The organism is Salipiger bermudensis, assembly GCF_017309175.1.
GTDB classification, from domain to species: Bacteria; Pseudomonadota; Alphaproteobacteria; order Rhodobacterales; family Rhodobacteraceae; genus Salipiger; species Salipiger bermudensis.
The window spans coordinates 1-112,963 of sequence record NZ_JAEKJV010000004.1 but is presented as its reverse complement, the minus strand read 5'-3'; the positions used below and the strand labels follow the sequence as shown (position 1 = coordinate 112,963).

The 112,963-nt window shown below is 66.2% G+C and carries 104 protein-coding genes and 8 pseudogenes; 75 read left to right on the top strand and 37 right to left on the bottom strand.

Annotation, left to right across the window (positions count from 1 at the left end):
• Positions 1-203: 203 nt before the first annotated feature.
• The 5 genes from JF542_RS07085 to JF542_RS07065 all read right to left on the bottom strand — a co-directional run bounded on the left by JF542_RS07085 (position 204) and on the right by JF542_RS07065 (position 5,235).
• Positions 204-911, bottom strand: coding sequence for a hypothetical protein (locus JF542_RS07085; protein ID WP_207075302.1), 708 nt, complete (start codon positions 909-911; stop codon positions 204-206).
• 78 nt (positions 912-989) lie between these two features.
• Positions 990-2,009, bottom strand: coding sequence for an MsnO8 family LLM class oxidoreductase (locus JF542_RS07080; RefSeq protein ID WP_207075301.1), 1,020 nt, complete (start codon positions 2,007-2,009; stop codon positions 990-992).
• 62 nt (positions 2,010-2,071) lie between these two features.
• Positions 2,072-3,052, bottom strand: a complete 981-nt coding sequence (locus JF542_RS07075; RefSeq protein ID WP_207075300.1) for a nuclear transport factor 2 family protein — start codon at positions 3,050-3,052, stop codon at positions 2,072-2,074.
• A gap of 3 nt (positions 3,053-3,055) precedes the next feature.
• Entirely contained in the window at positions 3,056-4,045 is a 990-nt protein-coding gene (locus tag JF542_RS07070; protein ID WP_207075299.1) for a TIGR03571 family LLM class oxidoreductase, read from the bottom strand.
• 263 nt (positions 4,046-4,308) lie between these two features.
• Positions 4,309-5,235 carry a LysR family transcriptional regulator gene (locus JF542_RS07065; RefSeq protein ID WP_207075298.1) on the bottom strand — a complete coding sequence of 309 codons (927 nt, stop codon included), beginning with the start codon at positions 5,233-5,235 and terminating at the stop codon, positions 4,309-4,311.
• A 174-nt stretch (positions 5,236-5,409) separates the two neighbouring features.
• Here JF542_RS07065 and JF542_RS07060 point away from each other — a divergent pair, with 174 nt between their 5' ends.
• Together JF542_RS07060 and JF542_RS07055 are read left to right on the top strand one after the other, a co-directional pair.
• Positions 5,410-6,528, top strand: coding sequence for an alkene reductase (locus JF542_RS07060; protein WP_207075297.1), 1,119 nt, complete (start codon positions 5,410-5,412; stop codon positions 6,526-6,528).
• Position 6,529: 1 nt separating this feature from the next.
• A complete protein-coding gene (locus tag JF542_RS07055) occupies positions 6,530-7,012 on the top strand; it encodes a nuclear transport factor 2 family protein (protein ID WP_242533642.1) in 483 nt (160 codons plus the stop codon).
• A 286-nt stretch (positions 7,013-7,298) separates the two neighbouring features.
• On the opposite strand, the gene JF542_RS07050 is transcribed toward JF542_RS07055, so the two are convergent.
• The gene (locus JF542_RS07050) at positions 7,299-8,192 is read right to left on the bottom strand and encodes a LysR family transcriptional regulator (protein ID WP_207075295.1); all 894 of its coding nucleotides are present in this window, start codon (positions 8,190-8,192) and stop codon (positions 7,299-7,301) included.
• A 120-nt stretch (positions 8,193-8,312) separates the two neighbouring features.
• Here JF542_RS07050 and JF542_RS07045 point away from each other — a divergent pair, with 120 nt between their 5' ends.
• From JF542_RS07045 to JF542_RS07030, 4 genes are all read left to right on the top strand, one after another.
• Positions 8,313-9,203, top strand: coding sequence for an alpha/beta hydrolase (locus JF542_RS07045; RefSeq protein WP_007801714.1), 891 nt, complete (start codon positions 8,313-8,315; stop codon positions 9,201-9,203).
• Between the two features lie 193 nt (positions 9,204-9,396).
• A complete protein-coding gene (locus JF542_RS07040) occupies positions 9,397-10,599 on the top strand; it encodes an MFS transporter (protein ID WP_207075294.1) in 1,203 nt (400 codons plus the stop codon).
• 17 nt (positions 10,600-10,616) lie between these two features.
• Positions 10,617-10,985 (top strand): cupin domain-containing protein, encoded by a 369-nt coding sequence (locus JF542_RS07035; protein WP_207075293.1) that lies wholly within the window; start codon positions 10,617-10,619, stop codon positions 10,983-10,985.
• Entirely contained in the window at positions 10,982-11,746 is a 765-nt protein-coding gene (locus tag JF542_RS07030; protein WP_207075292.1) for an SDR family NAD(P)-dependent oxidoreductase, read from the top strand. Before JF542_RS07035 ends, JF542_RS07030 begins: the two co-directional genes overlap by 4 nt.
• Before the next feature lie 174 nt (positions 11,747-11,920).
• Here the strand turns inward: JF542_RS07030 and JF542_RS07025 are convergent, their stop codons facing one another.
• Positions 11,921-12,823: a LysR family transcriptional regulator gene (locus JF542_RS07025; RefSeq protein ID WP_207075291.1), complete on the bottom strand. Its 903-nt coding sequence runs from the start codon at positions 12,821-12,823 to the stop codon at positions 11,921-11,923.
• Between the two features lie 125 nt (positions 12,824-12,948).
• On the opposite strand from JF542_RS07025, the gene JF542_RS07020 reads away from it, so the two are divergent.
• From JF542_RS07020 to JF542_RS06985, 8 genes are all read left to right on the top strand, one after another.
• The gene (locus JF542_RS07020) at positions 12,949-14,124 is read left to right on the top strand and encodes a cytochrome P450 (protein WP_007801707.1); all 1,176 of its coding nucleotides are present in this window, start codon (positions 12,949-12,951) and stop codon (positions 14,122-14,124) included.
• A gap of 37 nt (positions 14,125-14,161) precedes the next feature.
• Positions 14,162-14,485 (top strand): 2Fe-2S iron-sulfur cluster-binding protein, encoded by a 324-nt coding sequence (locus JF542_RS07015; protein ID WP_207075290.1) that lies wholly within the window; start codon positions 14,162-14,164, stop codon positions 14,483-14,485.
• Entirely contained in the window at positions 14,482-15,660 is a 1,179-nt protein-coding gene (locus tag JF542_RS07010) for an FAD-dependent oxidoreductase (protein ID WP_207075289.1), read from the top strand. Before JF542_RS07015 ends, JF542_RS07010 begins: the two co-directional genes overlap by 4 nt.
• A 72-nt stretch (positions 15,661-15,732) precedes the next feature.
• On the top strand, positions 15,733-16,713 hold the full coding sequence (locus tag JF542_RS07005) for a TRAP transporter substrate-binding protein (protein WP_207075288.1): 981 nt from the start codon (positions 15,733-15,735) through the stop codon (positions 16,711-16,713).
• Positions 16,713-17,210, top strand: a complete 498-nt coding sequence (locus JF542_RS07000) for a TRAP transporter small permease (protein WP_207075287.1) — start codon at positions 16,713-16,715, stop codon at positions 17,208-17,210. Before JF542_RS07005 ends, JF542_RS07000 begins: the two co-directional genes overlap by 1 nt.
• The gene (locus tag JF542_RS06995; protein WP_007801696.1) at positions 17,207-18,505 is read left to right on the top strand and encodes a TRAP transporter large permease; all 1,299 of its coding nucleotides are present in this window, start codon (positions 17,207-17,209) and stop codon (positions 18,503-18,505) included. Before JF542_RS07000 ends, JF542_RS06995 begins: the two co-directional genes overlap by 4 nt.
• 535 nt (positions 18,506-19,040) lie before the next feature.
• Positions 19,041-19,463, top strand: coding sequence for a hypothetical protein (locus JF542_RS06990; protein ID WP_207075286.1), 423 nt, complete (start codon positions 19,041-19,043; stop codon positions 19,461-19,463).
• A 104-nt stretch (positions 19,464-19,567) separates the two neighbouring features.
• On the top strand, positions 19,568-20,917 hold the full coding sequence (locus JF542_RS06985) for a PepSY-associated TM helix domain-containing protein (RefSeq protein WP_207075285.1): 1,350 nt from the start codon (positions 19,568-19,570) through the stop codon (positions 20,915-20,917).
• Positions 20,918-21,013: 96 nt separating this feature from the next.
• Here the strand turns inward: JF542_RS06985 and JF542_RS06980 are convergent, their stop codons facing one another.
• Positions 21,014-21,370, bottom strand: a complete 357-nt coding sequence (locus tag JF542_RS06980) for a hypothetical protein (RefSeq protein WP_207075284.1) — start codon at positions 21,368-21,370, stop codon at positions 21,014-21,016.
• 469 nt (positions 21,371-21,839) lie between these two features.
• Here JF542_RS06980 and JF542_RS06975 point away from each other — a divergent pair, with 469 nt between their 5' ends.
• Positions 21,840-22,736 carry a GNAT family N-acetyltransferase gene (locus JF542_RS06975; RefSeq protein ID WP_207075283.1) on the top strand — a complete coding sequence of 299 codons (897 nt, stop codon included), beginning with the start codon at positions 21,840-21,842 and terminating at the stop codon, positions 22,734-22,736.
• Positions 22,737-22,773: 37 nt separating this feature from the next.
• On the opposite strand, the gene JF542_RS06970 is transcribed toward JF542_RS06975, so the two are convergent.
• Both JF542_RS06970 and JF542_RS06965 read right to left on the bottom strand, forming a co-directional pair.
• On the bottom strand, positions 22,774-24,063 hold the full coding sequence (locus JF542_RS06970) for an NAD(P)/FAD-dependent oxidoreductase (RefSeq protein WP_207075282.1): 1,290 nt from the start codon (positions 24,061-24,063) through the stop codon (positions 22,774-22,776).
• Between the two features lie 14 nt (positions 24,064-24,077).
• The gene (locus tag JF542_RS06965; RefSeq protein WP_207075281.1) at positions 24,078-24,743 is read right to left on the bottom strand and encodes a haloacid dehalogenase type II; all 666 of its coding nucleotides are present in this window, start codon (positions 24,741-24,743) and stop codon (positions 24,078-24,080) included.
• 206 nt (positions 24,744-24,949) lie between these two features.
• Here JF542_RS06965 and JF542_RS06960 point away from each other — a divergent pair, with 206 nt between their 5' ends.
• The 10 genes from JF542_RS06960 to JF542_RS06915 all read left to right on the top strand — a co-directional run bounded on the left by JF542_RS06960 (position 24,950) and on the right by JF542_RS06915 (position 35,956).
• The gene (locus tag JF542_RS06960) at positions 24,950-25,318 is read left to right on the top strand and encodes a cupin domain-containing protein (protein ID WP_207075280.1); all 369 of its coding nucleotides are present in this window, start codon (positions 24,950-24,952) and stop codon (positions 25,316-25,318) included.
• A complete protein-coding gene (gene argE, locus JF542_RS06955; RefSeq protein ID WP_207075279.1) occupies positions 25,318-26,415 on the top strand; it encodes an acetylornithine deacetylase in 1,098 nt (365 codons plus the stop codon). Before JF542_RS06960 ends, argE begins: the two co-directional genes overlap by 1 nt.
• A gap of 132 nt (positions 26,416-26,547) precedes the next feature.
• The gene (locus tag JF542_RS06950) at positions 26,548-27,375 is read left to right on the top strand and encodes a GNAT family N-acetyltransferase (protein ID WP_207075278.1); all 828 of its coding nucleotides are present in this window, start codon (positions 26,548-26,550) and stop codon (positions 27,373-27,375) included.
• A 15-nt stretch (positions 27,376-27,390) separates the two neighbouring features.
• Complete coding sequence (locus JF542_RS06945; protein WP_207075277.1) at positions 27,391-28,761, top strand: aspartate aminotransferase family protein; 1,371 nt, start codon at positions 27,391-27,393, stop codon at positions 28,759-28,761.
• Positions 28,761-29,663 carry a 2-hydroxyacid dehydrogenase gene (locus tag JF542_RS06940; RefSeq protein ID WP_207075276.1) on the top strand — a complete coding sequence of 301 codons (903 nt, stop codon included), beginning with the start codon at positions 28,761-28,763 and terminating at the stop codon, positions 29,661-29,663. The genes JF542_RS06945 and JF542_RS06940 overlap by 1 nt, the downstream gene beginning before the upstream one ends.
• 302 nt (positions 29,664-29,965) lie before the next feature.
• Positions 29,966-30,706, top strand: a complete 741-nt coding sequence (locus tag JF542_RS06935) for an HAD-IA family hydrolase (protein ID WP_207075275.1) — start codon at positions 29,966-29,968, stop codon at positions 30,704-30,706.
• 69 nt (positions 30,707-30,775) lie between these two features.
• Positions 30,776-32,386, top strand: a complete 1,611-nt coding sequence (locus JF542_RS06930) for an ABC transporter substrate-binding protein (RefSeq protein ID WP_207075274.1) — start codon at positions 30,776-30,778, stop codon at positions 32,384-32,386.
• A gap of 80 nt (positions 32,387-32,466) precedes the next feature.
• Positions 32,467-33,426, top strand: a complete 960-nt coding sequence (locus JF542_RS06925; RefSeq protein WP_007801670.1) for an ABC transporter permease — start codon at positions 32,467-32,469, stop codon at positions 33,424-33,426.
• Positions 33,423-34,292 carry an ABC transporter permease gene (locus JF542_RS06920; RefSeq protein WP_007801668.1) on the top strand — a complete coding sequence of 290 codons (870 nt, stop codon included), beginning with the start codon at positions 33,423-33,425 and terminating at the stop codon, positions 34,290-34,292. The genes JF542_RS06925 and JF542_RS06920 overlap by 4 nt, the downstream gene beginning before the upstream one ends.
• Positions 34,292-35,956 carry an ABC transporter ATP-binding protein gene (locus tag JF542_RS06915; protein ID WP_207075273.1) on the top strand — a complete coding sequence of 555 codons (1,665 nt, stop codon included), beginning with the start codon at positions 34,292-34,294 and terminating at the stop codon, positions 35,954-35,956. Before JF542_RS06920 ends, JF542_RS06915 begins: the two co-directional genes overlap by 1 nt.
• Before the next feature lie 45 nt (positions 35,957-36,001).
• On the opposite strand, the gene JF542_RS06910 is transcribed toward JF542_RS06915, so the two are convergent.
• Positions 36,002-36,496: an Lrp/AsnC family transcriptional regulator gene (locus tag JF542_RS06910; protein WP_207075272.1), complete on the bottom strand. Its 495-nt coding sequence runs from the start codon at positions 36,494-36,496 to the stop codon at positions 36,002-36,004.
• A 162-nt stretch (positions 36,497-36,658) separates the two neighbouring features.
• On the opposite strand from JF542_RS06910, the gene JF542_RS06905 reads away from it, so the two are divergent.
• Positions 36,659-37,984 (top strand): NAD(P)/FAD-dependent oxidoreductase, encoded by a 1,326-nt coding sequence (locus tag JF542_RS06905; RefSeq protein WP_207075271.1) that lies wholly within the window; start codon positions 36,659-36,661, stop codon positions 37,982-37,984.
• A gap of 2 nt (positions 37,985-37,986) precedes the next feature.
• On the opposite strand, the gene JF542_RS06900 is transcribed toward JF542_RS06905, so the two are convergent.
• On the bottom strand, positions 37,987-39,090 hold the full coding sequence (locus JF542_RS06900) for an NAD(P)/FAD-dependent oxidoreductase (RefSeq protein WP_207075270.1): 1,104 nt from the start codon (positions 39,088-39,090) through the stop codon (positions 37,987-37,989).
• Positions 39,091-39,190: 100 nt separating this feature from the next.
• Here JF542_RS06900 and JF542_RS06895 point away from each other — a divergent pair, with 100 nt between their 5' ends.
• From JF542_RS06895 to JF542_RS06840, 12 genes are all read left to right on the top strand, one after another.
• Positions 39,191-40,084 carry a LysR family transcriptional regulator gene (locus tag JF542_RS06895; protein ID WP_242533641.1) on the top strand — a complete coding sequence of 298 codons (894 nt, stop codon included), beginning with the start codon at positions 39,191-39,193 and terminating at the stop codon, positions 40,082-40,084.
• Positions 40,085-40,174: 90 nt separating this feature from the next.
• Positions 40,175-42,232, top strand: a complete 2,058-nt coding sequence (locus JF542_RS06890) for a hydantoinase/oxoprolinase family protein (protein ID WP_207075268.1) — start codon at positions 40,175-40,177, stop codon at positions 42,230-42,232.
• Positions 42,233-42,235: 3 nt separating this feature from the next.
• Positions 42,236-44,221, top strand: a complete 1,986-nt coding sequence (locus tag JF542_RS06885) for a hydantoinase B/oxoprolinase family protein (RefSeq protein ID WP_207075267.1) — start codon at positions 42,236-42,238, stop codon at positions 44,219-44,221.
• Entirely contained in the window at positions 44,218-44,544 is a 327-nt protein-coding gene (locus tag JF542_RS06880) for a (2Fe-2S)-binding protein (RefSeq protein WP_007801657.1), read from the top strand. The genes JF542_RS06885 and JF542_RS06880 overlap by 4 nt, the downstream gene beginning before the upstream one ends.
• On the top strand, positions 44,541-45,920 hold the full coding sequence (locus JF542_RS06875; RefSeq protein ID WP_242533640.1) for an FAD-dependent oxidoreductase: 1,380 nt from the start codon (positions 44,541-44,543) through the stop codon (positions 45,918-45,920). The genes JF542_RS06880 and JF542_RS06875 overlap by 4 nt, the downstream gene beginning before the upstream one ends.
• A 109-nt stretch (positions 45,921-46,029) precedes the next feature.
• Complete coding sequence (locus tag JF542_RS06870; RefSeq protein ID WP_207075265.1) at positions 46,030-47,481, top strand: aldehyde dehydrogenase family protein; 1,452 nt, start codon at positions 46,030-46,032, stop codon at positions 47,479-47,481.
• Between the two features lie 14 nt (positions 47,482-47,495).
• Positions 47,496-48,539 (top strand): tartrate dehydrogenase, encoded by a 1,044-nt coding sequence (locus tag JF542_RS06865; protein ID WP_207075264.1) that lies wholly within the window; start codon positions 47,496-47,498, stop codon positions 48,537-48,539.
• 3 nt (positions 48,540-48,542) lie between these two features.
• On the top strand, positions 48,543-50,015 hold the full coding sequence (locus tag JF542_RS06860) for an NAD-dependent succinate-semialdehyde dehydrogenase (RefSeq protein WP_207075263.1): 1,473 nt from the start codon (positions 48,543-48,545) through the stop codon (positions 50,013-50,015).
• Between the two features lie 163 nt (positions 50,016-50,178).
• Complete coding sequence (locus JF542_RS06855; RefSeq protein ID WP_207075262.1) at positions 50,179-51,186, top strand: ABC transporter substrate-binding protein; 1,008 nt, start codon at positions 50,179-50,181, stop codon at positions 51,184-51,186.
• A complete protein-coding gene (locus JF542_RS06850; protein ID WP_007801651.1) occupies positions 51,186-52,223 on the top strand; it encodes a FecCD family ABC transporter permease in 1,038 nt (345 codons plus the stop codon). Before JF542_RS06855 ends, JF542_RS06850 begins: the two co-directional genes overlap by 1 nt.
• Positions 52,220-52,984 carry an ABC transporter ATP-binding protein gene (locus tag JF542_RS06845; RefSeq protein ID WP_207075261.1) on the top strand — a complete coding sequence of 255 codons (765 nt, stop codon included), beginning with the start codon at positions 52,220-52,222 and terminating at the stop codon, positions 52,982-52,984. Before JF542_RS06850 ends, JF542_RS06845 begins: the two co-directional genes overlap by 4 nt.
• A 63-nt stretch (positions 52,985-53,047) precedes the next feature.
• Positions 53,048-53,950 (top strand): DMT family transporter, encoded by a 903-nt coding sequence (locus JF542_RS06840; protein WP_007801649.1) that lies wholly within the window; start codon positions 53,048-53,050, stop codon positions 53,948-53,950.
• Positions 53,951-54,111: 161 nt separating this feature from the next.
• Here JF542_RS06840 and JF542_RS24590 read toward each other — a convergent pair.
• Positions 54,112-54,180 (bottom strand): annotated as a pseudogene (locus tag JF542_RS24590) (hypothetical protein); the annotation flags it as partial.
• Positions 54,181-54,452: 272 nt separating this feature from the next.
• Here JF542_RS24590 and JF542_RS24585 point away from each other — a divergent pair.
• The 3 genes and pseudogenes from JF542_RS24585 to JF542_RS06820 form a co-directional block, all read left to right on the top strand.
• Positions 54,453-54,557 (top strand): annotated as a pseudogene (locus tag JF542_RS24585) (GTP-binding protein); the annotation flags it as partial.
• 32 nt (positions 54,558-54,589) lie between these two features.
• Positions 54,590-55,078, top strand: a complete 489-nt coding sequence (locus JF542_RS06825) for a phosphoribosyl-AMP cyclohydrolase (RefSeq protein WP_207075260.1) — start codon at positions 54,590-54,592, stop codon at positions 55,076-55,078.
• A complete protein-coding gene (locus JF542_RS06820; RefSeq protein WP_207075259.1) occupies positions 55,075-55,722 on the top strand; it encodes a DUF1826 domain-containing protein in 648 nt (215 codons plus the stop codon). The genes JF542_RS06825 and JF542_RS06820 overlap by 4 nt, the downstream gene beginning before the upstream one ends.
• Before the next feature lie 39 nt (positions 55,723-55,761).
• Here the strand turns inward: JF542_RS06820 and JF542_RS06815 are convergent, their stop codons facing one another.
• Complete coding sequence (locus JF542_RS06815) at positions 55,762-56,784, bottom strand: GlxA family transcriptional regulator (protein ID WP_207075258.1); 1,023 nt, start codon at positions 56,782-56,784, stop codon at positions 55,762-55,764.
• Between the two features lie 121 nt (positions 56,785-56,905).
• On the opposite strand from JF542_RS06815, the gene JF542_RS06810 reads away from it, so the two are divergent.
• The 18 genes from JF542_RS06810 to JF542_RS06725 all read left to right on the top strand — a co-directional run bounded on the left by JF542_RS06810 (position 56,906) and on the right by JF542_RS06725 (position 76,115).
• Positions 56,906-58,069: an S-(hydroxymethyl)glutathione dehydrogenase/class III alcohol dehydrogenase gene (locus JF542_RS06810; RefSeq protein WP_207075257.1), complete on the top strand. Its 1,164-nt coding sequence runs from the start codon at positions 56,906-56,908 to the stop codon at positions 58,067-58,069.
• Positions 58,070-58,193: 124 nt separating this feature from the next.
• Positions 58,194-58,427, top strand: a complete 234-nt coding sequence (locus JF542_RS06805; RefSeq protein WP_207075256.1) for a hypothetical protein — start codon at positions 58,194-58,196, stop codon at positions 58,425-58,427.
• Positions 58,428-58,531: 104 nt separating this feature from the next.
• Positions 58,532-59,533 carry a tryptophan--tRNA ligase gene (trpS, locus tag JF542_RS06800; RefSeq protein WP_207075255.1) on the top strand — a complete coding sequence of 334 codons (1,002 nt, stop codon included), beginning with the start codon at positions 58,532-58,534 and terminating at the stop codon, positions 59,531-59,533.
• Positions 59,534-59,825: 292 nt separating this feature from the next.
• On the top strand, positions 59,826-60,863 hold the full coding sequence (locus JF542_RS06795) for an NAD(P)-dependent alcohol dehydrogenase (protein ID WP_207075254.1): 1,038 nt from the start codon (positions 59,826-59,828) through the stop codon (positions 60,861-60,863).
• Between the two features lie 606 nt (positions 60,864-61,469).
• The gene (locus JF542_RS06790) at positions 61,470-62,354 is read left to right on the top strand and encodes an AraC family transcriptional regulator (RefSeq protein WP_207075253.1); all 885 of its coding nucleotides are present in this window, start codon (positions 61,470-61,472) and stop codon (positions 62,352-62,354) included.
• A 100-nt stretch (positions 62,355-62,454) separates the two neighbouring features.
• The gene (locus JF542_RS06785; RefSeq protein WP_207075252.1) at positions 62,455-63,369 is read left to right on the top strand and encodes an ABC transporter substrate-binding protein; all 915 of its coding nucleotides are present in this window, start codon (positions 62,455-62,457) and stop codon (positions 63,367-63,369) included.
• An 80-nt stretch (positions 63,370-63,449) separates the two neighbouring features.
• Positions 63,450-64,952 (top strand): sugar ABC transporter ATP-binding protein, encoded by a 1,503-nt coding sequence (locus JF542_RS06780; RefSeq protein ID WP_207075251.1) that lies wholly within the window; start codon positions 63,450-63,452, stop codon positions 64,950-64,952.
• Positions 64,953-65,004: 52 nt separating this feature from the next.
• A complete protein-coding gene (locus JF542_RS06775; protein ID WP_340689148.1) occupies positions 65,005-65,919 on the top strand; it encodes an ABC transporter permease in 915 nt (304 codons plus the stop codon).
• 55 nt (positions 65,920-65,974) lie between these two features.
• Positions 65,975-66,706 carry an SDR family oxidoreductase gene (locus tag JF542_RS06770; protein ID WP_207075250.1) on the top strand — a complete coding sequence of 244 codons (732 nt, stop codon included), beginning with the start codon at positions 65,975-65,977 and terminating at the stop codon, positions 66,704-66,706.
• An 80-nt stretch (positions 66,707-66,786) separates the two neighbouring features.
• Positions 66,787-68,409: an FGGY-family carbohydrate kinase gene (locus JF542_RS06765; RefSeq protein WP_423734649.1), complete on the top strand. Its 1,623-nt coding sequence runs from the start codon at positions 66,787-66,789 to the stop codon at positions 68,407-68,409.
• A 27-nt stretch (positions 68,410-68,436) separates the two neighbouring features.
• Positions 68,437-69,162: an SDR family oxidoreductase gene (locus JF542_RS06760; protein ID WP_207075248.1), complete on the top strand. Its 726-nt coding sequence runs from the start codon at positions 68,437-68,439 to the stop codon at positions 69,160-69,162.
• A gap of 679 nt (positions 69,163-69,841) precedes the next feature.
• On the top strand, positions 69,842-70,462 hold the full coding sequence (locus tag JF542_RS06755; protein ID WP_207075247.1) for a TetR/AcrR family transcriptional regulator: 621 nt from the start codon (positions 69,842-69,844) through the stop codon (positions 70,460-70,462).
• Positions 70,463-70,566: 104 nt separating this feature from the next.
• Positions 70,567-71,745, top strand: coding sequence for an ABC transporter substrate-binding protein (locus JF542_RS06750; RefSeq protein ID WP_207075246.1), 1,179 nt, complete (start codon positions 70,567-70,569; stop codon positions 71,743-71,745).
• Between the two features lie 61 nt (positions 71,746-71,806).
• Positions 71,807-72,676 carry a branched-chain amino acid ABC transporter permease gene (locus JF542_RS06745; protein WP_007801612.1) on the top strand — a complete coding sequence of 290 codons (870 nt, stop codon included), beginning with the start codon at positions 71,807-71,809 and terminating at the stop codon, positions 72,674-72,676.
• 4 nt (positions 72,677-72,680) lie between these two features.
• Positions 72,681-73,664 (top strand): branched-chain amino acid ABC transporter permease, encoded by a 984-nt coding sequence (locus JF542_RS06740; RefSeq protein ID WP_007801610.1) that lies wholly within the window; start codon positions 72,681-72,683, stop codon positions 73,662-73,664.
• Positions 73,661-74,425: an ABC transporter ATP-binding protein gene (locus tag JF542_RS06735; protein WP_207075245.1), complete on the top strand. Its 765-nt coding sequence runs from the start codon at positions 73,661-73,663 to the stop codon at positions 74,423-74,425. The genes JF542_RS06740 and JF542_RS06735 overlap by 4 nt, the downstream gene beginning before the upstream one ends.
• A complete protein-coding gene (locus JF542_RS06730) occupies positions 74,412-75,131 on the top strand; it encodes an ABC transporter ATP-binding protein (RefSeq protein ID WP_207075244.1) in 720 nt (239 codons plus the stop codon). The genes JF542_RS06735 and JF542_RS06730 overlap by 14 nt, the downstream gene beginning before the upstream one ends.
• A 15-nt stretch (positions 75,132-75,146) precedes the next feature.
• Positions 75,147-76,115, top strand: coding sequence for a dipeptidase (locus JF542_RS06725; RefSeq protein ID WP_207075243.1), 969 nt, complete (start codon positions 75,147-75,149; stop codon positions 76,113-76,115).
• Positions 76,116-76,145: 30 nt separating this feature from the next.
• Here the strand turns inward: JF542_RS06725 and JF542_RS06720 are convergent, their stop codons facing one another.
• Positions 76,146-76,871, bottom strand: a complete 726-nt coding sequence (locus JF542_RS06720) for a GntR family transcriptional regulator (RefSeq protein WP_207075242.1) — start codon at positions 76,869-76,871, stop codon at positions 76,146-76,148.
• A gap of 146 nt (positions 76,872-77,017) precedes the next feature.
• Here JF542_RS06720 and JF542_RS06715 point away from each other — a divergent pair, with 146 nt between their 5' ends.
• The 6 genes and pseudogenes from JF542_RS06715 to JF542_RS06690 form a co-directional block, all read left to right on the top strand.
• Entirely contained in the window at positions 77,018-79,075 is a 2,058-nt protein-coding gene (locus JF542_RS06715) for a hydantoinase/oxoprolinase family protein (RefSeq protein ID WP_207075241.1), read from the top strand.
• Positions 79,072-80,793, top strand: a complete 1,722-nt coding sequence (locus JF542_RS06710) for a hydantoinase B/oxoprolinase family protein (RefSeq protein ID WP_207075240.1) — start codon at positions 79,072-79,074, stop codon at positions 80,791-80,793. Before JF542_RS06715 ends, JF542_RS06710 begins: the two co-directional genes overlap by 4 nt.
• 68 nt (positions 80,794-80,861) lie before the next feature.
• Positions 80,862-81,857 carry a TRAP transporter substrate-binding protein gene (locus tag JF542_RS06705; RefSeq protein WP_207075239.1) on the top strand — a complete coding sequence of 332 codons (996 nt, stop codon included), beginning with the start codon at positions 80,862-80,864 and terminating at the stop codon, positions 81,855-81,857.
• Complete coding sequence (locus JF542_RS06700; RefSeq protein WP_207075238.1) at positions 81,854-82,429, top strand: TRAP transporter small permease subunit; 576 nt, start codon at positions 81,854-81,856, stop codon at positions 82,427-82,429. The genes JF542_RS06705 and JF542_RS06700 overlap by 4 nt, the downstream gene beginning before the upstream one ends.
• Before the next feature lie 21 nt (positions 82,430-82,450).
• Complete coding sequence (locus JF542_RS06695; protein WP_207075237.1) at positions 82,451-83,764, top strand: TRAP transporter large permease; 1,314 nt, start codon at positions 82,451-82,453, stop codon at positions 83,762-83,764.
• 152 nt (positions 83,765-83,916) lie between these two features.
• Positions 83,917-84,229: pseudogene (locus JF542_RS06690) on the top strand (IS66 family transposase); the annotation flags it as partial.
• 28 nt (positions 84,230-84,257) lie between these two features.
• On the opposite strand, the pseudogene JF542_RS24385 reads toward JF542_RS06690, so the two are convergent.
• The 8 genes and pseudogenes from JF542_RS24385 to JF542_RS06655 all read right to left on the bottom strand — a co-directional run.
• Positions 84,258-84,474, bottom strand: a pseudogene (locus JF542_RS24385) (IS110 family transposase); the annotation flags it as partial.
• A gap of 326 nt (positions 84,475-84,800) precedes the next feature.
• Complete coding sequence (locus JF542_RS06685) at positions 84,801-86,789, bottom strand: alpha/beta hydrolase (protein WP_207075236.1); 1,989 nt, start codon at positions 86,787-86,789, stop codon at positions 84,801-84,803.
• A gap of 18 nt (positions 86,790-86,807) precedes the next feature.
• A complete protein-coding gene (locus JF542_RS06680) occupies positions 86,808-88,736 on the bottom strand; it encodes an alpha/beta fold hydrolase (protein WP_207075235.1) in 1,929 nt (642 codons plus the stop codon).
• Between the two features lie 140 nt (positions 88,737-88,876).
• Positions 88,877-89,704, bottom strand: a complete 828-nt coding sequence (locus tag JF542_RS06675; protein ID WP_207075234.1) for an SH3 domain-containing protein — start codon at positions 89,702-89,704, stop codon at positions 88,877-88,879.
• A 44-nt stretch (positions 89,705-89,748) separates the two neighbouring features.
• Positions 89,749-90,084 carry a hypothetical protein gene (locus JF542_RS06670; protein ID WP_207075233.1) on the bottom strand — a complete coding sequence of 112 codons (336 nt, stop codon included), beginning with the start codon at positions 90,082-90,084 and terminating at the stop codon, positions 89,749-89,751.
• Between the two features lie 75 nt (positions 90,085-90,159).
• Complete coding sequence (locus JF542_RS06665; RefSeq protein WP_207075232.1) at positions 90,160-90,759, bottom strand: lysozyme inhibitor LprI family protein; 600 nt, start codon at positions 90,757-90,759, stop codon at positions 90,160-90,162.
• Positions 90,760-90,784: 25 nt separating this feature from the next.
• A complete protein-coding gene (locus JF542_RS06660) occupies positions 90,785-91,570 on the bottom strand; it encodes a CPBP family glutamic-type intramembrane protease (protein ID WP_242533639.1) in 786 nt (261 codons plus the stop codon).
• Positions 91,571-91,649: 79 nt separating this feature from the next.
• Entirely contained in the window at positions 91,650-92,645 is a 996-nt protein-coding gene (locus JF542_RS06655; protein ID WP_242533638.1) for a helix-turn-helix domain-containing protein, read from the bottom strand.
• A 246-nt stretch (positions 92,646-92,891) separates the two neighbouring features.
• On the opposite strand from JF542_RS06655, the gene JF542_RS06650 reads away from it, so the two are divergent.
• A complete protein-coding gene (locus JF542_RS06650; protein WP_207075230.1) occupies positions 92,892-93,218 on the top strand; it encodes a hypothetical protein in 327 nt (108 codons plus the stop codon).
• Positions 93,219-93,442: 224 nt separating this feature from the next.
• On the opposite strand, the gene JF542_RS06645 is transcribed toward JF542_RS06650, so the two are convergent.
• From JF542_RS06645 to phnD, 5 genes are all read right to left on the bottom strand, one after another.
• A complete protein-coding gene (locus tag JF542_RS06645; protein ID WP_207075229.1) occupies positions 93,443-94,339 on the bottom strand; it encodes an HAD-IIA family hydrolase in 897 nt (298 codons plus the stop codon).
• Positions 94,340-94,347: 8 nt separating this feature from the next.
• Positions 94,348-95,178: a phosphonate ABC transporter, permease protein PhnE gene (phnE, locus tag JF542_RS06640; RefSeq protein ID WP_207075228.1), complete on the bottom strand. Its 831-nt coding sequence runs from the start codon at positions 95,176-95,178 to the stop codon at positions 94,348-94,350.
• Positions 95,175-95,981 carry a phosphonate ABC transporter, permease protein PhnE gene (phnE, locus tag JF542_RS06635; RefSeq protein ID WP_207075227.1) on the bottom strand — a complete coding sequence of 269 codons (807 nt, stop codon included), beginning with the start codon at positions 95,979-95,981 and terminating at the stop codon, positions 95,175-95,177. Before phnE (JF542_RS06635) ends, phnE (JF542_RS06640) begins: the two co-directional genes overlap by 4 nt.
• Entirely contained in the window at positions 95,978-96,751 is a 774-nt protein-coding gene (gene phnC / locus JF542_RS06630; protein WP_007801567.1) for a phosphonate ABC transporter ATP-binding protein, read from the bottom strand. Before phnC ends, phnE (JF542_RS06635) begins: the two co-directional genes overlap by 4 nt.
• 106 nt (positions 96,752-96,857) lie before the next feature.
• Positions 96,858-97,838 (bottom strand): phosphate/phosphite/phosphonate ABC transporter substrate-binding protein, encoded by a 981-nt coding sequence (gene phnD / locus JF542_RS06625; RefSeq protein ID WP_207075226.1) that lies wholly within the window; start codon positions 97,836-97,838, stop codon positions 96,858-96,860.
• Positions 97,839-98,081: 243 nt separating this feature from the next.
• Between phnD and JF542_RS06620 the strand changes: the two genes are divergently transcribed.
• The 3 genes from JF542_RS06620 to JF542_RS06610 all read left to right on the top strand — a co-directional run bounded on the left by JF542_RS06620 (position 98,082) and on the right by JF542_RS06610 (position 102,442).
• Positions 98,082-98,816 (top strand): response regulator, encoded by a 735-nt coding sequence (locus JF542_RS06620; protein WP_207075225.1) that lies wholly within the window; start codon positions 98,082-98,084, stop codon positions 98,814-98,816.
• The gene (locus JF542_RS06615; protein WP_207075224.1) at positions 98,813-101,326 is read left to right on the top strand and encodes an ATP-binding protein; all 2,514 of its coding nucleotides are present in this window, start codon (positions 98,813-98,815) and stop codon (positions 101,324-101,326) included. Before JF542_RS06620 ends, JF542_RS06615 begins: the two co-directional genes overlap by 4 nt.
• A 159-nt stretch (positions 101,327-101,485) precedes the next feature.
• Positions 101,486-102,442 (top strand): NAD(P)-dependent oxidoreductase, encoded by a 957-nt coding sequence (locus tag JF542_RS06610; protein ID WP_207075223.1) that lies wholly within the window; start codon positions 101,486-101,488, stop codon positions 102,440-102,442.
• 19 nt (positions 102,443-102,461) lie between these two features.
• Here the strand turns inward: JF542_RS06610 and JF542_RS06605 are convergent, their stop codons facing one another.
• The 4 genes from JF542_RS06605 to JF542_RS06590 all read right to left on the bottom strand — a co-directional run bounded on the left by JF542_RS06605 (position 102,462) and on the right by JF542_RS06590 (position 105,679).
• Entirely contained in the window at positions 102,462-103,292 is an 831-nt protein-coding gene (locus JF542_RS06605) for an ABC transporter permease (RefSeq protein WP_207075222.1), read from the bottom strand.
• Between the two features lie 10 nt (positions 103,293-103,302).
• Positions 103,303-104,022: an ABC transporter permease gene (locus JF542_RS06600; protein ID WP_207075221.1), complete on the bottom strand. Its 720-nt coding sequence runs from the start codon at positions 104,020-104,022 to the stop codon at positions 103,303-103,305.
• Between the two features lie 70 nt (positions 104,023-104,092).
• Positions 104,093-104,869 carry a transporter substrate-binding domain-containing protein gene (locus JF542_RS06595; protein WP_207075220.1) on the bottom strand — a complete coding sequence of 259 codons (777 nt, stop codon included), beginning with the start codon at positions 104,867-104,869 and terminating at the stop codon, positions 104,093-104,095.
• A gap of 36 nt (positions 104,870-104,905) precedes the next feature.
• On the bottom strand, positions 104,906-105,679 hold the full coding sequence (locus tag JF542_RS06590; protein ID WP_207075219.1) for an ABC transporter ATP-binding protein: 774 nt from the start codon (positions 105,677-105,679) through the stop codon (positions 104,906-104,908).
• A 154-nt stretch (positions 105,680-105,833) separates the two neighbouring features.
• On the opposite strand from JF542_RS06590, the gene JF542_RS06585 reads away from it, so the two are divergent.
• Together JF542_RS06585 and JF542_RS06580 are read left to right on the top strand one after the other, a co-directional pair.
• Positions 105,834-106,496 (top strand): TetR family transcriptional regulator C-terminal domain-containing protein, encoded by a 663-nt coding sequence (locus JF542_RS06585; RefSeq protein WP_007801549.1) that lies wholly within the window; start codon positions 105,834-105,836, stop codon positions 106,494-106,496.
• Between the two features lies 1 nt (position 106,497).
• Complete coding sequence (locus tag JF542_RS06580; protein WP_207075218.1) at positions 106,498-107,697, top strand: pyridoxal phosphate-dependent aminotransferase; 1,200 nt, start codon at positions 106,498-106,500, stop codon at positions 107,695-107,697.
• Between the two features lie 242 nt (positions 107,698-107,939).
• On the opposite strand, the pseudogene JF542_RS06575 reads toward JF542_RS06580, so the two are convergent.
• Positions 107,940-108,129, bottom strand: a pseudogene (locus JF542_RS06575) (hypothetical protein); the annotation flags it as partial.
• Between the two features lie 21 nt (positions 108,130-108,150).
• Here JF542_RS06575 and JF542_RS06570 point away from each other — a divergent pair.
• From JF542_RS06570 to JF542_RS06555, 4 genes are all read left to right on the top strand, one after another.
• Entirely contained in the window at positions 108,151-108,366 is a 216-nt protein-coding gene (locus tag JF542_RS06570; protein WP_207075217.1) for a hypothetical protein, read from the top strand.
• 133 nt (positions 108,367-108,499) lie between these two features.
• Positions 108,500-108,877 carry a DUF2255 family protein gene (locus tag JF542_RS06565; protein WP_207075216.1) on the top strand — a complete coding sequence of 126 codons (378 nt, stop codon included), beginning with the start codon at positions 108,500-108,502 and terminating at the stop codon, positions 108,875-108,877.
• A 49-nt stretch (positions 108,878-108,926) separates the two neighbouring features.
• Positions 108,927-109,697, top strand: a complete 771-nt coding sequence (locus tag JF542_RS06560; RefSeq protein ID WP_207075215.1) for an SDR family NAD(P)-dependent oxidoreductase — start codon at positions 108,927-108,929, stop codon at positions 109,695-109,697.
• Between the two features lie 82 nt (positions 109,698-109,779).
• Entirely contained in the window at positions 109,780-109,950 is a 171-nt protein-coding gene (locus JF542_RS06555) for a hypothetical protein (RefSeq protein WP_207075462.1), read from the top strand.
• Here JF542_RS06555 and JF542_RS06550 read toward each other — a convergent pair.
• The 4 genes and pseudogenes from JF542_RS06550 to JF542_RS06535 form a co-directional block, all read right to left on the bottom strand.
• Positions 109,943-110,479: pseudogene (locus JF542_RS06550) on the bottom strand (IS30 family transposase); the annotation flags it as partial. The gene JF542_RS06555 and the pseudogene JF542_RS06550 overlap by 8 nt on opposite strands.
• Before the next feature lie 224 nt (positions 110,480-110,703).
• Positions 110,704-111,729 carry an IS110 family RNA-guided transposase gene (locus JF542_RS06545; protein ID WP_207075214.1) on the bottom strand — a complete coding sequence of 342 codons (1,026 nt, stop codon included), beginning with the start codon at positions 111,727-111,729 and terminating at the stop codon, positions 110,704-110,706.
• Between the two features lie 86 nt (positions 111,730-111,815).
• Positions 111,816-112,381 (bottom strand): annotated as a pseudogene (locus JF542_RS06540) (transposase); the annotation flags it as partial.
• Positions 112,382-112,555: 174 nt separating this feature from the next.
• Positions 112,556-112,963 (bottom strand): annotated as a pseudogene (locus JF542_RS06535) (ISNCY family transposase); the annotation flags it as partial.

Sequence of the window (112,963 nt, the reverse complement as noted above, 5' to 3'; positions counted from 1 at the left end):
ACGGGGCGCCTCCGCGATGGGGCGCCCCGCGTTTCTAATCTGCCCCTGGATTTGCCGACGCTTTGCTCCCTTACCATGCGCCGAGGAGCTGGAAATGGGGAAAGCACCTCGGGTAGAAAGGGCGAGGAGTGGGCCTGCCCAGTAGGCGCCTTCTGCCGGCCGTGTACAGACACTCGCCGGTCCAAACAGCATCACGCCAAAACCTACGAGGACCGTTCTGCCTGAATGATGCGGGACAGGGCAGGCAGCGGCGCCGAGGCATCATCCTCGAGATCCAGCAGCAGGTGGCAACCGCCTGCTGCCTCTGTGCCGGCGGCGCTCAGCAGGGCGTGGTAGCGCAGGCTGCCCTCGGGCACGTTGGCCTGCACCTGTAGCTGCGACGTCGACGCCCCGAGCGCCTCGCGCAGGCGTACATCGCTCTCGGGCAGCTCGGCAAGGGCTGCATGGGCCAGCGCCAGAACGCGGTTCGCAGCCCAGGATGGCGCAAAACGCGCCTGCGTATCGGGCAGGATCGGGGTCTTGTCGAGCGAGAGGAACCGCGCGCCGTCGGGCCCATGCGACAGCTCGGTCTCGTAGCGGATGATGGCGCCCTGAACGCCTGTCGGGCGCATCGCCTGGTAGGCGACGAGCATGTTCAGCCGTGACGTCCCCTGCGGGGCGGGTTCGAACGCCGCATGCAGGATGTGGTGCGAACTGCGCTCACCCGGCACCGTGGAGAACCATGCGGCAAGGCTGTCGCGGTCATCGGCGAACAGGTGGCGCCCCTGATGGCCGCTCAGCCTGACCTGCGGATCAAAGATTTCAAGATGCGGCGCGAGGGCGCCGCCCGGTGCCTCGAAAAAGGCGAACCAGCGGTAGGCAAGGTGCAGGGCGTCATGCTGCGCGCGCAGCTGGTCGGAGGAGGAGGTCATGCCGGATCTTTCCTGATGGAGACTGCCCCGGCCAGCGACTGGCCGGGGCATGTGTTGCGGACGGGCTGATCCCGTGGCTCAGGCGGGGATTGCCTGCGGGGTGACCTCGAGCGCCTGCGCGAGGCTGGTCAGGGCGGTCTGGCGCGCGGCTTCCCCCGGCATCATCAGGTTCACCATGACCTCGTCGGTGCCATAGGCTTGGCCCAGTTCCCGCAGCTGCGATGCGACGCTCTCCGCCGTGCCGTAGATCAGGCGGCCTTCGTTGCGCTGCCGCACCATCCGTTCCTGCATGCTCCAGTTGTGGTTGCGCGTGGTCTCGAGCGACGGAAGCCGGTCGAAGGGCTGCGCGCTCTCGGCATGCGACAGCCACAGGTGGAAGGTGTCGGCGAACTCCTTCGCTTCGGCGTCGGTTTCACCCACGGCGGCAAAGACCGCGACGACGACAGACGGTTTGTCGCCGAAGACGGTGGGCTGGAAGGCCGACCGGTAGGCGGCAGCCGCTTCAGCGCCCTGCGGGCCGGGATTGATGAAATGCGCAAAGGTGAAGCCAAGCCCGGCCTGCGCCGCGACCCCTGCCGTGGATCCGGAGGCGCCCAGCACGAAGGTCTGCGGAATGCGGGCCGTGCGCGGCAGGGCCTGCATCCCGGCATGCCGGCTCTGGGACGGGTGTTGCCCGCTCAGGAAGCCCAGCAGATCGCCGAGCTTCTGGCCGTAGGGCAGCTGGCTCGTCTTCTCTTCGTTGAGCGCGGCGGTGACGCGCTGGTCGGCGCCCGGAGCGCGCCCCAGCCCAAGGTCGATCCGGTCCGGGAACATGCCTTCCAGCAGCTGGAAGTTCCCGGCAATCTTGTAACTGCTGTGGTTCGGCAGCAGCACACCGCCCGAGCCAAGGCGGATCGTGTCGGTGGCGGCGGCGGTGCGGGCCATCATCAGCTCGGGCGCGCTGCTGACCATCGCGGGCATGCCGTGGTGCTCAGAAAACCAGTAGCGATGAAGGCCGGCTGCATCGGCGGTCTGGGCCAGGCGCAGCGAGGCGGCCAGCGCGTCCTGCGCCTCGAGGCCTTCGTCGACGGGAACGTAATCAAGGATGCTCAGTCGCATGGGATATCCTTTTGACAAGAGTGGATTGCCCGCGTTGCACGGGCGATGGCGGAACGGGCCGGTCAGGCGGTGCTGTGGCCGATGTCGAATTCGGGAATGCTGTCGGTGTCGAACCAGCCGGGGCGGTAATCCGTCCAGCAGAAGCGCCACTGGCCGTCGTCCTCCAGCCGCGCGCGCAGTTGGTAATGCGCGCCGTAAAGCGGCTTGCCCTCCGGGGTCATCGGTTGTTCGGGCACGATCCGGCCGACGATGGCATTGGCGTGCCGCCCATCGGGATCCGCCTCGACCCGGACAAGCTCGGCGAAGTGTTGCATCCACGGCCAGTGCCGCCGGAAACTGCGCAGCTGTCCGATCACCGCATCGCGCCCTTCGTACTGGCCCATCGGGGCAAACCCGCCCGCGACGTCGTCCGTGTAGCTGCCGATCAGCAGGGTGATGTCGCCCTGGTCGATTGCAAAGGAATAGCGGCTGTAAAGCTCGGAAATCGCATCGAAGAGATCGCTTGGCGGCGTGCCGATGGGCTGCAACGCCCACGGGGAATGCAGCTCGCTCACCAGAACGGGCGGCGGGTCGCCCACTTGCCAGCCAGCATCGCTGGGCGGCAAAAGCCAGTGCGAGGCCAGCCGGTCGCTGCCGCGCATCCAGCTGCTTGAGATCCGGACATGGCTCACCTTCCAGCCGCCTTCGGTGCGCGTCGCGCGCAGCACCACGGTCGCGCCGAAGAGCAGCGCCTGCTGGGCGTCGTTGCGGTTCTGCAAGAGCCCATAGGCATAGAAGCTGGCCACGCCGTCATCGCCTTGGGCCGCGGCGTAGCGGTTGCTGGTGCGGATGGTGCAGGCACCCTGCCGACCGTCCGCGGCAAGCGCGTTCTGGATGTCCTGCGCGCCGCCGAGCTGCCCGTGAAGGTTGCTGTCCAGCCGGGCTTCGGGGGCCAGCCACGAGGGCGCGCCCAGGCTGTCGCCGGACCATGCCGCCGCAAGCCTGTCGATCAACGCCAGAAGCGCCGCGCGGTCCTGTTCCGGACCGTGAAGTTCATGGGTCATGTGTCACCTTTTGCGGGAAGGACGGGCAAGCGCAGGCAGGATGTGCGCGCCCATTTCGTCGATGATGCGTTCGGCCGGGCGCCGTGACGGGCGCAGGTTGAATGCTACGTGTTTCACGCCCTGCGCGGCCTGCTGCTGCAACCGTGCCAGCAGCGCCTTGCGCCCGATGCGCAGCACGTTGTGTTCGCGCCGCGCCGGGGCATCGGGGTTGCGGTCGAGGTCGAGGAAGGTCGAATAGCCATAGGGCGGCGGGCGCCGCTTGCCGGAGGCGGCCTTCAGCTCGTTCAGGATCTTCGTGACCGATTTCGGGTCATCCACCGTCCAGATCCAGGCATCGGCATTCTTCGCAATCCACGGCACCGTCTGCCCGGCGCGCCCGATCGCAATCATCGGCAGCCGATCGCCTTGCGGTTTGGGCAGCAGGTCGAGATCCCCCGACAGCGTCCCGAAGCCTTGGGTCTTGCCGCGCGGGAAGGCCTCGGCGTGCAGTTTGCGGATCAGCCTGAACGCCTCGCGGAACCGGTCGGCGCGCTTGTTGAAGCGGACGCCGAAGGCCGGGTACTCCGCCGGACGGTCGCCCGAAGACAGGCCGAGGATGAAACGGCCCTGCGTCAGCATGTCGATCGTGGCGGCCTGTTTCGACACCGCGATCGGCTCGCGCAGAGGCAGCACGATGCCGGCGGTGCCTATGGTCATCGTACGCGTCTGCGCGGCGAGGAACCCAGCGTAGACCAGCGGATCCATGATCTGCGCCGCATCGCCGAACTTCGGATCGAAGAAGGGCACGTCGCGCAGCCAGATGCTGGCAAACCCCGCCTCTTCGGCGCGCCGCGCCGCGGCGGCATGGCCGTCCAGCGTCGGTACGGGGCTTTCGGCATAGGCTTCAAGCGGTGTGACGAGGCCGACCGTTATCCCGCGCGTGCCGAAAACGGCATCGAGGGGATCGGCGCCGCGGTCCTCTTGCAGCGGATCGAAGCGGGGGTGTCGGGGCACGAGATCGGTCCTTGCTGGTCTTGGCGTGGGCGGGTCGTTGCAGCGGTCCTGCCTGAGAGGACCTCAACGGTGTTGCGTTGATCCCGAACATATTCCCACCCTCAGAATCCATAACCCTGAGGTTTTTCCGATCAGTCGATCCTTTGGTTCCACAATGGTAGGGCCAACACCCCGTTTGACCCGTGCTCCGTCATGTCAGGGATCGCTCGCGCGGGCATCTTTCATGAGACAGCCGAGGAGTTATGAGCCTTTGCACCGCGTTCTCAGAGCCAGTAGCCGGCCTCTGCCCTGGCCGCGTCGGCAACCAGCGCGTCGATCAGGGCGCGCTGGCCGGGCTTGAGATAGCACGAGCGTGGCCAGACCGCGTGGATCGGCATTTCGGCCCCGGAAACATCGTCCAGCACCGTGATCAAGTCCCCTGACGCCAGCGCGTCACTCACCAGCCATGTCGGCAGCTGCGACAGGCCCGCGCCCGCAAGCGTGGCCTCCAGCATGGCATCGCCGTCGCTGAATTCGTGCCGCGCGCGGATGGCTTGCGTGCTGATGGACCCGTCGGGCTGGCGCAGGAGCCATGAGGGCGGCACACCGTCCCGCCGGCTGCCGATGATGCAGTCATGCTCGGTGAGTGCCGCCGCGGCGGCCGGGGTGCCATGCGCGGCGAGATAGGCGGGGCTGGCGCAGATCACCAGCCGCTGACGCCCCAGCCTGCGGGCCACCAGATCGGCATCGTCGCTCAGCGCGCCGATCCTCACGACAAGGTCCACCCCCTCGTCGATCAGGTTCACCCGCCGTTCGGTAAAGCTGACGGCGAGGTCGAGCGCCGGGTGATCCTCTGCCAACCGAGTCAGCACCGGCATGACGTGACGCCGCCCGAAGGCCGCCGGCAGATGGATGCTCAGGCGCCCCGACACCTGCCCGCTGCCTACGGTGACAGATTGCTCGAGCCCCTGAACATCGCTCAGGATCGCCACCCAGCCATCGAAATAGCGCTGTCCCTCGGGCGTCAGCGACAACCGGCGGGTGGTCCGGTGCAGCAGCTTCGTACCAAGCCGCGCCTCGAGACGACTGACGCTCTTGCCGACGGCAGAGCCGGTCAGCCCGAGGCGCGCGCCGGCCGCGGTGAAGGAGCCGTTGCGCATGGTCTCGACGAACTCGCGCACGCCGGAGAAGGGATCATCGTGCTCGGGCATTGCGGAACCTCGGGACGAAATGACTGGAACCGTGATCCTATTATATTCGGTGACAGGATCAATAGATTGGCGCTCAGTAAGGAAGGCCCCCACGCCTCTGAAAAGCCGCTGGCCATGAAGCCGGGGCACAGGTGTCTTCCTGCCAACTCCTTATATTCCGTCAAGGACCCACCCATGTCGCAACTCTTTTCGCCTTACGACCTCGCGGGCCTGCCCCTGCCGAACCGCACCGTCATGGCCCCGATGACCCGGTCCCGCGCCGCGACCGGTGCCCCCGACGCGCATACCGCGCTGTACTACGCGCAGCGCGCCAGCGCCGGGCTGCTGATCACTGAAGGCGCTCCGATCAGCCAGGAAGGCAACGGCTATCTCTATACCCCCGGCATCTACACCGACGAACACGAGGCGGCCTGGGCCAAGGTCACCAAGGCCGTGCATGATCGCGGTGGCCGCATCTTCGTGCAGCTCTGGCACGTTGGTCGGGTGTCGCACACGTCGCTGCAACCGGACGGAGCTGCGCCGGTCTCGGCCTCCGCACAGCGCGGCGAGGGCGCGTTCTCCTTCGCCACCGGGCCGGACGGAGAGCCGGGCCAGCAGCCCGCCTCGACGCCGCGCGCGCTTGAGACCGAGGAGGTCGCCCGCGTCACCGCCGATTTCGTGATGGCGGCCAAACGCGCCATTCGTGCCGGCTTTGACGGGGTCGAGATCCACGGCGCCAACAGCTACCTGTTCGAGCAGTTCCTGAACGCCAACTCCAACCTGCGCACCGACCGCTACGGCGGCAGCATCGAGAACCGCATGCGCTTCCTGCTGGAGACCATCGACGCCGTCGCAGCCGAGATCGGCATGAACCGCGTGGGCGTGCGCATTTCGCCGTTCGGGCGGCTGTCGGGGATGCAGGGATACGAAGGCGAGGCCGACACCTGGCTCGCCCTAGCCGAGGCGCTCGAAGCGCGGCAGCCCGCCTACGTTCACCTCAGCGACCAGCTGACCATCGGCGGCGAGGCGATGCCCGCGGGCTTCCCCTCGCAGTTCTGCAAGACCTTCACCGGCACGCTGATCGCCGCCGGCGGCTTCACCAAAGAGACCGGCGAGCAGGCGCTCAAGGACGGCGCGCTGGACCTCATCGCCTTCGGCAAGCCCTTCATCGCCAACCCCGACCTCGTCGAGCGGATGCAGAACGGCTGGCCGATCAACACGCCGTCGCGCGAGGCGTTCTACGGTGGCAACGGCGCTGCCGGGTACACCGATTTCCCCACCTGGGACGAAGAGAAAGACAAGATAGATGAATGATATGAGCCACGCGTCCGTGATGGACACCCGCCGCGAAGACCGCATCAGCGCGATGCTCGACCGCGAAGACATCCGCGCCCTGCGCCAACACTACAGCGCGCTCTTGGACGGCAATCAGGCCGACCGCATGGGCGAGGTTTTCACCGATGACGCCGAGGTGATCGTCACGGTCGGGTCGATGAAGGGCCTCGACGAGATCAAGACCAGCCTGCGCGGCGCCTACCAGATGTTCGATAGCCGCAAGGCCGGGCATTTCCCCTTCGTGCACGCCATTGCCAACCACGAGATCACCCTGACCGGCCGCGATACTGCGACCGGCAGTTGCTACCTGCTCGATTTCGTGACCGACCGTCCCGGTACGCAGCATCCCTTCCTGTTGCTGGGGCGTTACGTCGACAGCTACGTCCGCGTGAATGGCGCCTGGCGCATCAGCCGGTCCGCGCTCGACGTGCTCTGGCCGAATGACGACGCGGCAGAGGCGTAAGCACAGGGGGCGATCCCGGCGTGGGCGGCTTGTGCGAACGCCCTCGTCACCACAGCCATGCCCTTCTGGGTCGCAAGACCTGCCATGGTGGGGGCCGATCTTCTGTCGGCCCCTGCATTGCGCTGGCCAGACCCGCGCGAGAACGACGCTTCCTGCAACAGGCTGCGCCACGGTGGGTCTATAGACACTCGGAGCCTGCCCGGCCGCTGCACATCGCGGTCATGCGGCGCTGACCGACGACCACGTGTCCTCGATTGAGAGTGCGTGCGCCAGAGGTCGAAGCTTCTCAACTGCGATGGCGCAGCGCCTCCAGCACGGCGCGAAAGGCCGCAGAGGCTTGACGTCGGTTGGGGTAGTAGAGATGGAAGCCGTCCCAGACCGGGCAAAAGTCCTCGAGCACCTGCACCAGGCGTCCCTCTGCCAAGCCGGGACGGGCGATCTCTTCTGGCACATAGGTCAGGCCGAACCCGGCCTCGGCTGCGCGCAGGCAATCGAAGATGTTGTTGAAAGCAAGCTGCCCTTCGACCTTGACCCGCAGTTCGTGGTCCCTCTCCTTGAACTCCCATGCAAAGAACCCGCCGGTCGATTGCAGCTGGAAGTTCACGCAAGGCAATGCCGCCAGCTCGCGCGGATGACGAGGGCGCGGGCGCCTGTCGAACAGGTCCGGCGTGCCCACGACGATGTAGCGCAGGTCCGGACCGATCCGGGCCGAGATCATGTCCCGCGCCAGATGTTCGCCGCGCCGCACGCCTGCGTCATAGCCCTCGGAGACGATATCGTTCAGCCCGTTGTCCTGTGTGATCTCGACCCGGATGTCGGGGTGCGCCTTCAGGAACGGCGCGAGGCGCGGCCAGAGGATGTGGCTGACGCCATACTCCGACGACACGATGCGCACTGTCCCCGCAGGCGTATCACGCAGGTCGCCGAGGGCATCGAGCTCTGCGTCGATGCCGGCAAAATGTGGCGTGATCCCCTCCAGCAGACGCTGCCCGGCCTCCGTCGGGGCGACGGCCCGCGTCGTGCGGGTCAGCAGCCTGACACCCAGCCGCGCCTCGAGCTGCCGGATCGTGTGGCTGAGCGCGGATTGCGAGATCCCCATACCCGCCGCGGCACGGGTGAAATTGCGCTCGCGTGCCACCGCGATGAAAGCGCGCAGGTCGTCTATCTTCTCTCTCGCCATGGCTCACTCATGAATCATTTCGATGGTTTCAAGAAATCTATCCCGTCTACTCTCTGAGTAAAGCCTGCCTATTTTGTGCTTCAAGCCCGTGAGGCGAAGGTAACAAAGAAGGATAACCCCATGAAACGCGTTGTTTTTCACAACAAGATCGGCATGTCCGTGGTCGGCACGCTATTCGTCCCCGAAAACGCCAACGGTCCGCTGCCCGCCGTGGTCATCGGTCACCCCTTTGGCGCGGTAAAGGAGCAATCCTCCATCGTCTACGCAAGGAAACTGGCGGCGGAAGGGTATGTGGCACTGAGCTTTGACCAGTCGTTCTGGGGGGAAAGCGACGGCTACCCGCGCCAGACCGTGGTGCCGGACATCTATGTCGACAACATCAGCGCGGCGGTGGATTTCCTTGGTACGCAGGACATCGTGGACCGGGACCGCATCGGCGCGCTCGGCATCTGCGGCTCGGGCGGCTTCGTGCTGGCGGCGGCGCAGATCGACCCGCGCCTGAAGGCCATCGCGACGGTGTCGATGTACAACATGGGCGACGCCAACCGGCACGGCATCGGCGGCTCGGTCAGCGCCGAGGATCGTTGGGCGACGCTCGACGCCGCCATGACGCAGCGCCAGGCGGAATACGAAGGGGCCGCGCCGGAATACACCAGCGGCGCGCCGGACGAGATCGACGAGACCTCGGACCCGGTGTCGAAGGAGTTCTACGACTTCTACCGCACCCCGCGCGGCTATTCGCCCCGCACCACGACCAAGCCGACCCTGTCGTCGAACATCGGCTTCATGAACTTTTACCCGTTTACCCGGCTGGACGAGATCTCGCCACGCCCGGTGATGTTCGTCGCCGGCACGGAGGCCCACTCCATCGAGTTCAGCCATGACGCCTATGCCCGCGCAGCCGAGCCCAAGGAACTGGTCGAGGTGCCGGGCGCCGGTCACGTGGATCTCTACGACCGCGAAGAGCTGATCCCCTTCGACAAGCTGCTGAGCTTCTTTGGCAAGCTCTGAGCCATGATGAGCATCGCTCATGGATGTCAGAAGAGCGGCACCCATAGTCGGCAATGACAGCCAAGGCGTATTGCGTCAGCGGGCGGGCTTTTCCGTCCGCTGACCTGTCTTGACCGCGAACCGCTCGGGGCACGCCTGAGCAGGCAAAGGCTCCGCGCCCGAAGTCGCGCAAGATCCCATCGAAAGGATTTCCATGGCCACTGACACACGGTCCAACCCCCGGGCCAATCTCTGGGCGCTGATCGCGCTTGGCTTCGGGGCCTTCGTGATTTCCACCTCTGAATTTGCCAGCATGGGGCTGCTGCCGCTCTTCGCGGACGACCTTGGCCTCAGTCTGCCGAACGCCACCCATGGCATCACCGCCTACGCGCTTGGCGTGACGCTGGGCGCGCCACTGCTGACCATCGGGGCGGCGCGGCTCAACAAACGCGTGCTGCTGATCTGGCTCATGGTGCTGGCCTGCGCGGCCAATGTGCTGACGGCGTTCTCTGGTGGCTTGGGGTCACTGATCGTCGGACGGTTTGCCAGCGGGCTGCCGCAGGGGGCCTATTTCGGTGCGGCGACGGTGGCGGCGATGCAGATGGTCGGACGCGACCGGGGCGGCTGGGCCGTGGCTCTGGTGATGTCGGGCATCTCGGTGGCCACCATCGGTGGCGCGCCAATGGGCACCTTCATCGGGCAGCTCTTCGACTGGCGCGTGTCCTACGCGGTGATCGCCGTCCTTGGCCTTGCCTCGGCACTGGCGCTCTTGAAGCTGGTGCCGCATTCGCATGACCTCGACGGCGGACCGGTCGCGCAGGAGATGGCGGCGCTGAAGCGCGGACCCGTGTGGCTGCTGCTGGCCTTTGCCTCCGTCGCGGTGGCGAGCCTGTTTTCGGTCTATACCTTCATCGGGCCGCTGGTGACCCAAGTGGCGGGTCTGTCCGACATGATGATCGCCCCGGCGCAGATGCTGGTGGGGCTTGGCATCTTCGTCGGCACGCTGATCGGCGGGCGCGCGGCGGACCGCTACCGCTTTGGCGCAATGCTGGTGGCCTTTGCCGGTGCAATGGCAGTGCTGATCCTCATGGCACTGACAGCGCAGTCCCCCGCGATCCTGTTGCCGACCTTCTTCCTGCTGGGCGCCACGATCAACTCGGCGGTGCCTTCGGTCACGGTGCAGCTGATGCGCCTTGCCCCCGAAGCCCCGACCCTGATGGGCGCGATGAACATGGCGGCCTTCAACCTTGCCAATGCCATCGGTGCGGCGGCGGGCGGGCTGACGGTGGATGCGGGCCTTGGCATCGTGTCGTCGATCTGGGCGGGGCTGGCGCTGACCGGCGGCGCGCTTACCTTCTTTGTTGCCGTCTCGGGCAAGCTGCGCAACGGCGTGGGCGCGGGCCAACCGGCGGAATGAGACGCGCGGAGGATGATATGACCGACAGTCCCCTTGCCCTGACATGGGCCGACTGGGCCACGAAACCCGAGACCTGGAACGGCACGGTCGAGGGCCATCGCCTCGGCACCGGCATTTCGGTGATGTTCTACACGACGGACGAGGTTGGCGCCGGTCCGGGCTTTCACACCCACCCTTACGACGAGATATTCGTCATTCGCGAAGGCTGCGCTCAGTTCACCGTGGGCGATCAGGAGATCACCGCGCAGAAGGGCGACATGCTGCGCGCGCCGGCCGGGGTCTGGCACAAGTTCCACAACCTTGGGCCAGGGAGGCTGGAGACGACGGACCTCCACCTTGCGCCGGAAATCACCGTGACATGGCCTGACCAAGGAGACGAGACATGAGCCGCATCCTGATCACCGGAAGCACGCAGGGCGTGGGCTTCAACGCAGCAGGGCAGCTGCTTGACGAGGGCCACGAGGTCATCCTGCACGCCCGCAACACGGCCCGCGCCGAGAGCTTCGGTGCTTTGGCAGACCGGGCCGCGGGCGTGGTCACCGGGGACCTGTCCCTGATGCAGGAGGTCGCTGCGCTGGCCGATCAGGTGAATGCTCTTGGTCCAATCGATGCGATCATCCACAATGCCGGTATTCTCGGCGGGTCCGCGCGCAAGGAGACGGCAGAGGGCCGCCTACAGGTGCTCGCGGTCAACACGCTGGCGCCCTACCTGCTGTCGCAACGGGTGGCGGCGAGTCGTCTGATTTTCACCGGCAGCAGCATGCATTACGGTCATGATGGCGCGCTGAACGACATCGAGTGGACCATCCGTCGCTGGGCATCCTCTCAGGCCTATGGCGAAAGCAAGATGCTGGTTGGCGCGCTGTCGAACGCACTCGCCCGACGTTGGCCGGAGGTGCTGTGCAACACCGTCGATCCGGGCTGGGTGCCGACGCGGATGGGCGGGGCCTCGGCCTCCGATCCGCTTGATCTGGCGCATCGCACGCAGGTCTGGCTGGCGACCAGCGACGATGTCGAAGCGCAGGTCTCCGGCGGCTATTGGCATCATATGAAGACCCGGAGCCCGGATCCAAAAACCACGGCCCCCGGATTTCAGGATGCGCTGATGGCCAGGCTCGACGCCTTGATCGGAAATTGCTTCGGCTGAGGCAATGGTTCGGCACAGTCAAACGGCACCCGCAGAAAGAAGGCACGCTTATCGATCGTCCAATGGGCTGGAGGTGAAGGCCCGCGTCAGCGGTTTGCGCGGCTCGAGCCGTAGGTCGCGTGACGCCAAGGCTCAGGCTGGGCCTGTTGGCTGAGGCGCCGCCCCCAGGGTCCCCTATCGTCGCGCGACGCGCCAGATCAGGTCGCGCAGCCAGCGATGCATCGCGGAGGCGTTGGTGTGCGCGGCCCAGACCAGCGACACGTCGAACCGCCCCGGAAACGGGCAGTCGGCCACCTTGAGCCGATCTGCGTTCCATTCTCCGAGCCGACGCGGAACCGTGGCCACGAGGTCGGACTCGACGATCAGCGTCGCAAGCCCCGCCGGGCTCGGCGCAACCACGACCGGCGCGATCCGGTGCCCCGCCGCTTCGAGCTCGCGCAGATAGGCGGACTGCCAGCCGCCGCCGTAGTCGATCAGCACGTGGTTGAGGCAGAGATAGCTGTCGATGTCGAGCGCGGTGTCGGCCAGTGGGTGAGCGGCATCCATCAGGCAGGCATATTCCTCGGCATAGAGGCGGCGTGAGTGAAACCCGGATTCCGAGCGCGCGAACGGTCCGATAAGCACGTCGGCCTCGCGGTTGAGCAATCGCAGATGCCCGTCCCCAAGCGCGTTGATGACCTTCACGGTCATCCCCGGTGCCTCGCGGCGGATCGCGCTGACCAGCGCCGGGATCAGCAGCACGCGCTCGTAGTAGTTGCAGGCGATGGTGACGTTCTGCGTCGCGCTGCCCGGTTCGAAGGCGTCGGGCTGCAGCATCTCGTCAAGCATCCCGAGCATCTGGAGCGAGCGCGCGAGGATCTCCTCGCAGCGATCAGTCGAGACCTGCCGGCCGCCCTCGCGCACGAAGAGCGGATCGTGGAAACACGCCCGCAGCTTGGCGATGGTGTAGCTGACCGCGGACTGGTTGACGTTGAGCTTCTCCGCCGCGGCGGTGAACGAGCCAAGCTCGTGCACCACCCGCAAAAGGTTGAGCGCAGCAAAGTCGATGCTGGATGGATCGGCGTTGGGCTGCGCCATGTGAAGACCTCGCGTTGGCTGGGCGTCCATCGAATTTTTCGATGATAGGTAACCATTCCATCGCATTGCTTGGCAAGGCGGCTGTTCTCTAATGTGCCCACAGAGGAGAGCTTTGGGAGGAGTTCATGGCACTGGCACCGCTTGACGGGGCGATTACGCTCGACCAATTGAGTTCGGATCCCTATCCGATCTACCGCCGCCTGCGCGCCGAGAGCCCGGTGCTGCGGGTCGCCTCGACCGGCCGGACCCTGCTCACCAAGGCGGCGCTGACCAAGGCGGTCAAGGACAACCCCGAGCTGTTCAGCAGCGATGATCCGCAGACCCCGATGAAGCCGGCCTTCCGGGCGCACACGCTGATGCGCAAGGACGGCAAGGCGCATTTCGTCGAACGCAAGGCGATCTCGAAGGCGCTGACGCCGAAGCGGATCAAGGCCGACTGGGGGCCGCTCTACGAGCAGCTCGCCGAGGACTATATCGCCCGGCTGCCGCGCGGCGAGACGGTCGATCTCTTCACCGATCTCTGCGGCCCGCTTGCGGCCCGCATCCTCGCGCATATCCTCGGCATCCCCGAGGCCAGCGACGAGCAGATGATGCGCTGGTCGCAGTTGCTCATTGACGGGGCCGGCAATTTCGGCTGGAAACCCGAGCCCTTCGCCGCCTCGGATGCCGCGAATGACGAGATGGACGCGCTCTTTGCCGAGCTCGAGCCGATCCGTCGCGGCGAGCCCGACGGCTCGGCCTATTCGCTGATGCTGACCGCCGACGACCCGATCCCGATGAGCCAGATCCACGCCAATATCAAGATCGCCATCGGCGGCGGCATCAACGAGCCGCGCGATGCGCTGGCGACGATCCTCTACGGCCTGCTGACCAACCCCGACCAGCTGGCGGAGGTGCGCGCGCAGGAGGCCTGGGACAAGGCCTTCGAGGAAGGCATCCGCTGGGTCGCGCCGATTCAGGCCAGCTCGCGGCTGGTCACCGAGGACACCGAGCTGGGCGGGTTCGACATCCCCAAGGGCGACACGGTGATGACGATCCAGGCCTCGGCCAACCGGGACGAAGAGCTCTACGAGGACGGCGAGTCTTTCTTCGTGTTCCGCGACAAGAACCCGCATCAGGCCTTCGGCAACGGCCCGCACCATTGCGCAGGCGCACATGTGGCACGCCGCACGGTTGGCAAGATCATCCTGCCGATGCTGTTCGACCGCTTCCCGAACATGACCCTGCCGAACCCGGAGGACGTGGTCTGGAAGGGCTTCGGCTTCCGCGGGCCGATCAACCTGCCGGTGGTGCTCAATTGAGCCCGGCAAGGCCACGATATTCGAGGAGGAGACAACGATGATCAAGGTGACCTATGTCGCCCATGACGGGACCGAGACGGTGATCGAAGCCGAAGAGGGCACCAGCGTGATGCAGGCCGCGGTTTCGAACGATGTCGAGGGCATCGTCGGCGAGTGCGGCGGCTCGATGATGTGCGCGACTTGCCACTGCTATGTCGACGAGGCGTGGGAGGACAGGACCGGCCAGCGCTCCGACGACGAGGACGAGATGCTCGAGGGCGCCGCCTCCGAGGTCACCGAGCGCTCGCGCCTGTCCTGCCAGATCAAGCTCGACCCGTCGCTCGACGGGCTGGTGGTGCATCTGCCGGAGGAGCAGTTGTGAGCCCTTCGCGGGTCGTCATCGTCGGCGCGGGGCAGGGCGGGCTTCAGGCCGCGATCAGCCTGCGGCAGAACGGCTTTGACGGCGCGATCACCCTGATTGGCGCCGAGCCGGGGCTGCCCTACCAGCGCCCGCCACTCTCCAAGGCCTATCTGCTGGAGGGCAAGGCCGAGGCGCTGACCCTCCGCCCGGCGAGCTTCTTCGAGAGCAAGCAGGTTGAGTATCTGCCCGGCACCAAGGTGCTCGAGATCGACCGCGCCGCGGGCGAGGTCCGGCTTGACGGCGTTGGGGGCGACAGGCGGTTGGGCTATGATCACCTGATCCTCGCCACCGGCACCCGCAACTTGCGCCCGCCCATCGACGGGCTAGAGAACGCCTTTGACCTGCGCACGCTTGCCGATGCCGCCCGGCTGCGTGAGGCGCTTGCCGCCCCCCGGCGCATCGCGGTGATCGGCGGCGGCTTCATCGGGCTTGAGTTCGCCGCAGTGGCGCGCAAGCTTGGCCACGCCGTGAGCGTGATTGAGGCTGCACCGCGCCTGATGGCGAGGGCTGTATCCCCGGCCATGTCGCGACATTTCGAGGATTGGCACCGGGCGCAGCGCGTCGCGCTGCATCTCGGCCGCGCGGCGATCGGCGTCGATGCGGAGGGCGTGGCTCTCGACGATGGCGCGCGGGTCGAGGCCGATTTCGTTCTGCTGGCGGCTGGCGTGCGCCCCAACACCGAACTGGCCGAGGCAGCCGGGATCGAGACCGTGAACGGCGTCTCGGTGGATGCGCAGCTCCTCACCTCGGACCCGGCGATCTCGGCGCTTGGCGATTGTGCGAGCTTCCCCGATCCGCGCAGCGGTGCCATGGTACGGCTGGAAAGCGTTCAGGCCGCGACCGATCACGCCCGGCTGATCGCCGCCCGCATCGCCAAGGGCGCCTGCCCGGACTACGCGGCGGTGCCGTGGTTCTGGTCCGATCAGGGCGATCAGAAATTGCAGATCGCGGGCTTTGCCGGCCCCGGGGCGACGGAGGAGGTCGTCGCGGACGGTCTGGTCGCGCGGTTCGATGCGGGCGGGCTTGCGGCGGTGGAGACCGTCAACAATGCGCGCGCCCACATGAAGGCGCGGCGGCTTCTGGCGCCGGGGGGATCGGCTGATCTCGCCGCGTTGAAAGACGCCATTTTCGCCTGAACGGGAGATTGGCTTGTGCCGCCGCAACGGACGGCTCAGGCTCTTGAAGAGGGTTCAAACGGGAGGAGAACCATGAAGATCACGTCACTCGCAACGGCAGCGTCGCTCGCCGTCTCGCTGGCCGCCGCGACCGAGGCGCAGGAGCTCAAATACGCCAACTGGGCGCCACCGTTCCACACCATCACCGAGGCGCAGATCGACCCGCTCGCCAGCGCGCTCGCCGAGGGCACGACTGAAGGCGCGAGCCTGCGCGCTTTCCACGGTGGTGAGCTTGGCGCAGGTCCGGCGGACCAGTATGTCCGCATCGTGCAGGGCACGGCGGACATGGGCTGGGGCCTGCCGGGCTATACCTCGTCGCAGTTTCCCAAGACGCTGATCGTCGAGCTGCCGGGCGCGCTGCCGCTCGAGGAGCCGGGCTATGCCGCGCTCTGGCGCGCGTTCGACGCCGAGCTCAAGGGCGAGTTCCCGATGACCGAGGCGATCGCGCTCTGGGGGGCCGAGCCCAACATCCTGATGATGAAGGAGCGCGAGGTGCTCAGCCCCGGCGATCTCAGCGGTCTGAAGATCCGCGTGGCGGGCTCAATCGCCGCCGAGGCGATGGAGGCGCTTGGCGCGACGCCGGTGCAGCTGCCGATGACGCAGGTCTATAACGGCCTCCAGACAGGCCTGATCGACGGGCTGGTCAGCGGTGCCTCGGTGCTGTCGGACTTCAAGCTCAACGAGGTTGTGAGCTCCGTCACCACCGGGCCGAACCTGGGCCGTCTCACCTTTTACACGGTGATGAACAAGGGCGTCTATGACGGCCTCTCCGACGAGGCGCGGGCGGCGCTCGACGAAATCAAGGGCGAGCCGATCTCGAAGATGACCGAGGAGGCCTGGGTCGCGACCGCCGACAAGGCGCTCGAGGAGGCGCGCAGCTCGGACAGCATCACCGTCAACGATCTCGACGCCGCCGCGAGCAAGGCGTTTGACGATGCGCTGGCCGAGGTCACCGACGCCTATGTGGCCGAGGTTGGTGGCGAAGCGGCGCTGGCCGCGATCCAGGGCCAGTGATGCGCGCCCTGCACAAATTTGCGGAGGGGCTGATCCGCCTCTCCGCGATCATCGGCACGCTGGGCCTGCTCTTCGTGGTGGCTGTGATCGTGGTCGACGTGGTCGGGCGAAATTTCGGCACGCCGCTCTACGGCGCGCAGGATCTGGTGATGATGACGATGGTGATCGTGGTGTTTGGCGGCATGGCGCTTTGCGGCCGCGAAGACGGGCATATCGTCGTCGACATTCTCGAGCCGCGCTTTCCGCCGCGCCTGAACCGCGCCATCGATCTGGTCGCCGGTGTGCTGGGTGCGACGATCTTCGTTGCGATCGCCTACACCGTCTTCAAGAGCGCGCAGCTGAGCCAGATGCTGAACCTGTCGAGCAACCTGCTGCGGCTGCCGACCGCGTGGTTTCAATACGCGCTCTGTGTCCTGTCGCTGGTCGCCGCGCTGGCCCTGATCCTGCGCGCGCTGATCACCCCGCGCCGCCCCCATCCCGCGCAGGAGACATCATGAGCCCGGTTTTGATCGGCAGCGCCGGCTTCGTGCTGCTTCTTGTCCTGCTTCTGCTGCGCATCCCGGTTGCCTTTGCCATGTTCACCGTGGGCTTCGTGGGCATCTGGATCCTGAACGGGCTGCAGGCCGCCACCGGTCTGCTGGCCTCGGAAACCTTCGCGCTGGCCTCGAATTCCGAGCTCATCGTGGTGCCGCTGTTCATCCTGATGGGCAACGTGGCGAGCGTGACCGGCATGAGCCGGCGGCTCTACGAGGCCGCCTATGCCACCATCGGACAGGTGCGCGGCGGGCTGGCCGCGGCGACCGTGATCGGCTGCGGCGGCTTCGCCGCGCTCTCGGGCTCATCGGTGGCCTCTGCGCTGACCATGGGCCGCACCGCGCTGGCCGAGATGGACCGGTTCAATTACAGCCCGCGCCTTTCCACCGGCGTGGTGGCGGCGGGCGGCACGCTGGGCATCCTGATCCCGCCCTCCACCGGCTTCGTGATCTACGCCATCCTGACCGAGCAAAGCATCGGCCGGCTGTTCATGGCAGGCGTGCTGCCGGGCATCCTGCTTCTGACGCTGTTCCTGCTGACGGTGCTGCTGCTGTGCGCGCTGAAACCCTCTCTCGGGCCGAAGGGCCCTGCCACGACGCTGTCCGAGAAGGGCCGGGCGTTTCTCGGTGCGATCCCGATCCTCGTGGTAATCCTGCTGACCATCGGCGGCATTTATACCGGCGTGTTCTCACCCACCGAGGCCGCCGGCGTCGGTGCGGCTCTGGTGATCGTCATCGGCGCGGTGAGCCGCACGCTCGACCTGCGCAGCTTCTGGCAGGCGGCACGCAGCAGCGTCGTGACCACCGCCTCGGTGATGCTGATCCTGATGGCGGCGCACCTGATCAACCCGTTCATCGCGCTCAGCCACCTGCCCGCCGAGGTCAGCCGGATGCTCGTGGCCTTCGATCTGGGCACCTACGGTACGCTGATCCTGATCCTCGCGATCTACCTCGTGCTTGGCTGCTTCCTCGAGGGGCTGGCGATGCTGGTGCTGACGTTGCCGATCTTCATGCCGGTGATCCTGTCGCTCGGCATCGATCCGATCTGGTTCGGGGTGCTGGTGGTGCTGACGCTCGAGATGGGGCTGATCTCGCCGCCGGTGGGGATAAACGTCTTCATCGTGAAGTCGGTGGCGCGCGACGTGCCGCTGAGCGAGATTTTCTGGGGCGTGATCCCGTTCTGGTGCGCCATGCTGGTGACGCTCGGCCTTCTGGTGGCGCTGCCGCAGCTCTCGCTGTGGCTGCCCGGCATGATGTAGAGCCCGGACGAGCCACGCCGCGACACCGGCAGGATGTCGCGGCATGGCCGAACAGGAAGAGGGCAGCCGAGAAGAGCCTGCTTGCGGCGGTCGGGCGTGGACAAGACTTGGCGGTCGACGCGGACTTGCAAGGTTCCGGTACAAGACGCGAGCCATCACTTAGGTCGGCACGTTTCGAGACGACGCTCGGACGATGGACAAACCAGGAGGCGCACTATTGGTCGACTTCGCCGAGCGCCGAAAAAGCTTGGTGCTGAGACGATGGGTTCCTGCTCGACGGTCCCACGCCCCCTTTCGGACGGATGCAGGAAAGGCGTGTGCAAGATCCGGTCGGTGAGGCAATGCACACGCGCCTGACTTGCGTTGGATTGGCAGGAATGCGTAGGCCAAACCTTCACTGAAGATCGACGGTGACCGCCAGCGTTGCCATTGGCGCCGCCCGCGGCGTCATAATGCTCGTGCCAGGACACGATCGTGAGCGGCGCCCGCGGTGGCTTCTTGCAGAACACGGGCCCCCCACAGGGGGAGGCGCGGAATGCCGGACAGTCTCATGGAACGCGTTGGCATTTCTGCACTTCCGCTCGAGCTCTACCCGTGCCACAAGCCGGTCATGTGTGAACGGGCGTCTCTTGTAGTGGGTCTCTCGCTCGGCGTGCTATTGGCATTGTCGAGCATGATTTCCGCCATGCTCATGGCCCCCGACCGCGCCGCTGCCGGCTACGAGGCGTATGCGCTCACCTATGGCGCGGCCCCTGCCGATCTTTGCGGCGAGCACGCCGGGCATGATCACCATTGCCCGCTGTGTCATGGGCTTCCTGACGCCCCCGAGAGCGCCCGGGCAGAGCGCCAGGCCCGGCTCGAGCCGCATGAGGCTTGGCAGCGGCGGGACGACCTGCACCGGGCCGCGCAAGCGCGCAACCTCCGTCATTCCCCAAGGGCGCCACCGGTCTCCGTCTGACGGCGCTGCGCCGTCTTATCTCCAGACATCACGCCGGGGCGGTGCGCCCGCCCGGTCGCCCTTTGTCGTGCCCGGCGGATCGTCGGGCCAACCGGAGCTGTCTCATGACGGATACCACTTCTCGCGCGGGGTCTGCCGCGCTCTACCGCGCCGTTTGGCGCTGGCATTTCATCGCAGGCCTGCTGATCCTGCCTTTCGTCCTGATCCTCGCGGTCACCGGCGGGATCTATCTCTTCAAGGACGAGATCAACGACGCCGCCCATTCCCGGCTGCGCTTTGTCGAGCCGGCGGCCAGCCAGCTTGCGCCCTCGGCGATCGCCGGCGCCGCGCTTGACACGCATCCCGGCGAGATCAAGGCCTACACGCCCCCGGCGGCGGACAATCGCAGCGCCGAGGTCGATATCCTCGGCCCGGACGGGCTCAAGAACACGGTCTATGTCGATCCCTACACGGGTACCGTTCTGGGCACGCTCTGGGACGCTGGCGCCGCCGGAAGCCCGGCGATGTATGTCGTGCGCAAGCTGCACTCGCTGGAATATGTCGGCTGGTTCGGCAACCGGCTGATCGAGATGGCCGCCGGCTGGATGGTGCTGCTTGCCGCAACCGGCACCTATCTCTGGTGGCCGCGCAACAAGAAGCTCGGCACCGTGTCGATCAAGGCAAGCCGGGGCCGGCCGTGGTGGCGCGATCTGCACGCGGTCACGGGGATCTATACCGCCGGGTTCATCGTGTTTCTCGCGATGACGGGCCTGCCGTGGTCCTCGGTCTGGGGCGGCAAGTTCTACGATTATGCCAACGGGCTGGGCCTCGGTATGCCCGAGGGCTACTGGTCGGGCCTGCCGCTTTCGACAGTACCGCTTTCGGAGGCCACCGACCGGGCACCCTGGATCATCGAGCAGCAGCCGGTGCCGCGCTCTTCGGTGACGGAGGGCGTGCCGCAGACGCTCGATCAGGTGGTCGCGACGGTCGAGGAGCTGGGCATCGTGCCGGGCTATGCGGTGTCGATGCCGCGCGGAGCGGAGGGGGTCTTTACCGCCTCGGTCTATCCCGACGACATCACCTATGAGCGCGTCATCCACCTCGATCAGTATAGCGGCGAGGTGCTCTACGATGCGGGGCTTGCGGATCTCGGCACGCTGGGCCGCTGGGCCGAGTGGGGGATCTCGGTGCATATGGGGCAGGAGTTCGGACTGGTGAACCAGATCGTACTGCTGCTGGCCTGCCTCGCGATGGTCGGGCTTTGCGTTTCCGGTGCCGCGATGTGGTGGAAGCGTCGCCCGTCGGGTGCGCTCGGCGTGCCGCAAGTGCCCACGGACTGGCGCATCCCGCGCGCGCTGCTGCTGATGGCGGTCGCGGCGGGGGTGTTCTTCCCGCTGGTCGGCCTGTCGATGCTGGTTCTCGTGGCAGTCGAGATCGCGGTCCATCTCCGTCGTCGCCGCAGAGCGCTGGCCTGAAGCACCGCAGGCGCCCGGTCAGCCGGGCGCCTGTCTTCGCGAGCGCCGGTGAGGGTGGTTCCCCGTAGTGTCCGGGCCGACTGAGCCGTCAGGATCTCAGCCCTCTGAGCCGTCGGCACGCGCCATCTTGGCATCCGCACCGCGGGCCTGCGCCACGTAGATCGCCACCGCCATCAGGTCGGGCGCCGAGGTCAGCTTGTCTCCTTCCATGATCTTGGCAAGCAAGGGGCCCTGCGACCAGTCCTCGCGAGCCATGAACTGCCGGGCCACCAGCGCGGCTGCCTCTGGGCGGGCATGGACGAAGCGACGCAGGGCGGCCGAGATCTTCGTGCGAAGTGCGGAGGGTGAGACGCCGTGCTGGTGCGCGCCGAGCTCGCGGTGCTCGTCCGCCTGCGCCGATGCAAGAGGCGCCGCGACCAGTGCGGCCAGGGCGGTGATCCGGAATGTCTTCATTGTGCGTGCTTTCGCATCGACTCGGACGTGTCTAACAGAGGAACTGTGACGATGATATAACATATCAAATCGTGGTTCGCAGGAAGCCGAGTCTGGCGCCTCGCGGACGGGTGTCGTCAGCGTGTTGATGATCAGACTGTTCACCACGTGTCGCCAGCGCTGGACTGTGACCAGAGGGACTTAACAACGCCTGATTGCGTGATCACTGACCAGACTCGATGCGCGAAATCGCGGATTGCCGCTGGTGCGGGCGCTGAACTACAGCAGAACCTTCGGGCGAGAGCGGCGAAACGGCATATCTTTTCATGGATTTTGTCGGATAAAGAGGACGAGGTCCGTCATTGGGCCGCCGGCCCGAAACGGAAAGACGATGAAGACAAGCCTCACACAGGATTATCTTGGCCCATCGCTGCCTGCAGGCAGCGCCGAAGGGATGCCGCAAGAGGCACTGTCCCGTCATGACGCATTCATGACACGCAAGGCACCCAGCGTGGAAAGCGACTGGATGCAGGTCGACATCTACAAGGCGCATATCGAAGAGATCAGTCCGGCCATCCTCACGCGGATGCACGAGCTGACAATGAGCGTCTTCTGGCCGCACCGCCCCCCGGACATCGCGCTCTGCATCGGGCTGGGCAAGGGCTATGTCGCACTCGATCAGATCGGCAGGCCGCTGAGCTCGGCGATGGGATTTCCGAGCGGCGAGGATTTCGCCATGCTCGGGATGATGGTCACCACCCCGCGTCTGCAGGCACAGGGCACCGGCGGACGGCTTCTCCGGCGCGTGATCAACGACCTGCAAGGGCGCGATCTGCGCCTGTCGGCCACACGTGAGGGCTATCGCCTCTACGAAGCGGCCGGGTTCGTGCCGATGGGACTGGTGTATCAGCATCAGGGCGTGGCACGCGCGATCCGTCCGCCCGAGCCGGTAACGGGGCTGACCGTGCGGGCCATGCGGCCCGGCGACCTGCCCGCGATCCGGGCGCTTGATCAGCACGCCTACGGTGCGGCCAGGACGGCAATCCTCGACGCGCTGAACGGGGTCTCCGAGGTGATCGTCGCCGAGCGCGGCGGCGCAATCGAGGGGTTCGCCATGATGCGCGCCTTCGGCAAGGGCCGGGTCATCGGACCGCTGATCGCCGAGCAGGATGAGGTGGCGATGCAACTCGCGGCGCATTTCATCCTTGCCAACGAAGGCGCGTTCCTGCGGCTCGACACCATCGTCGAGAGCGAACGCTTCGAGGCCTTCCTCTCGGCTGCGGGTCTCGGGGTCTACGACACGGTCACCGACATGCGCTTCGGCCGCTTGCGCCGTGCCCAGAGCGGTCCCATGACCTACGGGCTGGCCATGCAATCGCTGGGGTGAGCAATCGGGGGAAGGGGGCGCTCTGAAGCGCCCCGACCTACGACAGCCTGTCCTTGAGGCCGAAATACATCCCCACCAGCGGCAGGAACCACGGCTTGCCCGAGTGCAGCGGCACCTTGGGCCAGTCGAGCCCCTGCAGCGGGTTGGTGTCGGTGCGGCCCATCGCCATGTCGGCCAGAACCTGCCCCATCAGCGTCGCCATCTGCGCGCCGTGGCCGGAATAGCCCATGCCGTAGAGCATGCCGTCGGCCTCACCCGCGCGCGGGAAGCGGTCCTTGGTCATGCCGACCATGCCACCCCAGCAATAGTCGATCCCGACACCGGCCATCTGCGGGAACATCTCGGTCAGCGCCGCGCGCAGCACCTTGCCCGACTTGGCGTCCGAGCTCTGGTCCGAGGTGGCCGAGAACCGCGCCCGCCCGCCGAAGATCATCCGCTTGTCCGGCGACAGGCGGAAATAGTTGCCGATGTTCATCGAGGTGACATAGGTGCGGTCGCCCGGCAGGGTCGCCGCGATCTCGGCCTCGCTGAGCGGCCGGGTGGCCACGATGAACGAGCCCACCGAGATGATGCGCTTGCGGAAATAGCCCAGGGGCGCGCGTTCGACGCTGTTGGAATAGGCATTGGTCGCGGCGATCACGCGCTCGGCGCGGATCGTGCCCTTGGGCGTCTCGATCAGCCAGCCGCCGCCCTCGCGCTTGCGCCCGATGACCGGGGCGTCTTCCCAGATCTTCGCGCCGCGGCGATGCGCGGCCTCGGCCAGCCCGTTCACGTAGCGGCCCATATGCATCATGCCGGACTTGCCGTAGAGCATCGCGCCGTGGAACTGATCCGAGCCGATTTCGTCTGTCAGCTCATGCGCCTCGAGGAAGCGGGTGTCGGGATCGACCTCGCGGTGGATCAACTCGAAATTGGCTCGCAGGCCGGCCACGTGACCGGGCTTGGAGGCGAGCTTGAGCTTGCCGGAGCGGCGAAAGTCGCAGGCGATACCCTCTTCGGCGATGACCTCCTCGATCATGTCGATCGAGCGGTCATAGGCCTGCCACAGCGCCTTGGCGCGCTCGGCGCCGAGCTGCGCCTTGGCCTCGCCATAGCCGTGGGCCATGCCGTTGTTGAGATGCCCGCCATTGCGGCCCGAGCCGCCGAAGCCCACATGCTGCGCTTCGAGCACCGCGACGCTCACCCCCTCGCGGGCGAGCTTGCGGGCGGCGTTGAGGCCGGTGAAGCCCGCGCCGATCACCACCACGTCGACCGTGCCCTCGACCGGGCCGTCCTGGGCCGAGGCGAAGGCTGGCGCCGTGTCGTGCCAGTAGGATTTGAACTGCATCGCGGTGGCTCCTCTCAAAGACCGACGACGCCGGGCAGGCCGGAGATGTCCTTGATCTCGGTATAGCCGTAGAACGGGTTGGCCGGCTCGTGGCCGCGGTTGACCCAGACCTTATTCTTGATGCCGATATCATGCGCGGTCATCAGGTCATAGCGGAACGACGACGAGACGTGCAGCACGTCCTCCGGGCCGCAGCCGAGCATGTCGAACATGTACTCGAAGGGGCGCATCTGCGGCTTGTAGGCCTGCGCGCTCTCGGCGGTGAACACATGCGCGATCGGCGCGCCGAGCTTCTCGATGTTGTGCGGGATCTGGCTGTTCATCGAGTTGGTGAGCGCCACCAGCGGAATGTGCGGCGCGATCTTGGCAAGGCCCGCGGGCACGTCGGGGTTGGGGCCCCAGGTCGGCACGCGGTCATAGATCTTGGCGGCGATCTCGGGATCGAAGGCGACGCCGTTGCGCTTGCAGGTGCGCTCGAGCGCGTTGTGCACCACCTCGGCATAGGGCTTCCACGCCCCCAGAACCTCGTCGAGACGGTAGGCCGAGAAGTCGCGGATGAAGACCTCGATCTTCTCGGCGCCGAGCTGCTCGCCGTAGAAATCGCGCGCGGCACCGGCCATGTCGAAATAGATCATCGTGCCGTGGCAGTCGAAGGTGATGAATTTGGGGCGGAAGGTCATGTCAGTCTCCGGGGGTCCTTGATGCGGTCATCTTGGCCCGACCCCGGCCACAGCGCCTGCCGCGTTTCCCGCTTTCAGCGCATGAAATTTCGTTTGTCGCAGAAGGCGCGGCACGGTCTGCCGCTTGGGCCCGGCATTCGGTGACTGCCGCGGCGGGGCAGGGGGCATCCTGTCCCGTGACCGACATTCCCAACCCGGAGACCCCGATGAGCCTGCTCGTTCCGCTCGACCCCAGCCCCGATTTTGCACCGAAGGAGGCGACCGCCGCCCCGGAGCGTCTGCTCGAGGGCGCGCCCTCCTTCAAGACATGGGAGCTGGACACCGCTCTGGCCGAGGCCGCCAAGTGGGGCAAGATCCGCACCGGGATCTGGGAAGCGACCGCCGGCAAGACCATCTCGATCAAGGGCGAGACCTTCGAGTTCTGCCATATCCTCTCGGGGCGCTGCGAGATCAGCGAGGACGGCGGCGAAACCCATGTCTTCGGCGCGGGCGACAGCTTCGTGATGAAGCCCGGCTTCACCGGCAGCTGGAACACGCTCGAGACGGTGAAGAAGATCTTCGTGATCGCCTCCTGATGCAGGCGGCGGAGATTCTGGAGCGGCTGGTCGGCTTCTCCACGGTGGTGGGCGGCCCGAACGGTGCGCTGATCGACTGGGTGGCGGACTATCTCGGCGCGCATGGCGCGAGGGTGACGCGGCTGATGGGGCCCGAGGGGGATCGCGAGAACCTCTTCGCGACGCTCGGCGATCCGTCGCGTCCCGGCTACATCCTGTCGGGCCATGTCGATGTGGTGCCCGCGGGCGAGCCCGACTGGCTTGGCGATCCGTTCGTTCTGCGCCAGAGCGGCGAGCGGCTGATCGGGCGCGGGGCCTGCGACATGAAGGGTTTCCTCGCCGCGGCGCTCGCGGCCGTGCCGGAACTGTCGCAGATGCCGCTCGGGGCGCCGATACATATCGCGCTGTCCTATGATGAAGAGGCGGGGTGCCGCGGCGTGCCGCACCTGCTCGAGGCGCTCCCCGACCTCTGCGCCGCGCCTCTGGGCTGCATCGTGGGCGAGCCGTCCGGGCTGGTCCCGGTGCTGGCGCACAAGGGCAAGGCGGCGTTGCGGCTGAGTGCTGCGGGCGTGGCGGGGCATTCCTCGCGCCCGGATCTCGGCAGCAACGCGATCCATGCGCTGATCCCGGCGCTGGCCGAGGCGGTGGCGCTGGCAGAGGCACTCAAGGACGGGCCGCGGGATCTGCGGTTCGAGCCGCCCTATTCTTCGCTGCAGGTGGGCACTGTCTCTGGCGGACAGGCGCTCAATATCATCCCCGAGCAGGCCGAAGTCCGGATCGAGGCGCGCGCCATCGCCGGGGTTGACCCGCAGGAGATCCTGTCGCCGCTGCTCGAAATCCCGGGCGTCGCGGCGGAGTGGCTGGCGAGCTACCCGGCGCTGGGGCTTGATGCCGACCATCCGCTGGCGGCGCTGAGCGCCGCAATCTCGGGGCACGCACCGCTTCAGGCGGTGTCCTATGGCACCGAGGCGGGGCTGTTCCAGAAGGCCGGAGTGGCTTCGGTGATCTGCGGCCCCGGCGACATCGGGCGCGCCCACAAGCCCGAGGAATACCTCACCGAGGCCGAGCTTTCGGGCGCCGTCGAGATGGTTCTGGCGCTTGGCCGCCGTCTGATCTGAGCGCGGCATATCCTGCGGCGGCCCGGCGCCGCCGCAGCGCGAACCTGCCGCACGGGCGAAGGATCAGGCGGAACCTGCCGCCCGCGCGGCCCTAAGCTCAGAACAAGAAACGACCCAAGTTCAGAGATGCACATGACCGCAGCTTCTCCCACCACGACGCCCGCGTCCGATCTGGCCCTGAGGGCCTTCACCCCCGAGCATATTCCGGGCGCGTTGCGCCTGTCGCAGGAGGCGGGCTGGCCTCACCGCGCCGAGGACTGGGCGCTGACGCTGTCGGTGTCGCAGGGTGTCGTGGCGCTGCGCGACGGTGAGATCGTCGGTACGGCGCTGTGTTCGATCTTTGGCGAGGTGGCGTCGGTCAACATGATCATCGTCGATGCGCGGATGCGCGGGCACGGGCTTGGCCGCAAGCTGATGCAGGCGGTTCTTGACCTAGCCGGCACCCGCGAGCTGCGCCTCACTGCCACCACGGACGGGCTGCCGCTCTACCAGAAGTTGGGCTTCGAAGTCACCGGAAAGATCCTGCAGCATCAGGGCATCGCCCTGTCCGACACCCCCGAGCTGCCGGTCGTCGAGGGCGATGCGCAGGGCATCGCCGCGATGGACCTCGCCGCCGGTGGCAGTGATCGCGCGGGGCTGCTGACGCACATCGCCGAGCGCGGCACGGTGCTGCGCGCCAAGGGCGGCTTTGCGCTGCTGCGCGATTTCGGGCGCGGTCAGGTGCTCGGGCCGATCGTAGCCCGCGATGCGGCCACCGCGCGGGCGCTGATGTCTGCCGGGGCCACGCGCGCGGCGGGCGGCTTCCTGCGCGTCGATCTCACCGATCCGGCCCTTGCCGAGCACGCCACACGCCTTGGCCTTGCCCATGTCGGTGGCGGCACGGCCATGGTCAAGGGCGCGGCCCCTGCCGCGACCACAGAATATGCAACCTACGCCCTGGCCTCGCAGGCCCTTGGCTGATCCACGGAGCACATCATGCTGACAAACTCCCTCGTCGAGCTGGACCGCCAGCACCTCGTTCATCCGGTCTCTTCCTTCCGCGGCCATGAGGCGCGCGGCGTGCGCGTGCTGCGCTCGGCCAAGGGCGCGACCGTCACCGATACCGAGGGGCGAGAGCTGCTCGACGGTTTCGCGGGCCTGTGGTGCGTCAACGCGGGCTATGGCCACGAAAGCGTGGTCGAGGCCGCCGCCGACCAGATGCGCAAGCTGCCCTACGCCACCGGCTATTTCGACCTCGGCGCCGAAGCCCCGATCCGACTTGCCGCCGAGCTTGCCGAGCGCAGCCCGGGCGATCTCAACCACATCTATTTCAGCCTCGGCGGGTCGGACGCGGTCGACAGCACGAGCCGCTTCATCCGCTACTACTGGCACGCCAAGGGCCAGCCGCAGCGCGACCAGTTCATCTCGGTCGAGCAGGGCTATCACGGCTCGACCAGCATGGGCGCGGGTCTCACCGCGCTGCCCGGCTTTCACGAAGGCTTTGGTATCCCCTATCAGTGGCAGCACAAGATCTCGTCGCATTATGCCTACCGCAACCCGGCGCAAACCGCGGAAGAGATCGTCGCCGCATCGGTGGCCGAGCTGCGCGCCAAGGTGGCCGAGATCGGCGAGGATAAGGTCGCGGCCTTCTATGTCGAGCCGATCCAGGGCTCGGGCGGCATCCTTGTGCCGCCGAAGGGTTGGATGAAGGCGATGCGCGATGTCTGCGCCGAGCTCGAGATCCTGTTTGTCGCAGACGAGGTGATCACCGCCTTCGGTCGCACCGGGCCGCTGTTTGCCTGCGAGGACGAGGGCATCGTCCCCGACCTGATGACCACCGCCAAGGGCCTGACCTCGGGCTACGTGCCGATGGGCGCGGTCTTCATGCGCGACCATGTCTACGAGACCATCGCCGATGGTGCCGGCGCCAAGGCGGTGGGCCATGGCTTCACTTACTCGGCGCATCCGGTCTCGGCCGCGGTGGCGCTCGAGGTGCTCTATCTCTACGAGGGCGGCCTGCTTGAGAATGGCCGCAAGGCCGGTGCGCGCCTGATGGCCGGGCTCGAGACGCTGCGCGATCACCCGCTGGTGGGCGACGTGCGCGGGCGCGGCATGCTGGCCGCGGTCGAGCTGGTCACCGACAAGGAAAAGAAGACCCCGCTGCCCGCCAGCGTGGAGCCCGCCACAAGGCTCTTCGACCGGGCTTGGGAGCAAGGCCTGATCGTCCGCAGCTTCCCGCAGGGTATCTTCGGCTACGCGCCGCCTCTGTGCTGCACCGAAGCCGAGATCGACGCCATTGTCGAGCGCACCCGCACGGTGCTCGACCAAACGCTCGAGGATCCCGAGATCCGCGCGGTGCTGCGCTGATGGCGCTGCTGCTGCTCGGACCCGCCGCGCGCGCCAGCGTCTGGTCGGAGGTCTGCGCCGAGGCAGGCGAGGTCTTCTACCACGAGACCGCCCCCGCAGAGGAGGTCACGCATCTCGCCTGCTGGGTGCCGCCCGAGGACCTCTCGGTTTACCCCAACCTGCGGGTGGTGATCTGCGTCGGCGCCGGTGTCGACCAGATGCCGCTGATGCCGGAGGGGGTGTCATTGGTGCGCACCCATGCGGCCAGCGTCGACGAGATGGTGCGTGACTGGGTCGTGATGGCGACGCTGATGTTGCACCGCGACATGCCGGGCTACCTCGCGCAGGCGCGCGACGGGCTGTGGCAGGCCGGGACGATCCCGCTGTCGCGCGGCGCGAAGGTCGGCATCATGGGCATGGGCCGCATCGGCTCGCTTGCCGCCGAGACGCTGGGCGGCATGGGCTTCGACGTGCTCGGCTGGTCGCGCTCGGGGCGCGGACCGGAGGGCGTGCGGATGTTCGACGCGGGCGGCATGGAGCGCTTCCTGTCCGAGGCCGAGACGCTGATCTGCCTGCTGCCGCTGACGCCTGCCACGCAGGGTCTGATGGACGACGCCTTCCTCGCCAAGCTGCCAAAGGGCGCACGGTTGGTGCAGGCGGGACGGGGCGCGCAGCTGTCGCTCGACGCGCTGCGCCGCGCGCTCGACAGCGGCCAGCTTTCTTCGGCGATGCTCGACGTCACCGCGCCCGAGCCCCTGCCCGCTGATCACTGGTCGTGGCGCCATCCGCGCGTCATCGTCACGCCGCATGTCGCCGGCCAGACCGACGCCCGCGAGGGCATCGAACACGCGCTGGCAGTGATCCGCGCCGATCGCTCCGGGCAGGCGCTTCCCGGCCTTGTGGATCAGGGGCGGGGCTACTGAGACGCGCTCGCAGGCCGCGCCCGGAAATGCCGCGGCCTGCGGGAATACAGAACAATATGCCGCACCCGCCGCCTCTTTCGGAGATTCCGGAGTGCCAATTTGGGACAAGCTCTCAGAGACCGGAGCGCGGGTCTGGACCAAGAAGCACCATGGATTTCACCGCAAACCCGGAGAAATCGACGCAAAACCGGGAGAAACTGCCCGTTTCGCAGCCACAGCAGAAGATGCTGCGAAGCCCGGGCCTCCCGAAAAGGACCAAGGCGCACTCCCCGCGCCGGCGCATCGCAGAAAGGACTGCCGAGATGGCAACGACCACCGCCGTGAAACCCCTGACCGCCTTTGGCTACGTCACCTTCGACGTGGTCGGCACGCTGATCGACTTCGAGGGCGCGATCAAGGAGGGGCTGGCCAAGATCGCCGAGCGCGAGGGTCTCGAGATCGACGGCGAGGCGGCGCTCTCGGTCTATCGCGATGCCCGCTACGAGCCCGGCGCGGGTCTGTTCCCCGATGATCTCGGGCGCTGCTATTCCCGCATCGCCGCGGCCTTCGGGCTACCCGACACCGAGGCATACCGCCAGCTGATGATCGACACCGTGGGTGAGGCCAAGCCGTTTCGCGACAGTGTCGAGGCGATGGCGCGGCTCAAGGCGCGCTACAAGCTCATCGCGATGACCAATGCCCGCCGCTGGGCCTTCGAGAAATACGCCGAGAAGCTGGGCCAGCCGTTCTGGGCCGGGTTCACCACCGACGACACCGGCTGCGAGAAGCCCGACCCGGCCTATTTCGAACAGGTTTTCGAGCATGTGGGCCGCGATGGTGGCAGCAAGGACGCCATCCTGCACACGGCGCAGAGCCAGTACCACGATATCGGCATCTCGCGCGCCCTTGGCATGACCAATGCCTGGATCCAGCGTCGGCACGCGCAGCAGGGCTATGGCGGAACCATCGAGCCCAAGGAGTTCACCGAGCCCGACTACCATTTCCACGCGCTGATCGAGCTGGCCCGCGCCGCTGACGCGGCCTTTGACGCGCAGACATCCTGAACCAATCCGGCTGAATGCGGCGACAAGACCGCGGCAGCCATCCACACATCACAACAGGGAAGCAAAGACATGACCAAGACCCCCACCAACTGGACCGGCCGCGATGACGCAATGGTCGAGCACATGATCCGCCGTGGCGCATCGCGCCGGGATCTGCTGAAAATGCTGATGTCCTCCGGCGTGGCTGCCGCTGCGGGCGGCTCGCTTCTGATGCGCGCCTCGGCCGCGGTTGCTGCGACCCCGGTCACCGGCGGCACGCTGCGCGCGGCCGGCTGGTCTTCCTCGACCGCCGACACGCTCGATCCGGCCAAGGCTTCGCTGTCGACCGATTACGCGCGCTGCTGTGCCTTCTACAACCGGCTTACCTTCCTCGACGAAGAAGGCCAGGTGAACATGGAGCTGGCCGAGAGCGTGTCGTCGGACGATGCGCAGACCTGGGAAGTGAAGCTGAAATCCGGCGTAACCTTCCACGACGGCAAGACCCTCGCAGCCGAGGACGTTGTGTTCTCGCTGCAGCGTCACCTCGACGAGGCGGTCGGCTCGAAGGTGAACTCGATCGCCAAGCAGATGACCGAGATCTCCAAGGTCGACGACCTGACCGTGAAGATCGTGCTCGACTCGCCCAACGCCGACCTGCCGACGATCCTCGCGCTGCACCACTTCATGATCATCGCCGAAGGCACCACGGATTTCTCCACCGCCAACGGCACCGGTGCCTTCATCTGCGAGAGCTTCGAGCCGGGCGTGCGCTCGGTCGGGGTGAAGAACCCGAATTACTTCAAGGCCGAGGGGCCGTATCTCGACACGTTCGAGTTCTTCGCGATCCCCGACAACAACGCCCGCGTCAATGCTCTGATGTCCGGCGATATCCAGTACGCAGCCTCGGTCAATCCGCGCTCGGCCCGTCTGCTCGACAGCAATGACAGCGTCTCGACGCTGATCAGCACCGCGGGCAACTACACCAACCTCAACATGCGCCTTGACCTGAACCCGGGTGATAAGGCCGGCTTCGTCGAGGGCATGAAGTACCTGATGAACCGCGAGGCGATCCAGAAATCCGCCTTCCGCGGCCTCGCGGAGATCGCCAACGACCAGCCGGTGTCGCCGTCGAACCGCTACTACAACCCGAACCTGCCGGCGCGCGAGTTCGATCCCGAGCGCGCCAAGTCGCTGTTCGAGAAGGCCGGTCTTCTGGGCGTCGAGATTCCGATCGTGGCCTCCGATGCGGCCACCGCATCGGTCGACATGGCGACCATCGTGCAGCAGGCCGGCAGCGAGATCGGCATGAACCTCAAGGTCGACCGCGTGCCCTCCGATGGCTACTGGTCGAACTACTGGCTCAAGGCGCCGGTCCACTTCGGCAACATCAACCCGCGCCCGACGCCGGATATCCTGTTCTCGCTGCTCTACTCTTCCGACGCGCCGTGGAACGAGAGCCAGTACAAGTCCGAGAAGTTCGACTCGATGCTGGTCGAGGCGCGCGGCGCGCTCAACGAAGAGCGCCGGAAGGAGATCTACTGGGACATGCAGGAGATGGTCTCCAACGAGGCGGGCACCGGCATCCCGGTCTGGATCTCCAACATGGACGCCCACACCAGCAAGCTCGGCGGTCTCAAGCCGAATCCGCTTGGCGGCATGATGGGCTATGCCTTCGCCGAATACGTTTGGCTGAACGACTGATCCTCGCGCACAATCGGGGCCCGCACTGCAGGTGCGGGCCCTTCGCCTGACCTTCCCACCGGCCGAAAGAGGTGCTTCGCTTGCCCCAATCGCTTCTGCCATGGTTCCTTGTGATACAGCGGCTCGGCATTGCCTTGCTCACGTTGATCATCGTCTCCTTTGCCGTCTTCTTCGCCACCGAGCTTTTGCCCGGGGACGTTGCCGAAATCCTGCTTGGTCAAGCTGCCACGCCCGAGGCCGTCGCAGGCCTGCGCGCCGCGATGGGGCTCGACGAGCCGGCGCTCAGCCGCTTCATCGGCTGGCTTGCGGGGCTGGCAAGCGGGGATCTCGGCACCTCCTACGTCAACAAGATGGAGATCGTGGAACTGCTCTCGGGCCGGCTGAGAAACTCGCTGCAGCTTGCCGGGGTGACGACGCTCGTCTCGGTGCCGATCGCGCTGAGCCTCGGCATCGGTGCCGCCATGTGGCGCGGCTCGCTGTTCGACCGCGTGGTCACGGTGCTGACGATCTCAGTGATCTCGGTGCCGGAATTCATGGTCGCGACATTGGCGGTGCTGATCTTCGCGGTCTGGCTCGACTGGCTGCCGGCGCTGAGCTACGGCGCAGACATGAGCTCGCTCGGAACGATGCTGAAGGCCTACGCGATGCCTGTGATCACGCTCTCCTTCGTGGTCTCTGCGCAGATGATCCGGATGACCCGCGCCGCGGTGATCGAGACGATCAACACGCCTTATGTCGAGATGGCGCTGCTCAAGGGTGCTTCGCGCAAGCGCATGGTGCTCGTGCACGCGCTGCCGAACGCGCTGGGGCCGATCGCCAACGCGGTGGCGTTGTCGCTGAGCTATCTGGTGGGCGGCGTGATCATCGTCGAGACGATCTTCAATTATCCCGGCGTCGCCAAACTGATGGTCGACGCGGTGAGCACCCGCGACCTGCCGCTGATCCAGTCCTGCGCGATGATCTTCTGCGTCAGCTACCTGATGCTGATCACGCTCGCCGACCTGATTGCAATCCTGTCCAACCCGAGGCTGCGTCGATGATGGCAGAGTACCAGACCACCACCGCCGCCAAGGATGCGCCCAAGCCGAAGGGGCCGGGCTGGAGTTTCAACTGGGTCGGCCGCATCGGCCTCGCGATCATGCTGTTCTGGGGGCTCGTGGCCTTCGTCGGCCCGTGGCTCGCGCCGCACCCGCCGGGCGAGATCGTCGACTGGGACTATTTCGGCCCGGTCAGCGGTGACTACTGGATGGGCACCGATTATCTCGGGCGCGACATCTTCTCGCGCATCCTGATGGGCGCGCGCTACACCGTTGGCATCGCGCTCGCCGCCGTCACGCTGGCCTGCACGCTGGGCGTCATCCTCGGCATGATCGCTGCGGTCGCCGGCGGCTGGTTCGACATGGTGCTGTCGCGGCTGCTCGATGCCTTCAACGGCATCCCCTCTCTGCTTTTCGGGCTGGTCGTCGTGGCCGCCGTGGGTTCGTCGATCCCGGTGCTGATCCTGACCCTGACGGCGATCTACATGCCCGGCGCCTACCGCTTTGCCCGCGCGCTGGCGGTCAACGTGAACACCATGGATTTCGTCACCGTGGCCCGGGCCCGCGGCGAGAGCACGCGCTACCTGATCCTGCAGGAGATCTTCCCCAATATCCTCGGTCCGGTGCTCGCCGATCTCGGCCTGCGTTTCGTGTTCATCGTCCTGGTGCTGTCGGGGCTGTCCTTCCTCGGGCTCGGGGTGCAGCCGCCCAATGCCGACTGGGGCGGCTTGGTGCGCGAGAACATCGAAGGGCTGAGCCTCGGTGCGCCGGCGGTGATCTTCCCGTCGGTCGCCATCGCCTCGCTGACCATCTCGGTGAACATGTTCATCGACAACCTGCCCACCAAGATCCGCGACAGGAGCGAATGATGACCGATCCCCTCGTCACCGTCGAGAAGCTGCGCATCGGCGCAACCACCGACTCCGGCCGCAAGGTCGAGATCATCAAGGGCGTGGATTTCGAGATCGCACCGGGAGAAATCGTCGCGCTGATCGGCGAGAGCGGCTCGGGCAAGACCACGATCGCGCTGTCGCTGATGGGCCATACCCGGACCGGCTGCAAGATCGAGGGCGGCACGATCCGCATTGGCGACTGCGATATGACCGCCATGTCGAACCGTGCCCGTGCCGCGCTGCGCGGCACCGAGGTCTCCTACGTGCCGCAATCGGCCGCGGCGGCGTTCAACCCCTCGAAGCGGATCATGGATCAGGTCATCGAGATCGCCGCGATCCACGAGCTGATGCCGCGCGCCGAGGCCGAGAAGAAGGCGGTGGAGCTGTTCCGCGCTCTGGCGCTGCCGGATGCCGACACGATCGGCCAGCGCTATCCGCACCAGGTTTCGGGCGGACAGCTTCAGCGCCTGTCGGCGGCTATGGCGCTGATCGGCGATCCCAAGCTGGTGATCTTCGACGAGCCCACCACGGCGCTCGACGTGACCACCCAGATCGAGGTGCTGCGGGCGTTCAAGTCTGTGATGCGCGCAGGTGGTATCGCGGGTGTCTATGTCAGCCACGACCTTGCCGTCGTGGCGCAGATCGCCGACCGCATCATCGTGCTCAAGGGCGGCGAGATACAGGAGGTCGGCGGTGCCGAGCAAATCCTGAATGCGCCCCGCGACGCCTATACCAAGCAGCTTCTCGCGGCCTTCGAGCCGGTGCCGCACCAGCCGGAGGAACAGCCGACCCAGGCCGCCAAGCCCAAGCCGGTGCTCGAGGTTTTCGATCTGTGTGCCGGCTACGGGGCCATACGCAACGGTGAGCCGGCGGCAAAGATCCTCAAGGACGTCAGCTTCAAGATCGAGCGCGGGCGCAATCTTGGCGTCATCGGCGAGTCCGGCTCGGGAAAATCGACTCTGGCCCGAGCCGTGGCCGGCATCCTGCCCGCCTATCGAGGTGGCGTCATCGTCGATGGTACGGAGATGAAGCCCGATCTCAAGGATCGCTCCAAGGCCGAGCTGCGGCGGATGCAGATGGTCTTCCAGCTGGCGGATACCGCGCTCAACCCGGCGCATTCCATCGGCGCCATCCTCGCCCGGCCGCTGACCTTCTACGAAGGCCTGCGCGGCAAGGCACGCGAGGCCCGGGTGACCGAGCTTCTCGACATGGTCCACCTGCCGGCCAGCCTCCGGCATCGCCTGCCGGGCGAACTGTCGGGTGGCCAGAAGCAGCGGGTGAACCTGGCCCGCGCGCTGGCGGCGAAACCGGAGCTCATTCTCTGCGACGAGATCACGTCGGCGCTCGACACGGTGGTGGCCGCGGCGATCCTCGAGCTGCTCAAGGAACTGCAAAGCGAACTGGGGCTGAGCTACATGTTCATCAGCCACGATCTCTCGACGGTCGAGGCGATCTGCGATGACGTGCTGGTGATGTACAAGGGCGAGGTGGTCGAGGCGCTGCCCGCCGCGACGATGTCGAGCGAGGCCACGCATCCCTATTCGCGGCTGCTGATCTCGTCGGTGCCGAAGCTCGACACCGGCTGGCTTGCCGGGCTCGAGCAGGATCCCGAGCTGGTGGCGCAATTCGCCAACCGCTGAGCCCGAGACCCGCCGGGGCTGCGAGCGGATCGCGCGGCCCCGGTCTCAGACCTTGTCGGCGAAGAGATGCGTGAGCGGCATCCGGGTCTTGGAGAACGGGGTCTTCATCACCACGAAGCTGAAATACTTATCGATCCCGACATCGCGGTCGATGAGCTCCTCGACAATCGTCTGGTAATCCGAGATCGACGCGGTAACGAATTTCGCCAGATAGTCGTAGCCGCCCGAAACGAGGTGGCATTCAACGCAGCATTCGACCTGCTCCAAAGCCTCCTGGAAGCGGGCAAGGTCGATCTGGCGGTGGTTGCGCAAGGTGAACTCGGTGAACACGGTCAGCGTCTCGCCGAGCTTGGCCATGTCGACCTGCGCCGCGTAGCCGGTGATGTAGCCGGCCTTCTGCAACTTTTTCACCCGCATCAGGCAGGGCGAGGGTGACAGGTTCACCAAGTCCGCGAGCTCGACATTGGTGATACGCCCGTTGCGCTGCAACTCGGCGAGAATCTTCAGGTCGATCCGGTCGAGCTTGTAGCTGGGGCTCATCGTGTCTTTCCTTCGGGGTCTGCGCGCCGGTTCGATCTTCTCAAGGGCAGGGCCGTCTGCGAGTCAACCGCATTCGACAGGAAATGCCGTGACGGCGGGGTGATCCGGCAGATGCAACTGGGCCGTCCGGCATAGAAAATGAGGGGATTACAGGAGACTGACATGACCGCCCCCTTGCTGCATATCGACACCCAGACCGAGCTGCCAGAGACCGCCGATTGCGTGGTGATCGGGGCTGGCATCGTCGGCACCTCGGCCGCCTACTGGCTGGCACGGGCGGGGATGAAGGTGGTCTTGCTCGAAAAGGGCCGCGTCGGGGCCGAACAGTCGAGCCGAAACTGGGGCTGGTGCCGCCAGCAGAACCGCGATGCCCGCGAACTGCCGCTCTCGACCCGCAGCCTGGCGCTTTGGGAAGAGATGACGCGCGACATCGGAGAAGACCTCGGGTTTCGCCGTTGCGGGCTGCTCTATCTCTCCAACGACCCAGCCGAGCTGGAGGGCTGGGCGCGCTGGGGGCGTTTTGCCCGCGGCGAGGGCGTCGACACCCGGATGCTGAGCGCCGCAGAGGCCACCGAGCGCGGCGCCGCCACCGGCCAGAGCTGGGCCGGCGGCGTTTGGTCGCCCAGCGACGGCGTGGCCGACCCTTCGCGCGCCGCGCCGCTGATTGCCAAGGGCATCCTCAAGCATGGCGGGCAGGTGATCCAGAGCTGCGCCGCGCGCGGCATCGAGACCGAGGCCGGTGCGGTTTCCGCGGTGGTGACCGAGAAGGGCCGCATCCAGACGAAACAGGTCGTGCTCTCGGGCGGCGCCTGGGCGGGAAGCTTCCTGCATCAGTCGGGCATCGTCTTTCCGCAGGCCTCGGTGCGCAGCTCGATCCTGTCGCTGGCGCCGGGCATCGAGGATCTGCCGCCGGCGCTTCACACCGCCGCCGTCTCGGTGACCCGGCGCGGCGATGGCGGGCACACGCTGGCGATCTCCGGGCGCAGCCATGTCGACCCGACCCCCGGCACGCTGCGCGGGGCCAAGCACTTCCTGCCGATGTTCGCCAAGCGCTGGCGCGCGCTGGCGCCGGGCGGGTTGCAGGCCTGGCAGGCCGGGTTCGAGACCCGCAAGATCTGGGCGCTCGACCGAGAGACCCCGATGGAGCAGGTGCGCATCCTTGATCCCAAGCCATCCGAGCGGCTGGTGGACGAAACCCTGACCCGCGCCCGACGCTTGCTGCCGGCGCTGGAGGGCGCGACGGTCCAGGCCAGGTGGGCGGGCTACATCGACAGCACCCCGGACGGCGTGCCGGTCATCGATTCCGACATCGGCATCCCGGGGCTGACACTGGCGGCCGGGCTCTCGGGCCACGGCTTCGGCATCGGGCCGGGGGTTGGTCATCTGGTGGCGGACATGCTCAACGGGCGCGCGCCGATCACCGAAACCGACCAGTACAAGCTGAACCGCTTCGACGGCTCGCAATGGGGCAAGGTGGCGAAATTCTAGGCTCACGCGGCGAACCTGGCGATCGACATGGCCTCGATCGGAGTCTCGCAGGCCCCGGTTGCCACCAGTTCGGCCATGGCGTCTCCGACGCCGGGGCCAAGCTGGAAGCCGTGGCCGCAGAAGCCGAAGGCGTGGAACAGGCCGGGCGTGTTGGCCGAGGCCCCCATCACCGGAAGCCCGTCATCGACATAGCCCTCGCAGCCCGACCAGTGCCGGATGATCGCCACGTCGCGCAGCGCCGGGCACATCCGCACCAGCTTCCCGAGCTGCCGCGACAGGCCCGAGGGATCGAAACGGCCGAAACCGCTCTCGTCGACCGGCAGCCGCGGCACGCCGCCGCCAAAGACGATGTTGCCGCGCTCGACCTGACGCAGGTAGGCACCGCTCTGCTGCGACCAGACACCGACCACCGGCAGGATGCGGTGCGGCAGGGGCTCGGTCACGCCCATCTGGGGGCCGTGCATCCCCAGTGGCACCGCCTCGCCGAAGCGGCCCGCAACCTCGGCGCCCCAGGCCCCGGCGCAATTCACCAGAACATCGGCCCCGAAGACGCCCTGTCTGGTGCTGAGCTCGAAGCCGCTCTCGGTGCGGGCGATGTCGGGCACGCCGGCCTCCGCCACGATCTCGGCGCCGGCACGGGCGGCTGCATCGGCAAAGGCCGGCCCAACCAGCCGCGGGTTGGCGCTGCCGTCCTGCGGAGAAAAGCTGGCAGCAATGGCCGTCGGGCCGAGGCCCGGAAAGCGGCGGGCGATTTCGGCGGGCGCCAGCTCTTCGAGCGCGAGGCCCAGCGGCCGTGCTGCGTCGGCGAAGCGGCGCATGTCCGCACGCGAGGCCTCGTCGAAGATCAGCCGCAGGTGCCCCGTGGCGCGGAACTCGACATCGCGGCCAAGCAGCGCCTCGGACCGGGTCCAGAGCGCCAGCGAGCGCTGTGCCAGCGGCATCTGCTCGAGCGCTCGCCCGCTGCGGCGGATGTTGCCGAACGAGGCCACCGTTGCGCCGGCCCCGATGAGGCCGCGCTCGATCAGCCGCACGCGGACGCCGCGCCGGGCCAGGAAAAAGGCCGTGGCCGTGCCCATCAGCCCGCCGCCAAGTACGATGACCTGCATGAAAGCTCCTTTGCATCTTGCCCCAAGAGAACCCGGCAAGGGGCCTTGGGTCAAAGACGGGAAACAGGCATGGTCATAAGTCCAACCTATGGAGAGCGACATGCGGGCACGGCAGCTTGAGGTGTTCACCGCGGTGATGCGGGCGGGAACAGTGACCGAGGCAGCGCGCCTGCTGAACATCTCGCAACCGGCGCTGAGCCAGGTGTTGCGCCACACCGAGGACGATCTGGGCTTTGCGCTGTTCACCCGCGAGAAGGGGCGGCTGAAACCGACGCCGGAGGCCCAGGAACTCTATCCGGAGGCCGAGCGCCTTTTCGGAGAGCTTGAGGGGCTGCGGCGCAAGACCGCCGACCTCAGGCTCGGGCGTGCCGGTCTGGTGCGCATCGGCTGCTCGACCCCGCCCGCCATGTCGCTGCTGCCGCGCGTGATGGCGGCGTTTCGCGCCCGGCATCCCGACATCGCGCTGCGTTGCAACGTCGCGCCGGTGCAGTCCCTTCACACCATGCTCCGCGAGGGCGATGCGGCGATGGCGTTGGCGCTGACCGACCAGATGCCGCAGGAGATCGAGGTCGAGGTGCTGGGCCGGACAGGGTTTTGCTGCCTGTTGCCCGCGGAGCATCCGCTGGCCGGGCAGGAGAGCATCGGTCTGGGACAGCTGAGCGATGCCTTCGTCATTTCCTACCGCAACGCGACCCGACCCTATGATGAGCTCGACAGGGCGGCGCGTCGCGAAGGCGGCCGCTTCGAGCCACGGCTCGAGATCGACACTTCGATCTCTGCGGTGGGGTTCGTGCAGGCGGGGCTCGGCATCGCGGTTGTCGACTCGCTGCTGCCTTGGGAGCAGTTCGACGGGATCGAGGTGCGCCCGCTCACCGCCTCGCCGGCCTTGCCGCTGTCGCTGCTGACCTTGCGGGGGCGGGCGCTCTCGCGGGCTGAAGAGCTGATGCGGGGCCAGGTTCGGGCGTTGTTGCCGACAGGACTCGCGCCGCCATAGGTCGGACTTATGGGTTTGCGCCGCATCCGACTTGGACCGCCGGGCCGCGCTCTGCTCGATTGGGGCAAACGGAACGAAAGGCGATGACCCATGGACGGCCAACTCCCCGGCAGGGACCCTCAGGGCGAAGACTGGAAGATCGGTGTCGATATCGGCGGCACCTTCATGGATTTCTGCGCGCTGGAGGCCAACTCGGGCCGCATCGCCTCGCTCAAGGTGCTGACCACGCCGGATGATCCGGGCGCCGAGCTGCGCACCGGTCTCGACCTGCTGGCCGAGCGCGAAGGGCTGGACGCGGCGGCGGTGAGCCGCTTCGTGCATGGCACCACCGTGGGCATCAACACCATCATCCAGCGCAAAGGCGCACGGCTTGCGATGTTCACCAACGCGGGCTTCGAGGACGTGATCGAGCTGGCCCGCCTGCGGATGCCCGACATGTACTCGCTGTTCTGCCAGCGCCCCGATCCGCTGGTGCCGCGCGACATGATCTTCGGCCTGCCGCTGCGGATGCGCGCCGACGGACGCCGCAGCGATGCGCCCGAGGGCGCCGTCGCCGAGGCCGTGGCGCAGGCCCGGGCCGCAGGGGCAGAGGGCGTCATTGTCTCGCTGCTGCACGCATGGCGGGACCCGGCGCAGGAGATCGCGGTGCGCGAGGAGATCGAGGCGCTTGCCCCGGAGCTCTTCGTTTTCACCTCCTCCGAGGTCTGGCCGGTGATCCGCGAATACGAGCGCAGCTCGACCGCGATCCTCAACGGCTACGTGCACCCCCGCGTCGCTGGCTATCTCGAGGCGCTCGAGGCGCGGCTGACAGCGCAGGGCGTGCCGGCGCGGGCGATGCTGACCAAGTCGAACGGAGGCGTGATGACGGCCGGCGAGGGGCGCCGCGACTGCGTCTCGATGCTGCTCTCGGGCACTGCTTCGGGGGTCATCGGCGCGGCATGGCTGGCGCGGCAGGCGGGCGAGAGCCGCCTCCTGACGCTCGACATCGGCGGCACCTCGGCGGATTTCGCGCTGATCATCGACGGCGAGGTGCAGTTCGGCTCGGACGAGCTGGTGGGAGAGTTCCCGCTGCACATCCCGTCGGTCTCGGTCAGCTCGATCGGCATCGGCGGCGGCTCGATCGCCTCGGTGGATGAGCACGGCGTGCTGCGCGTGGGCCCCGAAAGCGCAGGCTCGGTGCCCGGCCCGGCCTGCTACGGGCGCGGCGGCACCCGCGCCACCGTCACCGACGCGATGGCGGTCTGCGGCTGGCTGGGGCATTCGGAAATGGCCTATGGCCAGCTCGACATGAAGGTGGATCTGGCGCGCGAGGCGGTTGGCGCGCTGGCGCAGACGCTCGGGCGAGGCGTCGAGGAGACCGCTCAGGCGATCCTCGACATCGCGATCTCGGAGATGTTCGTCGAGGTCGAGAAGCTGTCGTCGCGGGCCGGGGTCGACCTGCGCGACTTCGCGCTGATGCCCTTCGGTGGCGGTGGCCCGATGCTGGGCGCCTTCCTCGCCCGCGAGCTCGGGATGCCGCGGGTCGTGGCGCCACGACGTCCCGGCGTGGTCTCGGCGCTCGGCGGACTGGTGGCCGATCTGAAGGGCGACTTCATCCGCACGGTCTTTGCCGATCTCGATGCCGCGCGCCTGCCGGTGCTGCGGGAGCATTTCAAGGCGCTGGCGGACGAGGGCCGCGACTGGCTCGCGGCGCAGGGCCATGACGGCGCCATCGAGCTGCGGCTCTCCGGCGACATGCGCTATGCGGGGCAGAGCTACGAGATCGAGGTGACCCTCGAGCCCGACTGGCTGTCCGATCTCGACCGGCTGACCGATGCGTTCCACGAGACCCATCGCCGGATCTACGATTTCGACGATCCCGAAGGCCGGATCGAGATGGTCAACCTGCGGCTCTCGGCGGTGGGGGCCGGGCCCAAGCCCGACCTCGCCGAGCTGGCCCGTGTCGAGGCCGGCGACAGCCGCGTTGTGCAGGTCCATATCGGCGGCTGGCGTCCGGTGCCGCTCTATCCGCGCGCAGCGCTGGCGGCGGGCACGGTCTTTGGCGGGCCGGCGATCGTCGCGCAGGAAGACACCACCTTTGCCATTCCCGTGGGCGCCAGCGCCCGGGTCGACGGCAATCTCAACATCCACCTGCAGTTCGAGGACTGATCCATGTTCGACAAGATGACCCTCCAGGTGCTCGCCAATCATGCCCGCGCGGCGGCCGAGAACATGGCCCACACCCTGCACCGCACCGCGCATTCCGCCTTCGTGAAGGAAACCCAGGACTTCACGGTCATGCTGATGGACCGCACCGGCGACACCTTCGCCGTGCCGATGGAGCTGGGGGCGACATGGTATCCCGGCCTGACTTATGGCCGGGCGATCGACATGGTCGAGGACTACCGCCCCGGCGATGTGGCCTTCACCAACGATCCCTATTCGGGCCACGTGGCCACCCACGCCCCCGATACCCACCTGTGGAAGCCGGTCTTCGCCGATGACGAGATCGTCGCCTGGACCGGCGGGCACATCCACAACACCGACATGGGCGGCGCCGTGCCCGCCTCGCTGTCGCGCTCGCTGACCGAGATCCATCAAGAGGGCCTGCGCTTTCCGCCGATGAAGCTGGTGCGCGAGGGCGTGTTCGACGAGCAGATCATGCAGATCATGTCGACCAATGTGCGCAAGCCCGCCCTCAATATCGGCGACATCAAGGCGCTGGTCGGCGCGCTCAACACCGGCGAGCGCAAGGTTCACGCGATGATCGAGCGCTTCGGCAAGCAGGGCTTCGTCAGCGGCGTGGCGGCGCTGAAAGCGCAGGCCGAGGCGCAGGCCCGTGCCATTCTCACCGAGATCCCCGATGGTGAGTACGTCTTTGCCGATTACGCCGACGAGGACAGCGACGAGGCCAACCCCTGTCGGCTGAAGCTCACGCTGACGATCCGGGGCGATGAGGCGATCCTCGACTTTACCGGCTCGGACCCGCAGCTGGCCTCCTCGCTCAACGTGCCCTCGGGCGGCGATCCGCGCCACACCATGCTGCTGGTGGGGGTGTATTACGTGCTCTACACGCTCAATCCCCGCATCCTGCTCAACACCGGCCTGACCCGGCCCTTCACCTGCATCACCCCGGAGGGCACCGTGCTGAACCCGGTCGCGCCGGCGGCGGTGGGCATGCGCTCGCTGACCTGCGCGCGGCTGCGCTCGGTGATCTTCGGCGCCTTCGTGCAGGCGATCCCCGACCGGATGCCCGCCGCTCCCGCCGGCAACAACTGCATCGTCAACGTGATGACCCGTGACGAGCGCTCGCAGCGCACGGTGATCGCGGCGGTGAACCCGGTGGTGGGCGGCGGCGGCGGCATGCCGCATCGCGACGGCACCAACGGCTCGGGCGCCGACGCCGCCTATCTCAAGAACACGCCGATCGAGATCACCGAGACCGAGGTGCCGGTGGAGTTCGTGAAATACGGGCTGGCGCAGGACACCGGCGGCGCCGGGCGCTGGCGCGGCGGTCTGGCCACCGAAATGGCGTTCCGGGTCTTCACCCCCGACAGCCGCATCACCGCGCGCAACCGCGACCGCTCGTTCTTCCGGCCCTGGGGCACCGATGGCGGCCGGGCGGCGGGGCTCGCGGACATGGTGGTCAATCCCGGCACCCCCGACGAGCGCCGCATGGGCTCGAAGGACACCGCCATCCTGCAGCCCGGCGATGTGCTCGAGGTGCGGTCCGCCGGCGGCGGAGGGCGCGGCAACCCGGCCGAGCGCGAGCCGTGGCGGGTCGCCCGCGACGTGGCGCGGGGCTACGTTTCGCCCGAGGCGGCAGAGCGCGACTACGGCGTGATCCTCAGGGACGGCGAGGTCGACGAGGCCGCGACAGAGGCGGCGCGCGCGGCCCTGCCGGCGCCGTCGGGGGCGTTCTTCCACTATGGCCCCGAGCGCGAGGGCTACGAGTCGCGCTGGACCGACGAGGCCTATGACAGGCTCACCGAGATCTTGGGCAGCCTGCCGATCCACTGGCGGTTCTTCACCAAGACCGAGATCTTCCGCCGCATCGAGGGCAGCGGCGCCGTGGCGGTCGATGCCGCGTTCGAAGCCACCTGCGCCCGCTTCCCCGAGCTGCCGCGCCCGCAAGGCTTCGCCGAGGCTGCGGAATGAGTGCAGCCGGGTTCAGCACGGGCCGGCTAGTCCGGCTGGCCGAGACCGCCCGCGCCCCGGTCGGGTTCACCTTCGACGGCGAGGCGCTGACCGGGCTCGAGGGCGACACGGTGCTGACCGCGATCCTGCTGTCGCGCGGCGCCCTGCGCGCCTCCGAGTTCGGCCCCGAGGCGCGGGCCGGGTTCTGCCTGATGGGAGCCTGCCAGGATTGCTGGGTCTGGCAGGAAGAGGGGCCGCGTCTGCGGGCCTGCTCGACACCGCTTGCCGAGGGCATGCGGCTGCTGAGCGCCGCGCCCGCGCAGTGGCCGGCGCGCTCCGCATGAGCCGGGTTCTGATCGTGGGCGCGGGCCCGGCGGGCATCCGTGCCGCCGAGACGCTGGCCGGGGCCGGGCTGCATCCGGTCGTGGTGGACGAGGCCGCGCGCGCCGGTGGACAGATCTACCGCCGCCCGCCGGAGGGCTTCACACGCCCGCCGGAGAAACTCTACGGGTCCGAGGCCGCCAAGGCCCGCGCCCTGCATGGCACCTTCGACGCGCTGGTCGCCGAGGGCCGCATCACCCATCTGCCCGGACGCTCGGTTCTGGCGCTGCGCGACGGGGTTGCGTATGTGCTGGGCGAGGCGCGGGAGGAGATCCGCCATGACCGCCTGATCCTCGCCACCGGCGCGACCGACCGGCTGGCCCCCGTGCCGGGTTGGCAGGCAGGCGGGGTCTATTCGCTCGGTGCGGCGCAGATCGCGCTCAAGTCTCAGGGCGTGGCGCTTGGCCGACGCATCGTGCTGGCCGGGACCGGCCCGTTGCTCACCCTTCTGGCCTCGCAGCTGCAGGCCGCCGGCGCGCAGGTCGCGGCGGTGCTCGACACCGCGCCGTTGCGCGCTCAGCTCACCGGCGGGGTCGGCATGGCGCTGGCGCGGCCGCTGGTGACTTTGCGCGGCCTTCGGCTGCGCGTGGGGCTTGGCCGCATCTACCACGCCGGTGTTACGCTCGAGCGCATCGAGACAGACGAGAGCGGCCCCACCGCGATGGTTTGGTGCGACGCGCGCGGGCGCCGCCACGAGACGCGCTGCGACATGGTCGGGCTCGGCTGGCACCTGCGCGCCGACGGGACGCTGGCCGACATCGCGGGCGCGCGCTTTGACTGGGATCGGGCGTTTCACCAGTGGCTGCCGCGTGCGGATGCACTTGGGCGCGCCGGGGAAGGGCTCTACCTCGCGGGGGACGGGTTGCGCATTCTCGGGGCCGACGGCGCCGAGCTTGTCGGGCAGGTCGCCGCCATCGCCTGCCTTCAGGACCTTGGCCTGCCGCATCCCGAGCCCGCGCCGCTGCTGCGCCGGCTGGCGCGGATGCGCCGCTTTGCCGAGGCCATGGCGCGTGCCTTTCCGTGGCCCGACGAGGCGGTCGGGGGGCTGCCCGATGACACGGTGATCTGCCGCTGCGAGGGTGTTCGTGCCGGCGACCTGCGCAACACGCTGCCGCTCTCGGGGCCCGAGGCCAACCGGGCCAAGTCGCTCGGGCGCGTTGGCATGGGGCGCTGCCAGGGACGCTATTGCCAGCTGGCCGGCGCCGAGATCATCGCCGCGGCGTCGGGGCGTCCGCCCTCCGAGGTGGGGCGGTTCAGGGCGCAGCCTCCCGCGCGCCCGGCCCCTATCGGCGCGTGGCTGAGCGGGGCGGCAAGCGAGTGCGAGGCCGAGGCAGAATAAGCTGCCAGCCCGACGCATCCCGCAGAGAATTCTGCGTCTGCGCGGCATTCGGCAGCTTTGTCCGGGCCGCTTCGCCGAAGGTGGTCCCAAGCAACGACAGGAGTAGCCCATGCCCGGCTTCGACGCCCCGCTTCCGACGGGACATTTCATCGCGGGTCGCACCGTGACCGCCCCGGCCGAGATCGACGTCATCTCGCCCTCCACCGGGCAGCGGATCGGCGCCATTCCCGGCGCTGACGCGGCGCTGGTCGACGAGGCGGTTCAGGCGGCGCGCGCGGCGCGGGAGGCGTCGAACTGGGGCGGCATCGCCCCCCGCGAGCGGGTCAGGGCGATGCATGCCTGGGCCGACCTGATCGAGGCCGAAGCCGAGCGCCTCGCCTATCTCGAGGCGATTTGCTCGTCGCGACCGCTGGCGCAGGCGAAAACCGGCGATGTGATGGTCACCGCCGAGCAGATCCGGTTCTTTGCCGAGTTCGCCGACAAGGAAGGCGGCGATCTCGTCCCGACCGTCGACAGCGCCTTCGGCTTCATCGCCGACGAGCCCTACGGGGTCATCGGTGCGATCACGCCGTGGAACTTCCCGATGTCGATGGCGGGCTGGAAGCTCGGACCGGCGCTCGCGGCGGGCAATGCCGTGGTGCTCAAGCCCTCCGAGATGACCCCTTACAGCACGCTCTACATGGCCGAACTGTCGGTGCGGGCGGGCATCCCCGCCGGCCTGATCAACATCGTGCTGGGCGACGGACCCACGACCGGCACCGCGATCACCGGTCACCCGCAGATCGACAAGGTCTCGTTCACCGGCTCGACCCGCGCAGGCGCCGCGATCATGGAGAACATCGCCCGGACCGGCATCAAGCCCATGACGCTCGAGCTTGGCGGCAAGAGCCCGATGGTGGTGTTCGCCGATGCCGATCTCGATCTTGCGGCCGAGTGTCTCGACCGGGGCATCATGCCCAATGCCGGGCAGTTCTGCGTCGCGGGTTCGCGCATCCTGGTCGAGGAGAGTATCGCCGGGTCGCTGGCCGAGCGTCTCGCGGCGCGCTTTGCCAAGTATCGTCCCGAGGACACGCTGGCCCCCGAGGCCGGTTTCTCGCCGATCATCTCGGCCGGTCAGCTGCAGCGTATCGACGGCATCGTGCAGGCGGCGGTGGGGCAGGGCGCCGAGCTGCTCTGCGGCGGCGCGCCCTTCGACCGCGAGGGCAGCTTCTACCAGCCGACGCTGATCGGCAACGTCACGCAGGAGAGCCCCGCCGTGACGCAGGAGATCTTCGGCCCGGTCGCCACGTTCCAGACCTTCAAGGACGAAGACGAGGCGATGGCGCTGGCCGCGCATCAGACCTACGGCCTTGCGGCGGGGCTCTTCACCCGCGATCTCAGCCGCGCGCTGCGCCTGACGCGGCGGCTTGAGGCCGGCACGGTCTGGGTCAACCGCTACGGGCGCACGCGCGACCACATCCTGCCGACCGGGGGCTGGAAGGCCTCGGGGCTCGGCAAGGATCTGGGTCGCGAGGCCTTTCTCGCCAACCGCCGGACCAAGTCCGTGCTGATCGACCTTTGAACAGGGACTGACCGATGACCACCTACACTCTTGCCCTGATCCCCGGCGACGGGATTGGCACCGACGTGACCGATGCCGCCATGGAAGTGCTGGCCGCCGCCGCCAAGGGCCGCTTCAGCTTCGAGACCACGCGCTTTCCATGGTCCTGCGAGTATTATCTCGAGCACGGCACGATGATGCCGGCCGACGGCATCGAGACCCTGCGCGGCTTCGACGCGATCTATCTCGGCGCGGTCGGCTGGCCCGCCACGGTCCCGGACTCGGTCTCCCTACACGGGCTGCTGCTGCCGATCCGCAAGGCGTTCAACCAATACGCCAATATCCGTCCGCACCGGCTGCTGTCCGGGGTCGAGGGCCCGCTCAAGGCCGAGGGCTTCGACATCCTGTGCATCCGCGAGAACACCGAAGGCGAGTATTCCGGCGCCGGCGGCCGCGTGCACGAGGGCAAGGACAATGAGGTGGCGGTCGAGACCTCGGTCTTCACGCGTGCGGGCGTCGAGCGCATCCTGCGCTTCGGCTTCGAGCAGGCGCGCGCCCGCCGCAAGCACCTGACTTCGGTGACGAAGTCGAATGCTCAGAAATACTCGATGGTGTTCTGGGACGAGGTCACCCGCGAACTGGCCGCCGAGTATCCGGACGTGACCGTCAGCCACATGCATATCGATGCCATGGCGGCCAAGATGGTCATGGCGCCGCAGGATCTCGATGTGGTGGTGGCGTCGAACCTCTTCGGCGACATCCTCACAGATCTCGGGGCCGCCATTCAGGGCGGTCTGGGCTTCGCCGCCTCGGCCAACATCAACCCCGACCGCACGGCGCCGTCGATGTTCGAGCCGGTGCACGGCTCGGCCCCAGACATCGCAGGCCAGAACATCGCCAACCCGATCGCCGCGATCTGGTCGGTGGCCCAGATGCTCGAGCATCTGGGCGAGGGCGAGGCCTCTTCCGCGTTCCTGTCCGCCATCGAGGCGGCGACCGCGAAGGGTATCGGCTGCCGCCCGGGCGCGAGCAGCACGCAAGAGATCACCGCGGCGGTCATCGCCGCCCTGGAGGCCTGAGACATGACCCTGCACAGCGCATTTGCCGCCGACATCCGCGAGAGCCTGTCCGATCCCGACCTGTTCCGCGAAGCCGCCCTGATCGATGGCGCGTGGGTCGCCCGGGCCGACATGGAAGTCTCCAACCCTGCGACCGGCGGTGCGTTGGGCCACATGCCCGACTGCACGGCCGACGAGACGACGCAGGCCATCGCCGCGGCAGAGGCCGCGATGGTCGACTGGAAGAAGAAGACCCATGCCGAGCGCGCTGACCTGCTGATGGCGTGGTATCAGCTCATGCTCGACCATGCCGACGACCTTGCGCTGATCCTCACAGCCGAGCAGGGCAAACCGCTGGCCGAAGCAAAGGGCGAGATCCTCTACGGCGCCTCGTTCGTGCGCTGGTTCGCCGAGGAAGCGCGCCGCATCAATGGTCACATCATCCCGAGCCCGGTGCCGGGCAAGAAGATCTTCGCCATGAAGGAGCCGGTGGGCGTCTGCGCCATCATCACGCCGTGGAACTTCCCCAACGCGATGATCACCCGCAAGGTGGCCCCGGGGCTGGCCGCGGGCTGCACCATGGTGATCAAGCCCTCGGACTTCACCCCCTACTCGGCGCTGGCTCTCTGCGTGCTGGCCGAACGGGCGGGCATTCCCAAGGGCGTGCTCAACGTGCTCACGGGCCGCCCGGAAGCGATCGGCGCGACGCTGACCGCGTCGCCGGTGGTGCGCAAGCTGAGCTTCACCGGCTCGACCCGGGTGGGGGCGCTGTTGGCCGAGCAATGCGCGCCGACCCTGAAGAAGATGAGCCTCGAACTGGGCGGAAACGCGCCCTTCATCGTGTTCGACGACGCCGATCTCGACGCCGCGGTCGAGGGCGCGATGGCGTCCAAGTTCCGCAATGGCGGCCAGACCTGCGTCTGCGCTAACCGCATTCTCGTCCAGTCGGGCATCCATGATGCCTTTGTCGCCGCTCTGGCGGCGCGGGTCGATGCGCTCAAGGTTGCGGCGGGCACCGAGGCCGGGGCCGAGATCGGCCCGATGATCAACGCCGCCGCGATCGAGAAGATTTCCGCCCATGTCGAGGATGCGCTCGCCAGAGGCGCAACCCGTGCCACCGCCTCGCGCGATCTGCCCGAGCAGTTCGCCGATCCGGTGGTGCTCACCGGAGCCACGCCCGAGATGCGGCTGGCCAGCGAAGAGACCTTCGGTCCGGTGGCGCCGATCTTTCGCTTCGAGACCGAGGAGGAGGCTCTTGCGATCGCCAACGGCACCCCGTTCGGACTGGCGGCGTATTTCTACACCACCGACATGGCCCGCGCCTTCCGCTTTGGTGAAGCGCTCGAAGCCGGGCTGGTGGGGCTCAACACCGGCGCCGTGAGCCACGCCGAGGCGCCTTTCGGAGGGGTAAAATCCTCGGGCCTCGGGCGCGAGGGGGCGCAGGAGGGCATCGAGGAGTATCTCGAGACAAAGGCCTTCCACTTCGCCGGGCTCTGATGGCGCCAGTAGCGTTAGCGCGCCGTCCGTGGATGATGGCGCGCATTGTCCCTGCCATCGGCGCCATGACGCCGGTGCAGACTGAGTGGCAATGCGCTTGCAGGCATTTCCAGAAGCCTGTAACGCATCTCCGACAAAAACACTCAGTAAAGTGGTCTCCGACATGCTGAACACTTCGACCCTTGCATCTGCAGCCGCCGCGCTGACCGTCTCGGTCGCCTCGGCGCAGGCGCAGACGAGCTACCCGCTGACGATTGAAAACTGCGGCCAGACGGTGACATTCGAGCAGGCGCCGCAGAACGCCGTGGCCCTTGGTCAGAACAGTGCCGAGATCATGCTGCTGCTCGGGCTCGAGGATCAGATGAAGGCGACCGCCTTCTGGCCGAATTCGGTGCTCCCCGACGTCGCCGAGGCCAACGACAAGGTCGAGGTTCTCACGGTGGAGTTCCCGACCCTGGAAGCCGTGCTGTCGAAGCAGCCGGACTTCGTGGCAGCGATGCTGACGACACTGCTCGGGCCCGACAGCAAGGTCGCCAAGCGGTCGGATTTCGAGGAGCTCGGGATCCCGACCTACCTGTCGCCCAGTGCCTGTTCGACGACGCTGAATGCGGGCGATGCCTATGGGTCGCGCGGCGAACTGTGGAGCATGGACCTGCTCTACAAGGAGATCGACGACCTGTCGCGGATCTTTGATGTCGCCGATCGCGGCGAGGCGCTGATCGAGGATTTCAAGGCACGCGAAGCGGCGCTGCGCGCGCGGTTCTCCGAGAACGAGGACCTGACCTTCCTGTTCTGGTTCTCCAGCCCGTCGCCCGCCGATGATGCCTATCTCGGCGGCGGCAACGGCCCGTCGGGCTATATCGCGGACGTCCTCGGGGGCCGCAATGCCATCCAGACCGAGGCCGACTGGCCCGCGGTCGGCTGGGAAGGCATCATGGCGGCCGATCCGACGGTCTTTGTCGCGACGCAGGTCGACCGCAACCGCTGGGATCTGGACACCGCCGAGAACAAGATCGACTTCCTGACCTCCGACCCGACGGTCAGCCAGATGGAGGCGGTGCAAACCGGCCGGATCGTCACCATGAGCGGCGCCGCGATGAACCCGAGCATCCGCACGCTCTACGGCGCCGAGCAGATCGCCGAGCAGCTCGAGACGCTTGATCTTCCGTGATGCCGGCAAGCCTGTCCAAGGGCGGGGCCGCGCGCCTCGCCCTTTTGCTGTTCCTGTCGCTGATCGTTTTGGTCTTTGCCGTCGCGAGCGCGACGGCAATCGGGGATTACAACATCGCGCTCACGACGGTGTTCCTGTCGGTCACCAACGAGCTGGGGCTGACCGGTGCCGATATCCCTCCGATCGAGCAGAGCGTGGTCTGGAACCTGCGCCTGAGCCGGGCCCTGATCGCGGCGCTGGCCGGGGCCGGGCTGGCGCTTTGCGGCGCGATCCTGCAGGCGCTGCTGCGCAACGCGCTGGCAGAGCCCTTCGTGCTCGGCGTCTCGGCCGGGGCTTCGACCGGGGCGGTCTGCGTCATCGTGCTGGGGATCGGCGCGGGGAGCCTGTCGCTGTCTCTGGGCGCCTTTGCCGGGGCCTTTGCCGCCTTCGGGCTGGTGGCGCTTCTGTCGAACGGCGCAACCAGCGGGCCGAACCACACGATCCTTGCGGGCGTCGCGGCCTCGCAGCTGTTCAACGCCCTGACCTCCTATATCGTGACGACCTCTGGCAATGCCCAGCAGGCGCGCGACGTGATGTTCTGGCTGCTGGGCAGCTTCGGGGGCGTGCGTTGGCCGGATTTCCAGCTCCTGCTCGTGGTGGTCCTCTTCGCCCTCGCAGTCTGCATCCTGATGGCGCGCTCCCTCGATGCCTTCACCTTCGGCGATGAGGATGCCGCCTCTCTGGGGGTGCCCGTCGCCCGCATTCGCCTCGTGCTTTTTGCGGTGACGGCGCTGCTGACCGCGACGATCGTCAGCATGGTCGGCGCGATAGGGTTCGTCGGCCTCGTGGTGCCCCATGCAGCGCGCTACGTGGTGGGGCCGATGCATCTGCGGCTGCTTCCGGCAAGCGCGCTGACGGGGGCGATCTTCATGGTCGTCGCCGATATCGTGTCGCGCATCATCGCCACGCAGCAGACGGTGCCCATCGGGGTCGTCACGGCGCTGGTCGGCGTGCCCTTCTTCGCCATCATCCTCTACCGCGCGAGGCCACAGGCATGAGCGTCGTTGCCGAGAACCTGCGTTGGGGCGTGCGGCGCAAGAGCATCGTGTCGGACGTGTCGCTGAGTGTTGCCCCGGGAGAGACCCTTGGCCTGATTGGCCCCAACGGATCGGGCAAGTCCTCGCTCCTGCGGCTTCTGGCGGGGCTGCGGCGCCCTGCCTCGGGACGGGTCGAGATCAACGGTCAGGACATTGCACGGGTGGCGCGCAAGGCCTTGTCGCGCCACGTGGCTTTCGTGCAGCAAAGCGCTGCGACCGACACCAACGTCTCGGTGGAGGATGTGGTGCGGCTTGGACGGACCCCGCACCGATCGGCCCTTGCGGGGTGGTCCGAAGGCGACGAAGCCGCGGTGACCGACGCGCTCCAGCGGGTCGGCATGACATCGCGCCGGACACAGGCCTGGCAGACCCTGTCCGGAGGGGAGCGCCAGCGTGTGCATATCGCGCGCGCCTTGGCTCAGGCCCCGCAGGTGATGTTCCTCGACGAGCCGACAAACCACCTCGACATTCATCACCAGATCGAGATCCTGCGCATGGTGCGCGACCTCGACCTGACCAGCGTCATCGCCCTGCATGACCTGAACCTCGCTGCCATGTATTGCGATCGGATCGTGGTGCTTCAGGACGGACAGATCCACGCCTGCGGCACACCTGAAGAGGTTCTCACGCCACAGCTTCTGAAGGATGTCTTCCGGGTCTCTGCCCATGTCGACGCATCCGCGGATGCGGGACGACCACACATCCGTTTCAGCGCGGGGTGATGCACCCGCACCAGAGGCGGGCGTGGACGCGTTCGCTGCTCTGCCCAGCTCAGGAGCCAAGCGATGACCCTGCCGCAGACGCCCACATCGCTTGATGTCTCGAATGAAAGGGTCGGGGTCGTCCTGCGTATCCTGTCGACCCTGGCCTTCGCGTTGATGGGGGTCTTCGTGAAGGCGCTGGGAGACACCGTGCCGCTCGGGCAGGTGGTGTTCTTCCGGTCCGCTGTCGCGATGCTGCCGCTTGTGGCCTACCTATGGTGGCGCGGGGACTGGCCGCGCGGCCTCAGGACCTCCCGCCCAATGGGGCATATCGGGCGCTGCCTGATGGGCGCCGCCGCCATGTTCACCTCGTTCGCGACGATCCGGCTCCTGCCGCTCGCTGAAGCGACGATGTTGTCCTATCTTGCGCCGGTCGTGCTCGCAGTTCTTGCCTGGGCACTTCTGGGAGAGCGGCTGACGGCGCGGCGCATTGCAGGCGTGTCACTGGGCCTTGCGGGTGCGACGGCCTTCTGCCTTCCCGCCTTCGCGGGTGTTTTGCCGGACGCCGGCGGTCTGGGCGTATTTCTTGGTCTTGTGACGGCCGCGCTGACGGCAGGAGCGCTTGTGCAGGTGCGCAGGCTCACGCTGCTTGGTGAAGGCTCCGGCGCGATCGCGTTCTGGTTCGCGCTCGTGTCGGCGCTTGGCGGCCTCGCGACGCTGCCGTGGGGCTGGATCTGGCCCGGTCCGACAGGCCTTGCTCTCCTGATCGCGATTGGCCTCTCAGGGGGCCTTGCGCAAATTCTCATGACGCTGTCGTTTTCCTACGCGGATGCCTCGGCGCTGGCGCCCTTCGAATACCTGTCGGTGCTCTGGGCCGTGGTTCTGGGATTTGCCGTCTTCGCCGAGATACCGGGGCTCGCTTTCTTCATTGCCGGACCACTCGTGCTGTTCGGTGCCTTCATATCCCGGCCGGTCCGATCGAAATAGGATGGGGGGCACCCTGCAGCCCGACTTCTTTTATAATCCATGTGGTTATCTGATTTAGAGTGACTGCCATGGGAGCGGTTTGCGCGCAGCTGAGCGTCGCCGATGCGCGCCTCGACCAGCTTCAGCACCAAGCCCGAGGCCGCACCCTTGTGCCACAGAACCTGCCGCGCGCGGCTGAAATACTGCGTCTCGCCGGTCTCGATCGCCGGGCGAAAGGCCTCGGTGTTCATCCAGCCGAGGATCAGCACCTCGCCGCTTTCGGCATCGGTCGTTCGGCAGGGCATGAGCCAGTTTGGGCCGAGTTTCGGCGCGAGCCCGGTGCCTTCCAAGACCCGTTCGATGCTCTGCCGTGCCTGAAACTGCACGGCTGTGCTCATCGTCGCGTCTGCCCTCTTGTTTATTGTTACGGTATAACATAACGGGTAGCGCCATGGCGGAGGAAACGTATAAAGATGAGCAGCGCTATGACGTTGGATGACACGCGCAATCCCGTCACCTTGCGGGGCCCTTAGGGGCCGGGAAGACAACACTTCTGAAGCGTCTCATCCGTGAGCCAGAGGCCGTAGAGGCGCTGGTGGCCAAGGCGCGGACTCCCGGCGCCGTTTGACGGGCGAGACAGGACAAGGAAAGGAGCACCGAATGAACATCACCCAAGACGAGATCGCACAGGCCCTCGTGAGCTGGGGCAATGGCAAGATCGCCATTTCCAAGGCCTTCGAGGACGGTGGCATCGACGCCGCACGCGCCGTCGCCTCGGCCAATATCGATGCCTATTACGGCTACAATCTCGGCCCGGTGCTGTTCAAGCCGACCATGGCCAGCGGCGCGCAGACCTTCCGCCCGACCAAGCCCGGAGCTCTGGCCTATTTCTGTGGTCATTCCGAGGAGTACCCGCTCGACAACGGCTTTGCGATCATGGGCTGGCGGGCCTGTCAGAACACCACGTCGGCGACGTTCGTTCAGGGCGATATCGCGATGTGGATGGGCTGGATCCGGCTCACCAACAAGGACGGCTCGATCACCACGGTCGACAAGAGCTTCGGTTACAAGAAGGACGCGGCCGGCACGCTGCGCATCGTCCTGCACCACTCGTCGCTTCCCTACCAGCCACCGGAGGCCAGCGCATGATCCTCGATACCTCCGCAGACCTGAACCACTGCACCGAACACGCCTCCGGGCCCTCCGGTCTGTCGGCCATCCACCAGCCCGGCACGGCCGCCACGGTCTGGGAGCGGACGCCGCTGAGCGGGTTTCAACGCTGGATCGACGCGTTGCCGCCCGAGCAACTGCCCCGCGCCCGCGTTATCCTGCGGTCCGAAGCGGTGTGCGATGCACTGCTCGAGATCGCCCGCCTGCACGGGATCCCGGACTGCCCGGAGCGCAACCTGCTGATCGAGGATATCTCGGCGCTGGCGCTGATTTTCGCCGATGTGATGAAGTGCGATCGCCTGCAGCTGCGTCTCGACGTGATCCAGACCAACGCCTGCCGCAAGTTCCATATCGACGCGGTGAGTGCGCGGCTGATTTGCACCTATCGTGGGACCGGTACGCAATACGGGATCTCTGCGGATGGCACCGATCCGGCGCAGATCCTGACTGTGCCGACCGGGTCTCCGATCATCCTGCGCGGGACGCGCTGGCCGGAAACGCCGCTGTCCGGGCTGCTGCATCGGTCGCCCCCGATCGCCGGGACCGGAGAAACACGCCTGTTGCTGGTGCTCGACCCGGTCGAAGATCCCGAAAAGGCAGACGGCACCGGCTATATGCACTGATCGCCGCGCCCCGGGGGATGGTCCCGGGGTGCGCGCATCTCACTCCACCTGCGTGCCCGAAGTCGCGAAGCGCGCCCGGTAGTCGCGCGGCGACAGCGAGAACCGGCGCCGGAAGGTTTTGCGCATCTGCTCGTCGCTGCGGAAGCCGGCGCGAAAAGCGACAACCTTCAGCGGAAGGTCGGTGTCGAGCAGCAGCGCCTTTGCCCGGTCGCAGCGCAGGCGCTCGAGCGTGGCCATTGGCGAGGCGCCGAATTCGGCGGTGAAGGCGCGGGTGAGGGTGCGGACGCTCATGCCCTGCGCAGAGGCGATCTCCTCAAGCGTCAGGGGCTGGTCGAGCCGGTCGTTCATCCAGTCGAGCACGTCGCGCATCCCCGCCGGGTCTGACATCTGGCCAGTCAGCAGGGTGCTGAACTGCGACTGCCCGCCGGGCCGCTTGAGGTACATCACCATGTCGCGCGCCACCGCGAGCGCGATGTCGCGGCCGCAATCCTGTTCGACGAACGCCAGCGTCAGGTCGATCGCCGCCGTGACCCCGGCCGATGTCCAGATCTGGCCCGCCCGCAGGAAGATCGCGTCGGCATCGACCTCGACCTGCGGAAAGCGCTGGCGAAGCCGGTCGGCATAGTTCCAGTGGGTCGCCGCGCGCTTGCCATCCAGCAGGCCGGCCTCGGCCAGAAAGAACGACCCCGTGCAAAGCGCCGCGCAGCGTGGCACCTTGGGGCCGCTCGTCCGGCACCAGCCGACCAGCGCCGCCTCGCGCTCGAGCGCCTCTTCGATCCGTGCGGCCCCGGCGATCATCACGGTGTCCGGCACGCCAAGATCGTGCAGGGCCACGGCGGCCTCGATCGACATCAGCGTGTCCGACGGAACCGGTCCGGCCTCGGGCGCGGCGATCTGCACGTCATAGCCGCCCGGACGCCCCGCCGCGGCAAGGTGCTGGGTGGCATAGCCAAGAACGCTCAGCGGCCCCGTGGCCTCCAGCGTCTTGAAGCCGGGGTAGAGGATCAGCGTCACCCGGCGCATGTGATCGGAAGTCTCGGACCGGTCTTGCTCTGTCGGCATCTTCAAATCCTGCGGTGGCCAGTATGGCGCGGTGATTGGCCAGATGGCGTGGGTCTGCGCCGTCGCGCGCGGAGCGTTACTGTGTAACACCCTCCCAGACAGCAACAAGAGGAATGAGCCGATGAAAATCCGCGCCGCCGTCGCCTGGGAAGCCAACCGCCCGCTCGAGATCGAGGAAATCGACCTTGATGGTCCAAAGGAAGGCGAAGTCCTGATCCGGATCGTCACGACCAGCCTGTGTCACACCGACATGTTCACCCTCTCGGGCGCCGATCCCGAAGGGCTGTTTCCGGCCGTTCTCGGCCACGAGGCTGTGGGCATCGTCGAGGAGCTGGGGGCCGGCGTCACCTCGCTCAAGCCTGGCGACCACGTGATCCCGCTCTACACGCCAGAGGACCCGAACTGCCCCTACATCAAGTCCGGCAAGACCAACCTTTGCCAGACCATCCGCAAGACCCAGGGTGCCGGTGTGATGCCTGACGGGACCTCGCGCTTCAGCTACAAGGGCAAGAAGATCCACCACTACATGGGCACCTCGACCTTCGCGGAATACACCGTGCTGCCCGAGATCGCGGTGGCCAAGATCTCCAAGGAGGCCCCGCTGGCCAAGGCATCGGTCATGGGCTGCGCGATCCCTACCGGCATGGGCGCGGTGCGCAACACCGCCAAGGTCGAGCCGGGCGCGACCGTCGCGGTCTTCGGCCTCGGTGCCGTGGGCATGGCGGTGATCCAGGGCGCCAAGATGCAGGGGGCCTCGCGCATCATCGGCATCGACACCAACCCCAACAAGTTCGCGTTGGCGCAGCAACTGGGCGCGCATGAATGCATCAGCCCGAGCGATTTTTCCCAGCCGACTCAAGATGTCATCGTCGAGATGACGGATGGCGGCGTCGATTATTCCTTCGAGTGCATCGGCAACGTGAAAGTCATGCGTTCGGCGCTGGAATGCTGCCACAAGGGCTGGGGCGAGTGTACCGTGATCGGGGTGGCCGGTGCGGGCGAAGAGATCGCCACGCGCCCCTTCCAGCTGGTCACGGGCCGGGTCTGGCGCGGGTCCGCCTTTGGCGGCGTGCTGGGGCGCAGCCAGCTGCCGGGCATGGTGGACGAGTGGCTTCGGGGCGACTTCGACGTCGATCCCTACATCACCCACAACATGACCCACGAGCAGATCAACACGGCTTTCGACCTGCTGCATGCGGGCAAGTCGATCCGCTCGGTGATCCACTTCCAGCCCAACGAGACGATGCTGACGAACTCGCTGCCCGGCGTGATCGTGCCTGCCTGATCATGCCCTGCCGGGCGTGCACCCCGGGATGTGAAAGAAAAGGGCCCGCCATTGGCGGGCCCTTGATGCCAAGGGGTAAGGGCGTCGCGGTTCAGTGCGTCAGACGCGGACGCGGACCCCGCCCATGAGGATGTTCCTCGAGGGGCCGATGAGCGTGCAGGTGCCTCTCATGATCCCCACGAAGCTGAGCGGCACGGTCCGAGAGCCCGAGAGGGATCTGGCGCGGGGCGGGCTGCACGGGCTCTGGTCAGGACTGTCGCGGTCCGATCATGCGATTGACGCGCGCCATCTTCGGCGCTACGGATCCTGCATGGAAAACACGATGATCATCGCAATGACCTGGTGGCTGGCCTCCTGACAAGGTGGCCGGATGACCAATCAATTTCCGAGGCCGCCGCACGGGCGGCCTTTTGTTTTCCAAGCTCCCCGATGCGCGGTCTCTCGTTTCATGAGGGGACGCAAATGAACAGACCAACCATTCTCACTGGCGACCGCACCACGGGGCCGCTTCACATCGGGCATTATGCCAGCTCGCTGGCAAATCGGCTGCGGTATCAGGACAGCCATGACCAATTCCTGCTGCTGGCGGATACCCAGGCCCTCACGGACAACGCCCACGATCCAGAGAAGGTGCGGCGAAGCGTAATTGAGGTCGCTCTGGATTACCTGGCGGTGGGCATTGATCCCGCGCGCACGACGATCTGTCTGCAATCGCATCTGCCGGCGCTGGCCGAGCTTTCGATGCTCTACCTGAACTTCGTCACTGTCGCGCGGCTTGAACGGAATCCGACGATCAAGGACGAAATCCGAGCGCGCGGGTTCGGGCGGGATATTCCCGCCGGCTTCCTGTGCTATCCTGCGGCACAGGCGGCGGACATCACGGCCTTCAAGGCGACGGTCGTGCCGGTCGGAGAGGATCAGGCCCCGCTGATCGAGCAAACCAACGAGATCGTGCGGCGGATCAATACGACCGCGGGCTGCGCCGTGCTGCCCGAGGCACGGGCGGTCATCCCCAAGGCGGGCCGCTTGCCCGGTATCGACGGCAAGGCCAAAATGTCGAAATCCGGTGGCAACGCGATTGCGCTGTCCGCGTCGCCCGACGAGATCCGCAACGCTGTCAAAGCGATGTTCACCGATCCCAACCACCTGCGTGTCGAAGACCCGGGCCGCGTCGAGGGCAATGTCGTCTTCACCTATCTCGACGCCTTCGACCCGAACCAGGACACGCTTGCCGAGCTCAAGGCGCAGTATCAGCGCGGCGGGCTTGGCGATGGCAAACTCAAGGCGCGACTGGAGGCGATCCTTCAGGACCTGATTGCGCCCATTCGCGCGCGCAGGGCAGAGCTCGCCCAAGACCGTGGATACGTCTTCGATGTGATCAGGGAAGGGACGCAAAGGGCACGCGAGCGCACCGAGGCGACCAAGCGTGACGTCGTGAGCGCCTTGGGCTTGTTCGAGTTGTAGATACGCCGCGGCGAGCCGTTTCGTCTGCGCCAGGGCCTTGGTCGACAGTCAATCCCACTGCCTTGGGTGACGAGCGAATCAGATGCAGAGTGCATGTAGGAATTCAGCGCAAGCTGCAGAGTACTTTGGCTTTCGGGCGGTTCCTGGCAGGAGGGCGATACTATTTTTCCGCCGCGGCGCCGAATCCATCCCGGCTCACAGGTTTTGATTTACTTCTCCGCTCAGCACGGACAGCACAGAGGCCGGGCCGGGGAGGCCTGCCGAAAACGGTCATCTGATGGAGGAGCACGAGATGAAGGCGCTGGTTCTGGAAGAGAAAGGCAAGCTTGCCCTGCGCGAGTTCGAAATTCCCGGTGAACTGAGGCCGCGTGACGTGCGGATCAAAACGCACACGGTCGGCATTTGCGGCTCAGACGTGCATTATTACACCCACGGGAAGATCGGCCATTTTGTCGTGAACGAGCCGATGGTTCTCGGTCATGAAGCGTCGGGGATTGTCATCGAGTGCGGCGCGGAGGTGACCGATCTCAAGCCCGGGGATCGGGTTTGCATGGAACCAGGCATTCCCGACCCCGAAAGCCGGGCCAGCAAGCTAGGCATCTACAACGTCGATCCGGCGGTGCGCTTCTGGGCGACACCGCCGGTTCATGGATGCCTCACGCCGGAAGTCATTCATCCCGCCGCCTTCACCTACAAGTTGCCGGACAATGTGAGCTTTGCCGAGGGCGCCATGGTCGAGCCCTTCGCCATCGGCATGCAGGCCGCGCTGCGCGCCCGCATCCAGCCAGGCGATGTCGCGGTGGTCACGGGTGCGGGACCCATCGGCATGATGGTGGCGCTTGCGGCGCTTGCCGGCGGGTGCGCCAAGGTGATCGTCGCGGATCTGGCCCAGCAGAAGCTTGACATCATCGCCGGGTACGACGGGATCGAGGTGGTCAATATCCGCGAGACGCCGGTCGCCGAAGCCGTGGCCGCGACCACCAGCGGATGGGGCGCAGACGTGGTCTTTGAATGCTCGGGGGCCGCGCCTGCGGTTCTGGGGATGCACCAACTGGCAAGGCCCGGCGGCACGATCGTGCTGGTCGGCATGCCGGTGGATCCGGTTCCCGTGGACATCGTGGGCTTGCAGGCCAAGGAGCTGCGGGTCGAGACCGTGTTTCGCTATGCCAATGTCTATGACCGCGCCATTGCCCTGATGGCGTCGGGCAAGGTGGATCTCAAGCCGCTGATCTCGGACAGCATTCCCTTTGCTGACAGCATCGCGGGGTTCGACCGCGCGGTCGAGGCGCGGGATACGGATGTGAAACTTCAGATCGTGATGCTCGAGTAGGCCACGTCTCCCGGCATCGATAGAGGCTCCCCCTGCACCCCCGGCATCAACGCGGTTCCGGGGGACGACGCCTTTGCCGCCGTCGCCGTGGGACATGCGACGCGCACCGTCTCGCGCTCGCCTACGGGCTGGTCCGGACAAGCCCAGGAGGACCGGACTTCTGCCAACGAGGCGGCGCCGGACGCGCGCCGCGCGAGCCACGGCGGTCGCCACGGGCGACCAAGGGGGCGCGGTATTTGCACAACCTGAAGTCGGGTGGGAGAGCCTTCGCGATACCGATCTGATCGTTTCATATGCGAAAAAGTATGATCACTGGATGCGCGGATACTCCGCCCTCAAATCGCTGGAATTTTGAGCGCTTTCGAGAGCTTAACCCAATAAGCCCCCTATACGTGGCCGTTTATGCTGCGCTGCGGCGCCGTAATTTCCGCGCCTCAGCGTCTTTCATAGCTTTATTTTTGCATTCGCGGCACGCATCGCGTCAAAAAAGTATCGGTCAAAAACCCGATCTGAGGTAGAGCGTCACCACGGCGCAGGGTACCGTCGAGAAAAGCGGCCCTTCCGGGTGGAGACGGCAGGGGGCACCGCGACGGAGGAGAGACTGTCATGCAACCCGACCTGGAACTGGTCCATATCCGCAAAGGCGAAAGCTTCGCTGCCTGGATGCACGGCTACCCGTTCCGCACTGTGCGCTGGCACTATCATCCCGAGTACGAGATCCATCTCGTCGTGGACACGCATGGCACCTTCTACATCGGCGACCACATCGGCGAGTTCGGCCCCGGCCAGCTCATCATGACCGGGCCGAACCTGCCGCAGAACTGGATTTCCGACATCGCGCCTGACGAGGTCGTGCCGGCGCGCTCCTTCGTGGTCCAGTTCCCCGAGACGTTCATCGAGGATGCCGCCGCTGCGATGCCCGAGATGGATGCGATCCGCCCGCTGCTCGAGCGCAGCCACCGCGGGCTGCTGTTCAGCCCGGCCACCGCCGAGGCGGTCAAGCCGCTGATGACCGAGCTCTTCGAAGCCCGTGGGCTGCGCCGTCTCGCGTTGTTCTGGGAGATCCTCGACCAGCTCGCCAACGCACCCGAGCCCGAGGTGCTGGCCAGCCTCAGCTACGAGCTGGACCTCGAAGCGCTAAAGGATGTCGGCGTGAACAAGGCCATTGCGCATCTGCGCGAGAACCTGACCGAGAGCATCGATGAAAAGGACCTCGCCGAGATGGTCAATCAAAGCCCAAGTGCTTTTTCTCGCGCGTTCAAGCGGCATACGGGCTCGACCCTCGTGCGCTACAAGAACCAGCTTCGGGTGGATCTGGCCTGCCAGATGCTCCTGACCCAACCGGAGGCCAAGGTGGCCGAGATCTGCTTTGATGTCGGCTTCTCCAACCTCTCGAACTTCAACCGACATTTCGTGCGGCTCAAGGGCATGTCGCCCTCGCAGTTCCGCGCGACCTTCGCCGCCAACGGAGTGTTCTCCGAAGCGGACTGATCCCCGGCGGACAATCAGGATTTCAGGAATTCGGACGGCGTGCTGCCGACCGGACACGGGCAGGCCTTGCCTGTCACATTAAAACGGGAGGAACCCTTTTATGAAACATCTGCTCGGAGCCGCATCCGCGGCCGCGCTTTCCCTCGCCCTGGCCGTGCCGACCTCTGCCCAGGAGGACGGGCTGAAGATCGGCATGACCTTCCAGGAGATGAACAACCCCTATTTCGTCTCGATGCAGGAGGCCCTGATGGCCGCCGCCGAGGATCTGGGCGCCGAGGTCGTGGTGACCGACGCGGGTCATGACGTGGCCAAGCAGATCTCGGACGTCGAGGACATGCTGATCCAAGGCATCGACATCCTGCTGCTCAACCCGACCGACAGCGCCGGCATCGAGAGCGCCGTGCACATGGCCAAGGCGCAGGACGTCATCGTCGTCGCCGTGGATGCCAACGCCAACGGCCCGGTCGACACCTTCGTCGGCTCGAAGAACCGCGACGCCGGCTACCAGTCCTGCAAATACCTTGCCGAGGCCATCGGTGGCGAGGGCGAGGTGGCGATCCTCGATGGGATCCCGGTGGTGCCGATCCTCGAGCGGGTCGAGGGCTGCAAGGCGGCGCTGGACGAGTTCGAGGGCGTGACCCTCGTCGACACCCAGAACGGCCGCCAGGACCGCTCGGTGGCGCTTGGCGTGGTCGAAAACATGATCCAATCGCACCAGGACCTGAAGGGCATCTTCTCGGTCAACGACGGCGGCGCGATGGGCGCGCTGGCCGCGATCCAGGGCTCTGGCCGAGACATCAAGCTGACCTCGGTCGACGGTGCCCCCGAAGCGGTGGCCGCCATCGCGCAAGGCGGTCCGTTCATCGAGACCACGGCCCAGTTCCCGCGCGACCAGGTGCGCGTCGGCCTCGCCATGGCGCTGGCGCAGAAGTGGGGCGCGCGCGTGGTGCCCTCCGAGGTGCCGATCGACGTGAGCGTGATCGACGCCGAGAACGCTGCCGACTTCAGCTGGTAAGCCGCTTCCCCGGCCATCCCCGCCCGGGGGTGGCCGGCCCAAGCCCCCGCGGCTTCCCCTCAGGACCAAGGACCGTTCCCATGTTGCAACTGACCGGCATCAAGAAACGCTTCGGCAGCATACAAGTGCTGCACGGGGTCGACCTCGATGTGCGCGCCGGCGAGGTCCACGCGCTGCTGGGCGAGAACGGGGCCGGCAAGTCGACCCTGATGAAGATACTCACCGGCATCCTGAAGCCCAGTGAGGGGACCATCACCATCGAGGGCGAGACCCGTCACTTCGCCAATTACGACGAGGCCATCGAGGCCGGCATCGGCATCGTCTTTCAGGAATTCAGCCTCATCCCATATCTGACGGCGGTCGAGAACATGTTCCTTGCTCGCGAGATCCGCGGCCCCTTCGGCCTGCTGGACCGCAAGGCCATGCGCAAACGCGCCAAGGAGATCCTCGCCCGGCTCGAGGTGAACGTTCCGCTCGACGTGCCCATTGCCAAGCTTTCGGTCGCCGAGCAGCAGTTCGTGGAGATCGCCAAGGCGCTGTCGCTCAACGCGCGGATCCTCGTGCTGGACGAGCCCACCGCCACGCTCACCCCGTCGGAGGTCGAGCATCTCTTCAAGGTCATGCGCGAGCTGCGCAAGCAGGGCGTGGCCATCATCTTCATCTCGCACCATCTCGAGGAGATCTTCGAGATCTGCGACCGCATCACCGTGCTGCGGGACGGGGAATATGTCGGCGATTGCCTGGTCTCCGAGACCGACAGTGACCGGCTGGTCGAGATGATGGTCGGGCGCCGGATCGAGAACAGCTTTCCCGAGAAGCCCGGCCCCCGTCCCGGTGCCAAGGTGATGCTCGAATGCGAGGAGGTACAGCTGCGCAAGGGCGGGCCGATCTCCGATTTCGTGCTGCGCGAGGGCGAGATCCTCGGCTTTGCCGGGTTGGTCGGGTCCGGGCGCACCGAGACAGCGCTGGCCATGCTGGGCGCCTACCCGGCGGCAAGGTGCAAGGTCATGGTCGACGGCGAGGAGACCCGCTTCAAGGAGCCCGCCGAGGCGCTCGCCCACGGCATCGGACTGCTGCCCGAGAGCCGCAAGGAACAGGGGCTGATCACCAGCTTTTCGATCCTGCAGAACATCTCGCTCAACAATTACGGCAAGTACCGCAAGGGCCACTGGTTCATCGACCTCCAGAAGGAGCGCGAGGCGACCCAGACCGCCATGGGGCAGGTCCGGGTCAAGGCGCAGGGGCCGATGGCGCGGGTCGACACGCTGTCGGGTGGCAACCAGCAGAAGGTGGTCATCGCCCGCTGGCTGAACCACCAGATGAAGGTGCTGATCTTCGACGAGCCCACCCGCGGCATCGACGTCGGTGCCAAGGCCGAGATCTACCAGCTGATGCGCGCGTTCACCGCGCAGGGCTACGCCATCATCATGATTTCCTCGGAGCTGCCCGAAGTCATCGGCATGTCCGACCGGGTCTGCGTGTTCCGGCAGGGCGGCATCGTCGCCACCCTCGAGGGCGACGCGATCAATGCCGAGGGAATCATGACACACGCCACGACCGGGAGGGTTCGTCATGTCGCATAACGCAACAAACACAGCAGAGGACGGCAAGCAGGGCGGGTTCAGCTTGCGGTGGGTGCTCCACTCGCCGCTGGCGCTGCCACTGATCGGTCTGATCGTGGTGTCGATCCTGATGGGCTTCGCGTCCGAGAACTTCTTCTCGGTGGGCAATATCATGAACGTGCTGCGGCAGGTGTCCATCGTGGCGATCCTCGCCGTGGGCATGACCTTCGTGATCCTCACCGGCGGCATCGACCTCTCGGTCGGCGCGGTCATGGCGCTGTCGGGCACCATCGCGGCGGGGCTCATGGTCAACATGGGGCTGCCCGGATGGGTCGGCCTGCTGGCGGGGTTGGGGGTCGGCGTCGGGCTCGGCATCTTCAACGGCGTGATGGTGGCCTGGGGCCGGATGCCAGCCATCATCGTGACGCTGGCGACAATGGGCATCGCCCGCGGCCTCGGGCTGCTCTACTCGGGCGGCTACCCGATCTCGGGCATCCCGTCGTGGATCTCGTGGTTCGGCATCGGTCGCATCGGCATCGTGCCGGTGCCCGTCATCGCCATGGTCATCGTCTACGCCCTCGCCTGGGTTCTGCTGCAGCGGACGCCTTTCGGGCGCCACGTCTATGCCATCGGCGGCAACGAGCTGGCGGCCAAACTGTCCGGCGTGAAGACCCAGATGGTCAAGCTCACGGTCTACGGCATCTCGGGCCTGACCTCGGCCTTCGCCGCGCTGATCCTCACCGGGCGCCTGATGTCCGGCCAGCCCAATGCCGGGGTCGGCTTCGAGCTCGACGCCATCGCGGCGGTCGTACTGGGCGGCACCGCCATCGCCGGTGGTCGCGGATTGATCCTCGGCACGCTGATCGGCGCGGTGCTTCTGGGCATCCTCAACAACGGTCTGAACCTCATGGGGATCAACCCGTACCTTCAGGATGTCATCAAGGGCCTGATCATCCTGCTGGCCATCTATATCGGCCGCGAATGGTGACGGGCCGCACGGCCCTCACCTTTGCCGCCTCCGCACATACGAAGGAGAGACACACATGTCTGAGAAGCTGAACGGCAAGGTCGCCGTCATCACCGGCGCGGCCTCGGGCATCGGCCTTGCCGCCACCGAGATGCTGCTGAAGAACGGCTGCACCGTGGTCATGACCGACCGCAACGAGGCCGCGCTGTCCGAGCTGACCGCCAAGTACGGCGACAAGGCCGTGGCGCAGGTGACAGACCTTCTGGACCCGCAGAGCTGCGATGCCATGGTCCCCGAGATCCTCGCCAAGACCGGGCAGATCGACATCCTCTACTGCAACGCGGGCAGCTATATCGGCGGCGACCTGTGGGAGAGCGATCCGGCCACCATCGACCGGATGCTGAACCTCAACGTCAACGCGGTGATGAAGAACATTCATGCCGTGCTGCCCCACATGATGGAGCGCAGGACCGGCGACATCGTGGTGACGAACTCCATCGCCGGGCACTACCCGGCCTACTGGGAGCCGGTCTATTCCGCCTCGAAATGGGCGATCAACAGCTTCATGCAGGGCATTCGCCGGCAGATGATCCCCTACGGCGTCAAGGTGGCGCAGGTCTCGCCCGGGCCCGTGGTCTCGGCGCTGCTGGCCGACTGGCCGGAGGAAAACCTGCGCAAGGCCAAGGAAGCCGGCGCGCTCATGGACCCGGAAGAGGTCGCCGACGCGCTGGAATACATGCTCACCCGCAAGCGGCAGGTGACGGTGCGCGACCTGATCGTGATGCCGTCGGCGTTCGAGCGGATGTGAGCAAGGCGCGGCGGCGCCTTTCCTCCCTTGGGGGCCGCCGCATCAGGTCTTTCCGGGACACCGGAGAGGAAGGAATGACCATGACGGATCTCTTTATCGGCGTCGACGTGGGCACGGGCTCAGCACGGGCGGGTGTCTTCGACCGCGAGGGCGCGCTTCTCGCCACCGCCAAGCGCGACATCGCCATGCACCGCGACGACGCGGGGCTCGTCGAGCAGAGCTCGGCGCAGGTCTGGGACGCGGTCTGTGCCTCGGTGCGCGAGGCGATCGCGGGCTTCGATGCGGCGCGGGTGACGGGCATCGGCTTCGATGCCACCTGCTCGCTCGTGGTGATGGGGCCGGAGGGCGGCCTGCCGGTCAGCGATGACGGATCGCCCGAGCGCGATATCATCGTCTGGATGGACCATCGCGCCACGGAGCAGGCGGCGCGGATCAACGAGGGCCGTCACGACGTTCTGAAATATGTCGGCGGGCGGATTTCGCCCGAGATGCAGACGCCGAAGCTGCTGTGGCTCAAGGAGACCAGGCCCGATATCTACGCGGCGGCAGAGCAGTTCTTTGACCTGACCGATTTCCTGACCTGGAAAGCGAGCGGAGCGCTGGATCGATCGTCCTGCACGCTGACCTGCAAATGGACCTACCTGGCCCACGAGGGGCGCTTCGATCCCGCCTATTTCCAAGCCATCGGGCTTGGCGATCTCGCCGAGCAGAGCTTTGCCCGGATCGGGGCATCGGTGGTGACCCCCGGCACGGCGCTCGGGCAGGGGCTGACTGCTGCGGCGGCGGCGCAGATGGGGCTGCGGCCCGGAACCGCCGTGGCGGCGGGCCTCATCGACGCCCATGCGGGCGGGATCGGCACGGTCGCCGCCGAGGGCGGCGCAGGCACGGCGAGTGACTGCCTCGGCTACGTCTTCGGCACCTCGTCCTGCACCATGACCACGACCGCCGAGCCGGCCTTCGTGCCCGGGGTCTGGGGGCCCTACTATTCTGCCATGGTGCCGGGCATGTGGCTCAACGAAGGCGGGCAAAGCGCCGCCGGGGCGGCGCTCGCGCATCTCGTGACGCTGCACCCCGCCCATGCCGAGGCCGAACGCATGGCGCGCGCCGAGGGCAAGGCGCTGATGCCGTTTCTCGCCGATCGCGCGCTGGCGCTTGGTGGCGACGCAGGCGGTGCGCTGCGGTTGGCTGACGATCTGCACGTGGTGCCCGAGTTCCTCGGCAACCGCGCCCCTTTTGCGGATCCCGAGGCGCGCGCGATTATCGTGGGACAGGGGATGGAGCAGGGCATCGACGCACTTGTGGCCCTCTATGTCGCAGGGCTGTGCGGGCTGTGCTACGGGCTGCGACAGATCATCGAGACGCAGGACGCGAACGGTGCGCCGACGCGGACGATCTCGGTCTCGGGCGGTGCCGGAGCACATCCGCTCACGCGGCAGATGCTGGCCGATGCCACCGGCCGTGTCGTGGAGATCATCGAATGCAAGGAACCGGTGCTGCTGGGATCGGCAATGCTGGGCGCCGTGGCCGCCGGAGCCTTCGACGACCTGCCAGCAGCCATGACCGCCATGTCGCGCGTCGCGACCCGCTCGACCCCCTCGGGAGGGCGTACCGCAATGCTGCATGGCGCGCGCTACGACACATTCCTCGCCTTCCAGACGCTCGCGCGGAAGAACCGCGCGCGGATGGCGGCCCTCACCGAATAGAGACGCAAACACAAGGACAGAACCGCGATGGATTTCACTGGCAAGACCGTCATCATCACCGGCGCCGGCAAAGGGATCGGGCGCGCTTGCGCGCGTCTCATGGCCGCGCGCGGCGCTGATGTCGTGGCGATCACCCGCACCCAGGCCGATCTGGACAGTCTCGCGTCCGAGATCGGCTGCGCCACCGTGCAGGCCGATCTGGGCAGTGCCGCCGCGACGCGCGCCGCGATGGCCAAGGCCGGACCCGCGGACATGCTGATCAACAGCGCAGGCATCAACGTGCTCGAGTCGAGTTTCGACATGACCGAGGCGGGCTTCGACGCGGTCATGGGCATCAACCTGCGCGCCGCCTTGATCACCTGTCAGGAGTTCGCGCGGGCGCGGGTCGAAGCGGGTGGCGGAGGGGCCATCGTCAACATCACCTCGATCGCAGGGCATCGCGGGTTTGCCGAACATCTTTGCTATGCCGCCTCCAAGGCGGGGCTGGAAGGCGCGAGCCGGGTCATGGCCAAGGAGTTCGGTCCGCATGGCATCCGGGTCAATTGTGTCGCGCCCACGATCACCCTCACCGAGCTTGCCGCCGAAGCCTGGTCCGATCCGGTCAAGGCGCAGCCGATGATGGTGCGCCACCCGATGGAGCGGTTCGCAGAGGCAGACGAGGTGGCCGAGACCATCGCCATGATGCTCTCGGACGATGCGAAAATGATGACTGGGGCGGTGGTGCCGGTTGATGGCGGCTTCCTCGCGGTCTGATCCCCGGGGCGACAGCGTGAAGGTCTTTGCAGACACCGCCAACGTGGACGAGATCCGCGAACTCAACGCGATTTGGGCTCCTTGACCGGGCCGCTGAGTTCAGCGCCGCCTTGCGCCCGGGCCTTTATAAGCTCTCTGCCATCTCGTATCGAAAGGTTAGGTCGGACGGCCTCGACCTCTGGCCTTTCGATATGATGCAGGAACGACCGCCTGATGGGTCGCGCTTGCGCTGCCTTTTCGGCACGGACATGACCAGGTTGGCAGACCCGCTGTAAGAGATCTTCGGCGAGAAAATCAGCCGCGACCCGATCTCGCGGCTGCACGGATCGGGATTGTTTGGGGCGGGCCCCTGGAGGCCCCGTCACAGGGCGTCTTTTGCTTGTGTGACCACCGCGCGCTTCCTCGCGGCCTTCGGCCTCGAGACCCTGCGCCACTTTCCGAACCACGAGCAGACGGAAGATACCCGTATCGCCCAAGGCGACAGCAGGACACAGGCGGGACCATCAGGCCGGCGCGGTGTCTTTGACACAGGTCTCGGGGCCGAGCTTCAAGGATCCCCGGGTCCGGTGCCGTTTTCTTGAGCACGCCAGGGGGCTGACGGTCCTCCCTTGCATGAGAGAGTTCGCTACACTTGACAGAATCATAAAAACAAACCGACCTGTTTGTATATGGAGGCAACATGACCGTGACCACACGCAGAACCCAGGATCAGCGCAGCGCCAAGACCCGGAGGCTGTTGCTTGATGCGACAATCCAGTCGCTGATGGAGGTTGGCTATGCCAACACCAGCACCGCGGGGATCGCGAAGCGGGCAGGGGTCTCGCGCGGGGCGCAGACCCATCATTATCCCGGCAAAATGGACCTCATCGTCGCGGCCACCGAAGAAATGTTCGCGAATTTCGCCACCGGTCTCGAAACCCTCGCCGGCGAGCTGCGGGCCGGGCGACTGAGCTACGACGCCTTTTTCGATGCAATCTGGGATGGCGTCTTGAACGGCGATTGGTTCTATTCCTCGCTCGAGATCATCGTCGCCGCCCGCGGCGATGACGAGCTGCGGCGCCAGCTTGCGCCGCTGATCCTCGACCTGCACGAGCGCTTCGAGACCACCTGGTCGCGCACCTTCGTGGCGGTCGATCCCACCGTGGTGTCGTCGCGGGTCGCGCTGAACCTTGCGATGAACGTCTTCCGCGGCATGGCGGTTCAGGCCGTGCTGCGCCGGGACGAAGCCTATTTCCTCGAGATGCTCGCGGCACTGAAGGCGGTGATCGCGGTGCATGTCCGGCCGGCGGAGAACGGTTAACTCAAAAACAAACAAGCTGGTCGGTTTTAAATATACGGGCATATCCTTCCCCCAATGCGGCGTCAGATCGCACCACACCAACTGAGATCCAACAGGAGACCACGATGAAGAAGTATATCTCCCTACTGGCTGCGGCCGGCCTTGCGGCAAGCCCGCTCCTTGCGCAGGACGCGGAGTGGGAAACCGAGGGCCTGACCGACGATGCCATCACCATCGGCGTGATGGGGCCGTTCTCGGGCAACGCCTCGTCCTACAGCAAGGCGCTGATCGGCATGATGGCCTATTACGACAAGGTCAATGAAGAGGGCGGCGTGCACGGGCGCAAGCTCGTTGCGGTGCAGGAAGACACCGCCTGCGACAGCGCCAAAGGGCTCGCCGCCGCCAAGAAGCTGATCTCGCAGGACGAGGTGTTCATGCTGCAGGGCAACTCCTGCTCGGGCGTGGCCCTGGCGCTGCGGCCTACTATCGAGGAGGCAGGCCTGCCGTGGATCGTCGCCCACGCGGTGAGCGACTCGATCTCCGATCCTCTGGCCGGGAATATCTTCCACGGCGTTCCCACCGGCCGCGCCAACGGGCGCGCAATGGCCGCCTTCGTGCTGTCGAAGCCCGACACCAGCAACGTGGCGATCATCGAGCACTCGAACGACTGGGCGCATTCCTACTCGAACCCGGCCCGCGACTATCTGGAAGAGAATGGCGTCGCCCCCGCGCTCGAGCTGACCATGGAGCGCGGCCAGACCGACGCCACCGCGCAGGTGCTGAAGCTGCGGCAGGAGAAGCCCGATTTCATCATCGCGGCGCTCTACGAGGCCGAGACCGCCATCTTCCTGCGGGATCTGAAGAAATACGGCATGGGTGACGTCCCGGTCATGGGCACCGCAGGCACCGACCTCGAGAACACCCTGAAGCGCACCGGCGATTTCGACACGGTGAAGAACTACTACGTGATCCACTCCTACGTCGACAATCTCGACGGGCCGCTGATGCAGCCGTGGGGCGAGATGATCCACAAGTACTACCCGGACGAAGAGCTCTCGACCTTCTCCTTCGTCTCGATCGGCTCCGCCGAGGCGCTGGTCTCGGCGCTGGAAGCGGTGGGGCCCGAGCTCACCCGCTCCAAGCTGATGGCGGCACTGGAAGAGGTGCGCGACTTCGACACCGGTATCCTGTCGGACCCGATCACCTGGACCGCCGACGACCACCAGGGCGTCAAGGGCTCGGCGGTGGCGGGCTTCGTCGATGGCGAGCCGACCGTGCTCAAGGCCTGGGGCCAGCCCTACTGACACCTCCCCGACTGCCGGGCGCGGCAGCCGTCGCGCCCGGTCTTTTCAAGGAGCAGACAACATGCTGATGCAGCTGACTTTGGGAGGTCTCTCCCAGGGCATGATCTATGCGCTCATCGCGCTGTCGCTGACGGTGGTCTACCGCTCGACAACGGTGGTGAATTTCGGACATGGCGATTTCGTCATGGCAGGGGCCTTCCTGTCCTACGTGCTCGTGGTGCTGGCGGGCGTGGCCTTCCTCCCCGCGGCGGCGCTGGCGATGATCGCGATGTTCGTGCTGGGGGTGATGTTCAACCGCGGCCTGATCCGTCCGATCCGCGGCGGCCCGCATATCGGGCTGGCGCTCATGTGCATCGCGGCGGGCTACCTGCTGCGCGGCATCGCGCGCATGGTCTGGGGCCGAGAGGTGCTGCCGATGCCGCCGGTCTTCGACATGGCCCCGATTTTCGTCGGCGACCTCGTGATCACCGGCGACGCGGTGTTCATCATCGGCACCGTGCTTGTCCTGCTGCTGCTGTTCTTCGGGCTGATGGCCCTGACCGACCTCGGCAAGATGGTGCAGGCGGTCTACCAGAGCCCGCGCGGCGCGCGGCTCATCGGTCTCAATGTCGACCGGTTCAACGACTTCTCCTGGGGGGTCGGCGCGGCTCTGGGCGCGCTTGGCGGCATCCTCGTGGCGCCGGTCTCGCTGCTGCATCCCGATCTTGGGGCATCGTTCCTGATCAAGGGGTTCGCGGCCATGACGCTGGGCGGCTTCGGCTCGCTGGGCGGCGCGGTGCTGGGCGGCGTGCTGCTGGGCATCGCCGAGCAATATGCCGGCGCTTACCTCGATACGGCGCTGATCGAGATCACCGCCTACGTGGTGATCGTGGCGGTGCTGTTCATTCGGCCGCAGGGGCTCTTCGGCCGCAAGGCCGTGGTGAAGGTGTGATCCGATGAGCCAGATCATGCCCTCCGCCCGCCAACGCAAGACGCGCACGCTGCTGTTCTGGGCCGTGCCCGCCGTGCTGCTCCTGCTGCCGCTCACCACCAACCCCTACACCCAGTTCATCGCCAACGGCATGCTGGTCTCGGTGCTGGTGACACTCGGCTTCACCCTCACCATCGGCAATCTCGGCCAGCTCGCCTTTGCCAACACGGCCTTCTTCGGGATCGGCGCCTACAGCTCGGCGATCCTAGCGGCCAAGCTCGGCGTGCCGTGGCTGCTGACCATTCCGCTGGCCGGGGCCTTCGGCGCACTGGGGGGCTTTCTCGCCTCTGCTGCGGCGCTGCGCGGCATCCGCACCTATTACCTCGCGATCATCACCCTGGCCTTCGGCGAGCTGATGCGTTGGGCCTACCTGCACGCCAAGCCGTTGACCGGAGGCACCGACGGCATGCCGATGCCCCGCGAGACGCTGCTGGGCATCTCGCTCACCGATGACACGCTCAAGTTCTACATCTTCCTCGCGGTGACCGTGCTGCTGGTGAAGGCCACGCTGAACCTGATGCGCTCGCATTTCGGCCGCGCCGTGATGGCGGTGCGCGAGAACGAGATCGCCACCGCCTCGCTTGCCATTCCCACGGCGCGGGTGATCCTCGTGACCTTCATGTGGTCGGGCTTCGTGGTGGGCTGCGCCGGGGCGCTCTTCGCGCGCCATGTCGGACACGTCTTTCCGGAGAGCTTCGGCATGCTGCATCTCATCGCCTCCTTCGCGATGGTGCTGGTGGGCGGGCTGGGCTCGGTGCTCGGCGCCGTGCTCGGCGCGGTGCTGCTGACCGCGCTGCCGGAATACCTGCGCGCCTTCCCCGGCATGGAAGAGCTGTTCTTCGGCCTGATCGTTGCGGGCGTGCTGGTCGCCATGCCCATGGGCCTCGCGAGCCTGCTGCGCCGGGTCTCGCCCATCTTCGTCGAACGTTTCTACCGGGAGGCCCCATGAGCACGCTTCTGACCGTCGAGGGCCTCTCGGTCCGCTTCTCGGGGCTGACCGCGCTCGACGACGTATCCTTCACCCTCGAGGATGGCAACGTCCGCGCGGTGATCGGACCGAACGGTGCCGGCAAGTCGACGCTGTTCAACGCGATCTCGGGCTATGTCGCGCCGACCGCAGGCGCCGTGCAGCTGCGCGGGCAGGAGCTGACCCGGCTCACCCCGCATGAGATCGCCGAGCAGGGCGTCCGCCGCACCTTCCAGAATGGCGGGCTGTTCCCGGCGCTGACCGTGCTCGAGAACGTGCTGACCGGGCTGCACGCGCAGACCCACGGCTCGTTCCTCGACATCCTGCTCGGGCGCTCGAAGGCGCTGAAATCCGAGGCCGACAACATCCACCGGGCCCGCGAGCTGCTGAAGCTCATGTCGATGGACCACATGGCCGACACCCGGGCCGGGGACCTCTCGGGCGGGCAGCAGCGCATCGTCGAGATCGTGCGCACGGTCGCCTCCGACCCGCCGGTGCTGCTGCTTGACGAACCGGCGGTGGGGCTGTCGCCGGTGGCCCGCGCGCAGATGATGGAGATCATCCACCGTCTCGCCGGAGAGAAGGGCGTCGGCATCCTGCTGATCGAACATGCGGTCGAGCTGGTGATGGCCGCCGCCGACCGGATCCTCGTGATGGCCGCAGGTGCGCGCATCGCCGAGGGCACGCCAGAGGAAATCCGCGAAGACCGCGCCGTGCTGGAGGCTTACCTTGGACACTCCTGAACCGCTCCTGAAAATCCGAGACCTGCACGTGGGTTACGGCAAGAAGCCGATCCTGCGCGGCGCCACCTACGACGTGGTGCCGGGCGAGTGCCTCACCCTGCTCGGGGCCAACGGCTCGGGCAAGTCGACCTCGATGAACGCGATCTGCGGCTTTGTCCGCCCAAGCGCCGGCTCGGTGCTTTTCGACGGCCAGGAGACCGCGGGGCTACCGCCGCACCAGATCTTTGCGCTTGGCATCGCGCAGGTGAGCCAGGCACGGGATCTCTTTCCCGACCTCACCGTCGAAGATAACCTGCGGCTCGGCGCCATGCGCCGAGGCGGCAAGGAACTGACGCAGACGCTGGCCCATATCTACGAGCGGTTCCCGCGCCTGAAGGAGCGACGGAAGCAAGCGACCCGAACCCTCTCGGGCGGCGAGCAACAGATGGTCGCCATCGGCCGCGCGCTGATGTCCCGGCCACGGCTCCTGTTGCTCGACGAGCCCTCGGGCGGGCTCTCGCCGCAGTTCTGCGAAGAGATCGCCCGCATCATCGACACGTTGAAAGAGGACGGCGTGACCATGCTGATGGTCGAGCAGAACCTCAACCTCGCCTTCCGCGCCGCCGACCGCTTCATCGTCCTGAGGGACGGCGAGGTGGTGGATGGCGGCGACGTCCGCGCCATGGCGGGCGATCACGACGCCATCGTGCGCAACATCTATCTCTGACCAAAGGACCACCAAATGACCACGCTGCACGACGATCTTATCGTCTTCGACGGGCTCATCATCTCAGACTGGGGCCGCCCGGTCTTCGAGGCGATGGCCGCGGGCGGGCTCACCGCCGCCAACTGCACCTGTTCGGTCTGGGAGAATTTCCGCGACACCATGTTGGCGATCGGCGCGTGGAACACGCAGTTCCGCGTCAATGCCGACCTCATCGTCAAGGCGAAGACCGTTGCCGACATCCGCGCCGCCAAGGCCGCCGGCAAGACCGGGATCGTGCTCGGCTTTCAGAATACCTCGGCCTTCGAGGACCGGCTCGAGTTCATCGAGCTCTTCAAGGAGCAAGGTGTGGGCATCGTCCAGATGACCTACAACACCCAGAACCTCGTGGGCTCGGGCTGCTACGAGACCACCGATAGCGGGCTCTCCGATTTCGGTCACGAGGTGGTGGCCGAGATGAACAGGGTGGGGATGCTCTGCGACCTGAGCCATGTGGGTCCCAAGACCTCGCAGGAGGTGATCCTCGCCTCGAAGAAGCCCGTGGCCTATTCGCACTGCCTGCCCGCCGGGCTCAAGGCGCACCCGCGCAACAAGAGCGACGAGCAGCTCCGTTTCATCGCCGAGCATGACGGGTTCGTCGGCGTGACCATGTTCCCCCCCTTCCTCGCCGCCGGCAACGGTGCGACGGTCGACGATTACGTTGCCGCCATCGACTACATCGTGAACCTCGTGGGGGAGGAGCGCGTGGGCTTCGGCACTGATTTCACCATGGGTTACGGCGCGAAGTTCTTCGAGTATCTCAACCGCGACAAGGGTTACGCCCGTCAACTCACCGAAATCTGGGAGGTCGAGTTCCCCGATGGGCTCGGCTCGATTGCCGATTTCCCGAACCTCACCGCCGCCATGCAGCACGCCGGCTGGACCGAGACCAAGATCCGCCGCGTGATGGGCGAGAACTGGCTGTCCCTGCTCGACCGCGTTTGGTGATCTCTGGCGCCAGGGGTGGCCCTTGGCGCCTCAGTTCAGAATCTGCACCCTGCGGGTCGCGTCCGGCGACAGTACGGTCGTCACGATGCGGTTGCGGAACAGCTCCACATGGCGGGTGGCGACGCGTTCGGCGCCCTCCGTATCCTGATCGCGGATGAAAGAAACCATTTCGCGATGATCGGCAATCGTGCGGTCGAGATGCTCCTGCAAGCGCGAATGCGTGCCGTCATGTTCGATGAAACTGACATGGCCCACGCGCATGCCCTCGATCAGCGCGCGCTCGTAGCCGTGATGCAGATGCCGCGAATGCGCCGCCTGGCTGATCGTCAGGTGAAAGCGGAAATTCATCTCGGTTAGCGCATCGACGTCGCGTCCCGCCGCGGCCGTTTCGAAATCGCGTTCGGCGGCCTCGATCTCGCGCAGCTCCTCGTCGCTCCGGCGCAGCGCGGCCAGTGTCGTCTGGGCCCGCTGGAGCAGGTCGAGAGATTCAAAAAAATCTCGCAAATCGAAGAGGTTCATCGCCGCGACGCGTGAGCCGCGCCCGCGTACAGCCTGCACCAGCCCCTCGGCGGTGAGACGGATCAGCGCCTCGCGCACGGGCGTGCGCGACACCGCGTAGCGAGACGAGATCTCCAGCTCGTCCAGATCCGATCCGGGCCGCAGCTCCATGCACAGAATCGCCTGCCGCAGCATGCGGTAGACATGCTCGGCGCCGCGCTCGGGAGCCGGTTTCGACACTGCCGGCTTCTTCGCCATTTCCCTGCCTCCGCAGCATTAATTGCAAGCACGGTATACATCCGCGCATGCGCGTTTTCCAAGATCTAATCCTGTAGGCGGAAACACATTGACTCGAATCAAAAATACACGGTGTATTTTGATGTAATACGACAAGGATGCAAAATATGGCCGGAACCTGGACGATAGGCGTGGATGTCGGAGGCACGTTCACCGATCTTTGCGCCATCGAATGCGACAGCGGGCGCATCGCGCTGAACAAGGTGTCGAGCACACCCGCCAATCCGGCGGAGGCGATCATTGCGGGGCTCGACGCGCTGGCGGAAAAGGCGGGGTTCGATCTTGCCGACGTGCGCGCCATCGGACACGGCACCACCGTGGCAACCAACGCGCTGATCCAGCGCACCGGCGCCAAGGTGGCCATGGTGACCACCCGCAACTTCCGCGATCTGGTCGAGATCGGCCGTCAGATCCGCCCCAAGATGTACGACCTCAAGGCGGATTTCCCGCCGCCGCTCGCCCCGCGCCACCTGCGGTTCGAGGTGACCGAACGGGTCGGCGCCGACGGTGCCGTGGTCGAGCCACTTGACATGGCCAGCGTCGATGCGGTGATCGCAGAGCTGCGCGCCGAAAAGGTCGAGGCGGTCGCCATCGCCTTCCTCTTCGCCTATCTCAACCCGTCGCATGAGCAGGCGGTGAAGGCGCGCATCCAAGATGCGCTGCCGAATGTGGCGGTCTCGGCCTCCTCCGATGTGATGCCGGAATTCCGCGAGTATGAACGCTCCTCCACGACGCTGCTCAACGCCTATCTGCAACCGGCCTTCGCCGACTACATGCGCACGCTGGAGCGCGAGGTGGCGGCGCGCTCGCCCGGCTCGAGCCTTGGCGTGAACCAGTCGAGCGGCGGGCTGATGTCGGTCGAGACCGCGCGGGAATTCCCGATCCGCACCGCCATGTCCGGACCGGCGGCCGGGGCGAACGGCGCGATCCACATCGCGATGCAGTCGGGCATCGCCAATGTCATCACCTTCGACGTTGGCGGCACCAGCGCCGATGTGGCGCTGATCCGCGACCACACCATCGGGCTGGCCTTCGACCGCGACGTGGCGGAGTTCCCGGTGCGCATGCCCATGGTCGACATCAACACGGTGGGGGCAGGGGGCGGCTCGCTCGCCTGGTTCGACCGCGACGGGCTGATGAAGGTCGGCCCCGCCAGCGCCGGTGCGCGCCCAGGCCCTGCCTGCTACGGGCGCGGCGGGGACCAGGCCACGGTGACGGATGCCAACGTTGTGCTGGGACGGCTCTCGACCAGCGGTCTGCTCGGCGGCGACATGTCCCTCGATGTGGACGCATCCTTCCGCGTGGTGAACAAGGTGGCCGAGCGCCTGGGTGTCGCCGTCGAGACCGCCGCCCGCGGCATTCTCGACGTAATGGCCGCCAATATGGTCCGCGCGATCCGCGCCATTTCGGTCGAGCGCGGCCACGATCCGCGCGATTTCGCGCTGATGCCCTTCGGCGGTGCCGGTCCACTGCATGCCGAGGCCTGCGCCCGCGCGCTTGGGATCCGGCAGATCCTCGTGCCGCTGCTTCCGGGCATCCTCTGCGCCGAGGGGCTGCTGGTCGCCGGACGCTCGGAGAGCCTCGTGCGGTCGCAGCGCATCGCGCTCGACGACCGGGCGGGACCACTGCTGTCGCGGTTGGCGGACGAGATGCGTGCCGAGGCCGAAAGCTGGTTCGAAGCCGAGGCCGTCCCAGAGGATGAGCGCAGCTCAAAGCTGGTCGCCGACATGCGCTACACCAGCCAGAATTACGAACTTCAGATTCCGGTTGGCGGCAACAGCGTCACCGATCTGGAGGCGCTCAAGCAGGCGTTCTTTGAGGCACACACTCAGGCCTATGGCTTCTTCAACCCCGAGGATCCGGTCGAGATCATGGCGCTGCGCATGACGCCGCAGGGCGCCCGGCCGCAGATCGGCAGCCCGCCGCAAAGCCCGACCGCCTCGCGAGAGCCGCGGCCCAAGGCCACGCGCCCGGTCTGGTTCACCGGCCAGCGCGCGCTCGACACCCCGGTTTATGACCGCGCCGAACTCGCCTCCGGTGCGGAGCTGAGCGGCCCCGCCGTGATCGACCAGTTCGACTCGACCCTGCTGCTGTTTCCCGGCGACCGCGCGCGCGTCGACGACGCGCTCAACATTCTCATCACCCGCGGGGAGACCGACCTGTGACCCGTCATGACAAACTCACCGCCCCAGCTGCTGCGAACGACGCCGGCCCCGATCCGATCACCGTCGAGATCGTCTCGTCGGCCTTCCGCTCGGTGGTGGACGAGACCTTCATTGCACTGATGAAGAGCGCCTATTCCACCAATATCAAGGAACGTCATGACCATTCGACGGCGATCTGCGACCGCAAGGGTCGGCTGATCGTACAGGCCGATCTGTCGCTGCCCATTCACCTTGCTTCGATGACCGGGCTCATGCAGGCGGTGCTGACGCGCTATGCGCCGGACGACATCCGTGAAGGCGACATCTTTGTCGCCAATGACCCGCACGCGGCGGGTGGCACGCACCTGCCCGACATCAACTATGCGGCGCCGATCTTTGTCGATGGCGCGCTCTTGGGCTTTGTCTGCAACATTGCCCACCATGCCGATATCGGCGGCATGGTGCCGGGGTCCATGGCAGGCGGCATGTCCGAAATCTATCAGGAGGGGCTGCGCATTCCGCTTGTGCGGCTCTTCCGTGAGGGCGAATTGCAGCAGGACATCCTCGACCTGCTGCTGCTCAACGCCCGCATTCCCGAAGAGCGCCGGGGGGACCATTTCGCCCAGATCGCGGCATGCCGCCTCGGGCTGCGGCGGGTCGGCGAGATCGTCGAGCGCTATGGCGCCGAGCTGATCGAGCAGGTCTGGGAGTCGCTTCTGCTGCGTACCCACGACCGGATGCGTGCCGCCATCGCCGAGCTGCCCGACGGGGTCTATCGCTTCGAGGACGTGATGGACGATGATGGCGTCGGCACTTCGGACATTCCGTTGAAGCTGGAGATCCGCGTGACCGGCGACCGGGCGGTGTTCGATCTGCGCGGCTCGGCGCCGCAGGTGAGGGGCAACATCAACCTGACGCGCAACGCTTCGAAGGCGGCGGTGGCCTACGCGTTGCGCACGCTGCTCGACCCGGAGATCGCCAATAACGAGGGCATTCTGGACTGTTGCGAACTGCTGACCGAGCGCGGCAGCATCGTCGATTGCATCGCCCCCGCGCCGGTGGCGCAGCGGCTGAACACCTCGCAGCGGCTGGTGGATGTGATCATCGGCGCCCTGGCCCCGGCGCTGCCCGATGCCGCCGTTGGCGCCGCCAACGGCGCCAACACCACCGCCGTCTTCTCGGGCATCGATCCGCGCAACGGCAAGCCGTATCTCTATCTCGAAACGCTGGGCGGCGGTGCCGGAGGGCGCAGCGATCGTGACGGAAAGGACGGGGTCCAGGTCCATATCACCAACACCTCCAACCTGCCCATCGAGGCGATCGAGACCGAATATCCGCTGCGCGTGGTCAGCTACGGCTTTGTCGCGGACTCCGGCGGGGTAGGGCGGTATCGCGGCGGCGCGGGTTTGCGCCGGGTGATCGCGCCGGTGGATCACGACTGTACCTTCAACGGCGCGGGTGAGCGGTTTTCCCACGCACCTTGGGGGATCTTCGGCGGCGGCGACGGGCGGCCCGGGCGCTTTGTGCTGCAAGGCGACGGCAACGAGACGGTGCTGGCCAACAAACCCTCTGCCGTGCCGCTTGGCCGCGATCAGTCCATAGCCGTCGAGACGCCCGGCTCCGGCGGCTACGGACCCGCCGCCGAGCGCACGCCCGAGGCCGTCGCCGAGGATGCCCTTTCCGGCAAGTACAGCCCCGATTTTCTCGACCGGAATTATCCCGCGCAGCGGCGCGGATGAGCATGGGCGGGGCGGACCATGCCGCCCCGCCAGATCAAGAACAACTATAGCAACAGGGAAATCAGAACATGACCAACGCATTGACCACACCGCTTCTCGCCGGGGCGCTCGCCGTCGCCGCGCTGCCCGCCTGGGCGCAATCGGTTACCTGGGATCTGGCCAATGAATACCCGCCAAACTCGGTGCACGCGCAATCCGCGGACACCTTCATCGACGCGCTGAAAGAGGTTTCCGATGGCGATGTGGTGGTGACCGCGCATCACGGCGCGGCGCTGGGATACAAATCCATCGACCAGTACGACGCTGTGGGCGATGGCGCGCTTGATCTCGCCTCTTCCTTCGCGACGCCGTGGTCGGGCATCGACCCGGTGTTCATCCTGTCGTCGATCCCTTTCCTGGTCGCCACCCCCGAGGAAGAGCGCCAGCTCTACGAGATCGCCAAGCCCTACTACGAGGCGGTGCTGGCCGACGACAATCAGGTGCTGCTGTTTGCGACGCCCTGGCCGCCGAGCGGGCTTTGGGGCAACAAGCCGCTCGACTCGATGGAGGCACTCGACGGGGTGAAGCTGCGCACCTACGACGCCAACGGCACCATCACCTTCGGCAATACCGCCGCGACCCCGGTGCAGCTGAGCTGGGCCGACACCGTGCCGCAGCTTTCCACCGGCGCCATCGACGCGGTGCTGACCTCCGCCGATGGCGGCGCGGCGGCGCAGCTCTGGGAGCAGCAGTCGCATTTCACCGAAGTGAACTACGCGATGCCGCTGCAGTTCGTGCATGTGAACCGCGATGTCTACGAGGCGCTGTCCGACGAGCAGAAGGCCTGGGTGACCGAAGCCGCCGCCACCGCAGAGGATTTCGGCTGGGGTCTGCTCGAAGACCGCGTGGCGCAGAACTACGCCGAGATGGAAGGCCACGGCATGACCGTCGTCACCGGTGTTGATCCCGCCTATCTGGCGACGCTGAAAGAGGCCGCGCAGTCGGCGCTCGAAGAGTGGAAAGACAAGATGGGCGACGATGCGGACTCGATCCTCGCCGCCTTCGAGGAACTCCGCGCGGAATGAGCGGGATGTCCGACACCCATGACATCGCCGGCCAGACCGGGCCGGCGATGCTCTTTCAGCGTTGCGTCTTTGCCCTGTCGCAGGCCGCCGCCGTGGTGGCGGCGGTGCTGGTGGTGGGGATGGTGCTGCATATCCTGCTGGAGATCGGTTTGCGGCTGGTCGACCGCTCGACCTTCGTGCTCGACGAGATGGTGGGCTATGCCATCGCAGGCGCCACCTTCCTGTCGCTCGGCTATGCGTTCGAGCATTGCGCTCTGGTGCGGGTCGGGCTGCTTGTCGACCGGCTCTCTGGCCGGGCGCGCCGGGCGCTGGAAACGCTTTGCGGGGTTGCCACGCTGGCGGTGACGTCGCAGATCGCCTGGGTCATCGCCAAGACCGCGATGCGCAGTTTCGAGCGTGGGCGCACCTCCAGCTCGATCGCGGAAATCCCTCTTTGGATCCCCGAAGCGGTCTGTGCCCTCGGGCTCGGGATATTCAGTCTTCAGGTCTTCGCCTGGATCCTGCGTCAGATCTTCGACCTGCCCGGTCCTGTCCCGCCGGGCAGCGACGATCCGCTTCAGAACGACCTGTAGAGACAGGCAGAAAGGGAATTCATGGACCCGCTTTTCGCCGGACTGGCGCTGATCGCGATGCTGGTTGTCACGCTTGGGAGTGGCGTGTGGATCTTTGCCGGGCTTCTGCTCGTCTCCTTCGCCGGCCTGCATTTCCTCGTGGGTATGCCGTTTACCCGCGTCTTCTCGATCGCGGGCTCGATCACCTATCGAAGCGCCTCCACCTGGGAGCTGGCCGCGGTGCCGCTGTTCATCTGGGTCGCCGAGCTGATCTTTCGCTCCTCGGTCTCGGCGCGTCTGTTCACGGGGCTTGCGCCACTTGTCGACCGCATCCCCGGACGGCTGCTGCACACCAACGTGCTGGGCTGCACGCTCTTCGCAGCCGTCAGCGGATCGTCGGCGGCAACCACCGCCACCGTGGGCAAGATCACCTCGAAGGAACTGGTATCGCGCGGCTATGACGAACGGCTGGCGGTCGGTTCGCTGGCCGGAGCGGGCAGCCTCGGACTGCTGCTCCCGCCGTCGATTGCGATGATCATCTACGGCATTCTGGCCGAGGTCTCCGTCAGCCGGCTGTTCGCGGCGGGGGTGCTGCCGGGGCTGGTGGTGGCGGGGCTCTATTCCGCCTTCATCATGCTGATGGCGCTGATACGTCCGAGCGTGGCCCCGGCCGGGCACCAGAACTTCACCTTGCGCGACTATACGCGCGCGGCGTTGGACTTGCTGCCGGTGGTGGCGCTGATGGGGATCGTGCTGGGCGCGATCTATTCCGGTATTGCTACGCCCTCCGAGGCGGCAGCGGTGGGGGTCCTGGCGGCCTTCGTAGTGCTGATCCTGCTGGGCGAGCTGAGCTGGGACCTGGTCCGCGCCAGCCTGCTCGGCACGGTGAAGACCAGCACCATGGTCTGCATCATCCTGATCTCTGCTTCGCTGCTCTCCACAACGCTGGGTTACCTGCACCTGCCGCAGGAACTGGGCGCGGCCATCGGGGCGATGAACCTCGATCCGCTGGCGCTGATCATGCTGCTGGCGGTCTTCTACCTGCTGCTGGGGATTTTCGTCGACGGGGTGGCGATCATCGTCATGACCCTGCCGATGACGCTGCCGCTGGTGACGGCGGCGGGCTACGATCCGGTTTGGTTCGGCGTCTTTCTGGTGCTGATGGTCGAGATCGGGCTGCTGACGCCGCCGGTCGGTATCAACCTCTTCGTGTTGCAGGGGCTGACCAACTGGCCACTGGGACGGGTGGCGCGGGCCTCGGTGCCGTTCTTCCTGCTCTTCGGGCTGGCAGTGGTCATCCTCGTGGCCTTCCCGCAGCTCGCGCTCTGGCTGCCAAACCTGCTTTACGGCGGTTGACCCATTGCGCCGGGGCAACGCCCGCTCGTGGCCCCGGCGCGCACTCAAGGCAGCGGATCTTGGCGCCGCACGTCGGCGCGGCCAGCCGTTCTTCAGCCGTCCGATCACATGCTTGCGCAGTGCATCAAGTCGGATGAGTCTCCGGCGTCGCGCTCCGCCGCTGGCCCTCCTTCACGCCTTTCGTGGAGGACTGCCGCGTGGCCATGGACACCAACCCGGCCGAGCGCAATCAGGCCGGTGGTGATTGATCAGAAAAATTGGCTCTTCGCCGGAGCCAACGCTGGGGGCGAGACCTTCGCGGAAGCCATGACGATCATCGAAAGCGCGAAACTCAGCGGCGATGATTCCGAAGCCTACCTGGCAGACATCCCGGCCCGCATCGTCGACCACAAGATCAACCGCCTCGACGACCGGCTGCCGTGGAACTGGGTGTCGCAATCCAAAAAGGCCAAGGCCGTCGCTTGAGCTGCGGTCCTTACCGGCCGGTTACGTCTCATACGGCGTGCGGCTTGCAGAGCTCCTCTCTGGTCAATACAGCCCACATGATCCGGGGCGGTCTTGTTGGCCATGGCGACAGTCGCAAGCCGCGCTGGCTTTCTCTGCAAAGGCTTCGTCAGCCTGGGGTCGGCGCGCTCGGGGTGGGTCGTAACTTGTCGGATGCGCGATGTCATACCGACAACGATTAGCTGGCGTAGGTATCGGTCACCCAATCACGACCCGGTCCTTCAACTCAGCCATGTCCAAGAGCGCGACGATGACGACGGGATGAGTGCGCCCATTGCCGGATGCTGCCTGAACGCGGACGTCTCGTTCGCCGCCGGCGATGATGTGATCGTCGACACCCTAAGCGCGGTCGTTTCCTGATCCACCTTCCATCAAATCGGTGCAAGCGCCGCTGAACAGCCGGTCGGCGACCCGGGCGCCGCACAGAGGGGCGTCGCAGGAACCGCAAAAGCATCATCGCGACAATCTTTCGGCGATCGTGAAGTCGCGTGGCCGGGAGGCGGAAGCACGCCCCAGGCCCCCGCCGTTCTCATCAATAAGGCAGAGGGTGCATCGTCCCGTCCGGCAGCATGACCGGAAGGCGCAGGTCCTCGACGCAGGAGGTATCAAGCGCGCCCTCCGGGTCCTCGATGAAGGCAGCGGTGATGTCCTTGGCGCACTGGCTGAAGCGGATCGTGCCGTGGCCGGATTCCGGCACCATGACCACCTGGGCGTCGCTGTAGTCCTGCACGGCAAGCTCGCCCCAAACTCCGGCGGTTTGCGTGTCCAGTTCTCCGTTCATCGACAGAACGGGACGGTCGCTTGATCCAACGGAGGTCCAGTCCTCGCGCGGGTGCTTTTCGAACAGGGGACACGCCGTCTCGAAACTCGCCACCATGTCGACGATCGCCTCCTGCATGAGAGGCCCCCATGTGCCGTCTTCGGCCATCAGCCGACTGAACTTCTCGCTCGAATTCCAGCCGTCGGCAAAATCCTCCTGACAGGCGTAGAGGTAGAGTTGCAGCGCGCCCTCGACGTCCTGCACCGTGGCCTCGTTGTCGTCACGGATCAGCTCGAAGACCCGCGCGACCTCTGCCGCGTCAAGCTGACGGGCAAGCCCCGATAGGGCCTCGGCGGTCTCGCCCGTCATGTGGGTTTCGATCAGCGTGACCAGCCGCGCGGCCAATGGCTCTTCAAAGCGCAGATCGAGGTAGTCGCGCCCGACAGCGAGGCGTGCCGCCTGATCAGGCATGGCGCGGATCGCAGCGGCGAGGCGGTCATCGAAGATCTCGGCCAGCGTGGTGTCGCGTGCGTCGGCGTCGAGAGAGCCTTCAAGCTCCTGCGCGGCCCGATCGACCGTGCTTTCCGCGATCTCGATATGCGCGGCGGCGGACAGCATCGCCTCCACCCGGGCCATCTCTGCGTTGGACAACCCGGCGGCCAGAGCTGCGGCCCGGGCGGCCTCGGCGCTGGATGTGGCCGGCTGCGGCGGCAGCGCCCCGGACAGGATCTGGTCGATGACCGTGGTGTCGCCCTGTTCCAGTTGCGTGACCATCAATGGAATATAGGGGGAGATGGCCTTGTAGCTGCCCGTCACGTCCACCCGCTGGTCGATCACGCCCCAGACGGTGCCAACGTCGATCGGTCCATTCGGCCCGTCCACCGGCGCCTCGGCTAGCGTCTCATACAGCGCAAAGGTGCGGGCGGTGATGTCGGGATAGGCTTCGGCACAGACCGGGTCGCGCTCGCAGGGTGCGAGGCTGAGCTGGATCGGGGCGGAATGGGATTGCCAGAACATCGAGTAGAGTGGCAGCCAGGGCGGTGCGTTGCCGTCGATCACGGCCGAGCGGATACCCGGCGGATCCTGCCGGAGGATCTCCATCGTCAGCTTGGTGCCGTATGAGATGCCGTAGATGTTGTAGCTGTCATAGCCGAGCGCGGACATCACGGCGGGCACGTCCATCGCGTTCTGTTCGGTGTTGATCAGCGAAATGTCGATGCCTTTTGCGTCAAGCTCCGCCAGGCATTCCGATATGAAATCCTGCTCCAGCACCGTCATCTCGAGGCCCTGGAGCCGCGCGTCGACCACGTCTCCAAGCTGATCGCCCAAAGTCGAATAGCAATCCATCTCGGGGGCGCTGCTGTCCACGCCGCGCTCGTCGATGGCGATGATGTCGCGTCGCCCGCGCAGGTGCTCGAAGAAACCGATGGTTCTGGCGACGCGGCTGACGGTGCCGTCACCGGGGCCGCCGTGCAGATAGATCACCGGGTCGGGCTGCGGCGACAGGGAATGCGCCTTGTAGAGGTTGAAGGCGATGTCGATCTTCGGCCCATCCGGCGCGCGGTGATCGAAGGGCACCTCGATGGTGCCGCAGATGACGGTCTTGCCGTCGATCTCGGACGGGGCGACCGGGCGGGCACAGGGCGCCACCGTCACCGGGTAGGCCGGATCGGCGCCTCCGGCTTTCAGCGTGGCAAAGGCCTCGGGATCGGGCTCTGCCGTCAAGGCGGCGATCAGTGCGAAGATCTGCTCTGGCGACATCGGTTTCTCCTTGCGGTCTTACTGCGCCTGCGGCGGCACATGGAAACTGGGCTTCAGGGCGGCGGTGCAGGCCGCGTTCACCGGCGCGGTCGGTGCCTCAATGAAGCCCTCGGCCACGTCCTTGGCGCATTGCGAGAACATGATCACCGCATGGCCGGCCTCGGGGAAAAGTACCGCCTGTCCGTTCGTCAGCGTCCGTACAACATTCTCTGCGGCATCCGGGTTGGTCTGCGTGTCCTTGGTGCCGGACATGGCGAGCACCGGAATGTCGCTTTCCACCGGATCGTGGAAACCCTCGCGCGGGTGCTTGTCGAACAACTCGCAGAAACCATAGAGCGGTGCAGTCGACTCCCGAACACCGGCATCTATCGACGGAAAGCGGTAGTCGGCTGCCACGGCGTTGTAGCCTTCGAGGGAGTTGAAGGGGAAATCCTCCTGACACGCGATGATGCCAAGCCCGAAGATCATGCGGGCCAGTGCGGTCAGGTTTGCTGCATCGACCCGCGCGCGCCGGTAGAAGGCCGCGACATCCTCTTCAGTCATCGCGGCGACCATGCCCAAAAGGCGGGGTTGTTCGACATCTGGCATATGCGTGGCGATCAGGGTTTCGATGTCGGCGCGGTCGGGGTCCTGTCCGATGAACAGCGTGTAATCGCGCAGGAAGGCCAGCAGCGCATCTAGGTCAAGCCGCGCGGCGACATCCGACAGCGCCTCGTCCAGCAGCGCTTCGGTGTTGAGCGCGCCGTAGGTGGCAAGGTCATCGGACAGGGTGGCGAGCAGCTTTGCCGCCGCGTCCCCCGCGCTGCGCATCTGGCCGGCTTCCATCAGCGCGACCTCAGCCAGCGTCCTGTCCAGATCTCTCAGGCCAGCGCCGTATCGGCCCATGATCGCAGCAGCACTGCGGTCCGGGTCGAATCCGCCGGTGATGAGCTTTTCAAGGGTCGCGGTCTCACCCGCCGCCAGTTCGGTGAAGACCTGTGGCAGGTAGGCTGTGAACGGCCCTGCCACGACGTTGCTGAAATCGATCAGCTCCGACATTATGCCTGCTTCGATTTCCTCGCCGGCGACGGTCAGCTTCGGCTCTTTGGTCAGCCGACGCCCCGCCGCGTGAACCGTTTCCTCAAGATCCGGGTAGGCCGCAGCGCAGGCGTCATCTTCCATGCAGAAATCCACCACCCAGCCGAGCGCCTGATCCATCGGCACGCCATTGGTGTCATAAGCCGGGCTGTCGACGCGGCTGATGCTGTCGATCACCACGCTGCGCAGGCCATCGGGAGCGGTGCGCATCAGTTCCTGCGCCAGCTTTGTACCGTAAGAGATGCCGAAGGCGTTATAGGCCCCGTAGCCAAGCGCATGCATGATCGCGCGCACATCGCGGGCGCTTTGCGTGGTGTTGTAGAGCGACAGGTCGACGCCGGTGGCCACGGTCTCGGTCAGGCATTTCGCCATCGGACCATCTGCGGCGAAGACATTCTCCTCGTCCACCTTTGCGAACTGAACGAACTCCTCCGCGAACTCCGTGTAACAGGCGACGGTCCGGTCCGAGAGGCCGGCCCCGCGCTGGTCGAAGAGGATGATGTCGCGCCGGTCGCGCAGGAAATCGAACAGAGCGGCGTTCATCGGGATGTCCTGCACCGTGTGTCCGCCCGGCCCCCCGTGCAGGTAGATCACCGGGTCTGGTGCAGGCGCGGTGGACCGTGACTTCAGGAGAGCAAAAGCCAGCGGGATCGTCTGGCCATCCGTGGCAGCATGATCCTCGGGCACGTCCACGCGGCCGCAGATCACGGTGCTGCCCTCGACCTCCAGCGGACCGAGGGGACGTGGGCAGGCCTCGATCGCAACGGGGTAATGGGTATCGTGCCCGCCGGCCTTCAGCGGGTCGAACGCGGGTTCGGTCGCGGATGACATAAGCGCGATGAGGGTTGCGATGATCTGGTCAGGCGACATGAGGCGACTCCTTCGGCGGAGGGGCTTCCGTTCGGGGACGTGCCCGGTGCTCTCAGCGAGATTACACCGGGCAGCACGGGCAGTGGTCACCCCCGTCCCCCGGGTGGGGGATCGGGACGAGGTGCGTGACCCTGCGACGTTCAGAAGAGCACGTATCCCCCGGTTCCGTTGGTCAGGGTCATCGTCAGCGTGCTGCCATTTCCGCTGTTGTTGCGGACCAGCACGGCCGTCCCGCTGGCCCCATTCGTGCAATGGACCGAGGCGCTTTCGCTGCGCACCGTGCCTGGCGCGTGGCGAAAGAGACCGGTGCAGGTCAGTCCGCTGCCGGAAACGGTCAGGGCATAGGCCCCCTCCTTGTGGCCGAAGATACGCCCGTTGAGCGCACTGCCGCCGTAGATCGTGCCGTTGCCCGAGATGTTCACGTCCGCCGCTGTCGAACCGCCGCCGGAATGGTCGGCGTGGTTCCCCTGTTCCCGCATATGCGCCTCGACCGCGTCATGAGCACGGTTGCGCTGCGTGCCCGAGCAGGAGCTGCCTGCCGTGACAACGCGACCCGCCGGATTGTAGAGCACCGTGCAGCCCTGCGCGAAACGCACCTCGATCTCGCCGGTCTGGCGTTCGTATAGCTCGGGTACATCCGACTGGCCCGATCCGTTACCATGGGTCGGTGCGCCGGATTCCTGAAGGAACCGGCCCGCGACCCAGCCCGAGGTGCTGCCGTCGGGCGTTTCGATGTGGCACCAGCGGCCATTGCCTTCGCCCCGGCAGCCAAGGTTGCGGAAGACGGCCCCGTTCGGTGCCAGTGCGACCACGCGGTTCGAGGTGCCGGGACCTGTGCGGATATTGAGGTGATCGTCGGACGCGACGCCCGTCACCTGCCAGTAGTCGGGGCCCATCTGAGCAAGTGCGGCCCCGGGCAAAACGGCCCAGGCCAGCGCGCAGACCGCTGCAAAAAGCGTTTTCATCATCGGAGATGCCCTTTCATGTGGGTCCGCGAGGACCCGGTGTGACCTTAGAAAACTAGAGTGCCGCTTCCGATCCCTAGACCGCCGAAGGTGACGCGATCCGGGCTGCCGTCGGAGGCATAGACCATCGTGGCGTTGCCGCTGCCCGGGCCGGTGCAGGTGACCGGCGACAGCTCGGTTTCACCCGGCCGGACGTTGGTGAAGGTGGCCGAGCAGCTGTTCCCCTGCGCCGAGAAGGTCAGGGCATAGCCGCCGTCGCTGCGCGGGATGACGGTGCCCATCGAGGTGCCGCCCGAACTGTTATAGGTTGTCGCGCTTTCCGTGCCCTCCAGGCAACCGGGCAGAAGGGCCAGCAGGGGCACTGCAATCAGGAATTTCTTCATTACTATCTCCTTCAATGTAGCGGGGGGCCGCGCATCGGGCGCGGATTGTTCCCTCGAGTCCTAATGCGAGGCTGGCTACTGGATCTCGCAAGCTTTCTCTTCGCCGTAGACGTCGCTGATACGTGGCGCGCCGTCGCCCAAGACGAGGCCACCAGCGCTGCGCATGTAATATGTGCCGGGGGTATCGGTCTCGAACTGAGCACCGACATAGACGCTGTCGCCTTCTTCTACCCGGAGGCCGGGCAGGTCAGTCGCGAAAACGTCCACCGTCAGGGCGCGCGGGCCACAGGTCAACTCAAACGTCTCGGACGGCGGCTCGAGCATGAATTCAGCCACCAGTTCGGCCTCGCGCTGAAGATATTCTTTCTCGACGCAGGCCCGCAGATCCGGCTCCTTCCAGCATTCGTCGCGGCCCGAGATCCAGCCACGCTGCATGGCGCGCAGGGTGTCGGTCGTCTCCTCGGCGCCGACGTCCAGACCTTCGGCCACCTCGACGGCAGCGGCGAAGCGGTCGGCCAGGCGCCGGTCCAAGGCGGCCAGATCTGCATCGTCGCAGATCAGCTTTTCGGCGGAGCTTTCGGCCTTGGCGCAGTCGAAGGCGGGACCGTCCTGCGCCAGTCCCGCAACGGGGCTGAGCGCGAGGCAGGCGAGGAGGGGAATGGAGCGCGGTGTCATCGAATTTCCTTTGCTGCGATTGGGGTCAGCCCGCTTGCATGCCGGCGTAGGCGGCCATGCCGAAGGTCGTCCAGTCGTTGAGGACATGGGTCCCGGTCGAGGTCCAGATGTTGCGGGTGATGATGTAAGGGATGAGCAGAACGATCCGGATCGGAACCAGCGTGACGGCCTGTATCAGGTTCCCCTGATAGGTCGGCAGATGGACCAGTCCGAAGATGATCGCGGCCACCAGCGCGGCGAGGCAGAGCGCCAGATTGCGCGACATCACGCGTGTGAGGCCCGCCATGGCCCCGAGAAAGATCAGGATGGTGAAGATCTCTTCGCCCAGAAGCTGAACCGCAGTCCAGAAAAAGAACAGCACCTGGTCCACTCCGGACGCCGTGGCCACCATATCCCCCGCGGGGTTCGACGCGGGGTGGAACGCGCTGACGAGGATGGTGCCGACGACGATCGTCACGATGTAGTTCAGGATGAAGAACAGCACCATCAGCCCGACCTCGCGCAGGCCAACAGGCCGGAACAGGGCAAAAGGTGCCTTCGCCCCGGCAACGGCGGCGACAGCGGCGAGCGGGATGAGGACGAAGAGCAGCGGTGGAATGAACCCGGCGATCCCACTGTGAAAATGCTGTTGTGCGAGGCCCAGAACGACGAATGAGACCGCGACGGCGATCAGCACGATAAGCCAGCCTGTCAGGCTGAACCCTTCGGGCGCCGGCCTATAGTAGGGCAGATCGCACTGCCTCCGTTCGAAGAAGAGGAACCCCTCGCTGGCCGGCAGATCATTCGTGGACATGGACGCACCCTTCTTCATCCGCCGACACCTTGACCCGCGCCGGATGACACGGCCATCGGGACATGACGGCGACGTTAGTCCGTCGGCTCTGACCAGACTATCCGATCTGCGTCGGCTCTATCCGGATTGCGGGGCGGGCCGCGCGGGCCGCGTCCCGGGCCCTGGTCAGGGTGACGGACGGCGCCTCGCCGTATGTGTTGCGATAGGTCTGCGAAAACCGCCCGAGATGCGAAAAGCCGCAGTCGAAGGCGATGGCCGTCACCGACGGCCCGGCGGCGGCAAGGAGCCGCGTCCGCGCGTTCTCAAGACGTATCCCGGTCAGGTGCTCCCATGGCGTCCGCCCAGTTTTCAGCCGGAACGCGTCCTGAAGCCGCCGGGTGCTGACCCCGACCGCATCGGCGATGGTGCGGACAGTAAGGGGATCCCCGGCATACGCTGACATGTAGTCCAAGGCGCGACGCACGAGGTCGTCCTGCGATCCGTCCCGGGCCGGATCGGCGCCGTCCGACGCCAGCAGGTGGCGCAGATGTTCAAGGACGAGCGCCGCGAACAGGTCCGAAGCAGGTTGATGAACGAGCGTGGGCGCAGGCGATGACAGGTCGGTAAAGAGATACCGCATCAGCCCGCGAAATCCTTCGAGGGCCGCGGTCGAGATAGGCACGAGGGGATCTGTCGCCACGCCAGGGAAAACCTTGCCCTGGCCGACCCGTTTCAGGTCGATCTTCGCGACATTGGCCCGGAAATCCCGGTTGCCCCTCGGGTCGACCTGCGTCCATCGCTCCGACGGGCCAAGCGCCAGCACGCCACCTTCCGTGATGACCCGCTGCGTTCGGTCCATGCGAACCCGGGTCACGCCCCGTGTCGGAAGCATGATCGTCAGGAAGTTGTCGTCGGCCAGGTCGATGTCATGGCCCGAGGAGGCGACGCTGAGCAGGCTGGTTCCGATCAGGGGAAAGGTGGCCGAGTTGACCCTGAGGTGACGATTTCGCCCCCGCGCCATGTTGAAGGCGTCAGGTGCGCTGAACAGCGTGGCGCGGTAATCGCCAAGACCGCTCGCCGTTTCTTCCCAGCGCTTTACTTCATACGTGAGCATGGAATCGCGGACACCCGAGCTATACCTCTGAGACAGCTTAACATTCCGCATGGAATTGTCCTGAGCTGAATCCGCGGATGGAGAGTTTTCAGCGTTTCGTGCAATCCTGGCGCACGATGCCTGTCGTTGCGGACTGGCGTTTCCTGCTTAGACCCGATTTGATCATGGATTGAGAGGCTGGTCCGACTGATCAGATTACAGCGTCCCGATTGACCCTTTACGGGTTGCGAGAAAAAGGGCCGAAAGATGCTAACATCGATATCCGGACGTCTCGCGGCATCCTCTTGGCTGCTGCTGTCTGCGATCACCGCCATGGGTCTCACGTTCGGCGGCTCGGGCGACGTGACGGTCAATGTCTCGATGGCCGTCGTGTTCGGTCTGGTCGGAGGTTTTCTGCTCTGGCGAACCCGAGCCACGGCAACTCTGCACCGGACCCATCCTGCGGATCCAGCGGTCGAGACGGTCTTGAGAACGCAATTGATCGCCAATCTGGCAATGGCACTGCTGGGCTTCGCATTCGCGTCGGCGGCGGCGCTGCGAGTATGGCGCGAAGCTGTGCCCGTGTTCGGGTGAGTTTACATGGGCGTGACGTGAAGCGGCCGGGCACCGCGTGACCCGCTGGGACCCTTTCCCGCTTGCTCGGTGGTACGATTTGGTTCGTCAAGACTGACGATAGTGCGCGCGGGACGGCACGCCTGAGAAGCGGGCTGAGTGGTTTGACGTCCGTCATATGCGATGCGGCGCGCGGTCCCGCCGTCGCACCGACCAGCACGGGACCGTATGCGCGCGCGATGTGCTCAGGTGCTTTGAATGAGCCAAGCAGGTCGGATGCCGCTCGCTTCAATGAATGGGGCGGGTGAAAGCCCGCGGAACAGGCCGTGCTCCCGGATAAGGATGGTGCCGAGGCCGGCCGCTGCCCCGCCGAGGACATCGGTATGAAGAGTATCACCGACCATTGCGATGCGCGCAGGCGTGATGTCGGGAAGCCGTCGCAGCGCCTCGTCGAATGCGTTGCGGAAAGGCTTGCCAAACATGGGCAGGGTCGCTCCGGTTTTTTTCGCGATGTCTTGCGCGTACCAGCCGGGCTCCAGCGACAGGCCGTGATCGCGCGGGGCTACCAGATCCGGATTGGCGACGATGACGGGGCGCGGCTGGAACTGCAGCGCTCGTTCCAGCCGCGCGTTCTCCGCGTCGCTCCACCATGCGGCCGACAGGAACAGGAAGGCCGCGGCGGTGATCATAAGATCTGGTTGTTCATGGAGATCCACGATGAAATGACCGACGGGCGCGTCGGAGAGATCGTCGTCTCCCGATGTGATCGCGGCCCAGACACCGTGGACTTTTGGCAGATGCGCGAAGGCCACGTCCCGGCTCGAGACGACCTCATCGAGCGTGAAGTCGAACCCCAGACGATGGTATTTTGCCAGCACGCCCGACCGCGTGTAGCTTGCCGCATTGGTTAGGACGATGAGGCGCTTCCCTGCGGCGCGCAGCTGCGCGATGCGCTCGACCGCGCCGGGGACCGGCGTTTCGCCCCGGTTCAGCACGCCGAACGCATCGAGGATATAGGCGTCGTAGTCGTTCATGGTGTCTTCGAGCGTCCGGCCCATCCGCGACGTCTCGGGGAATTGCGCCTGCGGCAGTGTGGGCCGCAGGCGCTCGTAACGGGCAAAGGCTGCCTCGGTCGTGATCATGGTGCGCCCTACAGGATCTTGCGTCGCAGGAAGGAGGACACCATCTCGCCGAAGATGACCAGCGCAAGGATCGTCAGCAGCACCGTGGCAACCTCGGGCCAGTTGAAGGTGTCGATCGCACCTTGCAGGATCATGCCGATGCCGCCGGCGCCGACCAGCCCCAGCACGGTGCTTTCGCGCAGGTTGATGTCCCAGCGCAGGATCGACACGGCGAAGAAGGCGGGCATGACCTGCGGCACGATCGCGTAGAGCACGATCTTGAACCGGGACGCACCGCAGGCTTCGAGCGCCTCGACCGGCCTGCGATCGATCTCCTCGATGGCCTCGCCCAGCAGCTTGCCGAGGAAACCGATGGAGCGGAACATGATCGCCACGATGCCCGCCACGATACCGGGTCCGAAGATCGCCACGAAAAGCAGGGCCCAGATGATCGTGTTCACGGACCGCGACGACACGAGGATGAAGCGGCCAAGCCACAGGCAGGCGCGATTGGGCGTGGTGTTCTGTGCGGCGATGTAGGCGACGGGCAGAGAGACGACGACCGCGATCATGGTGGCGAGCGTAGCGATGTTCACGGTCTGCCAGATCGCTTCGAGGATGGAGGGCAAGTTGGACGGATCGGGTGGAATCATGCGACCGAAGAGGTCCGCCATCTGCGCGGGGCTGTCCCAGACCCAAGCCCAGATCACGTCGATGCTTCCCAGCGCCCAGGCGACCACGGCGGCGGCGGAAACAAAGCCTGCGTAGCGGATCAGGCGCTGTTTCGGCGTGAAGCGAGACCAGTCGTCCCGACCGCTGAGCGCTTCGGAGAGGGGTTGCGTTTGTGAAAGAGTGTTCATGTGATGCGCTTTCGGATGACGCCGCTGACGGCCTCGGAGACGAGGATCACGCCGACGATGACCATGGTGATGGCGAGGGCGAAGTCGTAGTCGTAGCGGCCGAACGCATTGGCCAGCGTCGCTCCGATGCCGCCCGCGCCGACGATGCCTACCACGGCGGAGGCCCGCAGATTGCTGTCGAGCTGGTAAATCCCGAGACCCACGAGGCGCGGCATGACCTGCGGCAGCACGGCGTAGACCTGGGTCGTGAGAAACCCGGCTCCGGCGGAGCGCATGGCCTCCACCTGTCCGAAGTCGATCTCCTCGATGCGTTCGGCCAGCAGCTTGGCGACGAACCCCACGGAATAGACGACCAGTGTCAGAGCGCCCGCGAAGGGGCCAAAGCCCACCGCCTTGACGAAGATGATGGCGACGATGACCGGGTGGAAGCTGCGGGCAATGATGATGATCGCGCGCCCCAGCAGATAAATGGGCTTGGGCGCGATGTTGCCCGCGGCCATGAAGGCAAGCGGGACGGAAAGGATGATGCCACCCACTGTGGCGATGATCGCGATCTTCAGGCTTTCCATGAAACCGTCAAAGAGCAGGCCCGCGCGGTCGAAGCTGGGCGGAAAGGCCCCGCTGAAGATGCGCTGTGCCCGGCTGAGCCCGTCGGAGACGCGGTCCCAGTCGATGGGCAGCGTGGCGAGGGTGAAGACGATGTAGACAAGCGCTCCGAGATAGAGCGCGTAGCGCAGCACCGGGTTGGCGATGAAGGGCGGTTTCCGCCAGCTGTCTGGACGGGTATCGGACGTCGCGCTCATGCGGCGGCCCCCGCCTCGGCGCGGTCCTGTGCGGGAACGCCCGCGTAGATCTGGTCCATCTCTGCGCGTGTCAGCGCGGCGGGCTTGTCGTCAAAGATAATCCGGCCGTAGCGCATGCCGACGATGCGGTCGGAGAACTCCTTGGCCTCGGTCACATTGTGGATGTTGATGATGACGGGCAGGTTCAGCTCGTTTGCGAGGTCGCGCAGGAGCGACATGATCTGCTCCGAGGTCTTGGGGTCGAGCGAGGCGGTGGGCTCATCGGCCAGCAGGATTTCGGGTCGCTGCATCAGCGCGCGGACCACGCCGACGCGCTGGCGCTCGCCGCCCGAGAGTTCGTCGGCGCGTTTGTCGGCATAATGGGCGATGCCCACACGCTCCATCAGCTCGAAGGCGCGGCGAATGTCGTCCTTGGGGTAGCGGCGGGTCAGCGCGGCCCATGTCGAGATGTAGCCCAGGCGCCCGGCCTGCACGTTCTCCATCACGGTCAGCCGGTCGATGAGGTTGAAACTCTGGAAGACCATGCCGATGCGGCGGCGCGCGGTGCGCAGCTCGCGGCGGGACAGGTTGGTGAATTCGGTGCCATTGAGCACGACGGAGCCGGAGGTCGGTTCCACAAGGCGATTGATGCAGCGCAACAGTGTCGATTTGCCCGCGCCGGAGGAGCCGATCACGGAGGTGAGCTGTTCGCCCTCGACCGTCAGGTTGAGCTCTTTCAGCACCGGATCGCCGGTGCCGTAGCGCTTGGTCAGGTTGGTGATCTTGAGCATGGGGGCCTCTTGAGAATGGCGCGGCCAGCGCCCTGTCCATGATAGGCAGGGCGGCGCAACGTGCCCGGCGCGCATGGGCGCACCGGGCTGGCGATGTCGGAGGGGATCAGTTCGCGGCGAGACCCTGCGGGGTGTATTCCACGCCGTTGGACGCCTGAATCTGGCGGATCACGGCCCACTGATCCTTGTAGGTGATCGGGATGAACTTCGACACGCCGTCGAATTCTTCACCCAGCGCGGTGCCTGCGAAGTCGAAGGAGAAGAACGCCTCTTTCACCTTTTCAGCGAGCTCCGGGTCGAGGTTGTGCGCCATGGTGAAGGAGGTGGTCGGGAACGGGTCGCTCTCCCAGATCTTACGCACCTCGGCGGGATCGTAGAGGCCGCGTTCGGCCATGCGGTCCACCACTTCGGAGGCAACGGGGGCTGCATCGTAGTCACCCGCGACGACGCCCAGCATGGATTGGTCATGCGAGCCGGAGTAGACCACCTCGTAGTCCTTGTCCGGTTCCACGCCCATATCGGGGAACAGCGCGCGCGGCGCCTGATTGCCGGAGTTCGACGTGGGCGAGGTGTGGGCCACGCGCTTGCCCGCGAGGTCAGCCACTTCCTGAATGTCACTGTCGGCTTGCGTGAAGACCTGAAGTCTGTAGCCGAACTGGCCGTCTTCGGCGCCCATGATCGCAAACGGCACGGCGCCCGCGAGGTTCACCGCGAACGGCGTCGGTCCGGTGGAGAAGCCTGCGACATGCAGACGACCCGAGCGCATCGCCTCGACCTCTGCGGAGTTGGACTGCACCGCGAAGAACTGCACGTCCTTGCCGGTAACCTCGGAGAGATGCTCGATGAACGGCTCCCAGATGTCGGCATAGACCGCCGGGTCTTCGACCGGGGTATAGGCAAAGACCAGAGTATCGGGATTGGTCAGCTCCGCCGGATCGGTGGGCGTGTCGGCCACGAGATCGCCGTTGGCGTCGCAATAGAGCATGTCGAGCGCGCCGCGCTCGGCGCAGTCCTGCGCATGGGCTGCAATCGTGCTGCACGTCAGGATGCCCAGTGCGGTGGCCGCACGGGTGATGAATGGTGTCATGGTGTCCTCCCTTTGACAGCGAGCGGCGCGCTGGCTCATCTCGCATCATGCTGGCAGGCTAGATGCGACGCGCTGGCGATTGCGAGCATCGAACAGTTAACGAAACCACAGAAGACGCGCTGAATTGTTAACAGTATTACAAAGCGGCGCCGGGTGCTTAAAGTCCGATGTGATCTGCGCTACGGCTGGGTCTGGCCGTCGGGGAGGCGGCCTCTTGCCAGCACGTCGCAGGAGGAGCGTCACATGCAGGCCACCCGTCCGATTGACGGCTCAGAGCCGGTCATCGCCATCGTCGATGACGACCCGCAGGTGCGCGAAACCCTGTCGGCGCTGATGCATGACAGCGGGTTCGCGGCGGTCTCCTGTGCCGATATCGACGCCTTTCACGCGCTCGGAGACCCGCCGCCCGTGGACCTCGCGCTGATCGACCTGCGGCTCCGGGGCGAGTCCGGGCTGACGCTGGCGATCCATCTGCGCGAGCGCCACGAGATCCCCATCGTCATGCTGACCGGCGTGGGCGACGAGATCGACAAGATCATCGGGCTGGAAACCGGCGCGGACGACTATCTGATCAAGCCCTTCAATCCGCGCGAATTGGTGGCGCGCATCCGGGCGGTGCTGCGCCGGTACGGCCATGCTTCCGCCCGCGCCGTGGCGCCGGGCAAACGGCAGATCGCGTTTGGAGAAAAGCGGATCGATCTCGATGCGCGGCGGCTGCTCGATGGCACGGGCGAAGAGGTGCCCCTGACCAACGCCGAATACCGCCTGCTGGAATTTCTCGCCCGCAATCCCGAACGGGTGGTTCCCCGAGAGGAGCTTCTGGAGGCATTGGGGGCCGACACGCAACGCTATGTCGACCGCACGGTCGACGTGCTGATCCTGCGCCTGCGCCGCAAGATCGAGCGGGTGCCCGCCAAGCCGGTGCATCTGCAAACCCGCCGGGCACGCGGCTATGTGTTTCATCTGGCCGCCGGATGACGTGGTTTCGCGACCTTGGCGTGCGGGTTCGCCTGTCCGCCGCGCTGGCAGTGATGTTCGCGCTCATGCTTCTGGTCAGCGTGATCGGATTGCGGGTCCTTGATCGCACCGAAATCTGGATGAATGTGCTGCATCGCGACACGTTAACTGAGGTTGCTGCCGCGATGGATCTGTCGCGTGAAGCCTCCGATCTTGCGACTTCGGCGCCGTTCCTGTTTGCGCTCTTTACGCCCTACCAGTTGGAACAGGAGGTCGCCGGGGTCATGGCGAACCTCGGCCGCGTGCGACAGTCCTCGGCCAACGATCCCGCGCTGGCGCTGCCGCTGGCGCGGTTGGGGATCGCCATCGAGGATCTGGCACAGGCGCTGCTCCCGCAAAGCGCCCGTCAGGCGGAGCTGGATGCCATCGACCGGGCTCTGGTCCGCCTGAACGCCCGAAGCAGGCGGATGGCACAGGATAACCTGTTGCCGCTGCAAACACGCCAGGACTGGAGCGCGCTCCAGCAGTTGACCGCCGTCGCCCTGGGCGCTGCACGGGCGGAGGAACTGATCGAGCTGGGCGGGTTTGCTCGCGATTTCCAACGCCAGAGCGAGACGCTTGAGACTACGATCGGCAATGACCCGCGCGAGACTTTCGACGAGATTTCCTCGACCGTGAAACGCGCGAGCGGGTTGTTCGTGCTCAAGCACGGTGATCTGTCCGCCCGGCTTGATGCCGAGAATGCTTTGTTCCGCATCCGGCAGGAAACCCGTCGGGTCAGCGCTTTTGCCGAGACCAAGGTGGCCCAGGCCGAGGGCCGGCTATCCCGGGCCCGTGCCGCGACGTCGAACACTTTGGCCTTCGCGCGCAATGCCTTTCTCGCGTTGATCGTTGCGAGCCTTGTCGTTGCGGTGACCTCCTCGATCTACGTGTCGCGGCACGTCGCACGCAATCTCGAGCGCATCTCCGGCGCGATGCGGCGGCTCGCTTCGGGAAACCTGCGCGTGGACCTGCCCGATCCGCCGACATCCCGCGACGAGATCGGTCAACTGTTCACGGCGTTCGGCGTGTTCCGCGACAACGCCCGCAAACTGGACCGGCGCACGGCGCAGATGCGACAGCAAAATGCGCTGTTTTCGCGCGTTTTTCAAAACATAAAGGATGGCGTCGCGGTCGAGGCGGCGGACGGTCGGATCATCGCCGAGAACGAGAACCTGAGAAACCTGCTCCGCCTGCCGCCGGATATCGAAGGAGCATCCGATCGAATGAGCGGCCTGATCGCAGCCTCCCCTTTCTGCCAAGGGGCCGGAGGAGATGAGCGAGGCGGCTTCGAGGAATACGGTGATCCCGATGGAAACGTGATCGAGATACACAAGTCTCCCCTGCCTGACGGCGGCCAGGTCTGGCTGATCTCCGAGACCACCGAACGCAAACGCATGGAGGCTCGGCTGGAGGCAATCCGCCGGGTCGAGGCCTTGGGCAAGGTCTCGGGCGAAGTGGCACATGATTTCGGAAATATCCTCTCGAGCATCTCTGGCAACCTCCACCTGCTGGAGCAAGCCGAACCGGAGCGCCGACGCGATTTGCACGGACGACTCGGGGCGGCGGTCGATCTGGGAACAAGCCTGACGGAGCGGCTTTTGGCCTTTGCCCGCAAGCAGCATCTCGCGCCGCAGGTGACGGATGTCTCGGAACTTGTGACGGGCATGGCGGATCTTCTCGAAATCGCCATCCCGGAGCAGGTCTCGCTGATCGTGGACGTCCCCGAGTCCCCAGCGACCTGTCTCGTCGATCCCGGCCAGCTTGAGAGCGCCATCCTCAATTTGTGCATCAATGCCAGTCAGGCCATCGTCGCGACAGGTGCCGACGCGGGACGGATCGTGGTGTCTGTGAAAGCCAGCGACGTGGTCGAGGTCGCGGTACGCGACAGCGGGTGCGGCATGTCCGAAGATGTGTTGCGCCACGCGACGGATCCTTTTTTCACGCGCAGGCAAGATGGCGGCGGCACTGGCTTGGGGTTGTCGATGGTCGACGGCTTCGTGCATCAATCTGGAGGTCGCCTCGACATCGAAACAGCAACCGACCCCTCATTCCATGGGACGACGGTTACCATGTTCTTCCCGCGACAGGAGGATGCACAAGAGACGTCGCCTCCGGTCAGTCCGAGGACCGCACTGGTCGTCGATGATGATCCGGCAGCGCTCACGCGATCCTGCAGCATTCTGGAAGCCCTCGGGGCAGAGGTCATTCGCTCCGCGTCTTATGCGGAGGCGATCGAGGTCTTGAAGGGCCTCGAGCATCTCGACCTGATGTTGGCCGACCTTTGGCTTGATGACGGGTTCACCGGTCGCGATCTGATCGACAGGGCGCGTGGCCTCTTCCCTGATTGTCGTTTCGCGCTTATGTCCACGCGCCGCGCGCCACCGGATTTGCCTCGGACTGTTGCGTTCGTTCCAAAGCCTGTCACTGAAGAACCCTTGCGTGACCTGTACTCCGCCGATCTTCGGGAGACACCTGCCTCGCACGCATAGTGATGAGCGTGCGTCATTCGTGTGGGGAGCGAGGTGCCCCTATTCGTGAGACAATGACCGCAGGTTGACACGCCAGTTCCTATGGTGTGAGCGGATTGGGATGGCAATTGTTGTACAGTCGTGCAATACGGTGCGCGGTTTTGAAAGGGAGCCGCAACCATGTCCGAGACTACTCCCATCACTGGCGTCTATCTCAGCGCGACAACTGACCTTGATGCGCTCTACGGCGACGCGCTTCGGCGTGCAGCGAAGGATGTCGTGCTGCGTCACCCGGATGAGATCGACCGGCCCGAGGACGTGCGCTTCGCGATCTGCTGGGAGCCGGGGGAAGGGGCGTTCGCGCCCTATCGGAACCTCGGACTCGCCATGTCCGTCGCCGCAGGGGTCGATGCGCTGCTGTCCCATCCGGGCCTGCCGGAAACGGTGGCCGTGGCACGGGTTCGCGATCCGCACCAGGCCGAACTCATGGCGGGCTTCGCAGTCCACGAAGTGCTGCATCATGAGCGTGGCTTTGAAGAAATGGCGCGAAACGCCGCTCAGGCGCGGTGGTCTCCAATCCGGATGCGTGCGCCGGCCGCGGTGCAGGTGGCCGTGCTTGGGCACGGGACCATGGGGCGTGCCGTGGTCCGGGGATTGCGGGCGATGGGCTTTGCCGTCCGTGTCGCCTGCCGCAGCATGCCCGAGCTTCAGCTGGATGGTGTCAGCTACCTGACAGGTCCCGGCGCGGTGACGTCTGCGGCCGAAGGCGCGGACCATCTCGTCAACGTGCTGCCGCTGACCGCCGAGACAGAGAACGTGCTGAACGGGGCGCTCTTCGACCGCCTCGCGCCGGGCGCGTCGCTGGTGCAGATCGGGCGCGGCGAGCATCTTGTCGAGACGGATCTGGAGGCCGCTCTGGACAATGGACAGCTCAAGGGGGCGACGCTCGACGTCTTCCGCGAGGAGCCGCTTCCGGCAACGCACCGCTTCTGGCGCGACGCGCGGTTGCGGCTGACGCCGCACGTCGCCAGCGACTCGCTGCCGGAGGTGGTGGCCGCGCAGGTCATCGAGACCGCGCGGGCGCTGCGCGACGGGCGACCCATGGCCTATGCCGTGGATCGCTCGCGCGGCTACTGACGGGGTGGAGCGGGCGGGCTCAGTGCCCGCTCGGCACCCGGCCCTCGAGCCAGCGCAGCACGACCGTCAGCGTCCCGCTCAGGCACAGGTAGATGGCGATCAGCAGCAGCAGCGGCTCGTAGGTCAGGTAGGTGTCCTGCCGCACGCGGGTGATGACCGCGTAGAGATCGGTCACGGTGATGGTTGCCACCAGGGGCGTCGCCTTCAGTTGCAGGATGATTTCGCCGGCCAGCGTCGGCAGGGCCCGTTGCACGGCGCGCGGGAACCAGACCCGGCGGAACACCATGAGCCGCGGCATCCCGAAGGCGCGCGCGGCCTCCAGTTCGCCACGCGGCACTCCGGCAAAGGCCCCGCGCATGATCTCGCCCTGATAGGCGGCGAAGGAGAGCGTCAGCGTCAGGAAGCCATAGGGCCAGGCCTGCCGCAGGTAGGGCCAGAGCCACGAGCCGCGTATCTCGGGGAACTGCGCGAAAAGCGCGCCGAGCCCGTAATAGATCAGCCAGAGTTGCAGCAGCAGCGGCGTGCCGCGGATCACCGTGCAGAAGCCAGTTGCCAGCCAGCGCAAAGGCGCCGGGCCGGTCACCTGTACTGCCCCCAGCGGCAGCGCGAGAGCAAAGCCCGCTATGACGCTGGACGCCAGCAATACAAGCGTCACCAGCAGGCCGTCGCCGATCTTGGGCAGGTAGACCGGGAGCCAGCTCCACTCCATCTGGGTGATGATTGCCAGCAGCGCGGCGAGGGCCAGCCCGGCCATGACAAGGCGGTGCGGCATCAGCAGCGGCGCGAGGCGCGCGCGCAAAGGCAGCGCGGGGGCAGGGTGGATCGGGGTGACGATGTCGATATCGGGCATGATACGCTCCTCAGGCGGCGGCCGGCAGGCCGCGGCGCGCGCGCCGCTCTAGCCAGCGCAGGCCGAGGTTCGAGATCAGGGTGAGCGCGAGATAAAGAAGCCCGGCGGCGAAAAAGAACAGGAAGTATTCCCGGGTCGCGGCGGCCGCCTGCTTGGTCACGAGCGTCAGCTCGGAGAACCCGATGACGGCGAGGAGCGCCGTGTCCTTCGTGGCGATCATCCACAGGTTCGCCATGCCGGGAAGCGCGTGAGGGGCCATCGCCGGCAGGGTTACGCGGCGCAACACCCTGAATGGCGACATGCCGAAGGCTTGCGCGGCCTCGATCTGTCCGGGCGGCACGGCGCGGATGGCGCCGCGAAACACCTCGGTTGCGTAGCCGCCCTGCACCAGCCCGATGACAAGGATACCGGCGCTGAGGCCGTCGATGTCGATGCCCTCACGCCCGAAGGCGGCCATCAGCTGGTTCAGCAGATCGGTGCCCACGTAGTAAAACAGCAGCATCAACACGAGTTCGGGCACCGCGCGGATGAGCAGCGTGTAGATCTCGGCGATGTCGCGCAGCACGCGGCCGCCGTAGAGCTTGGCAGTGGCGCCGATCAGGCCGATGACGATGCCGAGCAGATAGCCGCCTGCCGCCAGTTCGACCGAGCGCAGGAACCCGGCGAGAAGCGCGCCGCCCCATCCCGGTGAGGTGAGTGCAAGCAGGCTGAAATCTATTGCGTCGATCATCGTGCGGCTGTGTCCCGTGTTGTTGCAGAGACCGGGCCGCGACGCTCGCGTCGCGGCCCGGAAAGACGGCTCAGCTGCCGTAGATGTCGAAACCCGCGAAGTAGGGCTCGGACAGTGCGTCGTAGGTGCCGTTTTCACGGATTGCCGCGATGCCGGAGTTCACCCGTTCCAGCAGGTCGGTGTCCTCCTTGCGCAGGCCCACACCAACGCCGTTGCCAAGGATCGACGGGTCGCTCTCGACCGCGCCGCGATACTCGCAGCAGGCTTCGCCGGCGTCGCTCTCGAGGAACGGCATCAGCGCCAGCATGTCGCCGACCACCGCGTCGATGCGGCCCGCCGCCAGGTCCTGCAGCTCTTCGTCCACCGTCGGGTAGCTGCGGATATCCGCGGCGGCCTCCGAGAAATGCGCGCGGGCATAGGTCTCGTGGATGGTGCCCACCGAGACGCCGAGATAGGCGCCCTCGATGCCTTCGGCGGAGGGCTGGATCTCGGTCTCTTTCAGCGCGATCACGCCGGTCGGCGTGTCATAGTATTTGTCGGAGAAGGCGATCTGCTTGGCGCGCTCCTCGGTAATGCTCATGGAGGCGACGATCATGTCGATCTTGCCGGTGTTGAGCGCCGGGATGATGCCATCCCAGGCCACCGGGGTGATCACGCAGTCGGCCTCGATCTCGGCGCAGAGCGCATCGGCGAAGTCGATCTCCCAGCCGCTCCAGTTCCCGCTCGAGTCGGGGCTGTAGAAGGGCGGATAGGGCTCGGCTGCGATACCGACCTTGTAGGGTTCCGCGAGGGCCGGAGCGGCGAGCGCGGCGGCGGCTGTGGCGGCGAGCGCGAGTGTCTTGAACATGGTGTCTCCTCTGTTTGGTGTCTTGGTGTCGCGCGATCAGGCGATCGAGCGGATGAATTGCTGAAGGTGCGGCGAGCGCGGATCTCCGAAGATCTGCTCGGGCGGGCCCTGCTCCTCGATGCGGCCGTCCTTCAGGTAGACGACGTGGCTGGCGACATCGCGGGCGAAGCCCATCTCGTGCGTGACGAGGATCATCGTGCGCTTCTCGGCGGCGAGGTCGCGGATCACGTTGAGCACCTCACCGACCAGCTCCGGGTCGAGCGCTGAGGTCGGCTCATCGAAGAGCATCGCCAGCGGCTCGACCGCCAACACTCGCGCGATGGCGCAGCGTTGCTGCTGACCGCCGGACATGTGTGCGGGATAGGCGTCTTCCTTCTCGGCGAGGCCGACGCGGTCGAGCACCTGCCGGGCGCGGGCGACGGCCTCGTCCCGGGATATGCCCAGCACCTGCACCGGCACTTCGATCACGTTGCCGAGCACGGTGCGATGCGGCCACAGGTTAAAGTTCTGGAACACCATGCCGAGTTGCGCGCGGATGCGTTGCAGCTGTCGGCGGTCCGCCGGTTCGAGGCCGCCGTCACGGGTGGGGCGCATCGCATAGGTCTCGCCGTGAATGGCGATGTCTCCGGCGCTCGGGGTCTCGAGCATATTGATGCAGCGCAGCATCGTGGACTTGCCAGAGCCCGAGCCGCCGATCACCGCCACCACGTCGCCGGGGCGGGCGGTGAGCGAGATGCCCTTGAGCACCTTAAGATGTCCGAAGCGCTTGTGCAGGTCGCGGATTTCTACCGCCGGCGTGGCGTCGTTCATGGCTGTCCCTCTGCCAAATCCGGGCGTTCCCGGGTGGCTCTTCCCTTGCAATTTCTTCGCTGTTGTACGACTGTAAAACAAATATCGACGAGGAAGTCAAAGTGACGATACGGAACACGCTCGACATGATGCGTTTTGCGGCGGGAGGCTGGGCGTGACCCGGCGTGCCTACAGCCGCCTGTCACAGGACCGTCGCCGCACCGACCTGCTGGAGGCGACGCTGTCCTGCGTCGCCGATCTCGGGCTCGACCGGGCCGGGGCGCGGCAGATCGCCGAGCGGGCCGGGGTCTCGGCGGGCCTGATCCGGCACTACTTCCCGTCGAAGGACGAGATGGTGCGTGCGGCCTATGCCTACCTGATGGGTCAGATGACTGCCGCCGCTGAAGATTCCGGGGCCGGGGATGAGCAGTCGCCCGAGGCGGCGCTGGCGGAAGTCATCGCGGCCAACTTCGCGTCGCCGAGCCTGTCGGGGGTGAAGGTCTCGCTCTGGGCCACCTTCGTGGGGCGTGTGCGCGTCGATCCGGCCTATGCCGACATCCACCGCGAGGGCTACCGGGAGTTCCTCGATCTGCTCGAGGCGCGAATCCACCCGGTGCTGGTGGCGCAGGGCGGCCCGGCGGACCCGTCGCGGTGCAAGCAGCTCGCCATCGCGCTCAACGGGCTGATCGACGGCCTGTGGATCGAGGGCTCGCTGGGCCACGGGCTCTACGACGCGCGGCGGCTTCCGGCCATCGCGCTCGGCGCTGCCGAGGGCATCCTGCGCCTGCCCGACACAACGCTGACGCGCCATTTGGCGCTCGAAGACGAAAGGAGCTGACATGCGGTATGCCGCGATCACCGAACGCCTGCGCACCCTCGGAGGGGACAAGTGGGCCGTGCACAACGCCGCGCGCGCCCGGCGCGATGCGGGCGAGGAGATTCTCGAGCTGACCATCGGCGAGCCAGACATCTCGCCCGCGCCTGAACTGATTGAGCACTGCGTCGCCTCGCTCCGCGCTGGCCGCACGCAGTACTCCAACGGGCGCGGCGAGCCCGGGCTGGTCGATGCGCTGGTCGAGGCCTACCGCCCGCGCCATCCACAGATTGGCGCCGAGAACGTGCTGTGCTTTCCCGGCACGCAAACCGCGCTCTTCGCGGTGATGCTGGGGCTGGTCGGGCCGGGCGAGGGGGTGCTGATCGGTGATCCCTACTACGCCACCTACGAGGGCGTGGTGTCCGCCGCGGGCGGTCACGTGCAGGCGGTGCCGCTGCACATGGACCGGGACTTTGTGCTGCAGCCTGCGGACCTGCGCGCGGCGATCACGCCCGACAGCCGCGTGCTGCTGCTCAACACGCCGCACAACCCGACCGGCGCGGTGATTGACCGCGCGACGCTGGAAAAGCTGGGGAGCATCTGCGCCGAGCACGATCTGTGGATCGTCTGCGACGAGGTCTACGCTGAGCTGATCTTCGAGGGCAGCTTCACGTCGCCGCTGGAGATCGAGTCACTGCGCGAGCGTGTCGTGGTGGTGTCTTCGGTCTCCAAGAGCCACGCGGCCACCGGCTTCCGCAGCGGCTGGGCCATTGGACCGGCGGAGTTCTGCGCCGCGCTGCTGCCGATTTCCGAAACGATGCTGTTCGGCAACCAGCCGTTCATCGCCGACATGACCGAGGCCGCGCTGCGCGGCGATTTCGACACGTCGGCGCGGATGCGCGAGGCCTTCGGACGGCGCGCGCGGATGCTCTGTGACCGGCTGAACGCGGTGCCGGGCCTCTCGGTGCAGATGCCCCGGGGCGGCATGTTCCTGATGCTCGACGTCGCGGGCACCGGGCTGAATGGCGAGGCCTTTGCCTGGAGGCTGCTGGACGAGCAGGGGGTGGCGGTGATGCCAGGCAGTGCATTTGGCGGCAACGGCGATGGGCTTGTGCGGGTTGCGCTGACCGTCCCGGATGCAGAGCTTGAAGAGGCGGCGCGGCGCGTAGACGCTCTCTGTGCTGACCTGTCTGTGCGTTCAGTCCCGTCGACCGCCATGCGCTAGCGCAGCATCCTGCCGAGAGGTGCCACTCTTGACCCGCTCGATATCCTGATTTCGAGGCGCTGGATGCCGGATCAATTTGCGCTGCCGAGCACGCCGATTGGCGGCTTTCCGATACGCGGCAGCGCCGTAATAGGCTCAGGATCCATCGATTTGAGCTGCGTGAGATGACTCCCGGAGCTTTCGTTTGGGTGACGCGGCTTGATCAGGGGGAAGACAATCAGCTTCGCGGCGTATTTTTTTCAGCAACGCTGATGGCGTGTGCGGGGGAAGACCTCATCCATCGCTTTCCAGAATCCGAGGGCGCCGTCCGCTGCCCGGCAGTGCATAGCCAAAGGCAGTGTCACGAGAGGGGCCGACAGCAAATTTCGGCGCGAGCGCCAGACCGCTGGCCCTGAAATCGACCAGTGGTTCGCGCCAGCTATGTGCGCTTTCGCCTGCCTCCCGGCGCTGCAGATGCGCGCGATGCACGCGGCCTCCGACGCGCCGGCCTCGATGACCATCGCCGCTTTCAGCCTCGGCAACGCCGTCGGCGCCGGGATCGGCGGGCTCGCGCGCGGGGCGGGCTGGTGGCGCTGTGCCTCGGTGCCCGTGGCCGGCGCGGTGCGGGCCTTCGTGGGCTTCGTAGTGATCTGGCTGATGTGTGACCGCGTTCGCGTGGCGGCGGAGTGAGCCGGGCAAAGTTGGCAAGGCCCGAAACGGTTTCATGAATATTCATCATGGCCGGCGTGATTGTCCGAGAGCTAATTCCCGGCGATTTCAACGCCATATCTCTACCCACAGAGCAACAAACCCAGAGGGCACCATGGGCTGGAGCAACAGCGAACTCGAACGGATCGCGGTGGCGGATGATTTCCGCATCGCGCCGCTGCGCGAGGACGGCCGGACCACCGGCACGCCCACCTTCATCTGGTCCGTGGTGGTGGAGGGCGCGCTCTACGTGCGCGCCTATAGTGGCCCCGGGTCAAGCTGGTTCCGCGCTGCTCTGCAACAGAAGGCCGGCCAGATCAGCGTGGCGGGGATGACCCGCGACGTTGTCTTCGATGCCGCGGACCCGTCGCTCAACGACCGCATCGACGAGGCCTACCGGGCGAAATACGGCCACAGCCGCTACTTCGCCCCGATGGTTTCCAAGCGGGCACGCGCCGCGACCGTGCGGGTCGCGCCGGCCGAAACCGATTGAAACTTTGGGGCCGGCCCGGTGCCGCGCCCCACACGATAGGACGAAGATCATGAAACAGCTTCTGACCGGCAAGACCGCCATTGTGACCGGGGCAAGCAAGGGCATCGGCCTCGCCATCGCCGAGCTCTATGCCGAGGAAGGCGCCAACGTGGTGATGACCGCGCGCGGCAAGGATGCGCTCGAGGACGCCGTCGCGACGATCAACGCCAGAGCTGGCGGACGGGCGCTGGCCGTGGTGGCCGACAGCGCCGATCCCGACGCGCCGGCGCGCGTGTTCAAGGAGGCAATTGACGCCTTCGGCCAGGTCGACATCCTTGTGAACAACGCCGGTGTCGGCGAGATGTACGCCATCGAGAAAACCTCGACCGAGCATTTCGACGAGATCATGCAGATCAACCTTGCGGGCCCGTTCCGCTTCTGCCGCGAGGCGGTCAACCACATGATGCCGCGCAACGAGGGCCGGATCATCAACGTGAGTTCGGTGAACGGCACCACGCCGATCTGCGGCGTCGCCTACACGACCACCAAGGGCGGCATCAACACCATGACCCTCAACATCGCGATGCGCCTTTCGGGCACCAAGATCCGCTGCAACGCCATCGCACCAGGCGTGACCGACACCGACGCGGCGCGCGCCTGGGCCGCCGGTGAACAGGAAGGCGGCGGCGAGATGCTGGAATTCTCCGACAAGTACACCAACACCACCGTTCCGGGCACCGAACCGATCGACCAGGCCTACGCGGCGCTCTACCTTGCCTCCGACATGGGTCGCGCCGTCACAGGGCAGGTCATCCAAGTGGATAACGGCCAATTTCTCTGAGCTGTTTTCGACCAGTCCATGCCGGCCCTCGTCCCAACTCCTGGGGCGAGGGCATTTTCGCATTCGCCAAGAAGGCCAACCGATGAACCGACGCACTCTCTTTCGTTCCTGCGCCGCGACGCTCGGTCTTGGCGCTGTCGGTGGGCTCTTTGCCTCCTGCGCGCAAGTTTCGCGCAACCCGTATTACAGCGGCCCGGTGAGCGATCATTTCGACGGCACGCGCTTCTTCAACCCGATTGTGAGCGCTACTTAAGGCGCGATTTCCATGGCGTGGTACGGTAGGGGCGTCGGCCGAGTTCCTCCATCATCTTTTCGCGGAAAACCTCGGCCGGGGTCCTCCATCCGAGGCATTTGCGGGGCGTGTTGTTGAGCTGGTCGCAGAGTTGCTTCGGCTCGAGCTCCGTCATCGCCGCGACGTCACGCTGCCTTGGAAGCCAGCGCCGGAGCCGGCGGTTGGTGTTCTCGACTGTGCCTTTCTGCCAGGGCGAGGAGGGGTCGCAGAACCAGTTCTGGGTTCCGAGCTGGGCCTGCAGGTGCGGCCATGACACGAACTCCGTGCCGCGGTCGAAGGTGATGGATCTGCGGCCCGCCACGGGAAGATCCCGCACCGCCTTCGCAATCTGCTTCATGACCGGTTTCGTGCGCCTGTTCGCATTCTTCAGCAGCACGGTGAACCTGCTGACGCGTTCGACAAGAGAGGTGACGTTGGTCGGACCAAGGGATCGCTTGAACAGTATCAAATCGCCTTCCCATGTGTGGATACCTCGGTCGGTGCAAGCATTCTTTTGAACGGGTCGAACATGTGATCGGGTACGGTCATGTGTCAGGCCTCGATGTGCGGCTTTGACAATGCCGCGGGCCGGTATGGCGATGCGAAGGTTGGGTCCATATCAATGCACCCGAGCTGCAAGCTCTCTGGGAAGGCCTGGTTTTCCCAACCTCGATCTGGTCGATCGTTTGTCCTTACTGTTCAATGTCCGTCTCACACCTGCCAACCCTTACCGTGTCACGCGGCAAGGGCGGGGTCTCGATAGTCCTCCTGTTTCGTCATCATCGCCCAGATCGCGCGGGCGGTTTTGTTTGCCAAGGCGATGGCGACCAGCATCCGGGGCTTGCGCGTCAGCATCTGCTCTAACCAAGACCCTTTGGGAGGGCCGTTCTTGACCGCCCATCTGACCCGCGTCATTGCGCCGATGATCAACAGTCTGCGAATGTCCCGTTGTCCCATCTTTGAAGTGCGCCCCAGAATTTGCCGGCCACCTGTCGATTTCTGAACAGGGACGAGCCCCAGCCAGGCCGCAAAATCACGCCCCCTTCGGAACCCTTCCATTGGCGGGGCGAAGGCTTGAATTGCCATGGCGCTGACGGGGCCGACACCCGGGGCGGTCTGCAGGCGGATCGTCTCAGGATCGCTCCTGGCTTCTTCTTTGAGGCGCTTTTCTATTCTCATGATCCTGATGTCGAGACTGCCAATCTGCTCGAGGTGCAGGCGACAAAGCTCCGTGACGCCGGATGGGAGTGTGCTCTCTGGAGCATCGAGCTGCGCCTCGAGTTTCCTGACGAATGTCCGTCCGGGAGGTGCGATGATGCCATATTCCATGAGGTGCCCGCGCAGCGCGTTGATGAGGGCGTTGCGTTGTCGGACGAGGAGATAGCGCGTCTTGAAGACCATGGACCTGGCCTGCTGCTCAGCGGATTTCACGGGCACGAACCGCATCGTCGGACGCACCACGGCCTCCGCAATGGCCTCGGCGTCATTCGCATCGTTTTTCTGCCGCTTCACAAAGGGCTTCACGTAGATCGGCGGGATGAGCCGCACTTTGTGGCCGAGTTTCATGAACTCCCGGCCCCAATAGTGCGACGAAGCGCAAGCCTCCATGGCGACGAGGCAGGGCGGGTGGTCGGCCATGAACCGGGTGAGCTGCGCCCGCGAGAGCTTCTTGCGGAATACGGGCCGTCCTGACGCCGCCGCGCCGTGAAGCTGAAAGACCGACTTTGCCAAGTCGATGCCGATGACTGTAACCTCTTCCACGGATACCTCCTCCATGCTGGTGCGTTTCAACATCACCATCTTGGCACACCGCGATGCCGTTGCGGGGTGAGGTATCCACACCATCAATGCCCGAATTCCCTGCGGTGTGCGACATCATCCGGGCGCAACAGGATACTGACATCACGGTCGAATTTTGGAGCCCGGCGCTTCCGGGCGCGACGCGGCCGGCGGGCCTTACGGTGTTCGGGCAGGTACCACCAAAGCTCCTGCGCCCTGCCTTCCTTCGAGTAGATGTAGCGGTATACAGACCCGAAGCGTCGCACCTTCCTGGACCAGCCGGTTGCCGATCTGCGCAGGCGTCCCGTCGACCGGCAGGCGCATGCGCAGCATGCTGCCGAGAGGGGGCCGTTCTTGATCCGCTCGACGACCTGATTTCGAAGCTCTGGATGCCGGATCAATTTGCGCTGCCGAGCACGCCGATTGGCGGCTTGCTGATGCGCGGCGGCGCCGTAGTAGCCATCATAACCCGGCAGGCACTCATCGCTGAACCAGTCACGCTTGATCCCGCGATAGATGGTGGCTTTCGAGCGCTGAAGGACGCGCGCCATCTCCCGAACCGGGATTTTCGCGAGCTTCCAACGTTCGATCTGAACAGGTTCCTTGACGTTCAGTGCGTATATACCGCTCCCATGGCAGACTCCCTCCATTAGATAACCGACTGTTTTCTTAATGGGAGTTGCACTTGAGGGTAGCGCGTACCCGTGAAGCAAACCATGTTGCAACCAAGTAGAAATGTCACCGGGCTTGCAAAGCAGAAGTGTCACTCTGAGTGCTGTCGGCAGCAAAGCCTGACAGGGCGTAGACCTCAATTATCGCAGCCCTGGCTGGCTTTGCGGGCTGCGTTTCGCTTGCGGTCTACGAGGGTGTTCCAGCCGTTGTTGCGGCGTCCGTTCTTCCGGTATCCGTTTCGCGCACTTTCCGGGCGCACCTCGGCGCTGGCGGCGGCTTTATCCTGCTCTGCCTTGATGTGGGCAAGGACGGCACTGAGATGCTTGTTGTCCGTTATCGCCGCGTGTGTGACGCGCTGCTGATGCGGATCGAAGATGGTGCAGGGCAGGGCGATGCCATTGTGCCGAACCTGGATGCGCCCGTCGGAGAACTCGTAGGTGTCAGCGTATTTGCCGACAAGACCGCGCGTCAGATCGTTGACTTCCAGCCGGATGCGCTTGTGGTCGTACTTCAGGGTCAGATCTTTGCTGACATAGCGTTTGTT

Excerpts from the sequence above, each read along its gene's own strand:
- JF542_RS07085 (WP_207075302.1), bottom strand. The coding sequence starts at position 911 with ATGACCTCCTCCTCCGACCAGCTGCGCGCGCAGCATGACGCCCTGCAC.
- JF542_RS07080 (WP_207075301.1), bottom strand. The coding sequence starts at position 2,009 with ATGCGACTGAGCATCCTTGATTACGTTCCCGTCGACGAAGGCCTCGAG.
- JF542_RS07075 (WP_207075300.1), bottom strand. The coding sequence starts at position 3,052 with ATGACCCATGAACTTCACGGTCCGGAACAGGACCGCGCGGCGCTTCTG.
- JF542_RS07065 (WP_207075298.1), bottom strand. The coding sequence starts at position 5,235 with ATGCCCGAGCACGATGATCCCTTCTCCGGCGTGCGCGAGTTCGTCGAG.
- JF542_RS07060 (WP_207075297.1), top strand. The coding sequence starts at position 5,410 with ATGTCGCAACTCTTTTCGCCTTACGACCTCGCGGGCCTGCCCCTGCCG.
- JF542_RS07055 (WP_242533642.1), top strand. The coding sequence starts at position 6,530 with ATGAGCCACGCGTCCGTGATGGACACCCGCCGCGAAGACCGCATCAGC.
- JF542_RS07050 (WP_207075295.1), bottom strand. The coding sequence starts at position 8,192 with ATGGCGAGAGAGAAGATAGACGACCTGCGCGCTTTCATCGCGGTGGCA.
- JF542_RS07045 (WP_007801714.1), top strand. The coding sequence starts at position 8,313 with ATGAAACGCGTTGTTTTTCACAACAAGATCGGCATGTCCGTGGTCGGC.
- JF542_RS07040 (WP_207075294.1), top strand. The coding sequence starts at position 9,397 with ATGGCCACTGACACACGGTCCAACCCCCGGGCCAATCTCTGGGCGCTG.
- JF542_RS07035 (WP_207075293.1), top strand. The coding sequence starts at position 10,617 with ATGACCGACAGTCCCCTTGCCCTGACATGGGCCGACTGGGCCACGAAA.
- JF542_RS07030 (WP_207075292.1), top strand. The coding sequence starts at position 10,982 with ATGAGCCGCATCCTGATCACCGGAAGCACGCAGGGCGTGGGCTTCAAC.
- JF542_RS07025 (WP_207075291.1), bottom strand. The coding sequence starts at position 12,823 with ATGGCGCAGCCCAACGCCGATCCATCCAGCATCGACTTTGCTGCGCTC.
- JF542_RS07020 (WP_007801707.1), top strand. The coding sequence starts at position 12,949 with ATGGCACTGGCACCGCTTGACGGGGCGATTACGCTCGACCAATTGAGT.
- JF542_RS07015 (WP_207075290.1), top strand. The coding sequence starts at position 14,162 with ATGATCAAGGTGACCTATGTCGCCCATGACGGGACCGAGACGGTGATC.
- JF542_RS07005 (WP_207075288.1), top strand. The coding sequence starts at position 15,733 with ATGAAGATCACGTCACTCGCAACGGCAGCGTCGCTCGCCGTCTCGCTG.
- JF542_RS07000 (WP_207075287.1), top strand. The coding sequence starts at position 16,713 with ATGCGCGCCCTGCACAAATTTGCGGAGGGGCTGATCCGCCTCTCCGCG.
- JF542_RS06995 (WP_007801696.1), top strand. The coding sequence starts at position 17,207 with ATGAGCCCGGTTTTGATCGGCAGCGCCGGCTTCGTGCTGCTTCTTGTC.
- JF542_RS06990 (WP_207075286.1), top strand. The coding sequence starts at position 19,041 with ATGCCGGACAGTCTCATGGAACGCGTTGGCATTTCTGCACTTCCGCTC.
- JF542_RS06985 (WP_207075285.1), top strand. The coding sequence starts at position 19,568 with ATGACGGATACCACTTCTCGCGCGGGGTCTGCCGCGCTCTACCGCGCC.
- JF542_RS06980 (WP_207075284.1), bottom strand. The coding sequence starts at position 21,370 with ATGAAGACATTCCGGATCACCGCCCTGGCCGCACTGGTCGCGGCGCCT.
- JF542_RS06975 (WP_207075283.1), top strand. The coding sequence starts at position 21,840 with ATGACACGCAAGGCACCCAGCGTGGAAAGCGACTGGATGCAGGTCGAC.
- JF542_RS06970 (WP_207075282.1), bottom strand. The coding sequence starts at position 24,063 with ATGCAGTTCAAATCCTACTGGCACGACACGGCGCCAGCCTTCGCCTCG.
- JF542_RS06965 (WP_207075281.1), bottom strand. The coding sequence starts at position 24,743 with ATGACCTTCCGCCCCAAATTCATCACCTTCGACTGCCACGGCACGATG.
- JF542_RS06960 (WP_207075280.1), top strand. The coding sequence starts at position 24,950 with ATGAGCCTGCTCGTTCCGCTCGACCCCAGCCCCGATTTTGCACCGAAG.
- argE (WP_207075279.1), top strand. The coding sequence starts at position 25,318 with ATGCAGGCGGCGGAGATTCTGGAGCGGCTGGTCGGCTTCTCCACGGTG.
- JF542_RS06950 (WP_207075278.1), top strand. The coding sequence starts at position 26,548 with ATGACCGCAGCTTCTCCCACCACGACGCCCGCGTCCGATCTGGCCCTG.
- JF542_RS06945 (WP_207075277.1), top strand. The coding sequence starts at position 27,391 with ATGCTGACAAACTCCCTCGTCGAGCTGGACCGCCAGCACCTCGTTCAT.
- JF542_RS06940 (WP_207075276.1), top strand. The coding sequence starts at position 28,761 with ATGGCGCTGCTGCTGCTCGGACCCGCCGCGCGCGCCAGCGTCTGGTCG.
- JF542_RS06935 (WP_207075275.1), top strand. The coding sequence starts at position 29,966 with ATGGCAACGACCACCGCCGTGAAACCCCTGACCGCCTTTGGCTACGTC.
- JF542_RS06930 (WP_207075274.1), top strand. The coding sequence starts at position 30,776 with ATGACCAAGACCCCCACCAACTGGACCGGCCGCGATGACGCAATGGTC.
- JF542_RS06920 (WP_007801668.1), top strand. The coding sequence starts at position 33,423 with ATGATGGCAGAGTACCAGACCACCACCGCCGCCAAGGATGCGCCCAAG.
- JF542_RS06915 (WP_207075273.1), top strand. The coding sequence starts at position 34,292 with ATGACCGATCCCCTCGTCACCGTCGAGAAGCTGCGCATCGGCGCAACC.
- JF542_RS06910 (WP_207075272.1), bottom strand. The coding sequence starts at position 36,496 with ATGAGCCCCAGCTACAAGCTCGACCGGATCGACCTGAAGATTCTCGCC.
- JF542_RS06905 (WP_207075271.1), top strand. The coding sequence starts at position 36,659 with ATGACCGCCCCCTTGCTGCATATCGACACCCAGACCGAGCTGCCAGAG.
- JF542_RS06900 (WP_207075270.1), bottom strand. The coding sequence starts at position 39,090 with ATGCAGGTCATCGTACTTGGCGGCGGGCTGATGGGCACGGCCACGGCC.
- JF542_RS06895 (WP_242533641.1), top strand. The coding sequence starts at position 39,191 with ATGCGGGCACGGCAGCTTGAGGTGTTCACCGCGGTGATGCGGGCGGGA.
- JF542_RS06890 (WP_207075268.1), top strand. The coding sequence starts at position 40,175 with ATGGACGGCCAACTCCCCGGCAGGGACCCTCAGGGCGAAGACTGGAAG.
- JF542_RS06885 (WP_207075267.1), top strand. The coding sequence starts at position 42,236 with ATGTTCGACAAGATGACCCTCCAGGTGCTCGCCAATCATGCCCGCGCG.
- JF542_RS06880 (WP_007801657.1), top strand. The coding sequence starts at position 44,218 with ATGAGTGCAGCCGGGTTCAGCACGGGCCGGCTAGTCCGGCTGGCCGAG.
- JF542_RS06875 (WP_242533640.1), top strand. The coding sequence starts at position 44,541 with ATGAGCCGGGTTCTGATCGTGGGCGCGGGCCCGGCGGGCATCCGTGCC.
- JF542_RS06870 (WP_207075265.1), top strand. The coding sequence starts at position 46,030 with ATGCCCGGCTTCGACGCCCCGCTTCCGACGGGACATTTCATCGCGGGT.
- JF542_RS06865 (WP_207075264.1), top strand. The coding sequence starts at position 47,496 with ATGACCACCTACACTCTTGCCCTGATCCCCGGCGACGGGATTGGCACC.
- JF542_RS06860 (WP_207075263.1), top strand. The coding sequence starts at position 48,543 with ATGACCCTGCACAGCGCATTTGCCGCCGACATCCGCGAGAGCCTGTCC.
- JF542_RS06855 (WP_207075262.1), top strand. The coding sequence starts at position 50,179 with ATGCTGAACACTTCGACCCTTGCATCTGCAGCCGCCGCGCTGACCGTC.
- JF542_RS06850 (WP_007801651.1), top strand. The coding sequence starts at position 51,186 with ATGCCGGCAAGCCTGTCCAAGGGCGGGGCCGCGCGCCTCGCCCTTTTG.
- JF542_RS06845 (WP_207075261.1), top strand. The coding sequence starts at position 52,220 with ATGAGCGTCGTTGCCGAGAACCTGCGTTGGGGCGTGCGGCGCAAGAGC.
- JF542_RS06840 (WP_007801649.1), top strand. The coding sequence starts at position 53,048 with ATGACCCTGCCGCAGACGCCCACATCGCTTGATGTCTCGAATGAAAGG.
- JF542_RS06825 (WP_207075260.1), top strand. The coding sequence starts at position 54,590 with ATGAACATCACCCAAGACGAGATCGCACAGGCCCTCGTGAGCTGGGGC.
- JF542_RS06820 (WP_207075259.1), top strand. The coding sequence starts at position 55,075 with ATGATCCTCGATACCTCCGCAGACCTGAACCACTGCACCGAACACGCC.
- JF542_RS06815 (WP_207075258.1), bottom strand. The coding sequence starts at position 56,784 with ATGCCGACAGAGCAAGACCGGTCCGAGACTTCCGATCACATGCGCCGG.
- JF542_RS06810 (WP_207075257.1), top strand. The coding sequence starts at position 56,906 with ATGAAAATCCGCGCCGCCGTCGCCTGGGAAGCCAACCGCCCGCTCGAG.
- JF542_RS06805 (WP_207075256.1), top strand. The coding sequence starts at position 58,194 with ATGAGGATGTTCCTCGAGGGGCCGATGAGCGTGCAGGTGCCTCTCATG.
- trpS (WP_207075255.1), top strand. The coding sequence starts at position 58,532 with ATGAACAGACCAACCATTCTCACTGGCGACCGCACCACGGGGCCGCTT.
- JF542_RS06795 (WP_207075254.1), top strand. The coding sequence starts at position 59,826 with ATGAAGGCGCTGGTTCTGGAAGAGAAAGGCAAGCTTGCCCTGCGCGAG.
- JF542_RS06790 (WP_207075253.1), top strand. The coding sequence starts at position 61,470 with ATGCAACCCGACCTGGAACTGGTCCATATCCGCAAAGGCGAAAGCTTC.
- JF542_RS06785 (WP_207075252.1), top strand. The coding sequence starts at position 62,455 with ATGAAACATCTGCTCGGAGCCGCATCCGCGGCCGCGCTTTCCCTCGCC.
- JF542_RS06780 (WP_207075251.1), top strand. The coding sequence starts at position 63,450 with ATGTTGCAACTGACCGGCATCAAGAAACGCTTCGGCAGCATACAAGTG.
- JF542_RS06770 (WP_207075250.1), top strand. The coding sequence starts at position 65,975 with ATGTCTGAGAAGCTGAACGGCAAGGTCGCCGTCATCACCGGCGCGGCC.
- JF542_RS06765 (WP_423734649.1), top strand. The coding sequence starts at position 66,787 with ATGACGGATCTCTTTATCGGCGTCGACGTGGGCACGGGCTCAGCACGG.
- JF542_RS06760 (WP_207075248.1), top strand. The coding sequence starts at position 68,437 with ATGGATTTCACTGGCAAGACCGTCATCATCACCGGCGCCGGCAAAGGG.
- JF542_RS06755 (WP_207075247.1), top strand. The coding sequence starts at position 69,842 with ATGACCGTGACCACACGCAGAACCCAGGATCAGCGCAGCGCCAAGACC.
- JF542_RS06750 (WP_207075246.1), top strand. The coding sequence starts at position 70,567 with ATGAAGAAGTATATCTCCCTACTGGCTGCGGCCGGCCTTGCGGCAAGC.
- JF542_RS06745 (WP_007801612.1), top strand. The coding sequence starts at position 71,807 with ATGCTGATGCAGCTGACTTTGGGAGGTCTCTCCCAGGGCATGATCTAT.
- JF542_RS06740 (WP_007801610.1), top strand. The coding sequence starts at position 72,681 with ATGAGCCAGATCATGCCCTCCGCCCGCCAACGCAAGACGCGCACGCTG.
- JF542_RS06735 (WP_207075245.1), top strand. The coding sequence starts at position 73,661 with ATGAGCACGCTTCTGACCGTCGAGGGCCTCTCGGTCCGCTTCTCGGGG.
- JF542_RS06725 (WP_207075243.1), top strand. The coding sequence starts at position 75,147 with ATGACCACGCTGCACGACGATCTTATCGTCTTCGACGGGCTCATCATC.
- JF542_RS06720 (WP_207075242.1), bottom strand. The coding sequence starts at position 76,871 with ATGGCGAAGAAGCCGGCAGTGTCGAAACCGGCTCCCGAGCGCGGCGCC.
- JF542_RS06715 (WP_207075241.1), top strand. The coding sequence starts at position 77,018 with ATGGCCGGAACCTGGACGATAGGCGTGGATGTCGGAGGCACGTTCACC.
- JF542_RS06705 (WP_207075239.1), top strand. The coding sequence starts at position 80,862 with ATGACCAACGCATTGACCACACCGCTTCTCGCCGGGGCGCTCGCCGTC.
- JF542_RS06700 (WP_207075238.1), top strand. The coding sequence starts at position 81,854 with ATGAGCGGGATGTCCGACACCCATGACATCGCCGGCCAGACCGGGCCG.
- JF542_RS06695 (WP_207075237.1), top strand. The coding sequence starts at position 82,451 with ATGGACCCGCTTTTCGCCGGACTGGCGCTGATCGCGATGCTGGTTGTC.
- JF542_RS06685 (WP_207075236.1), bottom strand. The coding sequence starts at position 86,789 with ATGTCGCCAGAGCAGATCTTCGCACTGATCGCCGCCTTGACGGCAGAG.
- JF542_RS06680 (WP_207075235.1), bottom strand. The coding sequence starts at position 88,736 with ATGTCGCCTGACCAGATCATCGCAACCCTCATCGCGCTTATGTCATCC.
- JF542_RS06675 (WP_207075234.1), bottom strand. The coding sequence starts at position 89,704 with ATGATGAAAACGCTTTTTGCAGCGGTCTGCGCGCTGGCCTGGGCCGTT.
- JF542_RS06670 (WP_207075233.1), bottom strand. The coding sequence starts at position 90,084 with ATGAAGAAATTCCTGATTGCAGTGCCCCTGCTGGCCCTTCTGCCCGGT.
- JF542_RS06665 (WP_207075232.1), bottom strand. The coding sequence starts at position 90,759 with ATGACACCGCGCTCCATTCCCCTCCTCGCCTGCCTCGCGCTCAGCCCC.
- JF542_RS06660 (WP_242533639.1), bottom strand. The coding sequence starts at position 91,570 with ATGAAGAAGGGTGCGTCCATGTCCACGAATGATCTGCCGGCCAGCGAG.
- JF542_RS06655 (WP_242533638.1), bottom strand. The coding sequence starts at position 92,645 with ATGCTCACGTATGAAGTAAAGCGCTGGGAAGAAACGGCGAGCGGTCTT.
- JF542_RS06650 (WP_207075230.1), top strand. The coding sequence starts at position 92,892 with ATGCTAACATCGATATCCGGACGTCTCGCGGCATCCTCTTGGCTGCTG.
- JF542_RS06645 (WP_207075229.1), bottom strand. The coding sequence starts at position 94,339 with ATGATCACGACCGAGGCAGCCTTTGCCCGTTACGAGCGCCTGCGGCCC.
- phnE (WP_207075228.1), bottom strand. The coding sequence starts at position 95,178 with ATGAACACTCTTTCACAAACGCAACCCCTCTCCGAAGCGCTCAGCGGT.
- phnE (WP_207075227.1), bottom strand. The coding sequence starts at position 95,981 with ATGAGCGCGACGTCCGATACCCGTCCAGACAGCTGGCGGAAACCGCCC.
- phnC (WP_007801567.1), bottom strand. The coding sequence starts at position 96,751 with ATGCTCAAGATCACCAACCTGACCAAGCGCTACGGCACCGGCGATCCG.
- phnD (WP_207075226.1), bottom strand. The coding sequence starts at position 97,838 with ATGACACCATTCATCACCCGTGCGGCCACCGCACTGGGCATCCTGACG.
- JF542_RS06620 (WP_207075225.1), top strand. The coding sequence starts at position 98,082 with ATGCAGGCCACCCGTCCGATTGACGGCTCAGAGCCGGTCATCGCCATC.
- JF542_RS06615 (WP_207075224.1), top strand. The coding sequence starts at position 98,813 with ATGACGTGGTTTCGCGACCTTGGCGTGCGGGTTCGCCTGTCCGCCGCG.
- JF542_RS06610 (WP_207075223.1), top strand. The coding sequence starts at position 101,486 with ATGTCCGAGACTACTCCCATCACTGGCGTCTATCTCAGCGCGACAACT.
- JF542_RS06605 (WP_207075222.1), bottom strand. The coding sequence starts at position 103,292 with ATGCCCGATATCGACATCGTCACCCCGATCCACCCTGCCCCCGCGCTG.
- JF542_RS06600 (WP_207075221.1), bottom strand. The coding sequence starts at position 104,022 with ATGATCGACGCAATAGATTTCAGCCTGCTTGCACTCACCTCACCGGGA.
- JF542_RS06595 (WP_207075220.1), bottom strand. The coding sequence starts at position 104,869 with ATGTTCAAGACACTCGCGCTCGCCGCCACAGCCGCCGCCGCGCTCGCC.
- JF542_RS06590 (WP_207075219.1), bottom strand. The coding sequence starts at position 105,679 with ATGAACGACGCCACGCCGGCGGTAGAAATCCGCGACCTGCACAAGCGC.
- JF542_RS06580 (WP_207075218.1), top strand. The coding sequence starts at position 106,498 with ATGCGGTATGCCGCGATCACCGAACGCCTGCGCACCCTCGGAGGGGAC.
- JF542_RS06570 (WP_207075217.1), top strand. The coding sequence starts at position 108,151 with ATGCGCGCGATGCACGCGGCCTCCGACGCGCCGGCCTCGATGACCATC.
- JF542_RS06565 (WP_207075216.1), top strand. The coding sequence starts at position 108,500 with ATGGGCTGGAGCAACAGCGAACTCGAACGGATCGCGGTGGCGGATGAT.
- JF542_RS06560 (WP_207075215.1), top strand. The coding sequence starts at position 108,927 with ATGAAACAGCTTCTGACCGGCAAGACCGCCATTGTGACCGGGGCAAGC.
- JF542_RS06555 (WP_207075462.1), top strand. The coding sequence starts at position 109,780 with ATGAACCGACGCACTCTCTTTCGTTCCTGCGCCGCGACGCTCGGTCTT.